The organism is Psychrobacter sp. SC65A.3, assembly GCF_025642195.1.
In the GTDB taxonomy this organism is placed as follows: Bacteria; Pseudomonadota; Gammaproteobacteria; order Pseudomonadales; family Moraxellaceae; genus Psychrobacter; species Psychrobacter cryohalolentis.
In genome coordinates this window covers 2,133,845-2,249,187 of record NZ_CP106752.1, presented here as the reverse complement: position 1 = coordinate 2,249,187, position 115,343 = coordinate 2,133,845, and the positions used below count along the sequence as shown (strand labels likewise).

Below are 115,343 nucleotides of genomic sequence, written 5' to 3'. Positions count from 1 at the left end.
AGGTCAATATATTGAGTATCTTCAATGGGTATGATCCTTTTTTTGAAATAAGTGATGCTGTTAAAATACATTCTTTATATTCAAAAGAAGTTTCTTTCAAAATTAATTTTTTGAAAACTATTATAAAGACAAGAGCTTTTTTAAAGGCCGAGAAAATAGATACACTTATAGTGGTAGATAGCATATCTTGTATTTTTACAATACCTGCTGTATTTAATTTAAATACTAAGCATATTTGTTGGGAGCACTTTAATTTCAATGATAATAATGGTGTAAAAATACGTGATATATCAAGATTATTGTCAGCACGTTACTGTGATTATGTAGTTACTCTTACTACAAAAGATACAGAACTATGGAGAAAAGGGTTAAAAAAGATTAATGCAAAAATTAAGTCTATTCCAAATCCTTCATCTTATGAAAATATAAAACATGAACCAAGTTTGGATTTTAAAGTAGCTTTAGCTGTTGGACGCCTGACATATGTAAAAGGTTTTGATATGTTAATTAATGCGTGGGCAATATTTTGTCAAGATAATTCAGAATGGAAACTACGTATAGTTGGCAGTGGTGAAGAGGAAAGAAGTTTGAAACTGCAAGCTAGTATATTAGGTATTTCTAAACGTATAGATTTTATACCTGTTACGAAAAATATTCAAAAATACTATGAAACGAGTTCTTATTATTGTTTGAGTTCTCGTTTCGAGGGGTTTGGGTTAGTGATGGTCGAAGCGCAATCTTTCGGTTTACCAGTTGTTGCGTTTAACTGTGATGTAGGACCTTCAGATATTATTGAGAATGGTATAAACGGTTATTTAGTTGAAAAAAATGATGTTAGTGCTCTAGCATGCCATTTTATTTATTTTAGTAAAATAGAAAAATCAAATTATGACATTCTATCTATAAATTCTAAAGCTAAAAACGAAAAATATTCTATTGGAAATATTATACAAGAATGGGTGGATATAATATGAGTAAGCTTCTACTTATTCTAAGTATGATTATACTCTTGTTTTTTTCTATCTTGAGCTTATATATTTATAATAGTTATTGGATAGCAGTAATACTGCTATTAGTAAACTTCACAGTAACTTTCTTTATTGTAAATAAAAACAATAAATTTAATAATATAATTAATTTGCAGTCTTACTTTTTATTAGGTTTTTTTGTTTTCTTTTTAGGTCGTTTTCTCTCTCTTTTCATTGACAAGAGTCTTTATAGTAGTATTTTTTGTATTAATTTTATTTTTAGCTACTGTGAAGATATGCCAAATATTATATATTTAATATTTATATTAAATTTGATATTAATTTTCTATTCATTAGCGTTTGTAAATAAACGTCAGAAAATTTTTTCTTTAGTTCCTGAGAAGATAATACCTAAAAAGAGAATTTTAGTTATATATTTTCTTACTATAATTAGCATAATGCTAGTGCTTTATAACACTGTTAGCGCGATTACAACAGCTATATCGCAAGGGTATCTAGCCTTATATGCTAATCAAGCGGAATCTTATCAAACGCCTTATGCTCTATTGATAAGTACGTTTTCTGTTGCATGTGTTGCAACTATATATAGTGTTAGAAACGAAATAAAACCGATCTTATTTAAATTAATTTTTTTGGCTTTCTCATTTACAATGGTAATTAATATTTTAACAGGATCTAGAGCAGCTTTCATCTCAGTTTTATTATTGTTATTGTGGCATTTCTACGGGAGTAAGAGTATAGCTGCAATTAAGTATTTAATATTATTAGCTTTTTCTTTTTTAGTTATCTATACAGTTGATATTGTAGCTTCGATAAGCGGAGCACGTCCCGTTCAAGTAAATACAGGAATTATCCAAAGTATATCTGATAATCTATATAGTCAAAGCACTACTCTCATGGTATTTAATAGTAGTATTCATGTCGAAGGATATCCTACATTAGGTTATGTTAAAACCTTACTGCCAGGTATACAAATCTTATTTCCATTGTTCGGATTTACAGAACGTCGCGAATTTGATTGGACTTCTTATATGACATACCATGAAAATAAAGTAGCGTATAATGAAGGTCTAGGCTTAGGTTGGTCCATTTTCAGTGATTTCTATGTTATGAGCTTTAGTTTTTTACCGATTTTTTGTTTGTTTGTATATTTTTTCGGGAAGTTTACTATATATGTCAGTGATGCTGATAATAAATTTAAAACCGGACTTCTGTTTATTTGTATAACATCATTCTTTGGTTTGTCAAGATCTTCTATTTCACCTTTGATTTTCGTTATTATTGTCTATGCTATTCTCTCATTATATTTAGGCTCATTACGAATTAAAAAACGGACGGTATTATGAAAATACTTTATGTAATAACAGGTTTAGGTCTAGGTGGTGCAGAAAAGATTGTGGCTGACCTTGCTGACCAAATGGTCAAATTGGGGCATAATGTAAAAATTGCTTATTTAACAGGTGAAGTATTAGTCAAGCCAATTTCTCTAAATGTAGAAATTGTTGCCTTACATTTGAATTCAGCAAAAGACTTTCTATCAGCATCGAGGAAGTATCAAAAATTGGTTAAGCATTTTTGTCCTGATGTAGTCCATGCGCATATGGTTCATGCTAATATATTTGCTCGTCTAAATCGTACACTTTGTCCAGTTCCGAAACTTATTTGTACTGCTCACAATTCCAATGAGGGCGGTAAAGTGCGTATGATTACTTACCGATTAACAAACTATTTATCAGATATTAATACCAATGTCAGTCAAGAAGCAACTGAAGCACTTATCACTAAAGGTGCTTTCTCTAAAAATGATATAATAACTGTATATAATGGTATTAATCTTAGGAAGTTTGAAAAAACTTACGATAGTATTAGTTTGAATAAGGATGTATTAAATTTTATTACTGTAGGTCGATTCAATGATCAGAAGGATTATCCTAATTTGATTAATGCTTTTGCGATATTGAAAAATCGGCATAAGAGCAATATTAAACTAACTATAGTAGGTGACGGTAAGCTTAGACCTAATATTGAAACTTTGATCAAAGAATTAGCCTTAGACAAAGATATAACATTATTGGGTAGGCGTTCTGATATTACAGAATTATTAAATGCAGCTGATATTTTTGTCCTAGCATCTAAACATGAAGGTCTACCTACAGTCGTTATTGAAGCAATGGCTTGCGAATGTTATGTAGTTGCAACAGATTGTGGAGGAAGTGCTGAGATATTAGGTGATACTGGTAAGTTAGTTCCCATACAAGACAGTCAAGAATTAGCTAAGGCGTTAGAAAATGCTATAAATTTAGACGTTGAAAAGAGGTTGCAGAACAATAAAAAAGCAAGACAAAGAGTCGAGCAACTCTTTTCTTTAGAAAGCTCTGTGAAGAAATGGATGGCTTTATATGAAGCATAATAAAAAAGTTATTATAATAGGAACAGTGGCTAGCAGTGTTTTGAGTTTCCGTGCTGATTTAATAAAAGCTTTATTAGAGCAGAAAAATAAGGTTTATACCTTTGTATCTGAATATAGCCAAGATGAGCTAAATGATATAAAAGCATTGGGTGCGATACCTATAACTTACGAATCAAATCGTGGAGGAATGAACCCTTTAGCTGATGCTAAAGCAACCTACGCCTTATTTAAAAAAATCAAAGAAATAGCTCCAGACTTAGTTTTTTCCTACTTTTCTAAGCCAGTTATCTTTGGTACTTTAGCAGCAACACTTGCTAAAGTGCCACGAGTGATTGGTATGCTAGAAGGTCTAGGTTATGCATTTACAGAACAACCAGAAGGACTGAGTAAAAAAGCACAGTTAATCAAAAGCATTCAAGTTCTTCTTTATAAAATAGCTTTACCAAAACTTGATAACATCGTATTTCTAAATCCAGATGATCCAAAGGATTTATTAGAGGCTTATCATATAAAAGTGAAGCAAGTAGACATATTGGGTGGAATAGGTTTGGATTTAGATAAGTACAGCCATCACCCTATAGAAAATATTGAATCATCTATTAACTTTTTATTTATTGGGCGAATGTTGAAAGAGAAAGGAATACATGATTTTATAGCAGCAGCAAAAATCGTTAAGCAAATTTATCCAGAAGTACAGTTTACGGTATTAGGAGCCATCGACTCTGCCAATCCTGGTGCTCTACAACAGTTAGAACTCGATAGACTAATATCTTTAAATATTATCAATTACCCTGGTCAGGTCGATAACGTTCAAAAATGGATTGCAGACAGCCATGTGTTTGTACTTCCTTCATACCGGGAAGGCGTACCGCGCAGTACTCAAGAAGCGATGGCTATTGGACGTGCTGTAATCACTACCGATGTACCGGGTTGTCGCGAAACAGTGATTGATGGCGTTAATGGCTTCTTAGTAGAGAAATGGAATCCGCAAGCGCTAGCAGAAAAGATGATTTATTTTATAGAGCACCCTGAACAGATTAAGAAAATGGGATATGAAAGTTATAAAATAGCGCAGGAAAAATTCGATGTCGATAAAGTAAATAAACGATTAATAGATATGTTGGGTTTATAAATGATAAAACGCCTTTTTGATATCACTGTGGCTACTACTGCTTTAGTAGCCTTATCTCCGGTATATGCCATTACTGCTTATAAAGTCAAAAAGAACTTAGGCTCGCCAGTGCTATTTCGTCAAACACGTCCGGGTTTGGACGATAAGCCGTTCGAGATGATTAAATTTCGTACGATGAAAGATGGTATAGATAGTGATGGCAATCCTTTGCCTGATAGTGAGCGCTTGACTGATTTTGGTAAAGCACTACGCAATAGTAGTTTGGATGAGCTGCCTGAGCTGTGGAATGTTGTCAAAGGTGATATGAGCTTAGTCGGACCACGCCCATTGTTGATGGAATACCTGCCACTATATAGTAAAGAACAAGCGCGTCGTCATGATGTACGCCCTGGTATTACGGGTTATGCGCAAGTGAATGGTCGTAATGCCATCGGTTGGGATAAGAAATTTGCGCTAGATACTTGGTATGTAGATAACCAATCATTATGGTTAGATATTAAGATATTGCTTAAGACGGTAAAAAAAGTGGTTATTAAAGACGGTATTAGCGCTGACGGTGAAGTAACGATGAGTAAGTTTATGGGTAATCAAAACCAGTCCGCTTTAGAAGGTACCTATGAGTAAAGTATTTGCCGTCTATGGTGCCTCAGGCTGTGGTCGTAGCCTAATGCCGGTAGCCGTCGATCAGTTGCGGAGATTAGATGGTGAAGTGAATAGCCAAATCGTATTTATTGATGATGCCTTGGATGATGATACTACTGTCAACGGCTATACTGCGATGAATTATGCAAAATTTAAGAGTATAGATAGTGATGATAAATTTGTCCTGATTGCCATTGCTAATAGCAGTATTCGTCAAAAAATTGCAGATAAATTGGTTAAAGAGGGTATTTCACTGTGGACAGTGCAGGGAGTAGCGACCACCTTAATTATGGATGAAGTCAGTATCGCTGCCGGTGCTGCGCTCAGTCCATTCGTCACTATTGGTGCTAATGTCACAATCGGGAAGTGCTTCCATGCCAATCTATATAGCTATGTGGAACACGATTGCGTGATTGGCGACTATGTCACCTTTGCCCCACGTGTCAGTTGCAATGGCAATATTCATATTCATGACCATGCCTATATCGGCACAGGGGCAGTTATCAAGCAAGGTACACCTGATAAGCCATTAATTATTGGTAAAGGTGCCATTGTTGGGATGGGTGCGGTTGTTACCAAAGATGTCCCAGCTGGGGCAGTCGTGATTGGTAATCCTGCAAGACCCCTCAATAAATAAAGAGTATAAATAAAAAATTAGAATCAAATATTGCGTTATAAGTTATTAATTTTTAATAATGAATCATCAATTATAAATAAGCACCATCGAGGCAACTATGTTAAACACCCCATTTTCACCTTGGCCAAGCTTTACTCAAATCGAGGCTGATGCTGTTAGTCAAGTATTATTATCCAACAAGGTAAATTACTGGACAGGGCAAGAGTGTCGTCAGTTTGAGACGGAGTTCGCTAAATGGGCTGATAGCAAGTATGCCATTGCGATGGGTAATGGTACGTTGGCATTAGACGTTGCCTTACAAGCGTTAGATATCGGCGCAGGCGATGAAGTAATCGTCACGCCGCGTACCTTTATTGCGAGTATCTCATCAGTGGTTAATGCGGGAGCAACCCCTGTTTTTGCTGATGTCGATGAGGCAACTGGTAATATCACGCCTGAGTCAATCGCGGCGGTATTGACGGCTAAGACCAAAGCTATCGTCTGCGTGCATTTGGCAGGCTGGCCTTGTGATATGGATGGCATCATGGCGTTGGCGGATAAGCATAATCTATACGTAATTGAGGACTGTGCGCAGGCTCACGGTGCACGTTATAAAGGTCGTAGCGTTGGTAGTATCGGCCATATCGGTGCGTGGAGCTTTTGCCAAGATAAAGTGATGACCACAGGCGGTGAAGGCGGTATGGTCACCACCAATGATGAGCAATTATGGCGCAAGATGTGGGCTTATAAAGACCATGGTAAAAGCTATGCAGCGGTCTATGAGACCCAGCATCCACCAGGTTATCGCTGGCTGCATGAAAGCTTTGGTACCAATTGGCGCATGACTGAAATGCAAGCGGTGCTTGGTCGTATTCAATTAACGAGAATGCCTGATTGGACAGCCAAACGTACGGTTAATGCTCAAGCTATCTTAGATGCCTGTGCTCAATGGGAAGCAAAAGGCTACCTTTCTCTACCAAGATTAGAAGAGTCGCCGCAGTTTGCAGATTCGACCCACGCCTATTATAAGCTATACGTCTATGTGCAGTCAGACAACCTACCGAAAGAGTGGTCGCGAGATCGTATCATTCAAGAGATCAATGAATTAGGGGTGCCTTGTTTTTCAGGATCGGCTTCTGAAGTGTATCTTGAGAAAGCATTTGATAATACAGGGTTACGTCCTGAAAGCAGATTGCCAATGGCAAAACAATTGGGTGAAACCAGCTTGATGTTCTTAGTGCATCCTACGCTAACGGAAGAAGAGATTAAGCAAACAGTAAAGGCGATTGATAACGTATTTGCTAACATATACTAAGCCCAGTATAAAAACGATACAGCGGGACTGGAATGAATTTTTTGCAGCCTCTGTCTGCGCAGGCACAGCACGCCAGAAAAATTTATACCAGTCCTGCATCAAAACATGATGTATTTACTTTATTTAGAATCAACTGTGCATGACCAATAATATATTAGTGGTTGAATTCAGTGACGTTAATGCAGATTACTGTTTGACCCCTAGCATTTATAAACCATTAGCTTTTATAATAAACCCTTTATAACCGAAGAGTATGTGACCATGGACAAGAAGCTAAGCATTTTATTGGGTTTGAGTGTCTTATCCTCAGTGTCGATGTTGGCATCGGCACAAAATCTGTATATGAATGATCTTAAACTCAAGGCAGACCTTGACTGGCTCAATACTCAAGGGGTCGCGCAGATTAGCACCAGTACTTGGCCGCTGACCGCTAATGAGATCAAACGCGCTTTAAATAGCGCTAATGCCCAGACGCCAGCGCAGCAGCAGATCCTGCAGTCGGTACAAACGCGATTGAATCAAAACCGCGACTCAGTAGTAAAAGGCTCGGCAGCACTGCATATACAAACCGATAGAGATCAGCTACCACAAAAATTTGCTGATGATCAACTTGCTGGTCAACAAGCAAGCGTTGGCGTGTCGCTTAGCGAAGCGGAGTGGGAATTTAATCTACAAGCCAATTTAAAAAATGACAAAATTATCGATGACAGCTCAGATGTTAGCTTTGAGGGCTCGTACCTTGCTGGTACTGCTGCCAATCAGTGGTTGATCGCGGGTAAAATTCCAACGTGGTGGGGACCTGGGCATGATGGTAGCCTTATTCGAGGCGATGCAAGCTTACCAGTGACAGGTTTCACCATGCAGCGAGATCAGCAAACTGCGCCGACATCCCCATATTTATCGTGGGTCGGACCTTGGCAGTATCAGCTATTTGCCGGTCAGCTAGAGGATTATGAAGCGATTCCTGATGCTAAGCTATTTGGCGCAAGGCTGACGGCTAGTCCTTGGGAATGGTTAGAAGTTGGTGCTTCACGTACCTTTATGTGGGGCGGTGAAGGTCGTCCACAGAGCTTTAGCTCCTTTACTGATGCTCTCTTAGGAACTAGAGATAATGGAGATACAGGTAAAGAAGACCCTGCTAATCAGTTAGGCGGTTTTGATGCGCGCTTAAATTTAGCGCCATTGGTGAATGTGCCTGCTGGCGTTTATGCTCAATATATCGGTGAAGATGAAGCAGGCGGCTTGCCAGCGAAAAACATGTATTTAGCCGGTGTTGATTATGCGTCTGCTGCTTACGGCAAACCTTATCAGCTTTATGCTGAGTATACAGATACCCGTACTAGCGGTGAAGTTAGAGGGGTTTCTTATGATCATGGTACTTATAAAGATGGCTATTATCAGCAAGGCTTCCCATTAGGCTATGCGTTAGGCGGCGATGCGGAAAGTATCGCGCTTGGTGGTCGCTTATGGCTCGATAACCGTAATTTTATTAATGCAAAAGTACAGCATGCTAAGGTAAATCAAGCCGATGAAGCCATTAATCAAGCATTCCCAACGACTGATAAGTTGACTGGTATTGATGTGGCTTGGGAGCATCAATACAATCCCAAAGCACTTATCTCTAGCCGAATTTGGGCCGTAGATTCAGATATCCAGTCCACTGATGTTGGCGTAGGTATAGGTATTGAGCTGCAGACTTATTAAATGCTTGCTTAATCAATGCACGACAGTGCTTGAAAACAAAAAGTCGGTCTATTAATATTTAATAGATCGACTTTTTTATGGTCACGTTATTGTTTTTTAATTATGGCTTTTTAATATAGTGAGTTCAATATAAAGGAGTTATGCTTAGAATAGCATTACACTGGGATAAATTTCTCTCGCTTGCTGTGCGCTTCGCACTCCAGAGGCTTCGTAAAATTTATCCCAGCAGTACGGTGTTCTTTTTAAATTGAATCGAATATAGGGTGCTAGGATTTTTTGGCTCAGGCAGGTACAATATGAGTATCAATCATACCTTGATCAAGGATAAGACAGGCATGCAAGCAATTGCGGCGCTGTCTTTACTTTTTTTATCGCACCCTCTATTGGAGTTACTATGTCAATTGCGTCTATTACGTCAACTGCCCAAGGATCTGCTACCGTTTTGGACGGTAAAGCACTTGCTAAACAAATAGAACAGCAACTGAGTACGCGTGTAGACGCTATTAAAGCTAAGACAGGACGTACACCAAGCTTAGCGACGATATTGGTCGGCGATGATCCGGCTTCTGCGACCTATGTACGTATGAAAGGCAATGCTTGTAAACGTGTCGGTATGGATTCTATTAGGGTTGAGATGCCAAGTGCGACAACGACTGCAGAGCTGATAGCAAAAATAGACGAGCTGAATAGCAGTCCAGATGTTCATGGTATTTTGCTGCAGCACCCAGTACCGGCTCATATTGATGAGCGTGCTTGCTTTGAGCAGATTGACTTGGCAAAAGACGTCGATGGTGTGACCTGTCTTGGCTTTGGTCGTATGGCAATGCAGCAGTCCGCTTATGGCTCATGTACCCCGCAAGGTATCATGCATTTACTAGAGCAGCATAATATTGAGCTGGCTGGTTTGGAGGCCGTGGTAGTAGGTCGTAGTGCCATTTTAGGTAAACCAATGGCGATGATGCTATTAAATGCCAACTGTACAGTAACAATCTGCCATTCAAGAACGCAAGATTTAGAGTCTCATATTAAGCGTGCTGATATCGTAGTTGGTGCAGTCGGCGTACCTGAATTGATTAAAGCAGAGTGGATTAAAGCGGGTGCTGTGGTCATTGATGCAGGCTTTCATCCAACGGATAATGGCGGCGTCGGCGATATCGAATTGCAAGGTGTAGAAAATATCGCTAGTGCTTATACGCCTGTACCAGGTGGCGTTGGGCCTATGACGATTAATACCCTTATTCGCCAGACCGTTGATGCTGCTGAAAAAGCTGCCGGTTTAGACAATAGTTAATCAGTTAATCAGTTAATGAGTTAATGAGTTAATGAGTTAATGAGTTAAGCATAAGAGCACCGATTGCCGATAGATAAGGAGCCTGAGACTTCACAGTAGACAGCACAAAGACTCAGGCTAAATCAACCCCTTTACCGTTGATAGGATCTAACATGGCTAAAAATAACGTGGATATTCATGAGCGATTACAAGGTATTGGTAGAGAGTTCGTCGATGTCTCTCATTACATAATCTTATTTTTAATCAGTGTAGTGGTGGTTTGGACAGCGGGCAAAGAATTCTTTGTCATCTTTCAAAAAGGTTCAGCGGATTTGAAAGACATCTTATTACTCTTTATTTATCTAGAGCTGTTAGCGATGATAGGGATCTATTTTAAGACTCATCGTTTGCCAGTGCAGTTCTTGATATTTATTGCGATTACGGCGTTATCGCGACATTTAGTCGTCGATGTACAGGCGGTATCAGATAACTTTCACTTATGGCTGTTAGCAACGATTTCCTTTGCCATTATGGTGCTGAGTGCGTCAATTGTTATATTAACTTGGACGGCTAAGATGTTTGGGCGACCAGAAGATTATTTGAAAGACCATCAAGTGACCAGTACTGAGCATCATTTGCCTTGTGTTGATAATAAGCAGTCTCTTAAATAATTTTTATCGATAAAGGGATGATAGGTGTCGATGAGTTACTAACGATAGTTAATATCTGTTAATAAAAAAAGGGCTTCCATATATATATGGCAGCCCTTTTTTCATCTAAAACACTATCTTATAACCAGCCTAAGCGCTTAAAGTTAAGGTATAAAAAGCTACATAGTGAAATGATAACCGCCATGATGATAAAGTAAGAATATTGCCAGTGTAGCTCAGGCATAAAGTCGAAGTTCATCCCATAGATACCCGCAATCGCCGTCGGTACTGCCAAAATACCTGCCCAAGCAGCAAGCTTGCGAACCACCTCATTCTGTCCCATATTTACCATAGCAAGATAGGTATTCATCACCACACTGAGCATCTCATTTAAACCATTGATGGCATCTAAAGAATGCAGTAAATGGTCATTCACATCTCGAAAGTAGGGTTTTGCAGCATGCGAAAATGGTGAGACCAGATCGCTTTTTTGATGGTTTATAAAAAAGCTACAGATATCCTGCACTGGTAAAATTACTGCACGCATATGCACCAATTGTGATTTTAATTCATATAGATTTCTAAGCGTTTCTTTATTAAATTCATAAGTAAAAATATTACGCTCTTGCTCACGTAAATAGCTGCCTAAGCGGTCGGTCACTGGCATATAGTTATCGACGATAAAATCAATAACAGCGTGCAAGACAAATATAGGTCCCATACGAAGTTTTTCAGGGCGGCGATTACAGTGCTCACGTACCGGCGCATAGGAGTTAGAAGGACCATTACGAATCGTAATCAGATAGTTTTTACCCATAAATATCGCGGTAGTCCCATAGCGGATGACATTACCTTCAAGCTTAGCAGTACGCAATACCACAAATATCGTATCATTATCATAGCTTTCAACTTTGGCGCGCTGATGATCGGCAAAGGCATCTTCGATTGAAAGCTCATGCAGATCAAAGGCTTCTTTTACCTCGGATATTGTCTGTAAGCTAGGCTCATAAAGACCTAACCAGATAAACTGACCGCTATTGCTCAAGGCGCGACTGACATCCCTGAGCGCTATTTTATTAAGCTGCTCACCGGTTTTACGGGAATAAGCATAACAATTGACCACTTCATTAGCACTGAGTGGCTCAATATCCTCATAGCGTTCAGAGTCTGGATCATAGACGGTCATGGTCTCAATAGTGTCCTCGACCGTTGCATCAGAATCGCCATAGATATAGCTGTCATAATTGTCTAAATAGGAGTGCTCGTCTATGATAGTGGCGTCAATAAGACTGACATTAGACTCAGGTGTGATACGCGTTGCCGTTTTGACAATCAGGTCATCATCTTGATTCATACCTACTCCTTCTGTCTAAGTATAAAAATAAATATAAAATAACTTCTGCAACTGATGCGGATTACAAGGCAAAGCGTTTTAGCGTCTCAATATCGACCAAATTTAATAAGCTCTCATGACATGCTTCAAGCTTGATTTGTGGTGCCATGCCTAAATCGAGTGCTTCAACCCAACGTAGCGCACAAATACACCAGTAGTCACCTGGTTGTAGACCGGCGAAACCATACTCGGGCAATGGCGTAATCAAATCGTTACCGCGACTGGCTGAAAAGTTTAAAAACTCGCTGGTCATTTTGGCGCAAACGGTATGTTGACCAACATCATGGTTGCCCGTATGACAAAAGCCATTACGATAATAACCGGTAAGCGGATCAAAACAACAGCTGGCTAGGGCAGTGCCAAGCACATTGGCTTGGTTGGTAGCAGGATTTGGATGATAATCAGATGACATAAGGCTTCCAAAATAAAAATATAGGCTAGTGTAACATGAGTGCACATCTAAGACGTTATTCAACGATAGATGCAACAGATAGTTAAAGGAAATATTGCGCCGTTAACACTATATTGTCTCTATAGAAATACGGTATTTATGATGATAAATCTGTCATAAAAAAGACAGTTTTTAAGGTTAATAGAATAAATTAGATGGCGATTGCCGTTAATTGTCACTAGGCGAAGCTTAGCTGCTATGCTAAACTAAAGCATAAAGTGCCTTGATTATTTATCATAGTTTTCTATCACATAAATTTTAGCGCATAAAGATACTCGTCTTATCATCCCAACTAATACTATTACTCACCCTTTTGCGGTTACCTAGTTTGCTTATCAATAATTGGGTCAGTGATGTTGCGCGTGAAAAATAAAAAACGCCTGATATCTATGCAATTGGAAATATAACCTTTAAGTACCGCATCTTTACCGCGCTTTTGGTAAGCGATACGCCAAACAAGGATTTATTGTGTCTGCCAGTCCTGATTCTGCAAAACCTGCCCTGCAAAATACCCTCAAGCAAGCGGCTACTCAGCCCGCTGATAATACTGCCGCACCCAACCGTTTACCTTATTTAAGCAATCTTGCCAGCGATGTTGCTAATAGCTGGTTGCTGCCTGATGGGGTGGTTGATGTGTTGTTTGAAGACGCCCATAAACAAGAAGTGCTTAGACATCAATTGATCCAGCAACTTATCAGCCATGGCTATCAGTTGGTCAATCCGCCAATGATTGAGTTTACCGAATCACTACTGAGCGGTGCCTCAGAAGATCTAAAGCGTCAAACCTTTAAGATTATCGATCAGCTAACTGGTCGCTTAATGGGTATACGCGCGGATATCACGCCGCAGATTCTACGTATTGATGCACATCATGGCGGTGATGGAATCGCGCGTTATTGCTATGCAGGCGATGTCATTCATACCTTGCCATCGGGGCTTTTTGGTTCACGTACACCGTTGCAATTAGGCGCTGAGATATTTGGTTGTGAGTACATTGCAGCAGATATTGAGCTGATTGATGTCTTATTTAGCATGCTCAATAGCCTAGAGATGAGCGCAGCATTACACGTTGATTTGGGTCATGTAGCGATATTTAAGCGCTTGGCAGAATTGGCAGTATTATCAGAAAGTGATACTGAGCAATTGATGCAGCTTTATGCCAATAAGAACTTGCCAGAGCTTAAGCAGGTTTGCCAAGCGCTACCGCTGGGTAGCGATTTTTATACCTTGGCGCGCTTTGGTCATGACATTGCAAATCTGCTTGGAAGATTGTCAGAGAATGCGCAACAAGACGCTCAAATTGTCACAGCTATTGATGAGCTGCAACGTCTAAAAGCGCACTTGCAAGTACAGTGGCAGTGTGCGGTCAGTATCGATGTGACCGAGCTATCAGGCTATCATTATCATACGGGCATTGTGTTCAATGGTTATATCAATAGTGAAACTCAGCCACTGGTACGTGGCGGGCGCTTTGATGGTATGAAAAGTAATCAATTAGCCACGAATCAGCCACGTCAAGCGACCGGCTTTAGTATGGATGTCAGCCGTTTGCTCGCGCATACTCAGCTTGATGCACCTGTTATTGTGCTGGTCGATTATGACGCTTTCAAGGATTTGGGTAGTGAGCAGCTGCAGCTATTATTACAGCAAGTGGCAAGCTTACGTCAGCAGGGCTATCGCGTGACCATGCCATTAACGGCAAAAGATATTCCAGTGGGTATGACTCATCGTTTAAGCCTTGTCGATAACCAATGGCAGCTACACGCGGTTTAACTTTGAAAATATTTAACATTTATGAATGCTATAAAAAAAGCGTTTGCTATAAAAAGATATTTAGTGATTAAGTCGTTAAAAATATACTTTGTTTAAAGTATCGTTTTTAGCATTACTTTCGTTTTGATAGGTAGTTTTAAACACTTATTGCACACACCTCAATATATTAAGGTAAGGATTTATCATGGGTAAGAATGTCGTAGTTTTAGGTAGCCAATGGGGCGATGAAGGTAAAGGTAAAATCGTCGATTTACTAACCGAAAAAGCCTCAGCAGTTGCACGCTTCCAAGGCGGACATAACGCTGGACATACGTTAGTTGTAGATGGTAAAACCACCGTCTTACACCTAATCCCATCTGGTATTTTGCGTGAAGACGTTACCTGCTTTATCGGTAATGGCGTGGTATTAGCACCTGATGCACTACTTAAAGAGATGAAAGGTTTAGAAGAGAATGGCGTACCAGTACGTGAGCGTCTGCGTATTTCTCCTAACTGCCCATTAATCATGCCATATCATGTTGCCCTTGATCAAGCGCGTGAAGCCAAGCGCGGTAGTGGTAAAATCGGTACGACTGGTCGTGGTATTGGACCAGCTTATGAAGATAAAGTTGCGCGCCGTGCCATCAAGCTTGCTGATTTGTTCCGTGATGACTTAGAAGAAAAACTACGTAACTTAATCGAATATCATAACTTCCAACTGACTCAGTATTATAAAGTTGAAGCGATTGATTTTGATGAGACGCTTAAGCTTTGTAAAGAGTGGAAAGAAGAAATCAGAGGCATGGTAACTGATGTCACTGAAGATTTGAACCAATTGCGTCTTGCTGGCAAGAACCTAATGTTTGAAGGCGCGCAAGGTACATTACTTGATATCGATCACGGTACTTATCCGTTTGTAACCAGCTCAAGCGTGACTGCTGGTGGTGTATCTACAGGTACGGGTATCGGTCCATTATATTTAGATTATGTCCTTGGTATCACGAAAGCCTATACCACCCGTGTTGGTAGCGGTCCATTCCCAACTGAATTGTTTGATGATGTTGGTGCACATTTAGCCAAAGTCGGTCATGAGTTTGGCGCCACGACTGGTCGCGCGCGTCGCTGTGGTTGGTTCGATGCTGAAGCATTACGCCGTGCAGTGGTACTTAACTCTATGTCAGGTATCTGCCTAACCAAGCTTGACGTGTTAGATGGTCTAGAAGAATTGCTAATCGGTGTGGGTTATAACTTACCTGAGACTGAGTGTGCAGGCGCGCATGATGCAGAGTTCTACGAAGCGGTAACGCCAAAGTATGAAACGCTACAAGGCTGGAGCGAATCAACGGTTGGTATCACTAACTACGATGAGCTGCCTGAAAATGCCAAAATATATATCAAACGTATTGAAGCATTGATTGGTTGCCCAGTTGATATCATCTCAACCGGTCCTGATCGTGAAGAGACGATTGTATTACGTGACCCGTATGATGCTTAATTGGTTATAACGCTATTATATGTTTAATTCACAAAACCCTAATGCTAAACATTGGGGTTTTGTTTTTGATAAATCAAAGATTGATGAGCAGTAAAAGCTTATCCAATTTACTTTTGTGCAAGTTACAACCGTAAATTAATCCTATCATTTACAGTCTTAATCATTATAATAGGCAGCAATCATTCGCTGAGCATCGTATTGCGTATCCGCATTGGACATTCATAAATGAATTCGCTCAGCGCAATGATCACAGACAATGTAAATTATTTAACTTCTCACTTATTTATTAGGAGCTTTTCATGGCTAACGAACGTACTCTATCTATCATCAAACCTGACGCAGTCGCTGGCAACAACATCGGCGCTATCTACGATCGTTTTGAAAAATCAGGTCTAAAAATTGTTGCTGCTAAAATGATGCAACTTGATGATAAAAAAGCGGGCGGTTTTTACGCTGAGCACGCTGAGCGTCCATTCTACAACGACCTAGTATCATTTATGACGTCAGGTCCAGTACTGGTATCAGTATTAGAAGGCGAAAATGCGATCGCTACGCATCGTGATATCATGGGCGCGACTAACCCAAAAGACGCAGCTGAAGGCACTATCCGTGCTGATTTCGCTAGCAGTATCGATGAAAATGCGGTTCATGGTTCAGATTCAGCTGAATCAGCAGCACGTGAAATCAGCTACTTTTTCAATGAAGAAGAAGTGTGTGCACGTACGCGTTAATAGCAGTTTTTATTGATAGCCGCTTTTATGCATAATAGCTGTTATGCATAATAACAGTGCTAATTAATAATTAGTGTAGCGAAACGGCTTATATCTTTTGGTATAAGCCGTTTTAGCTATTATAATAGTCTGACTATATATTGAAATTTTAACTTTTCTCCCTCATTATTAGTTTTATATAGCGTTATCAATCCTTTATCAGCATATTGCTTTCAGTTTTTGGTAAAAAATGCGCTCATAACGGATTGCTCATGCACTCATATATTGAGTACGTCTAGCAACACCCATCTCAACAATTGCATCGCTCATACCAGTAGATGCAAAAAGGTTATTTATTATGTCAACTGCTCAAAGCCCTATTCAAACTGACGTCCAACATGTACCTGCTAAAACTACTAAGAGTATAAAACTGGTAGATGAAGCGCAGGCGAAAACCAATCTACTAGGTATGACACAAGCGCAACTGGCGGATTACTTTAAGAGTATTGGCGAAAAGCCGTTTCGCTCGACGCAAGTCATCAAGTGGATATATCAGCAGGGTGTCACTGATTTTGAGCAAATGACCAATCTGAGTAAATCTTTGCGTGATAAATTATCAGCCAATGCCTGTGTCATTCCGCCAAAAGTGATTCATCGTCAATATAGTGATGACGGCACGCGTAAATGGGTATTTGAAGTCACTGGCGGTTCATTGGTTGAGACCGTATTGATTCCCGCAGATGATAGCAAATTAAACGGTCGTAAAACCTTGTGTGTCTCTTCGCAAGTGGGCTGTGCACTTGACTGTAGTTTTTGTAGTACGGGTAAGCAGGGCTTTGAGCGCGATTTGACGGCGGCTGAGATTCTTGGACAATTATGGGTGGCAAATGCCTCTTATATGACTGATGAAAATGATAGTTTAGAAAATGTTGACCATAGCTTGTGGGAAAACAACGTCACCAACGTCGTCATGATGGGTATGGGTGAGCCGTTACTAAACTACCGTCCTGTTGTCAGCTCGATGGAATTGATGCTCAGTGACCATGCTTATGGTTTATCAAAGCGCCGTGTTACTTTGTCGACTTCAGGTGTGGTGCCAAAAATGTACGAGTTGGCACAGGAGCTTGACGTGGCTTTAGCGATTTCATTACATGCGCCAAATGACGAGCTGCGTAATGAATTAGTGCCGATTAATAAAAAATATCCATTAGAGCAGCTCATGGCAGCGGCGAGAAATTACGTTTTTGATGTGAACCCACGCCACAAGAAACACGTGACTATTGAATATGTGATGCTAGATGGTGTCAATGATAGTAATGAGCATGCTGAGCAATTGGTCACATTGTTGGGTGATTTACCCAGTAAGATTAACCTGATACCGTTTAACCCGTTCCCACATGCAAATTATGATAAGTCGAGTAATAATCGTATTCATGCTTTTAGTAATATATTAAGTGAAGCAGGTTTTGTTTGTACGATTCGTCAAACGCGTGGCGATGATATTGACGCCGCTTGTGGGCAATTGGTTGGGCAAGTCGCTGATAGAACGCGTCGTTCAGCCGCATGGCAGCAAAGCATCAAGGATCGCGAGAATATCTGATGACATAGTGAGACTGACTGCGCAATTTTTTTCTGGAATATAGATGTTGAGCTGTCTTTTTTGCATCACAACGGTAATAAAATGTAGTCGCCAATGCTGACGCTAAGGGAACAAGACAATTAATGACAACTAAATTGTACTTATGGAGGCTAAATCTATTAAACTGATTCCTCTATGATCGAACGCATTAATTCAGCGCATTGAATCACAGTTTTATGATGGCGGCTATAATGACTTCTAAAAATTCTTGTCAGTTCAAGTATCAAACATCTATTTCTCATGCAGCGAGACAGTTGGGCGCTACAGTTTTTGTTAGAAAAAGCGCTCATCGTGTATTGCTTGCTGGCACGCTAAGCGCTTTATTGGTTTCTGGTTGTCAAAGCACGCCAACCAACGATCTAATAACGGGCACGCCTTATCAAACCTCAACGCAACCCAATGACAACCGTAAATTGGATCAGCAAGAAATTGCTCGCGTTCGAACGAAACTTGCTGCACAATATATCCGCAAAAACGAGCTTGATGCTGCCCAAAGACAGCTCGAAAAAGCCTTTGCTGCCGATAGCCGTCATGCGCCCGCCTATGATATGATGGGCGTTTTGTTGCAGCAAGAAGGCAGCCGTCTTAATCTTGAAAAAGCGGATCAATACTTTAAAAAAGCCATTGCGCTCGATAAAGATTTTGACCAAGCTCACAATAATTATGGCGTGTATTTATCGCAGATGAAGCGTTATAAAGAGGCAGCTGAGCAGTTTGAAATCGCTGGTGCTGCCCTTGGTTACGAAGGTCGTATTGGCGCATTAGAGAACTTAGGTCGTACCTACCTTCAGCTCAATGATCATCCTGCAGCGGCAAAGGCTTTTTTACGTGCTCTAGATGGCAACCGAAATAGTGTTATTGCGCATATTGAACTGGTTGATTTATTACTTGAGCAGCAGCGTATTGAGCAGGCACAAAGGCTCTATGATGAGACCTTGATATTGGTACAAGGGCAGGGCGCTAGTCCGCGCTTGCTCCTACAAGGCATCAAATTGGCGGCAGCGCAAAAAAACATCAAGACACGCCAACAATTGGCACAGCAACTTTTATCTGCTTATCCATTAAGTGATGAAGCAAAACAACTAAAGACTTGGCTTAACAATCCAGAGGCACCATGGAAATGACCACCCCATCATCAAACACAAACTTTAACGCTCAGGGATCATTTGGTGCCATGTTGCAGCAAGCTCGCAAAGCTAAGCAAGTAAGCTTGGACGACGCGGCAAATGAATTGTTTATTTTAAAACGTCACCTGCAAGCGTTAGAAAATGAAGATTTCGCAGATTTACCGCAAGTGGCGTTCGCGCGCGGTTTTGCGATCAACTATGCCAAATATTTGGGTCTCGACCCAGTCAGAATAGCCAGTAGCTTTGATGCCGCTTACCCAAATGAGCTAAAATCGCGTTCGGCTAATAATACTCAGTCGCCACTGCAGCCTATGGGTACGCTACAGCGCGATACACACAATCGTATTCGCTTTAATCCGCTACTAATTATCGCAGTGATCGGTGTCATTATTTTAGCGATTTTCCTATTCCGTATGGTTAGTAATGCCAGCAAGGAAAATACCGAGCAGCCTATATCTAACTCTGAAGATATCTCAGCAGTAGAACAAGCACAAGGCGCAGCTATTAATACCGATGTTACAGGTGTTAGCGCTTCAGGTTCAGCACTAAACTTAGGCGGTGGCGACGTTGCTCCTGCCACTTTGGATGTTAAGCTGACGGATGCTGCTGTCGTCACTATTACGGATGCTACTGGTAGCAGCTTGATCGCGGGCTCTCAGAATGCAGGTGATTATCAGTTATCAGGTATGCCACCTTTTAACGTACAGATTGATAATATTAATAACGTGCGCTTGATGCTTAATCAGCAATCTGTCGCTTTAAACAGCTATGCAAATGGTAGCCAAGCCAGTTTTGAATTGGCACCTTAATTTATTGATTGGTTCAGTTTTTAAAGTAAATAGTATTACCTTGGTTTTATTGTTATTCTCGTTTTTACTGCTTTCATGAAAGGGTTTGTCTATGTCAACGTCAGCGCCTATTAACCGTCGTCTTACGAAGAAAATATATGTCGGTGATGTCGCGATTGGTGGTGATGCGCCGATTAGTGTGCAAAGTATGACCAATACCGATACCTGCGATGTGGCAGCAACGGTTGCCCAAATTGAGCGCTGTGTTGAAGCAGGCGCTGATTTGATGCGAGTTTCTACTCCGACGATGGATACCGTTAAAGCGTTTGGTGAAATTCGCAAGTTGGTCAGCGTACCCTTGATAGCAGATGTGCATTTTGACCACAAAATTGCTTTAGCCGTTGCGGCAGCGGGCGCAGATTGTTTACGTATTAACCCGGGCAATATCGGTAGTGACGCCAAAGTGCGCGAAGTAGTCGCCTGTGCCAAGCACTACAATATTCCTATTCGTATTGGCGTCAATGCTGGCTCTTTAGAAAAAGACATTCAGCGTAAGTATAAAGAGCCAAATGGCGCAGCGATGCTCGAATCGGCAATGCGTCATATTGATATATTAGAACGTCTTAATTTTGATCAATATAAAGTATCGGTTAAAGCCAGCAACGTATTTTTGACCATGGATGCCTATCGTCTGATTTCAGCACAAATTGATAATCCTCTGCATTTAGGTGTGACTGAAGCTGGTGTTTATCGTACCGGTTCGGTCAAATCTGCTATCGCGCTGGGCGGTTTATTATTGGACGGTATTGGTGATACGATTCGTATCTCGTTAGCTGCAGAGCCAGAAGAAGAAATTAAGATTGGCTTTGATATCTTAAAATCGCTCAATATTCGCTCTAATGGTGTCAATTTCATTGCTTGTCCAAGCTGCTCACGTCAAGAGTTCGACGTGATTAGAGTGATGACCGCGTTAGAGTCGCGCTTAGAAGACATTCGTGAGCCGATGAATTTGTCAGTGATTGGCTGTAAGGTAAATGGTCCAGGTGAAGCGAAAGAAGCCGATATCGGTATTGTTGGCGCAGCACCAAAATCATTAGTTTATCGTATGGGCGAAAAAAGTCATCTGATTGATACAGATAATCTGGTTGATGAGATAGAAGGTATGGTACGCGCCCATGCAGAAGAATTGGCAAAAAAACGCGAAAACGAGATTATACGTGTTAGATAATAAAGCGTTTTATTAATAAAAATTATAGAGCCGTTTGTTAAAACTTAAAGGACATAACCGTACCATGATTAAAGCGATTAAAGGGTTTAATGATATTTTGCCTGCACAGTCTGCAAAATGGCTGTATCTAGAGTCTATATTGGCTAATGTGCTAGGCAGATACGGTTATGAGCATATTCGCTTGCCTATCGTTGAGCAAACCGATTTGTTTGCTCGCGCGATCGGCGGTGCTACGGATATCGTTGAAAAAGAGATGTATAGCTTTACCGATAAATCTGATCCACCAACGCCGCTTACCTTGCGTCCTGAAGGCACGGCAGGGGCAGTACGAGCAGTAAATGAGCATAATCTACTACGCGGTGATACGCCTAAGCTTTGGTATATTGGTCCAATGTTCCGCTATGAACGCCCACAAAAGGGTCGCTATCGTCAATTTCATCAAATAGGTGTTGAAAGCTTTGGTAGTGCCTTACCGGACGCTGATGCCGAGCTGATTGCGATGACTCATTTGATGTGGCAAGAGCTGGGTCTAAAAGATGAGATGCGTTTAGAGCTAAACAGTCTGGGCGAAATTGATGAGCGTCATGCTTATCGTGAAGCGTTGGTCACCTATCTGACCGATAAGCAAGAGCAGTTAGATGAGGATAGTAAGCGCCGCCTGACGACCAATCCGCTACGTATCTTAGACAGCAAAGAAGCCAGCACCCAAGCCCTATTGGTAGACGCGCCGAAGCTTGCTGACTTTTTAGGTGAAGAAAGCGTGGCGCATTTTGAGCAAGTACAAGCCTATTTAACAGAGCTTGGTATCAACTTTGAAATCAACCCGCATCTGGTGCGTGGTCTTGATTACTATAATAAAACTGTTTTTGAGTGGGTGACTGACAAGCTTGGTAGCCAAGCGACTGTCTGTGCCGGCGGTCGTTATGATGGCTTGGTTGGGCAGCTAAAATCTGCTGATAACCGTGATGGTAAAGGCGATAATAAACCGGTTAAATCTGAACCTGCAGTTGGTTTTGCCATGGGACTTGAGCGTTTATTACTTCTTATGGAAGTTGTCGCGCCTATTGCTGATATGCCTGCTTGTGATGTCTTTGTGGTCGCTCATCCTGAGGTTTATAGTGCAGGTATTAGTTATGCGCAAAACCTGCGTTATAGCCGTCCAGATTTGCGCGTCAAAATGGCAAGTGCCACCAGCTTAAAAGCACAAATGAAAAAGGCGGATAAGTCAGGTGCTGCATTGACCGTTATTATCGCCCAGCAAGAGCTGGATGATAAAACCATTAGCATCAAAGATATGCAAACTGGCGAACAAAAAACAGCAGCGCAAGATTGGCTGTCGGATAAAGATAACTTTTCTCGCCATAAATAGTAGTGAGCGTAGCATTAGCACTTTAATATAAATTGATCAGGTAAAAGTATATGGCTCTGACCCCTAATTCGCCGAATGCAGACAACTCAATGCAAACGTTAAAGCAGTATGGCAGCTATATTGTCACCGCGATTTTATTGGCGTTAGCCGCTTATTTTGGCTGGACTTATTGGCAGGATAATCATGCACGTGTCGATACCGTTGCAGCCGATCAATATGCGGATATTCAACGTCTTAATGAAGAAGTTAGCTTGGCATCGCAAAATCCTGATCTAGAAGCGGAAGCAAAAGCATCGTTAGAGAAGAGTCGTACTCAGCTAATTAAGAACATCGATACTTTAGTTGGCACTCATGGAGAATCGGTCTATGCTTGGCAGGCTTTAATGATTAAAGCGCGTCAGCAAGTTGACAATGATGATTTTAAGGCAGCAGGCGCTACCTTTAAAAAAGCATTGGCGATTGATTTGGGTGATGCAGGTCTAGAGGCAATTACCCGTTTGCGCTATGCGACCACGCTTTTGGCAGCAGGCGATGCAAAAGCAGCATTGACAGAAGCCAGTCGTGATATGCCAAGCTCATTTGAAGCCAGTCAGCAAGAATTACTGGGTGATATTTATTTGGCACAAGACAATTCAGATTCAGCGATTAAATCCTATAATAATGCTTGGAGCTTATTACGTGAGCGTCAAGAAACTCGCGCAGTATTGGCATTGAAAATGGAAAGTTTGGGTATCGTCCCTGAGCCTATCGCTGAACAAACTGGTCTTATTCAAGAGTCTACGGCCACATCGCAAGCACCAGTGAGTGAAGATTCAGTAGCAGCCAATACTGGTGCTGGTGCATAAAATAGTAGTACTAAATATTCGGCAATAAAGACTTAGTATTAAAAAATTGAGTACTAATTTCGATAGAATAGACATGGTAATACCTCAAACCGTTCTACAAAGGAAGTAGCCTAATCAGTCGGAAGTAATATGGTGGTAACTAATACTTATTTGTACTAAGTTATTATCGTTTTTTATCACTGATTAAATGCTAATTTATTAATGATTAATTTATTTGTAGTGAGACCTATAATGACTCAAGCTATTCGCTTTAACAAAACCATCAAAGCCAAGACCATGCGCTCAACGGCCATGCATGTAGCCGTAATTGCAGTGATGGCAACTGCGGTCATTGGGTGTAATCGAGGTATCAAGCCAGTCGTCAACGACCCTGTAAAATTGGTACAAATCGTACAACCTGTTAGCGTATTGCAGCCGGTTTTTAGTACCGACCTTGGTAATAAAAACGTCAGTAAAAAAGATCCGCTTACTTTACAAGTCGGCTATGCAAATTCGCAAATCGTTACTGCCTCGCGCGGTGGTGATTTGGTGGGTTTTGACAAAGCTGGTCAGCGTTTATGGTCGGTAAATGTTGGCGACCAGATTACAGGTGGTGTTGCGATAGATGAGCTAAGCCAAACTGCTATTATTAGTACTCGTGGCGGTCTGGTTATGGCATTTGATAGCGTAACAGGTGCAAAACGCTGGCAGCAACAGCTGACTGGTTCAGTGCTAACGCCAGCGCTCATTAGCAATAACCGCGTTATCTTATCAGCCAATGATGGTTTTCTACATGGCTTATCGCTGCAGACTGGTCAGTCAGTTTGGCAGTTTGCTACCCAAGTTCCAGCGATTAGTGTACGCGGTAGCGCTGCACCAACGTTATTAGATGCTAAGACGGCGTTGTTAGCGACTGCAGATGGACGCTTGCATGCTGTCACGGTAGATAATGGTTTGCCACTATGGTCAAGACGCGTTGGTGTGGGTACAGGCAGCAGCGAAGTTGAACGCATGAGCGATGTTGATGGTATGCCAATTGTAGATAACAATCAGTTATTTGCCATTAGTTATAGTGGTCAGTTACTTGGTATTGATTTGGCATCGCGCCAAGTGATGTTTGTTAATGAGCTTGCCAGTTTAAAAGCGCTTGCAGTCAACAATCAGCAAGTGGTTGCGACAAGCTTAGAGGGTAAAGTGGTTGCTTATAATCGTAGTAATGGTGCTGTTCTCTGGGAAAGTGAAGAATTGGCCTATCGTCATTTGACCAATCCTGTGATGATTGGCAATTATATTGCAGTAGGCGATTTTGATGGGGTTGTGCATTTATTTGACCCAGCCACGGGTAAGATTGTCAGCCGTGTACAGACCAAAGGCGCATTGACCAATTTGCAAGTGCAAGACAGCCGCTTAATGACCCAAAGCACCTCAGGTCAAGTAGCGATTTGGCAGTTGGCACGCTAATCTTAATTACTTGCAGTCCTATTTAATGAGCATTTTTCGATATTGCTCATTAAATAGGTCATCTAATAATAAGTCACCTAATAGTAAAATGAACAGAAAACGCTGCATAGTCAGTGTTTAATGCCTTGTAAAATTGCTTGTTTACATATCGGCTTTCGCGTACGCTATGCGACCGGTGCATTATTGGCGTTATCTATATATAATAGCGACAGATAATATCCATGTATGATGCATTCCTCTGAATATCATTTATTCATTGTAAGATAGCCAAGAACTATTTTCTGGCTATCGTTTTATCTTATCATTCATTTAAATTTGCGGTCAACGGCTGCTACTTTTTGCTTTTTTATAACGGTAAATTTACGTTGTAAAAGAGATTGTATCTAAGTAGTTGCATTGTCCGTCATTGTGCCTTTCACTGAGAGTAACCCATGAGTATCAAGCCTGTGGTCGCCTTAATTGGTCGTCCAAACGTCGGTAAATCCACCTTATTTAATCAGTTCACTAAAAGTCGGCAGGCATTGGTTGCTGATTTGTCAGGATTGACTCGTGACCGTCAATACGGTGATGCGACCTACGAAGACAAAGCTTTTATTGTCGTTGATACCGGTGGTATTGGTGAAGCGGACGATGGCAGAGGCGATATTGATGATTATATGTCTGAGCAGTCGTATACTGCCATTCATGAAGCCGATATCATTGTATTTGTGGTTGATGCACGCGCAGGGATGATTGGTGCCGATGCTGAGATTGGTAAGTTTTTACACACCCTTGGCAAGCCTGTATATGTCGTTGCCAACAAAGTCGATGGTGTGCATGATTCGGCGCCTGCTGAATTTTATGCATTAGGTCTAGGCGAACCATATCCAATGGCGGCAAGTCACGGTCGCGGGGTCGGCAATCTGCTCGAAGTATTAACCGCTGATATGCCTAGTCAAGAAAATGTGGTTGAGCCAAGAGGTTTGAAACTTGCTATTATCGGTCGTCCAAACGTTGGTAAATCGACGCTAGTCAACCGTTTGCTTGGTGAAGACCGCGTTGTCGTCTTTGATATGCCGGGTACCACTCGTGATAGTATCTATATCCCATATACGCGTGAAGGTAAAGATTATGTATTGATTGATACGGCTGGTGTTCGTCGCCGTGGTAAAATCGATGAAAAAGTTGAGAAATTCTCAGTTATCAAAACCTTACAAGCGATTGAAGACTCTAACGTAACCGTTATTGTTATTGATGCTCATGAAGGTATTGTCGATCAAGATTTGCATATGATTGGCTATGCGTTGGATGCAGGTCGTGCGCTAGTGGTTGCAATTAATAAGTGGGATGGTCTGACTGCTGATCAAAAGAACTATATCAAGATTGAGATGGATCGCCGTTTTAACTTTATCCCTTACGTAAAAGTTCATCAAATCTCAGCATTGCATGGTACAGGCGTGGGTAATTTATATCCGTCTATTTTGCGTGCTTATCAATCGTCAATGTTTGAGGTATCAACCAACCGTTTGACGCAGATTTTGCAAGATGCTGTTACTGCCAATCCACCGCCAACGGTCGCTGGTCGCCGTATTAAGTTGCGTTATGCGCATATCGGTGGACACAATCCGCCCGTTATCGTCATTCATGGCAATCAAACTGGTTCGTTACCTAAGAGCTATCAGCGCTATCTTGAAAATCAATTCCGTCAGGTATTTAAGTTAGAAGGCACGCCACTAAACGTGGTCTTTAAACTGAATGAAAACCCGTATGCTAATAAAAGCGATACGCCAACCAAAGCCAAAACCCAACAGTTACGTCAACGTGAACGTAATCGTGCGCAGAAATTTACCACCAAAGATAAGCCGAGATTTACCAACAAAGATAAAAAGCGTTAATGCAATCATATTTGCGCTTTTGGCGAGTAGTAGCTAGCCGATAAAAATCCTTTGATACTATCTATCAGGCTTTTTAAATGTGCTTCGTCATGACGGCTGCATCAGTTGTCATGGCATTTTGCAATTTAGGGCACTATTTATTAATTGCCTTAAAATATCAATTTTCACTTATAACCGCTATAAAATACCTGTACTATAATCAAAAGTTGTCTAACTCAGTTGAGTGATATGAACAACCGCCCGCATCAAACACTTCCTACGCTTATCTGGCACTCTATCATGCAGACCATGGTTTTGGCTGTTTTAGCAGGTCTATTAGTGTCTTTTATTTATGGCTTTGTTCACTATTACAAAGATACGCGCCAGCATATTCAGGATTTAGCGACATTACTGACCATCAGCGCATCGATAGCAGATTCCACCGATATCGTCGATGAACAAATACGTTTTTTATTAGAAAAAGAACAAGGCATTGAGAGTATTTTATTTTATACCACCTCTCAGCCTATTGTTGAAGCCAATCAATTAAGAGATGATTGGAAAAATGCATTATTTGCTAATACAGTTAGCTTTAACTATCCAGTCGTTGGCGATCCTACTAATAAAATTATTTCACCTAAAGAAGATGCTTTGGTTGGTTATCTGAATATCACTTTAGATGTGGCGACGCTGCGTGAAAATTGGATTAAAAAGAACCTACTGCTATGGCTTATGACAACGCTATTGGCGATTATTTGGGCGTTGTTTATCCTGCGTAAGCTGAATTGGCCGTCAAAAGATATCGCCAATCTGACGGCAGCTTGCGATATAGTTATAAAAAATCCAGATATTGAGCAGTTACCTCTGATTCAGCAGCGTTTTGAGTTTCAGGAGTTGGTACAGATTAAACAGGCTTTTATTACCCTATTTGATCGCCTACAAATCGCAAAGCAAGATTATGAGGCACTTGCGGCTTTCGAGCAACAACTGCATCATAAAGATGTGTCGCTTGATGTGCAGCTACATAATTTTCAAAGTATGATTACCCATGAGCTAAAAACTTCACTAAATGCGATCGTTGGCGGCTTACAGCTACTAGATGATGAAAAGTTAAATCACGAGCAAAGAGACGCGGTTGATATTATTCGAGAGGGTAGTGAAAAGCTGGTCTTAACCTTAGATCAAATTATTCAGTTAAATCAAATCCAGAAAGGTCAAATCAGCCTACATGTGCACGAATTTAATCCATTGCAACTAATCGCTGACTTATTGGCAGAGTTTGAGCCAGCTATTAAGAAAAAGGGCTTAACGTTAATCAGTCATATCCATCATAACGATTATATCCTCGAAGGCGATGCTGAAAGAATACAGCAAATTTTAGCGATACTGGTCAGTAACGCCATGAAGTTCACACCAGCAGGTCAAATCACCATTACGTCGCAACTGACTCATTTTGATAACAGCAATCGCTGGCAGATTGGCGTAAAGGACACTGGTATCGGGATTGATAGCAGTTTTATTGAAGATATTTTTAATCCGTTTTTTCAGGTAGATTCATCGCAAACTCGTCAATACGAAGGGTCGGGAATTGGTCTACCAGTGGTTAAGCAAATGGCTCAGCTGATGGGGGCTAGCATTGAAGTGGATAGCACTTTAGGTATTGGTACGAATTTTATAGTTACTATTCCTATGTCTAATCAACACCATTCTCAACAACAGCAACATCTGCGCGGCTTAAAAATTATTTATTACTACTATCATGAAAAAGGGTTGTTGGTAGATCAATTACAGCATTTGGGTGCTGATGTAGCCTGCTATCAACATGAACAGCTGGTCATAGATGAGGTACATGCAAAGAAATTTGACATGCTGATGTTTGCAGAAGATGTGTTCCCCAGAAAAGCAGCCTCATTAGCGAGTCATATTCGTGCGGCTGAGACAGAATATCGAACGTTACTGGTGTTTTGGTATCCACAGCAGCAAGCAAAATATTTAGCCGATTTTGAGTTTGGTCTAAAGGCTGCAGGTATAGACTACTGCGAAGTTGCCAAATACGAAGATAAAGCGTTAAGTGATTTACTAAAAAGCTGGCTGACATGGTCATAAAAATAGCTAGAAATATAAAATTTTAGACATAAAAAAGACGCCTCGATATGAGACGTCTTTTTTATGTTGAACTTCATGATAAAAGCATTATTTCAAAATGCTATCATTGCGCTTAAAATAAGTTCTGCGTCCAACGAGAAAAGCGTTGCCAGATACGGCTCATAAATCCTGATTGCTCAATATCGCTTGTCGCAATCACAGGCACAGAAGCCACTGCTTTGCCATCTATCACAGCCATCATTTTACCGATTTCTTGACCCTTTTTAATAGGCGCTTCTAAGCTTTCAGGAATATCAACCACAGTAGTGATTTTATTCTTTTGAGTTTTAGTGGTCAAAATCTGCAAATTATCACCAGTCGCTACTTCTATCTCTTTTGCTTCACCAAACCAGACAGGAACTTTGCTGACAAACTGCCCAGCAGGTGCTTGAGTAACCGTTGTGAAGTGACCAAAACCCCAATTGAGCAATTCACGCGACTGATCAGCACGTGCTTGCTGACTTTCAGTGCCCATAATGACAGAGATTAGGCGCATACCTTCACGGTTGCTCGAGGCTGCTAAGCAATACCCAGCTGCATCCGTATGTCCTGTTTTTAGACCATCAACAGTAGGGTCGGTAGCCAGTAGGGCATTACGATTACCTTGAGTAATACCGTTATAGGTAAACTCTTTTTCTGAATAAATGCTGTAGTAATCGCCGCTGTTTTTGATAATGGCGCGTGATAGCTTGGCCAAATCTAGAGCAGATGCTTGGTGACCCTCATCAGGCATACCAGTAGAGTTAACGAAATGGGTATTCTTCATACCAATCTTTTGCGCTTGCTCATTCATCAAGATAGCAAACGATGCTTCGCTACCAGCTATATGCTCAGCCATTGCTTTTGAGGCGTCATTACCTGATTGGATAATAATACCGCGTAGCATATCTATAACACTCGCGCTCTTATTCACCGGTACATACATGCACGATTGGCTACTACTGCCGCGGCACCAAGCATTTGGACTCATCAATACCTGATCGGTTTCTTTGAGATCGCCTGAAGCTAAGCGCTGTTCAATGATGTAACTGGTCATCATTTTGGTCAAAGATGCTGGCGGCAAGGCTTGATTGGCATTTTTCTGTGCCAAAATTTCACCCGTGTTATAGTCCATTAATACATACGCAGTATTTGCCATCTCAGGCGGCTGTATGGCTGCACTTGCCATCACTGCACCCATAGAAATACTGACACCCACTACCAGCTGCACCAGCTGTTTTTTCACACGCTTTACTGTCATAGATTGTTACACCGCATCATAAAACCAAATGTATCGGTCGCTTTTCCCCAACACCACTACCTTTACACAATCTTTGGCAGACTATGTTAAATCTCAAGTTAAACCATGGATTTTTTGAGAGTAGAGGAGACTAAAGCAACGGACATAAAATTAACGCCTTATCTTAGCAAAATGCCGCCCGATGGGGAAACGATAAATACAATAAAATAAGACGTTATTAAAAATAAAGCGAATAATTTTATAAACTTCACTCATAAAAAAGCTTGCTGCTATCCTTATTAAATAATAGGGATGGCAGCAAGCTTTTTGTAGCGAGTCATCTAAATAAATAAGCATTTAGAACTGGCTTATATAATACTTATTTGACCACTTTATACAGATGTTAAAGAGATAAGAAAGTAGATTGTTATCGTTAATTATGGCGATCTTTACCTATTTAATCTCTTAATATGGCTTAAAAACGTATTTCGATAACATAGCGTATCAATAAAGGGCTACTACTGATATTCAGCATTCGCTAAATCTTCACACAATGCTTTATTGTCTTGCTTAGAAAACCCCATCGTCCAGCTACGAATACCTTGCAGAATTTGACGATAATCTTGCTGAGTAGATAAGTACTGGATAGCTGCTTTTGGGTCTTCTAATGACGGCATCAACTCGTGAAGCTGCACATTATAAGACTTATAAAAACGCTGCTTTTGCTTACCATTTAGCATCGGTGGGCATATCTCTGACAGCACTTGCATAACCGCAATTTCATGTTTTGTGATATTGATACCAGATAAATCTAAAGGTATGGTCGTCGCAGAATTGGGTGCAGCATTTGTGGCTTGAGACAGCATCGCAATAGATGTTATCAATGCTGCTAGCCCGACTTTTGAGGCACTTCTTGCCAACACAGAAGTCATAGATAATATCGATTGATTTTTCATTCAGTATCACACTCGCTTATCTTTATTTAATGGTGCTATGTTAATGGGTAAAAAAACAAATGTCACATAAAATATTGATTTATGTGTAGAGATATTGTGAGCTAAATCAGGTCTCCAGCAACATAGCCGTATTATAAACCGGTAAGTTACCTCAACATAAAAGTATAAGTTGTAAATGTTGTGGGTTGTAGCCTACTGTAACCTCAGCGCAGGTTTCTAATGCTGAAAAATAGGGGTCTTGCTATGGGAAAATCATTCAAAAAGCTAAGTTATTATGCAAATTATGTATAAAGAGTGGGTTCGTCTCAATAGACTATTGGGGTATAATCGCCCGAAATAATCATAGCTATTTACTATGCGAACAAACATAAATGGACGGTATCAGTAACTGATATAGCTTTAAGTATCATACTTTTAAATAGAATGATATTAGTGCCAATAACGGTGATTATAGCAACTTTACGTGAATAACGTAGATAAGCGGATGAACGGTCATTCATAAATAGATTGAGTAAATATGAAGATTTTAATGAGCAATGACGATGGTGTTTATGCATTAGGTCTGCTGGCACTATATGAGGCATTATCTACTATTGCCGAGGTCATGGTGGTTGCGCCAAATAGTGAGCAAAGTGGCTGCGCCAGTGCCTTAAGTATCATCACACCCTTATATACGCATCAATTGCCTTCTGGTTTTATCGCTGTCAATGGCACACCAGCTGACTGTATTTATCTGGCATTAAACGAAATATATTCTGACACAGATTTTGATTGTGTGATTACGGGCATCAATTCAGGTGCCAATCTTGGTCAAGACGTTTTGTTTTCAGGCACTTTTGGGGCGGCACTAACTGCTCAGTTATTTGGCATACCCGCTATTGCGACCTCATTGGTAGGCGGTGGGGCAAAAAGCAGTGAGCAGGAATGTGAGCGTCATTATCAAATGGCAGCAAGTGAGATTGTGAAATTATTGAGAGATACGCCAATATTGGATATTTGCAAAAATTTGCCCTATCACGTATTAAACGTTAATATTCCTGATGTGAGTAATGCTGATGAGACTAACGGTCGCAAAATCACAGCTTTGGGGCATAGGAAAATAGCGCGTCCTGTCCATCATGTGGTAGATCCACGTGGGCGAGATGCATATTGGCTATCACTACGCAAGCGTCAGGATACATTGGCAGATAATACTGATCATGATTCGTTTGGTACTACTATGACTGATGATCAAGCGGTTGCCGCAGGTTACATCAGTCTATCGCCTGTACGTTTGCACCATACGCCAGCCGCCACACTCGATATGCTATCAGCGTTAATGCTGTAATATGAATCGAATATTGATGATGGCAGCTAAAGTAGCTAAACACTTAAACGGTATAACAGTTAGCAAAATGCTTGTGAGTCACACAAGGAGTTTGTACGTAACATAAAGAATAGGAAATCTTGTATGAAGAAGCTTATTGCTGGATCGCGATTTATCACAGTGGCATTGCTGGGCACGATGGCTGCTGCCACGGTAACGATGGTAGGCTGTGCTACCAAGCCCACTTACCAATCAGCCAACCAAGCGGGACCGAAGATTATTACCAATAATCAAGGGGTTCCTAACTATCATCGTGTGCAGCGCGGCGATACGGTCAGTCAAGTGGCGGCGCGCTATAATCTCAATTACCGTCAAATTGGTTCACTGAATGGCTTAGACAGTAAATACACCATTTATAGTGGTCAGTGGCTCAAACTATGGCAAGGTGAGCCGGCAAGTGCCAATAATAGTAATCGCTACAATACTCAATCTGCACCAGTACAACCTACTTATACACCGCCTGTGACCAGCACGCCTAACTATTCACAACCGCCCGTCTATGAAGTGACTGCCAATGCAACGTCAGGCTATGAGTATCCGACCCGCAACCAAATAACCCGCAACTTCGATGCAGCATCTAGCACGATGGGCATGTGGTTTGCTGGTAACGTGGGTGATCCGGTGCAAGCAAGCCAAGCAGGTACGGTTCTTTATTCGGGTAATGGTCTGCCAGAGTATGGCAACTTGATTATGATTCGTCATAGTGACAACTATATCACTGCTTATGCCCATAACAGCCAGCTGTTAGTGAAAGAGGGCGATAACGTTCAGCGCGGTCAACGTATCGCAAATATGGGTAATAGTGGTCAGACTAATCAAGTGGGTTTAGAGTTCCAAGTACGCTTAAATGGCAACCCTATCGATCCACGAGCGGTACTAGGGCGTTAAATTTCTTATTGTTTGGCGATTAAATGGAATTATCTAAGCCACATTGCAATTTACTTACGGATACTTGAGACCTCTTATGCGATTAAATAAACACTACCTTGCCTTTTTCCCTGCTCTAGTCATGGTCGGCTGTACCAGTCAGCAGGCGATGCAGCAACCTAATAAGCCAGTGCGTCAAGGTAATGTGCAAATTACCCAGACTCAAACCATTCAAGTGAAGCCGACTCCAGCACCGGTCATTAAACCAACACCCGCAAAGCCAAGCTACAATAGTTTTTCTGATTGGAAGTCTGATTTTTCTATGCGTGCCATTTCATCAGGTCATGATGCTGCTACGGTTCGTCGTCTGCTCGATTCTGCGTATTTAAATCAACAAGTCATCTCGCTTGATTCAGGACAGCCAGAGTTTTCAAAAATGCCATGGGAGTATGTCGATTCTGCGGTATCAGATGGTCGCGTCAGTACTGGTAAGCGTAAGTTCGCTGAGCAACGCACGTATTTATCGCAGTTACAGTCGCAATATGGCGTCAATGCAGAAATCATTGCAGCGATTTGGGGCATGGAGTCGTCATACGGCGTAGTAACGGGCAATAGTAGTATTCCAAGCTCGCTAGCTAGCCTTGCTTATGATGGGCGCCGTCAAGAATTTGCCGAAACTCAGCTATTATCACTAGCGACACTATTACAGCGCGGCGATGTATCTTGGTCACAGCTCGATGGCTCCTGGGCAGGCGGTATGGGGCAGACGCAGTTTATCCCTGATACGTGGCTTAAGCATGGGGTTGACGGTGATGGTAACGGTCACCGTAACCCATGGTCGACGGGCGACGCCTTGGCGTCTACTGCTAATTATCTGAGCAATTCAGGTTGGGTACGTGGTTTGGCACCATTTTATGAAGCAACCATTCCGTCATCATTTGATTACACACTGGTTGGTACTAAGCAGCCTGCTGCTAGATGGGCGTCGATGGGCGTCGATACCATAGCCGATGTGTCCTTGGATGGTAACACTCAAATGGAGTTGTGGCTGCCAGCGGGGAAAGACGGTCCAGTACTGCTACTCAGTCCAAATTTTGATGTCATAAAAGTCTATAACAATTCATCAAGCTATGCCCTTGGTGTCAGCTTATTAGGTAAAGCACTTATCGGACAAGGCGGTTTACAAAAGTCATGGCCACGTTATGAGCGTCCGTTATCGACATCGCAAGTACGCAATTTACAGCAGCGTTTGACGAGCTTGGGCTATGATACCAAAGGTGCTGACGGTATCGTGGGGACCAATACTCGTAATGCGTTCCAGCGCTGGCAAGCTGCCAACGGTCAGACGCCAGATGGTTTTATTACTCAGCGTAGCGCGTCTTCACTGGCGGGGTGGTGAGATAGGTTGAAATCACTATTTTTGGATAATGGTTGTTTTCAAAGGTTGTTTAAAAATAACGATGTTAATAAATAAAAAAACTCCGTTTTATAACGGAGTTTTTCATTGTATAAGGATAACAGCAGCAGTTTTGATGTTTAGGTATTTAAATAGTAATGGTAAATTCAAACAATTCAAACTCTGCACTATCAGCCATAATACCTTCATCTACGCTTGCTGTAATTGCACCAATCACGGCACTCACTTTTTGCTGGCGCTTGTCCTTATTTAACAATCGCCAATCACCAAGTACATAGCGAGTTTTACCCTCATTACTTTGGTGGATTTCAGGACGATGGGTATGACCATGTAGTAGGGCGTCAAAGCGATAAATAGCTTTATTCACTGCTGCTTCATTAACATCCATGATATGCGCCGCTTTATTGGCATTATTTTGCTGACTTTTCTGCCGCATATTATCAGCAATCGCCAAGCGCTTCTCTAACGATTTATTAAGCAAATACCACTGCGTCAAACGATTACGCATTACTTTACGAAAAAACTGATACTTTTTATCATCAACGCATAGTGCATCACCGTGTTCTAAGCGATAGTTTTGCTGTCCAACGGTTAAGGTATACGGCTCATAAATAAGCTCGCCACCGAATATATTACAAAAAGGCTGCCCTAACAAAAAATCGCGATTGCCGTGCATGACCAAAATCTCGCAGCCAGCTATGCGCAGTTTCTTTAATTTAATGATAAGTGGTGTGAGCCAATGTATTTGTCGTTCCTCTTCGGATAAAGACAAATAAAAATCATCCCCAAGCCAGACTTCAAACCAGTCACCTAACATAAATAGGCGTTTAAGGGTAGGCAGGGCAAGGCAATCATCAAGCAGCGCCAAAAAAGCCTGCACTAAGGCAGGCTCTTCAGGCGATAAATGCAAATCGCTAATCAATACTTGTCGCACCTCATGAGGGCGGGTGGTAATTAGGTGGCTGAAACTTTGCATTTATCCTTATCCTCATAACTTTAAACAGTAACGACTCATAAGCTTTCACTGATTCATCGCTACTAAGTAATAACTATTGAAGAATGATTACTGAGTGATGATGGTGGCTGAATTGATAACCACTGGCTCTTTTGGTACATCAGCATGCATACCGAAACGACCAGTTGGGACGCCACGCATTTTTTCGATGACGTCCATACCGCTTGTTACTTTACCAAATACGGTATAACCCCAACCTTGCATGTTTTTGCCAGAATGGTTTAAGAAATCGTTGTCTTTTACGTTGACAAAAAATTGGCTAGTCGCTGAATGTGGATCTTGCGTACGCGCCATAGCAATCGTGCCAGCGTCGTTCTTTAGACCGTTGTCTGCTTCGTTTTCTACTGGTTTGTTGGTGGCTTTTTCATTCATCTCAGCGTCCATTCCACCGCCTTGAATCATAAAGCCGTCAATGATGCGATGGAAAATCGTGCCATCATAATGACCAGATTTTACGTAGTTTAAAAAGTTTTCAACGGTTTTTGGTGCTTTTTCTTCATTGAGTTCGATAACGATCGCACCCATACTGGTGTCAAGTTCTACTACTGGTGGCATGTCTACCATGGGATATTCCTCTTTATTGCAGCGCCTAAAATGACGCTGTTAAGTGGTGGATAAAAAGTTGGCGGATAAAAAGTTATGGCTAGTCTAACGGCTTTTTTATCCCGTGTCATGTATCAGGCTGTTAATGCGTTTGCAAAAGCTGATAGAATAACGCAACTTTACCCATTTCTAAACGATTTTGACAAAAAGTCATCATAGCTTGGTGTTTATAACACACTGTTTTTATAACCCAAATTTTTGTAAATTGGCTTAAATTTAATGGCTGAGGCTTGTTTTACGATATCGTTTTACTTTATCAAATATTTTGAATTTTCCATGAGGCGTGATGGCACGTCGCATGAATTGACCATTTGCGTTAGGAGCAATGCCCGATGAGTGAGCACTCAAGCAATAATGCACAAAAAGACGAACACAAAAACGACTTTATTCGTAATATTATTCGTGATGATGTTAATGCGCAGAAATACCAACAGATTGTCACCCGTTTCCCACCTGAGCCCAATGGTTACTTGCACTTGGGGCACGTGAAATCCATTTGCCTAAACTTTGGTGTGGCTGAGGAGTTTGGCGGTATCTGCAACCTGCGCTTTGATGACACCAACCCAACCGCAGAAAAGCAAGACTTCATTGATAACATCGAGAATGATGTAAAATGGTTGGGCTTTGAGTGGGCAGGAGAGGCGTACCATGCCTCAGGATATTTCGACCAACTTCATGCTTGGGCGATTCAGCTGATCAAGCAAGGCGATGCTTATGTAGATTTGCAATCGCCTGAGCAAATCAAAGAAAATCGTGGCTCATTTAATGAAGCAGGGACAGCGTCCCCACATCGTAATGCCAGTGTTGAAGAAAATTTGCAACTCTTTGATGATATGAAAGAGAGCAAATATGCTGAAGGTACAGCAGTGCTACGTGCCAAGATTGATATGGCAAGCCCTAATATGAATATGCGTGATCCTGTTATCTATCGAATTATGCATCAAGCACATCACCAAACGGGGGATAAATGGTGCATTTATCCGATGTATGACTTTGCTCACCCGTTATCTGATGCGCTCGAAGGCATTACCCATTCATTATGTACGTTAGAGTTTGAAGACCATCGTCCATTTTATGACTGGGCAATAGAAAAAGTTGGCTTTGAGCAACCGCCGCATCAGTATGAGTTCTCTCGTCTAAATGTCGACCATACATTGACCAGTAAGCGCAAATTAAAGCAGCTGGTTGATGAAAATATCGTTAGCGGTTGGGACGATCCACGTATGCCGACGATTGCTGGCATGCGTCGCCGTGGCTATACACCAGAAGGCTTACGTGATTTCTGTGAGCGTGTTGGCGTGACCAAAGTAGACAGTGTTGTAGACTTTCGCTTATTAGAATTTAGTATTCGTCAGTCACTAGAGACGACAACTGGTCGTGGTATGGCGGTACTTAAGCCATTAAAAGTGACCATTACCAACTTTAGCGATGCTGTTAGCAGTTGGGATTTGCAAAAGGCTGACACCGTTCAAGCTCGTTTTGACGATGCCTCGCAGACTTTATGGTTAACTCAGCCCAATCATCCCAATGTCGATATGGGTGAACGTGAAATTCCATTTACTGAGACCATTTATATTGACCAAGGCGATTATGAAATTGAGCCGCCAGCAGGTTATAAGCGTTTATCACCAGAGAAGAATGAGATTCGTCTGCGTAATACCTATGTATTGGCCGTGACGGAGCATATTTTAGATGATAGCGGTAACGTGATTGAGCTTAAAGCAACGATTGATCCGGCGACTTTGGGCAACAATCCTGAAGGTCGTAAGGTTAAAGGCGTGATTCATTGGGTATCGGCTAGCCAAGGCGTTCCAGCAACGGTGCGCATGTATGAGCAGCTATTTAGTGTTGAAGACCCAAGTGGCGTCGCTGACGTCCATCAAGCCTTGAACCCTAACTCATTGACTGAGCTAAATGCTGTGGTTGAGCCATCATTGGTCAATGCAGACGCTGGCACGCGCTTCCAGTTTGAGCGTGAAGGTTACTTTATCTCTGATAGCGAAGATCATAGCAGTGACAAGCCTGTCTTTAACCAAATCGTGAGCTTACGTGATAGTTATAAACCCGCTTAATTTATCATTAGCGCAGTTTATATTTATTGTAAGAAAATACTGAACAATAGTGGTTTGCAATGTTGCCCATTTCTAGTACGCTAGGGATGGGCTTTTTTGTGAATAAGTATAAATTTTAATCGTAGATGGTGAGGGTATTGAAATGGCAAAATTTTTAAACAGCAGTGGCACGACTTATCATTTAGAAGAGTTGATTAAAAATGCGTCTGATAGATTGATTATTATTAGCCCCTATCTAAAGCTTAATGAGCGTATCAAAGAGCTGTTAGAAGATCGTAATCGTCTCAAAATTGATATCCGTATCGTTTATGGTAAGAATGATTTACACCCTGAAGAAATAAACTGGCTCAAAAATCTGACTTTTATTCGCACCAGCTTTTGTAAAAACTTGCATGCAAAGTGTTACCTGAACGAAAATGAGTGCATTATTACGAGCTTAAACCTTTATGAATTCAGCCAAGTCAATAATAATGAAATGGGCGTACTGATTTACCGTAATGAAGATGCGAAACTCTATGCCGATACTTATGAAGAGGCCCAGCGCATTATCCGTATCAGTGACGAAGTCAGAATGTCACTTGAAAAAATAATTGAGCCTAGTAGTAGCGTTGATAACAACCTTAGTTCTGAGAGTGCTTCTCAAGTCCCTACTGAAACTCATTCTGCTAAACCTACAGAAGTAGCAACACCTAATTATTCTAAGTTAACGACGGCAAAGCTTGCCAAAGAACTGGGCTTTAAAACCCAAGAATTAAACGATAAATTACTGACAGCGGGGTATTTGCAAGAGCAAGAAGGTGAGTTGTTATTAACAGATGCTGGGCGTGCCGCAGGTGGTACGAGTAAGCGTGGAAAGTTTGGTGAGTTTTGTCTGTGGGATTCAGGGATGGTGATATAAAAGTCTATTTAACTTCTCGGTTTTTAACTCATTACTTTGTTTTCAAAGAATAATTTTGCTACATTCGTGTTAGTAATAAAAGGAATAACCGCATTACAATCCGTCACAAGACATTCATAACCAGTTTGTTAAGATAAAGTCAGTTTTTTTGTTGAGATGCTTGGTAGATATTTTAATCGCTGAGTATGTCGTTGATAATAAGAGAGCGCGTAGATAGCATTCGATAATAGCGCTCGTCACAATCATAAATAAGGAATCAAGCATGGCACATTTACGTTTAGGCGATACCGCACCAAATTTTGATGCAACCACCACCGATGGTGAAATCAATTTTCATGAATGGGCGGGCGATAATTGGGTAGTTTTCTTCTCACATCCAGCCGATTTTACCCCAGTATGTACCACTGAGCTTGGTCGTGCTGCTGCGCTAAATGGCGAATTTCAAAAGCGCGGCGTGAAGCCAATTTGTATCTCTGTTGACGGTATCGATGACCATCATGCCTGGGCAAAAGATATTGGTGAAACTCAAGGCACTGAACTGAACTTCCCAATCATCGCTGATCCTAATAAAGAAGTGGCTGAGCTGTATGACATGATGCATCCAAATGCAGACAGCACGCATACCGTACGTAGCGTCTTTATTATTGACCCAAGCAAAAAGATTCGACTAACATTGACCTATCCTGCTAGCTGTGGTCGTAACTTTGACGAGATCCTTCGTGTGATTGACGCACTGCAATTGTCTGATGAATACAACATCGCAACGCCAGTAGACTGGAAAGATGGTGATGACGTTATCATTCCGCCAAGTGTTAAAAACGAAGATATCGCTGCCAAATATCCAAAAGGTCACACAGAAATTAAGCCGTATCTACGTACCACTCCTGCACCTAATAAATAATAAGCTGGAGCATGTGAGCTTGATGAAGATATGATTTAAAAAGCCCCATAATGCAAAATTGTGGGGCTTTCTGTTATTCAGCTTAACATCAGAAGCATCAGCTAAATAAGGCTTTGCTATGATGAACAGAGTACGCTATAACTAGTAAATCAAGTATGCATGATTTAGAGATGAATCGTTATCGTTAATACTTGAGTTAATAGTGCATTTGATACTTGATGACACAACAATCATAATAAAATATAGCAGCGCTAAGCCGCTTTTAAGCCCACCTTACAAGGAGTTTTTATGAAAAAATTATATGTCACCCGTACTGCACCTAATCCACGGAAAGCACTTATTTTGCTAGCATCAAAAGGTATCGATATTGATGATATGGACGACCTCGATGTGATTGATATCGATTTTGCTGCCAACGAGCAAATGTCAGAGGCATTTACCAAAATAAATCCCATGCAAACCGTACCTGTTTTGACATTAGATGATGGTACTGTACTCAATGACTCGCAGGCAGTGTGCGAATATCTCGACCGTGTTTATGGTGAGCGCTCGGTGATGGGCAATGATGTGGTACAGCGTGCGCAAGTATGCTCTATGCGCCGTATCGCCGAATTTGAGGTGCTATATAACTTTATGCTCGCCTTTCAGCATAGCCACCCATCAAAAGCCCAGCGTGTTGAGCAAGTACCAGAGTTTGTCGCGCCATCTATCGCACGTGCTGTCAAAGCATTAGTATATTTTGAAACCCTGTTGGAGGGTCATGAGTATCTGGTCGGTGACCAGCTGAGCTTTGCTGATATTGTGCTGTATTTGGGTTTAGATTTTGGCAAAGTCCTTCAAGTCAATCCCAACGAACAAGGCGACAATCTTGCCCGTTTTTACCAAATGATGAACGAGCGTTTTAGCATCAAAAACATGGCAAAAGCCAAACCTGTTCATGAAGAAGATTAAAGTAGTAAATTTTTTAAAAATGTAATGATAAGCAGCAACAGCTTTGCGTAACGAGGATAATTCCTAACGACGCAGGGCTGTTTTGCTATGGTTAACATTAAAAATAGGATCAGCATATATGTGAAATTTACTATGAATCTATAAAATTAAACACTTCGTTACACCCATATCACTTATGAGCGCTATAGTGGTCAGATTATTACCCTTTTATAAGCATCTTTTTAAATGCCCTTTGAATAATTTGACTAATATCCCTCTTATAATTGTGACAGTCAGATTTTGTAGATTAAATGGGTCAAAAAGTTGAATTAAAAAGTATAACTGCAAGGTATGATCTTCATGACACTATCTTTTAAATCCGCCCTATTGCCAAGTATGCTAGCGATAAGTCTGGCATTAAGTGCTTGCCAAGATGCTTCTGTTCCAACGGATGCAAATCTCGAGTCAGCTGATACCAATGTTAGCAATGCAGATGCTGATATAGCGAATAATAATACCACGTTAGCTAAGGCAAGCGAGATGAGTGCTGAAGAACAAATGATTGAAAATCTTGCGCGTTATCGTTGGACACTACTTGATATCGATGATAAAAGTGGTGGACCTGTCATAACGACGCTTGTAGATATTAAGAACCAAGTAATGCTGTCGTTTAAACAAAACCAAGGTCATAATACCCTGAATTATGGTGTAGGTTGTAACACTATGAGTGCAGGTTATGAGTTAAAAGGTCATACGTTAACGACAGAAGACAGCATGAGTACCAAAATGCTATGCGAAAATCTAAACAAGGCAGAAAATCGTTTAGATACCTTGATGCAAGGTACTAGTGAGCTAAGTGTCACTGAAGGTGATAACCCAGTCCTAACGCAAGTGACCAGCAATGCGGTTACTTTGACTTGGAAAGGTAGGTTGACGTCACAAGCTAAGTACAATAGTAAAGGTGAGACTGTATTTTGGGCCGTAAATGCTAATGAAACAGTGTGCTCTGATAATAGCTTAGAGATGTGTTTGCAAGTGAAACCAGTCACTTATAATGATCAAGGTATTAAAGTCAGTGAAGGCAAGTGGGCTGCATTTAATGGTGAGATTGATGGCTATGAGCATGATGGTAAGCATGATGAAGTGTTACGCCTACAACGTTATCAATTAGACAGCGATAAGGTATCAGAAGGTGAAGAGTATGCCTATGTATTGGACGCTGTTATTGAAAGCTCAGTAGTACAATAGGGCTGATTGGTTATAATTAACTACCGATGTTCAATAGTGGTATTAGATAAGTCATAAAAAACACGCGTCCGAAAAGGTGCGTGTTTTTTATGACTTATCTAATGAGCTTTTTAACGCAAATTGCCTAAATCTTCTTCAGTTAAACGCCAGCGCCCTTTTTTCTTAGAAGCACCGCGCCCACGCATGGCACTATTTAATATGAGTTTGTTCATTGAATGGCTTGAGTGTGCATGACAGATGGCGCAGGCAAGACCGTCTGCCGCATCTTGTTGTGGTACAAAATCCAGAGTCAGTATCCGGCACACCATTTCTTGTACTTGCTCTTTTGCTGCTGCGCCATAGCCGCAAACGGCTTGTTTGATTTGGCGTGCAGTATATTCTGAAACTTCCAAATCCAGGGCTACCATCGCTGCAATGGCTGCGCCACGTGCTTGCCCAAGCTTAAGCGCTGAATCAGGGTTTTCTGCCATAAATACTTGTTCAATTGCCGTATAAATAGGCTCATCTGCATATTTTAGATGATGCTGAGTAATACGCGTCAAGCCATTAAAAATGCGTTTTAGGCGTTCAGGCATCTCTTTAGTATCTGTACGAATGGTGCCTGAATCAATATAGGTGAGCTTATCGCCCGTTTGTTGAAGGATGCCATAGCCGGTCATGCGTGAACCTGGATCAATCCCAATAATAATTGCCATAGTGTTCCGTCTTACTTACATTTTGTTTTATGGCTTAAAAATTAGCCGTAAGTTTGATAGTATAGCAATCAATCCCCATATACATCATATGTTAGCCATTTTAATTTGCATGGCGCTCAATTTATTGGTTTTTATTTTATAGGACGACACTTTATGGGTCAGATAGTTGGTATTGCCATCGTATGGTTTATTATCGAGATGCTGCTTTGGTATTTGCTTGCTCAATTTACGAGTGGCTGGTTGGTGTTTATTTGGTTTATTATCGCCGCCGTCATCGGTATTTCGCTCCTGCGCAAAGGCATGGCAGCTCTCAACCCAATGGCCCAGCAGATGAAAGCAGGCGGTATGATGAATCCGTCGATGCGTCCGCAAGAGTCAACCATGATCAAAAGTGTGGCTATGGCAGCGGCTGGTATTTTACTGCTCATTCCCGGTGTGCTGAGTGACTTGCTAGCCTTGCTGGTTATATTGCCACCCGTGCAGAAAAAACTTAAAGACTTTGCCAATAATTACGTCATGAACAATCAACAAAAAATGATGGAGATGATGGCCAAGCAGATGGGTGGACAAATGGGCGGCGGACAAAACCCATTCGGTGGTGCTGGCGACATGGGTGGTCAAAACCCGTTTGGCGGTGCAGGTGGTATGAATAATCAGAACCCGTTTGGTCAACAGCAAAACCCGTTTGGTGATGTGTTTAAGCAGCATACAACGATTGATGGGACAGCAAAAACCATTCCTAAAGACGTGAAAAAAATCACTAAATCTGCTAATGACGAATAGTTGAATTAATAGACAAGCATAGAAAAAGCCCCTTTCGTCAATGACAAAAGGGGCTTTTTAGTAGCTGTAATTCATTCTTTATAAATATAGTGCTTATAAATAAAAAAACTACTAGCCGAATATAACAACCGAAGTGCCGCCGCAAGATGGTGACCCATGAACCGTGAAGTTCAGGGCGGATGCGTCACTGCCTCGGCAGGTTTCCTGATACACCGCAAGCGGTGCAGGCATACACAATGAAGCAATAGGTACCACATCCTGGTAAAGCATTATCGGCTCAGGGAATAAACATCTGCTAGCCAACACTTCAGAATATAATTATCTTAACCAATGGTTTGAGTGATTGCAAGTACGATTTACAGATTGCTACGTGAGTTTGATAATTAGCATGATTATCATTAGATCATTATTAAATCCTAATCTATTCATATAGTAATCAATTGTTGACTTAGAAGCTCACTTTTCAGCTATTTCAAGATGTGTGCTAATATAGACAACTTTAGACATCCTAATACAGCATTATAGGCGTTCATTCACTTGAGGAGCGGTAATCCATGACCAATACCCAGCAACAATCAGAATCTATCGACGATAATCAGGCACAATTAAGCAAGCAGCAAGATAGTGATAATAATAAGAAAGTGCCGCGTGTATTAATGATATTAGATGGGTTTGGGCATCGTGAAGACGATAAAGACAATGCCATTGCTGCCGCTAATATGCCAAATTTAGATAATATTTATGAGCAATATCCGCATGGATTGATATCAGCGTCAGGAGAAGATGTTGGTTTGCCAGATGGTCAGTTTGGTAATTCAGAAGTTGGGCATATGAATTTGGGCGCTGGGCGCGTGCTATATCAAGATTCAACTCGTATCTCAAGTGAAGTTGCCAGTCGTGATTTTTATAAAAATGAAGCCTTGGTCGATGCAGTAAAAGCCGCCAATATATTGGGCGGCAATGTGCATATTATGGGCTTGCTGTCAGATGGTGGCGTCCATTCTCATCAAGACCATATTGAAGCAATGTGCCATTCCGCATTGGTACATGGTGCCAAAAACGTCTTTGTGCATTGCTTTTTAGATGGACGTGACACGCCGCCTAAGTCTGCTGATAAATATATCAATCGTCTTCGTGATCATATCGCAAAGCTGAATGCGCATTATGAGAGTGGTCGTGTACAGATTGCGACTATTATTGGGCGTTACTATGCGATGGATCGTGACAATCGCTGGGATCGCGTGCAAAAAGCTTATGAGCTGATTACTGAAGGTAAAGCGGATCGTTTAGCAACTCGTGCTGATGGGGCAGTGCAAGCTGCGTACAAAGCACGTGAAACCGACGAATTCATTAATCCAACGGTCGTGATTGGGCGTGACGAAGTGCCTTATACCGTTGATGACAATGATGCCCTTATTTTTATGAATTTCCGTGCTGACCGTGCTCGTGAGCTTGCGCAAGCTTTCGTATTACCGGACCATGAGTTCTCAGGATTTGCCCGCAATAAGCAGCCAAAACTTGCGGCATTTGTGATGTTGACCAAGTATTCTGATGTGTTAGCAGATAATCCTAAAACCAGCATCGCTTATTATCCAACCTCATTGACCAATACACTTGGCGAATATTTGCAAGATAAGGGTAAAACCCAGCTGCGTATTGCTGAAACTGAAAAATACGCGCATGTGACGTTCTTTTTTAGTGGTGGGCGTGAAGATGAATATAAAGGAGAGACACGCATCTTAGTGCCATCGCCAGATGTTGCTACTTATGACTTGCAGCCTGAGATGAGCGCGCCTGAAGTGACAGATAGATTGGTGGAAGCGATTGAATCTGGTAAATATGACGTGCTAGTTGTCAATTATGCTAATGGTGATATGGTCGGTCACACTGGTATTTTTGATGCTGCGGTGCAAGCAGTAGAAGCGTTAGATATCTGCGTTGGGCGCGTGGCAGAAGCAGTACGTGCGGCAGGTGGCGATATGCTGATTACAGCAGATCATGGCAACTGTGAGCAGATGCAAGACTATGAGAGTGGTCAAGTCCATACTCAGCATACTACTGAACACGTGCCACTGATTTATGTCGGTGAGAAAAAAGTACAAGTCCGTAGCGGCGGTAAGCTTAGTGATGTTGCACCTACTATTCTGGCCTTAATGGATATCGAAGCGCCGAAAGAGATGACAGGCGAAAGTCTGTTGGTTGTCGCTCAATAATCCAATTATAGTAAGGCGCTAGAAATTTATACTAGTAGCGTTACATTACTTTCAAAGTAAATTGATATTAAAAGGGAGAGCTATTGATCAGCTCTCCCTTTTTTGTTGCTACATTTTGTCTAACATTTCACCTAAGTTACTTGCAATACTCTCCTATTCTTATAAGGGTGCTTGATGCTATCTTATGGGCTATTATTCAATAATAACCATATAACAATCCTATAATAATGATGGCTTAACTTTGGACAAATTTTCAGGTGATTTTTATGCATTTTAACAATCCTATCAGTCGTACATTTCCATTGACCTCTAAAAGACTCGAGCAGTCAATGAGTACGATATCTAGCTACACTAACGTCTTAAAGCCGACGCTTATCGTGGGTTTTCTGGGCTTAAGTATGATTGCTATACCAGCGCAAGCGGCTGTCAAAGATACTGCTGCAGGGCGCAACGCAAGTCGTACGGCAAGCTTACAACTCATCAGTTTAAATGCTAATAATGTACCATTAGATAACGGCGCAGATGATTTATCAGATATTGCTGATATGCTTGAATCTGCTGATCAAGCTGACGATTTAATTGATAGTGTGGCGGATGAAAGTGTGCTGAACAATGAATCGCCTATTATTAATACCGACATTCCTGCTGAAGTCGCTCAAGTGTCATTAAATGCTATTTCTCCTGAAACGTTAAAGACCTTTGTGGCTTTGATTGATTTGGTGCGTCGTGAATATGTCGATACGGTTAATGATGAAGAACTGTTTAATAATGCTATGAGCGGTATGTTAACCAAGCTCGATAGTCATGCGGAATTTCTGGACGCTGAAGCCTATGAAAATCTGCGTGCTTTTACAGAAGGCGATGTCGGCGATATTGGTATCAAGGTTGAGTATCAATCAGCCTTGGGCTATTGGGTCATCACTGAGGTACTTGATGATTCACCTGCCGATAAAAAGGGTATCGCAGTTGGCGATTATCTACACCAAGTCGATGAATTTAAGCTTGGCGAAGATGAAGAAAGTAACGATATCGAGCAGCTTTTGACAGGCATTGCCGGTACGCAAGTAGATGTGGTGACGTCCAAGGCAGGACGCCGTAAACATGTCACCACTTTACAACGTAATAATAGCCATCCTCAAATTATCGAAACTCGTTTTGTAGATGGTATGGCCATTATTAGGTTACCAGCATTTCAAAATAATAGCCGTGAAAAACTGCTACAAAGTTTGATCGATTTAGATAAGCCTGTCACAGGAATACTACTAGATTTACGTGATAATCCAGGTGGCGTATTGGCATCCGCTGTGAGCGTTGCTAGCCTATTTATGACAGATACGGATGTGGTACAGATAAAGAGTCGCCAAGCAGATTCCCGTACATTGTCGACTAGAGGTGCAGCATTGCTTGAGGCATTACCGGTAGTGGTGTTGCAAAATCGCTACTCGGCGTCAGCGGCAGAAGTGTTGACCAGTAGCTTACAAGCGCAAAAGCGTGGCACTGTCTTAGGTGAGGTCAGTTACGGCAAAGGCTCTGTACAATCGGTGATACCGCTTAACGATGAGCAAGCGGTCAAGCTTACGGTTGCCAACTACATGACTGCTTCAGGTAAAAAGATAGATGGTATTGGGGTAGAGCCTGATATCGCTCTATCGGGCAGTGAAAGCACGTGGGAGCAGCAAGCGCTTGATTTATTACGAAAGAAAGCACTTACTTCAGGTATTCGATTTGTACGTTCTGAGAAAAAGCCAGATCCTAAAAACAGTATTATCAAAAACAATACAGCTATAAAGAATGTTATTGAAAAACCAACATCTAAGGAAAAGCTCTAATCTAGTTGCAATTCTATATCAAGGTCCCTTATTCAGCTCGATCTTCTGCAATCTCAAGTTTGGTCATACGATAGCGTAAGGATCGAAAAGTGGTTCCTAATAGTTCAGCGGCTTGGGTTTTATTCCAGCCAGTTTGCTTAAGCGCAGTGATAATAAGTTGTCTTTCTTGCTCTTGGAGATAGTGCTCTAACCCTTGTGCTGGTAGCTGACCACTGACGCTGCTTTTTATCGCGATACTGTTTAATATATCAATATTGCCATCAATACCACTGTCGATATTGGCTACAGAATCGGTCTTATCACTATTTGCATCCTTGTTTACTGATTCAGCGCGCTCCGCCATTGCTGTCACTGATTGCTGCTCTATTCCTATTGCGGAAGACGATGAGTCAGATATCGTACCGGATATCGAAGGCTGCTTCACTGCAGCATAGTGATGAGTCATCGTACGATAAGGATGCAGATTAGCTGTTGCTTGCTGCGTCGAGACACTTTTGATAGATGATGGTTCACTATCGTCTTTATCTATATTTTCTATTGAATCAGATGTGTTATTTTCATTGATTTTTTGAGGCATATGAGCCTGTTGATGGGCATCTAAGTCAGATAAGCCGAGATGGCTTATATCAATAGTTGAGGTTTCAGCCAAAGTAACGGCACGTTCAAGTACATTACGCAGCTCACGAACGTTACCCGCAAAATCATGCTGCTGTAAACGCAGGCACGCCTCTGCAGTTAATAAAGGCTGCGAATCCAACTGCCACTCTTCAGCAATCAGCGCTAAAAAATGCGTGGCTAATACCGGTATGTCATCGCGCCGTGCATTCAATGTTGGTAATTTAAGCTCAATCACGTTAATGCGGTAATATAAATCCTGACGGAACAACCCTGTCTGTACCAGCTGGTTTAAATCTTTATGCGTGGCTGACAAGATACGAATATCGACAGGCACTTCTTTGGTATCGCCAATCGCGCGTACAGTTTTCTCTTGAATAGCCCGCAGCAACTTCACTTGCATAGCCAAAGGCAGGTCTGCTACCTCATCTAAAAACAAAGTACCGCCATTGGCTTGCTGAAATAAACCTTGCTTATCCGCAACGGCACCTGTAAAGCTGCCTTTTTTATGACCAAAAAACTCTGATTCCATCAGCTCTGAAGGTATTGCCCCGCAATTGACTGGCACAAAACTGCCGTCACGTCGCGGGCTTAAGTCATGAATGAGCCGCGCAACGACTTCTTTACCTGTACCTGACGCCCCTGACAAAAATACCGGCGCTTGTGAGCGAGCCAATTTTAAAATCGTGTTTTTTAAAGGATGCATTACCGCCGAATCACCAATCAGGCGCTCATCAAGCATCTGCTGTTCAGGTGAGCGTTGCGGTGTGGACTTGGCATTCAAATCTTGTTGTATTACCTTTAGCGCGTTTTCAACCAATTGCCGTAAGCGTGGTAGCTCAAGCGGTTTATTGACGAAATCAAAAGCCCCAAGTTTTAGTGCTTCAATCGCTAAATCCATACTACCATGCGCTGTAATCACCGCAATGGGCTTACTAGAGCTGGCACTGATATGTTTGACCAACTCTAATCCCGAACCATCAGGGAGTTTTAAATCGGTTAGACAAAAATCATAGTCATTGTCTTGCCAGTACGATTTCGCTTGCGACAATGTATAGGCAACATCACTTTTGATACCCATTTTGGTCAGGGTGATTTGCATCAAACGGCATAAATCTACTTCGTCATCAACGACTAGCGCGGTGGTTGTCATACATCATCTCATTGTTTTCAAGTGCTACAAAAGTATATAAAATAACTCTCTAAGGGTTTATCAGTCTTAATAACTGCATTGGTTACAGGTATTTTTTAATGAACAATATAAAGCCTTTTGTTTTACATTTTCTTTGAGAAGTAGTTCTTTCTTCTTTAGATAAAAGTTGGACTAACGATGTCATTATGAACAGCAGGAAAAATTAGCCTAAAGCAGGTTTTTTGATGCTCAGGCACATACAGTAAGCGTGCCTGATTGGCTTCACAAAAGGCTTGTGATAAATATAGCCCAAGCCCTGTGCCTGATTGTTCGGTGGTAAAAAATGGATTAAATAAAGCGCTTAAATCATCTGCATTAACACCAGTACCGCCATCCAAAACATCGATTATAACATCGTTATCGGCACAATAAATTTCGATTTCCACAAAGGCATGAGGGTGGGCGTAACTACTATAGCGTAAACCATTATTGATTAAATTGATGAGTACCTGCTCTAACTGATGAATATCAAAAGAGATGGTAGGCTGGGTAAGAACATGTAAAAAGACATCATGTCCTTTAAAGTAATTGTCTAAAAATACAGGCATCCAATCAGCAAGGATAATGGTTTGTTGATTGGCCGTTTGCTGGCGCGACAGTTTTAATACGTCTTCGATAATGCGATTAACGCGTTTTGTTTGCGAAAATATCATTTTATAAAGCTCATGGTTGCCAGTCATCTGACTATTTATATCATTATTAGCGAAAGGATTTAGGGCATTGTCATTGTCCATCTCGCTTTCTATAACATCTTCTATTAGCAACTGGCTAGCTTGCGAAATAGCTGCCAAAGGGTTTCTGATTTCATGAGCGATACTGGCGGTCAACTGTCCAAGTGAGGCGAGCTTTAATTGTTGCGCACTGGCTTGTTCACGGCGTAAATCCTCTAGTATAATGAGTTTACTATCGTCTTTTAACGGAATAATATCGACACGTAGCTTGCCAATGATAGAAGAGTTGGCAACAGCAGGCAGCTCATAAATGAAAGTACGCGTTAGTCCTGCGGCTACCGATAAGCAAGCATTAAACAATTGCAGATGTTGTTGACCAAGTTGCTGCTCAAAAGCGGCTACTGGTTTTGACTTATTGTCATGACGGCTTGGGATGCTAAGTAGTTGATAAGCCGCAAGGTTGGCTAAGACCACTTGCTTGTTATCAATGACGATGACACCATTGACCATTTGAGAGATGACTTCTTGATTGATACTATTTAAACGCTCGACTTCTTTGGCATGGCGAACCGCCACTTTTTCAAGCTGTACTAAGCGCTGCGATATCGACCAGCTTAGACCGCCTACTGCCAAAAAGCTGGCTGACATGAGTAGGGCATTGCCTAAATTTGCCAAACTCATACTATTGGCAATGGCATAAAAAAACTGCTGATAAATCACAAAAATAATGGCAAGCAAAGTAATAATCAATGCTTGTGAGCCATGTAATAACATAAAGCTTGCTGCTACTACCACCATATATAGCATGGTCAGCTGCAAATCAGGTGCGCCAGAGGTATAGAGCAGTAAGCTTAGGATAATGACATCTAGCGCCAACCCAAAAGCCAGCTGTCGGCGTATATGCTTACCAACGGTATAAAATAATCCTAGCAAGATTAAACTCAGCAAAACGTAAAAACTGAGCACAGTTTGCTGTAAGAAACTTGGCAATGATGGGTTGCCATCCGTGCGAACCGTAATATACACAATCAGCATAAAAAACAAGCTGACGATAAAGCGATAACTGCTATAAATCATCCCCAGTTTGCGTAACTGCGGCACAGGCAAAATATCATCTCGCTCTAGATAGTCAGTAATAACAGCAATAAGCTTGGAGGCAGATTTGGCAGGATTCATGGATTAATAACTAATGTTCTTAATGAGAGAGACTTGATAATTAAGGCTGAATAAGACCATGACGAATCGCTAAATGCGTCAATTTCACATCACTATCGACATTTACTTTTTCATAAATGCGATAGCGATAGGTGTTGATGGTCTTCACACTGACAAATAACTGGTCTGCAATTTGTTGAGGGCTTTGACAGTTGACCACCATCATTGCTACTTGCTTCTCACGATCACTGAGCAAATCAAAAGGGGAATTGGCATTATCAGATAATAGTACGTCAGCTAATTGTTCAGCGACGTCTTGGCTAAAATAGCGTCCACCTTGATAGATTTTTTTGACAGCTCGTATCATCTCATCAAGCGGTGTGCCTTTAGTAATATAGCCATTGACGCCCGCTTTAATCAACATTGAGGGATAAGGTTGAGCTGACATACTACTAACCGCCAAAATTTTGATACCCATATCCAGCTGAATCAAGCGTTTGGTTGCTTCCAAACCGCCGATATTGGGCATATTTACATCCAGTAATATGACATCAGGACGCAGCTGTTTTGCCATCTTTATCGCCATATCACCGCTGTCTGCCTCACCGACGACTTCGATATCTGCACTATCTGCCAGCATACGGCTAATACCCATCCGCACCAAATCATGATCATCTACTACTAATACTCGAATCATTGTTATACTCTTTTCTATCTATCAGAATAAAGGGTGCACTGCTAAATTTAAGTCATCTTAATCAATCTATTTGACCAATAACACTCATTTACGCATAAAAAAGCCAATATTAATTGCTTTATTTGGACAGTAGAGACGCAATAAGGCGTCTACTAGCATTAATGTAATGCTATATTGCGCTAATGTTAACTAATATTGCTGTAACATCAAGTAAGTGTAGTAAAATTTGAATGTGGCACTGAAATGCCATCTAATTGATTTAGTACATTAAACTTAAATGCAAACCATGATACACTAAAAATACAAAAACTCTATGTGAGTATCTACAAACACACCTATAAACGCTACGTACGTAGTTGGCGTCAGTCAGTATGTCCAGTATGTCACTGATGACAGCACGTAAGCAGGAGGCAGAATGAAGCAACTACCATTAACCAAACAGCAATTAATCGCTGCTATGATTTCATTGAGTTTGGGCAGTGTCGCACAAGCCGCACTTACAATTAATGGTAGCGCCAGCTCTGAGTCTAGTGCTCGCCTGAGCTGGGGCGGTGCCGATAGCTTGTCTGAAGCGCGCAGTATCATGTCTAGGTCTGGCAATAGCTCTACGATTAAAAAAATAGATAACGGTTCTGGTACAACCAGTATTACCAATACGACCAGTTTTGGTAGTAGTAATAACAACAGTTATAATAATGCCAATAGCTACAACACCACGTATCGCGGTAGTTTTGGCAATAGTAATATGATTCCGATCAGCACCGATTCGCGCAGTGTCGCGGTTATTGATGCAGAAACCGGTGAGTCAATTTATCAAAAAGATGCGGATATCGCGCGTCCAATGGCCAGTATTACCAAGGTAATGACGGCTATCGTGGTACTTGATGCCGGCTTAGATATGCGTGAAGAGCTAACACTTGATCCAGAAGATTTCGTTGGTCCAAAGCGTGCCAGCTCTAACCTAAAGTCAGGCGATCGTCTCAATCGTGCTGAGATGCTATTAATGGCATTAATGAAATCAGAAAATCCTGCAGCAAAAAGTCTTGCCCGTAATTATCCGGGTGGCTATAGCGCCTTTATACGTGCGATGAACCGTAAAGCACAAGAGCTTGGCATGAGTACCGCTTTCTTTGGTGACCCAACTGGTCTGGATAAGCGCAACGTTGCTTCCTCAAATGACTTGGTTAAAATGGTTCGTGCGGCTGGTAACTATGACGTGATTCGTCGTTTCTCAACCACTAAGAGCTATGATTTTTTTGTCTCTAACTTCTCAAGTGGTAACCGCACTTACAAAGCCAATAACACCAGCAGCTTAGTTCGTGATGGCAGCTATCCTATCGGTATCTCAAAGACAGGTTTTATCAATGAAGCAGGGCGTTGTGTTGTTATGGAGACGCGCGTCAATAATCGTCCTGCTATTATCGTAATTTTGGGTGCCAATAGCTCAGCGACGCGCTGGGGTGATGCCAAAAATATCTTAAATAGCTTGGCAACACGCCGCACGGTATAAGATTACAGCGTTAAATGAGCAGTATCAAAAGACATTTATAATAAAAAGGCTGTTATGCGATATAACAGCCTTTTTATTATGTCAAAAACGTGTTGATATTAAGGAGTATTACATGATTCAGCCATCAGTCTCTACGGTTTCTCATACTATACCTAAGCTATATTTGCTGACTAATGATGATGAGTTTAGCCTTTTATATCAAAAGTTAGAAGCCGCTTTAGCAACAGGATTGATTGCTCTTTTACAAATACGCCGTAAGCAGATATTGGCATTGCCTGACGGTGAGTCTCTTCTTTATGAAGAAGCGCTACAAATCGTTAATTTGGCTAAAACCTATAATGTGCCAGTATTGATAAATGACAATATTGCTTTGGCCGAAAAACTTGGTATCGGCGTGCATTTGGGACAGCAAGATGGTGATCTTAGTGAGGCAGCACAATCTTTAGCCCCGAATCAAATCATTGGCCGCACTTGTCATGGCGATATAACGCTAGTCAAAGCTGCGAAAAATGAAGGCGCAAGCTATGCCGCCATGGGTGCAATCTTTGTTTCAACAACCAAGCCCAATGCTGCCACTATCTCGCGGCAGCAACTGATAGAAGGCTGCCAGCAAGATATAAAAATATGCGTGATAGGCGGTTTAACGGCAGAAAACATCTCAGAGCTGGCAGGGTTACCTATTGCTTATATAGCAATCGTTGGCGATATCATGGATTTACCTGTCCATCAAATCGCGATGCGTTGTCAACAGTGGCAGCAAGTATTTAATAAGTGGAATGTGCCTTCTGAATGAATACTATTTTAAAATATAAGCACGAATTTATTCAGCGTGCTGCATACATAAAGTTGCATAAGGCAATGCTTGCAAGCGCTGTGCTTCGATAGGCTCAGCGCATACCTCACATTCTCCATAGCTGCCACTTTCGATACGGCTTAAAGCGTGGTCTACAAAACCTAAGCTTTGCTGTGCCTCAACCATTAAGTTCTTGCGCATGTCATTCTGACGATAAGCAATCGCTTGATCTTCCCAGTGTTCATTGAGATCATCTTGCGGATTTTGGATATGGTCCTCAATATCAGCAATCCGAGTTTGGTACTCTTGTTTTAGTTGTAATAGGTTTTGTTTGGCAGCTTCAAAGTCGATACTCATTTATTTCTCCTAATGATTTATTGTTATGGCACAAGTACGCTATTGATCATAGATAGCTAAACGACTCAGTACCACCACAAAATGTTAATGAGGGTGTTATTAGTTTGAGAAGATAAATTTGCTTATCGCTAAATTTATCTTAGGTGACATATAAGTACAGACTATAAAACTGTTAGAATACACCGCCTTAAATGCTTGCTAGGACAGTTTTCTAAAAATGCCAGCAATAGGATTTGATGAAATAAATTTGCTAAAAAGTATCCAATAAACCGTTGGCGAACCGTCATACAGATTGATAACAGATGATATATAGGAGCAGGTAATGAATTTTTTGCGTATGAGCGAGCTGAGTTTGACCGATAAAGTAGTGTTGATTCGTGAAGACCTTAATGTCCCTATTAAAGCGGGTAAAGTGGCTAGTGATGCACGCCTGCAAGCAAGTTTGCCGACGATTAAGATGGCGCTAGAAAAGGGTGCAGCAGTGATAGTCTGCTCGCATTTAGGACGCCCGACAGAAGGCAATCCTGAAGCCATCTATTCGTTAGCACCCGTTGCTGACTATTTAAGCGATAAACTATCCGCGCCTGTTACGCTGAATAGTGACTACCTCACTCAAGGCGTCGCTATCGAAGCAGGTGAAGTCGTACTGCTAGAGAACGTACGTTTTAATGAAGGCGAAAAGAAGAATGATGCAGCGCTTGCACAAAAATATGCTGATTTGTGCGATATATTTGTGATGGACGCTTTTGGCACAGCACATCGTGCCCAAGCATCAACAGAAGGCGTGACCCAAGCGATGCATAAAGCTGGTAAGACCGCCTGTGCTGGACCTTTATTGGCAGCAGAGCTTGATGCTTTAAGCCTAGCACTTGAAACGCCAGCACAACCTATGCTCGCTATCGTTGGCGGCTCAAAGGTTTCTACCAAATTAGAGGTTTTACATAGTTTGGCTGAGCTTTGCTCACAGATTATCGTTGGTGGCGGGATTGCCAATACCTTCTTAGCCGCGCAAGGTCATAGTGTTGGTGCGTCACTTTATGAAGCAGATCTGCTCGATACAGCTCGTGAAATCATGGGTAAAACTGAGATTTTATTGCCTGAATATGTCGTCGTTGCTGATAAAAATGAGATTGATTTTGCTGACTTCACTGGCTCATTACAACAAGCCACTGCGACCATCAAATCTGTCGACACGATTGGCGAAAATGACATGATATTAGATATCGCACCAGATAGTGCTATAAAATTGGCAGAGGCAATTACCAAGGCGAAAACTATTTTATGGAATGGTCCAGTCGGCGTTTTTGAAGTGGATGCGTTTGGTCAGGGTACTCATATAGTGGCAGAAGCGGTTAAAAATAGCCAAGGTTTCTCGATTGCAGGTGGCGGTGATACACTCGCTGCGATTGATAAATATCAAGTGGCTGATGGCGTCAGCTACATGTCAACGGGTGGCGGTGCGTTCTTGGAGTTTGTAGAAGGTAAAATCTTGCCAGCGGTTGCTGCTTTACAAATTAATGCATAACCTCTTAACGATACTTCAGCAGATGAGTAACATTAGCCGTACAACTTAGCCGCAGTATCTAAGGTACGCTGTACGGATAATATTTTGGCTACTATTCATATCTTATTGTTTTCAAGGCAATAAGTTCGAATTGTCATCGATTATTATTAAGTGGTAATTATTTGTTTCTATACTGAAAATTATTATTGCATGTCCAATTTGCACTCTATAAAATAGCGCAAACCATGTATTTGACATGCTTTATTTATGAGGGATTTGTTATGTTAAAACGTCATTTATTACTTGCTAGTGTTCTTGCTGGTACTTTTGCAATCACTGCATGTAGCCAAGAAACACAAGATAAAACCGATGCTGCTGCTGAGTCAGCTGGCGAAGATGCTGCTGCTAACACAGAAGAAGCTGCTGCGAATACAGAAGCTGCTGCTGCTGAAGCTGAAGTAGCTGCCCAAGAAGCTGGCGCTGAAGCTGCAGAAAATGCTGAAGTTGCTGGTGCTGCTGCCACTAATGCACTAGAAGAAACTGGCGATGCTATTGCTGAAGGCACAAGCAAAGTCGTTGAAGGTACTGCATCAGCCGTTGCTGACGGTGCTAACGCAGTTGCTGACGGCGCAAATGATGTCGCTGTTGATGCAGAACAACAGTACTAAGTCGTATAAAGGCTAAGTCATTTAAAATCAAGCAACATAAAGCGCAGTCTATTCATTAATATAATAGTGGAAGACTATTGGCTGATAAGTTGTTTTATAAGTCTATAAAATATATAAAAGCTTTGGTAATTGCCAAGGCTTTTTTTATGGATAAAAATAATCAATTTGATCCATAAAAAGCAGGTCATGAATTTTTTATAGACGAAATCAACCATCTAACTGTGCAAACAAGGCATAAAAACCAAACACACAAACAAATAGTCAGTTAAGCGCTACGAAGCGCTGGTAATTTTTGCTATAATCACGGCGTGATAATGACGAGCAGAAAGCAGTGGTTTTTGTTGGCTTATAATGGAATACCCATTGCAAAGCTAGGTCGCAGTGCAAACGTGACAACGTCTTATTGTTAAAAATGATGTTTTAATATCATCTTCAAAATACTATTTTTAGAATATAACCAGAGAGCGTTTTATGGCCTTAATATCGTTACGTCAACTTTTGGATCATGCTGCTGAACACGGCTATGGTGTTCCTGCTTACAATGTTAATAATTTAGAGCAGATGCGTGCCATTATGATGGCGGCTGACGCCTGTGACTCTCCTGTGATTGTACAAGCCAGTGCCGGTGCCCGTAGTTATGCAGGCTCTGCGTTTTTGCGTCATCTGATTATTGCTGCTATCGAAGAGTGGCCACATATTCCAGTTGTTATGCACCAAGATCACGGTATGTCACCTGCTATTTGCCAACGCTCAATTCAGCTTGGCTTCTCATCAGTGATGATGGACGGCTCGCTTGGTACAGACGGTAAAACGCCGATGGATTATGATTATAACGCCAGCGTGACTCGCGAAGTGGTCAAAATGGCTCATGCATGCGGTGTTTCAGTCGAAGGAGAGATTGGTTGCTTAGGTAGTCTTGAAACTGGCATGGCAGGCGAAGAAGATGGCTCTGGCGCAGAAGGCGTGTTGGATCATGAGCAGCTATTGACCAGTGCTGATGAAGCAGAGCAGTTCGTTAAAGACACCAATGTCGATGCGTTAGCGATTGCTATCGGTACCAGTCATGGTGCTTATAAGTTTACGCGTCCACCGACAGGCGATATCTTATCGATTGAGCGCGTAAAAGAGATTCATGCCCGTATTCCTAACACTCACCTAGTCATGCATGGCTCATCATCAGTACCACAAGAATGGCTAAAAGTCATCAATGAAAACGGCGGTAATATTGGTGAGACTTATGGTGTACCGGTTGAGCAAATCGTTGAAGCGATTAAGCATGGTGTGCGTAAAGTAAATATCGATACCGATTTACGTTTGGCATCAACAGGCGCTATCCGTAAATTCCTTGCAGAAAACCCTAGCGAATTTGATCCACGTAAATACTTTAAAGCCTCTATGGTTGCGATGTCAGATATCTGTACCAATCGTTTTGAAGCCTTTGGTTCAGCGGGTCAAGCGCATAAGATTCGTCCAATCAGTCTTGAAGGTATGGTTAATTTTTACTAGTAAGCTGACATAGTAAAAGAGACTGATTGATAGTTAGGTGATGGTTTAGCTCATTTTTATAATAGTCTATATAAGAGATCGTGGATTATGATTGGATTGATTAATGGACAGGTGCAATACTTAATGGCACCGACTGCCTGTATCATGACCACCTCTGGTGTTGGCTATGATATTGAGCTACCATTGCCGTCATTTTGCCAATTGCGTCTTAACGAGCAGGCGAGCATTTGGACGCATTTCCATGTGCGCGAAGATGCGCAGCTGCTCTATGGTTTTATTGATCGTAAAGAGCGTGACGTCTTTCGCCAGCTGATTAAAATCAACGGTGTTGGGGCAAAAATGGCATTAGCAATGCTATCTGCAATGTCAGCTGCTGAGCTGAAAATGCATGTCGAGCAAGATTCAGAATCAGCATTGACACGTATCCCAGGTATCGGAAAAAAGACAGCGCAGCGCTTATTGATTGAGCTAAAAGATAAGCTTAAGAATATCGAAGTCGACAGCAGCAATTTAGAATTTGCTATGCAGCCGGTACCAATCTCTGCTGAAGGAAGTATCATTGCTGAAGTTGAAGGCGCATTGATTAGCTTGGGCTACAAAGAAAAAGAAGCTCAGCAAGCCATTAAGGCGGCAAAAAGTAATGGCGAGACATTTGTAGATACACAGAGTTTGTTAAAAGCTACCTTGCAGCAATTTCAAAGTTTTAAATAAGAGTATCTTTCAACACAACATTAATTAAAAAAACAGCGATTGAAAATAAGCGACATTAGATGTCGCTTATTTTCGTTTTAGCACCTGCTTTATCATGTTTCGCATGACTTATGAGCAGCGTTTGGTTATGCTATTTATTACCTAATCTTTTAAAAATAATGCTTTAAGCATAATGGCAAAAACTATGATGCAAGATCGTTTGATTAATCCGCTAGAAGGGGCGTCAGATGCCCCTGATGCCAATATTCGACCAGCATTATTGGCGGAATATATCGGTCAGCCCGTCGTACGCGAGCAGATGGAAGTCTTTATTCAAGCGGCACGGGCGCGTGATGAAGCGTTGGATCATACGCTCATCTTTGGACCACCAGGCTTAGGAAAAACGACCCTTGCCAATATTATTGCTCGCGAGATGGGTGGCAATCTACGTTCTACTTCAGGGCCTGTCCTTGAGCGCGCTGGCGATTTGGCAGCGATGCTGACCAATTTGGAAGCTGGTGATGTCCTATTTATTGATGAGATTCACCGCTTAAGTCCGGTAATTGAAGAAATTCTTTATCCAGCGATGGAGGATTTTCAGCTGGATATCATGATCGGTGAAGGACCAGCAGCACGCTCTATTAAGCTTGATTTGCCGCCATTTACGTTAGTTGCAGCAACCACCCGAGCCGGATTATTAACATCACCACTGAGAGATCGCTTTGGTATCGTGCAGCGACTAGAGTTTTATAATATTGCTGATTTAACCACTATTGTCAGTCGCGCCGCGCGGTTGATGCGCGTGCCAATGAGTGAGGATGGTGCTGTTGAAATTGCGCGCCGTGCACGTGGTACGCCAAGGATTGCCAACCGTCTATTACGACGTGTACGTGATTATGCTCAGGTCAGAGGCGATGGCAGTATCAATGGGGCGATTGCTGGTAGTGCGCTCGATATGCTCGCAGTCGATAGACGTGGTCTCGATCATTTGGATAGACGTTATATTGAGATATTGCACGAGCGTTTTGATGGTGGACCTGCCGGCGTTGAAGCGGTGGCAGCAGCGATGGCTGAAGACCGCGGTACGTTAGAGGATGTGATTGAGCCATACCTTATCCAACAAGGCTATGTACTTCGGACTGCACGTGGTCGAGTATTAACGCAGATGGCGATTGATCAGATGCTATAAAGTTAGCCCAAAAAAATGTGCCTATATTTAATATTCTAATTAAATGTAGGCACATTTTTTTTGCTTTATTTTTTTATAGTATCTATTAAATAGTGGATGAAGGCTCAAGCCAAACGCTTATGCCTATCTATTTTTAATAAATACTTGTTATTGTCAGAAGTCTTTTAGTCAAAGCTATTAACGGTTTAGGCTAAGATACGCCACACGACTGCCAAAATCGCTAAGAGGTAAAAAATAGGTGATAGCCAACCGATAACTTGTGTTGCAAGGGCTATGAAAATAGCAAAGCCCGCCAGCGCCAACCAATCTCGGCGACGGTCGTTTAGCATATCGGCACGGATTTGTTGAATCTCACGCAGTTGACTGTCTTGACGTGATCCTTGTGAAGCAAGGCTCTGTAACCCTTGATCTAGCAGTCTTGGGATATCAGTGGTCGATAATAAAATCTCAGGCAACTGCTGACGTAGCTGTTGTAAATTACGCATCGGATCGAGCTGCTCCTTAATCCAACTGCTTAAGATTGGCTTGGCAAGCGACCAGATATCAAGATTAGGATACAAGTCGCGACCAAGTCCTTCGACATGCACTAAAGTTTTGAGCAGTAGCATCAGCTGCGGTGGAATACTCATATGATGGCGGCGGGCGATATCTAATATTTGCATTAATACACCGGCAAAGTCGATATCGTTAATGGATTTTTGTAACATCGGACCGACAGTGCGTTTCATATCACGCATCAACGCATGCTTATCAGCACTTGGCGGTATCCAGCCAGCTCGGCTGACGATATCAACCATCGCTGTAAAGTTGTTATTCATCACGGACAATAACATTCGCGCGACGATAAGCTGATCGTCCTTTGATAAGGTGCCCATGATGGCGCAATCAAGCCCGATATAACGCGGCTCATGTCCTAAGTCCACGGCGGCCATATTTGCAGTCAAGGTATTGACTGGCGGCGTCTCGACAAAAACATTGCCGGGGTGCATGTCGGCATGGAAGAAGTTATCACGGAATACTTGGGTAAAAAATATCGTTAAGCCTTTTTCTGCCAGTGCTGCACGGTCATAGCCTAATTGATCAAATACCTCAATTTGTGAGATTGGAACGCCTTGTATGCGCTCCATGACCATGACGTTTTTATTGGCATCATAGACTTCTGGCACATACATCAATGCCGAGCCCAAAAAGTTGTTGCGCATCTGCGTTGTATTGTCTGCCTCTAATGTCAAATCTAACTCGTTGAGCATGACTTGACGGTAGTCTTCAACAATATCGATGATGTGTATTGCACGAGCTGCTTCGATACGCGCCGATGCCCAATTGGCGAGTTCTCGTAGCAATTCAAAATCTGCAATAATGGTCGTGCGAATATCAGGACGAACCACTTTGACCACCACTTCACGCCCATCATGCAGCGCAGCGGTATGTACTTGGGCAATAGAAGCAGCTGCTAGAGGCTTGACGTCAAAACGCGCAAATAAAGAGCCAATAGATTGACCGAGACCGTGTTTAGGGTCTTGGATTTGCGCAATTGCGATATCAGAATCGAAAGATTTAACTTTATCTTGCAGTTGAATAAGTTGCGCAATAATCTCAGGTGGCACGAGGTCACGGCGGGTCGAGAGTAATTGTCCAAGCTTTAAAAATAGAGTCCCCATATCTTCAAGCGCGTATTTAATCGCATTAGGCTGATGCTTTTTACCCCACGCAGCTGGATGCATACGGATTAAACGTACCAAAGGCTGTAGTTGCGGCGCCTCTTCGACAGAAAAATGGGTGTCAATACGATAGGTGGCGGCAATGCGCCATAGCTCAAGTAAACGGGCGCGATGGGATAATAGCATGAGATATAAATACTCTAGATAAAGTCAAAAATAAGGTAGGCGTTGTAGAAAAGGCGATTATCTACTATGAGTTAAACGTGCTTGCTCATCTTTGATAGCGGCTAGTTTGGCTTCTTCACGTTCAACATCAGCACGCAGTTTCAGTAGTTGCTGCTTAAGCGCATTTACTTCAGTTACATCTATTGGGTCAGGTGCACTATTACCTGCCACATCGTTTGCCCAATCGCTAACATCGTTAAAAGCACGCTTGGCACTATGACGCCAGCTGCCTTTAAGCTGCGATATCAGGAGGTGCAACTGGCTCGCCATCGATTTACCAATAAATGGTTCAAGTTGTCCCGCGACATCAGGATCAAAGCCTGCAACCAATTGATTGAGTTGCATAAGTACTTTGTAATCGCCCTCAATAGGCAAGTTGCCTTCTGTACTGCGCATGAGATTCAGTAGCTGGGCAGGGTTATCGACGGTAATAATACAATCTGGGCGGCTATGACCAAGACGCGCACGATCCATACTGGCTTTTTGACGCTCATTCATAGCGCCACTTTGCTCAAACACACTTTCAGTCGTCACTGGCTCAAAACGCAAGCGCTCTTCAGTGAATAGCACATCTAAATTCACCTCAGGCGTGCCCATGTTGAGACGCAGTACTTTGCCAGCAAGTGGCGCTAAACCCGCTTTGGTAATTTCATCACTGGCAATAGCCATATTAATCAGCTTTTCAGCACCGGCCAAAAGTAGAACAGTCAGCATAAGGCTCTCGCATAGTCAGTTGAGCGCCTTAAAAGAGCGCATTATTTATAAATATAAGTTGCCATCATTTTACATAATGGCATTTTTATCGCTATGTATTGTAATTTAAAACTTAATCTTATGCTTTAAAGCCGCGATGTACCGCGACGATACCAGCTGTCAGATTATGATAATCACAATTTTCAAAGCCTGCTTGCTCCATCATCTGCTTTAGCGTCTGCTGATCAGGGTGCATACGAATCGATTCAGCTAAATATTTATAGCTTTCGGAATCGTTAGCAACCAGCTTACCCATCATCGGTAGCGCTGTGAATGAATATAAATCATAGGCTTTTGATAATGGCTCAAAAATAGGTTTTGAGAACTCTAGTATTAATAAGCGACCACCTGGCTTAAGCACACGGTACATCGATTTTAACGCAGCATCTTTATCTGTGACGTTACGTAGACCAAAGCTGATTGTCAGCAGATCAAAGCTATTATCATCAAATGGCGCTAGGGTTTCAGCGTTCGCCAAAACAAAATCGACATTATTACAGCCAGCATTAATCAAGCGCTCACGACCAACTTCTAGCATGGCCGCATTGATATCAGACAACACGACTTTACCGTTGCGACCGACTTCACGGCTAAAGACCTTGGCTAAATCACCCGTACCGCCAGCGATATCTAATACATGTTGACCAGCACGCACGCCAGATAAGCTGATGGCATAACGCTTCCACAAGCGATGAATACCAAATGACATTAAGTCATTCATGATGTCGTATTTTTTGGCGACAGAGGTAAATACGTCAGCCACACGCGCTTGTTTTTCTGCTTTATTAACGGTCTTATAGCCAAAATGGGTTTCTTCATGACCATCAGTATCAGACGTATGTGGATTATTGATATCGTCACGCTGGTTAAAAAGCGTTTGCTTAGGGGCTTGAGTATTTGTCTGTGCAGCGTCATTTACAGTGCTATTTTGGGCGTGGTTTTCAGTATTGGCATTTGGCATAGTGGTTTGTTGCCCTTGTGGCGTTCCTATGGGTAAATCTTCAACATGAGTAAAGTCATTATTAATAACGTTATTAACACTTGTAGCGGTATTTTGACGTGCTTTTACTTGAGCGGTAATATTTTGGTTATGAGTGATACTGTCTTGAACCAATTTATCTTGTATACGGCCATTAGTCGTCGTTTTATTATTTACATGATCAGTCATCGCGGTGTCCTATGATTTATTTTTATGCTTGTTTTTAGTCAGATAAAATACTAATAGTTGTTGAGACAATAGCGCTTATCATACACCAAACGCAGCGGGCTTACCGTCATTATCCATGGCATGGACTTCATCAATAACTTCAAGCTCGCGCGCGCAAAACGGTTCAATAAAGCTGCTCACACTTTTTAATGGTTTCATGGCTTTAAAGCCTGAATCGATAAAATCATAAAGCGGCTGAAAGTTATAGCGATATGCGGTGCCTTTAGCCATCGCAAAAGCTTTTTTGAGCATAAATGAATTTAAGTCTTTGTCAGTACGATAGCAAACGTCTTTTAAGTTATTAATCTGTACACGGCGTTCATCAGCTTCATCAACCGTACGGTAAGCGAGTAGCATATTTTCTTCATTCACTGCTAACTCTTGTTCGAGTAACCACTGCGCCAAATGCAAGTCGAGCTCAATAGCCAATATTGACGCTTGAATGCCCATACTTCCAGCTTCTAAAGATGACTCTTTGGCAAGACGCTCAAGTTTCTTGGCTTTCGGGAGAATGCGTCCTAATTGTTCTGCCAATACTTTAAATTCATCACCACCATACAGCTGCGTTAAAAAATAATCTGCCATTAGCTGGTTTTTTGGTTGCTCAAACAGCGTGCTATGCGTACGCTTGATACGGGCTTGTTGCCATGATTGCACTTCATTAAGCTTCTTATTCAATGCAGCGTCTTCATGATGTGGCAGCGCCCAAAAGCGGTCAAGGTGCTGTTGTAAGTTGGCTAAAGCAGACATGGCAAGTCATCCTATAAAAATAATAATAGTCATCAGATTGATAATAAAAGCTGGATAATAAGGGGGCTGGTTAGCGCTAAGTTTTCTACTTATAGGCAGCTATTAAACCATGCTCTCAAGATTTTGTTCACCTTAAAAGAAAATAAGACAGAATACAAATGCCAAACTGTTACATATAAAGATTGCACAGCGCTTTCAGGTAGTCAATTTATAAGACTTTATAACACAAATTACATAGCCACGTTATTTACTAAAAGAGCGCAGTGCTATGATAAAACAACTTAGCTATTTTAGACGATTATTTTAAACCAATTATTTGATAAGACTATAGCGAGCATAAACATGAGCAAAAAAAAGAATAAAACAGATAAGTCAGCAGAAGATGTGAGCGCGCCATTTAACGAGCAAGTCGTCGAGCAGCGTCTTATGCCCAATCCTTTGAGCAAATTTTCAATGGATGAAGATGCGCTGCGATTGGCATTGGTTACAGCCCAGTTCGCTCTGCGTGCGACGCGCCAGCCAGAATCACCGAGTACTGATAAAGCCATTGGGCTATTAGTATTAGTCAATGGTATGGAGCAGGCAGGTAAGGGGACAGCGGTAACGCAATTGCGCCAGTGGGTCGATCCGCGCCTGCTTAAGGTAGAAGCGACCATTGGTTATTGTCCTTTAGCACACCAACCGATTTGGCAGACGCATACCAAAGCCATGCCGCGCCACGGTGATGTGATGGTATATTTTGGCAACTGGTATGCAGATTTACTTTATAACGTGATGCGCATGGCAAGTGCAGAGAGCGAAAAGTCAGAAAAAAATAAGAAGAATAGGGATATTGAAGCGTTACCAATTGGTCAATGGCAAGACTATTTACGCCAGCAGCTAACGGAATTGCAAGCTTTTGAGCAAGACCTTGTGGCAAATCAAACGCAGCTACTAAAGTGCTGGTTTCATGTCGATATCGAGACTTTGCAGGCGAGGCTTAATGATGACGAGCCAGATCCGAAATTTCTATACCAAATTGATTGGCATGATATGACGATAGTGGCTAAGTTCAATGAAGTTGCTGCCGAATTATTACGCCAGCAAGGCGATTGGATTATCATCGATGGCGCAGATAAATCGCAAGCAGCCATACATTTTTGTCATGAAGTCTTACATGCGATGCAAAAAGCCTTAGTTAGCAGCCGAGGAGAAAACAGTGCAGAATCAGATCAAGCACAAGATTCAAAGGATACTCATAATAACCAAGTAGAGTATCAGTCAATAAAGTTTGAGCGAGTAAAAATACCTAAGGTACTTACTGATATCGAAGATTCAGATATTGATAAATCTGACTACAATGATGCATTGGCTAAGAAGCAGGCGCGCTTGGCAGAACTGTTACGTGCGCGTCAAGGTCAACATGTGGTATTTGCCTTTGAAGGTATGGATGCAGCAGGAAAGGGCGGCGCTATCAAAAGACTGGTGGCACCACTTGATCCACGTGAATATCAAATTTATAATATTGGCGCGCCCATGTTATATGAGCTACAGCATCCTTATTTGTGGCGTTTTTGGCAAAAGCTTCCGAACGAGCAGACAGACCGCATCAGCCGTGTTGGTATTTTTGATCGTACTTGGTATGGGCGTGTCTTGGTAGAGCGTATTGAAGGCTTTGCGAAGGATGATGAGTGGCAGCGCGCTTATGATGAAATCAATCGCTTTGAAGCTGCCTTGGCAGCATCAGGTACTTTGGTAATCAAGTACTGGCTGGCAATCGATAAAAAACAGCAGCTTAAGCGTTTTGAGGAACGTGAAGAAACTGCATACAAACAATTTAAATTGACCGACGACGATTGGCGTAACCGTGATAAATGGTCAGATTATGTACAATCGGCGGCTGATATGCTGGCACGTACGGATACTAAGAACGCCCCTTGGTGTGTGATCGCTAATAATGACAAGCGCCAAGCACGTTTAGAGGTGTTAGACCACGCTATCGAGCAGCTATCCGCGTTGCTTGCTGCCAGCTAAGTCATAATGTGCTACATAGATAAATTTTCTTAAAGTCTTGGAATGCGTAGCAAATGCTAAGCGGAAATTATTTATCTTATAGAGGTACTTTTAATCCTATTCTTAAGCAGCTACCTATTTATTTATAACTATTAATTTTCCACTGTTATCACTTGAATTGACTATGGCAATTCAAGTGTATGTTGGCTAAAAATAACCCGATAACGTCTGATCTAAAGTGTATATTTCTTAAATCTTATATTCACAGTTACAAATCTTGTAATATCATCATGCATTATGCGTCTATATTTAATATAATAGGCGCGTAATGAGCGTTGCTATCTATTAAAATAGCTTGGTCTTCTGTTTATTTGTCTTTAATATCAATGTATTATTCACAATAAATAGCTTGTATAGAAGAACGCTATTATCATAAAAACGTAAGCCGCAAGATGCTTTAATCAGACGATTTGGCAATACCACTTGCGGCTTTATGACATTTTACTTAGACGTTTTATCTTAGTTTCTGATTGTCGTTAAGCTCAATTGCTTATTTGCAAATGGCTATAACCGCTAAGATAAGATAATAAGGAGGGTGTCAAAGCGTTGAGGCAGCTGTCTCAACACAGTATTCTAAAATTGTATTTCAAATAACCACGTTGCGCGCATGTTATTGTATTTTTGGGTGGTAATAATCACATCATTAATAGCCGCGTAATGTCATCATTTGTCAATAATTTCAATCAGCTTACGCAGGACGTATCAACGTATGGGTATTAGCAGTAGCTCTACAGGACCAACAAAATCAGTCGGCTCTATGAAAATTAACCTACTTTTTGCCATTTTAATGATTGGAATGACCGCCTACTTTTTGTGGTGGGGTCTAGATTACACCATGCATCAGCAGACAACGCTATTTATTGTCGCCACTGCTTTTGGTGTTTTCATGGCATTCAATATCGGCGGTAATGACGTTGCCAATTCATTTGGCACCTCAGTCGGTGCAGGGACGTTAACGATTCCACAAGCCCTAGGTGTGGCAGCGATATTTGAAGTATCAGGGGCGGTACTTGCTGGTGGTGAAGTGACCGATACCGTTCGGAGCGGCATTGTCAATTTAGATGGGTTGTCAGTAACACCCAATCAGTTCATTTATGTCATGCTTTCAGCACTCATTGCTGCTGCATTTTGGCTGTTGTTTGCCACCAAAAAAGGTTTGCCGGTTTCGACCACACATGCGATTATTGGTGGCATAGTGGGTAGCTCTATTGTATTGGGTATCACCTTAGGTGGTACTGAAATGGCGTTATCAACAGTGAATTGGGACAAGATTGGCATGATTGCCATCTCTTGGATTATATCACCGCTATTAGGCGGCATTTTTTCTTATCTGTTATATGGACAGATTAAGAAAAACATCATTGAGTATAACGATAAAACAGAGGCGCATATTGCTACTCTGAAAGATAGTAAAAAGACGCTAAAACTGACGCATAAAGCGTATTTGGATGGTCTAACCGAATCTGAGCAGTTGGCTTATACGTCAGCGTTGTTACGTGATCAAGAAATATATAAAGATGATGATTGCGTCGTTGAAGATTTAGAGACGAATTATTACAAAGAACTTTATGAGATTGAAAACGAGCGCAGCAACCTCGATACCTTAAAAGCACTCAAGCAATGGGCGCCTATTATGGCGGCTGCAGGCGGCGCAGTCATGGCCTCTTTGGTCATCTTCAAAGGTCTGAAAAACGTCAATAATGGTATGACGACGTTGCAAGGCTTTTTAATCATGGGGATGATAGCAGCGCTAGTATGGCTTGCGACTTATATTTATACTAAGAGTATCCGCGGTAAGCACAAAGAGGATTTGACCAAAGCCACGTTTATTATGTTTAGCTGGATGCAAGTCTTTACTGCATCAGCATTTGCTTTTAGTCATGGCTCGAACGATATTGCTAATGCTGTTGGTCCATTTGCAGCGATTATGGATGTTATCCGTACCAATAGTATTTCAACAGAAGCAGCAGTACCACCTGCTGTGATGTTAACTTTTGGTGTAGCATTGATTGTCGGTCTTTGGTTCATCGGTAAAGAAGTGATTCAAACTGTCGGTACCAATTTGGCAAAAATGCATCCTGCTTCTGGTTTCTCAGCTGAATTGGCTGCGGCTGCGGTTGTGATGGGTGCATCGACGATGGGTATACCAGTATCGAGCACGCATATCTTGGTCGGTGCTGTACTTGGCATTGGTATCGTCAATAGAGACACTAACTGGGCACTGATGAAACCAATTGGTTTGGCATGGATTATTACCCTTCCTGCAGCAGCAAGTATGTCTGCAATCAGTTATATAGTGCTGATAAATATCTTTTAAAAGTTGAAATCAAAGTCATTTAATTTTTGATTAATACAAATAAAAAACGCTTATCGATATCATATCGGTAAGCGTTTTTTTATAGAAAAATATAGGTGTCATCTATATATTAGTCAATACCAAACTGCTTACGCTTCTTAGCAAAGAAGCGGTCTAAGCGATCCATAGCGTCTTCTAAGTCGTGTAAGTTGGGTAAAAACACCAAGCGGAAATGGTCATTTTTATCCCAGTTAAATCCTGTGCCTTGTACCATCAATACGTTTTCTTCTAACAATAAATCCATCATAAACTGCATGTCATCTTTGATAGGGTAAATCTCAGGATCCATCTTTGGAAAGCAGTAAAACGCGCCTTGTGGCATGGTACAAGAGATACCTTTAATCGCATTAAGACGGGTCACTGCCAACTCGCGCTGCTTGTACAAGCGCCCTTTTTTAGACGTTAGGTCCTTCATGCTTTGATAGCCACCCATCGCTGTCTGAATCGCATATTGTCCTTGAACGTTAGAACACAGACGCATAGATGCAAGCATATCTAAACCTTCGATAAAGTCAGCCGCATGTTCTTTACGACCTGAAACCATCATCCAACCAGCACGAAAGCCTGCGATACGATGTGATTTTGATAAACCATTATAGGACAACACCAGTACTTCATCGGTCAAAGTGCTCATCGGCGTATGTTCCATATCATCATAGAGAATACGGTCATAAATCTCATCCGCCATGATGATTAAGTCATGCTCTTTTGCGACCTCGACGATTTGCAGTAGTACTTCATCACTGTACAGCGCGCCTGTCGGATTATTGGGATTAATAACTACGATGCCTTTGGTTTTGCTGGTGATTTTAGATTTGATGTCTTCAATATCAGGATGCCAGTTATCTTCTTCATTACAGCGATAATGTACCGCTGTACCGCCTGCGAGATTGGCAGCTGCCGTCCACAGTGGGTAGTCTGGCATCGGAACCAGCACTTCATCGCCATCATTCATCAGCGCTTGCATGGTCATGACAATCAGCTCAGAGACGCCATTACCTAGATAGACATCACGAACATCAACTGCCGATAGCAGTCCCTTTGATTGGTAATATTGCAATACCGCTTTACGCGCTGAAAAAATCCCTTGCGAGTCTGAGTAGCCCGTCGCTTCCGGCAGATTCATCGCCACATCACGCAAAATCTCATGCGGTGCTTCTAAACCAAAAGGAGCAGGGTTGCCGATATTTAGCTTTAAGATACGCTTGCCTTCGGCTTCCATTTTATTGGCAGTTTGCAGCAGAGGACCGCGAATGTCGTAACAGACGTTTTGTAATTTATCGGATTTTTTTATTGAGTTCATAGAGTGACCACTCATCAGGTTATTTGGTGAATTTTTGCGGGGAGTAGAAGAGGTAGTTGTTGTTGGTGTATTTTGAATAGTGCTATGAGGTTGCTCGCCTGCATCGACAGCTTTATCATTATCAGACGATATACTGTCAGAATCGTCATCTGATTTGCTGTCACTTTCAAGCTCACCGCGCAACAAATACCCTTCGCTACAACCTAAGAGTCGCGCAAGGGTAGGTAGCTTAGATGAGACAATCCCATTGGTCCCACGCTCCCAATTAGAGATAGCACCGCGGCTGACTTTAGCGCCAGCAGCAGTCATCGCTTGTGCCAGCTGCTCTGCCGTCATGCCTTTGTCACGGCGCAGCTGTACCAGTCGTTCAGCCTGTGTGCTTTTAGTTTTGTCATCAGCCGTCATTATGTAAGCCTTTTTTATTTTATGAATCTGTCATTAATCAGGTAACGAAATTAACTCTCTTGGATAAGTATTAAGCTAATGCTTTAAAAGAGAAATACTTTTAATTAACTGTTAATGCAAGATATTATTGCATATCAAAATTAAATGCAAGTTATTTGTATATTGTAGATTTTCACTATGTAAGAAAATCTTGCATTGCAGAGATTTATAATGCATTGAGAGACTTCAGCTCAATAAGAAACGATCTAACTTGTGATTTTTCGATATCAAATTGCCTACAATATCTGGCACTACCATTCCATGCAGTGAGTATTCTTGTTATAAACATCTTGAATAATAAGACGCTCGCCAACAGATAAAGCCTATCGTTTTTATATAAAATAGCGATAAAGCCTCGATAAACCATTACTCACGATAGAGTAGACAATCAGTCATTCCATAAGGATACGTTATGCAAGACAATCAACTGAGCAAAGAAGAAATCAGCCAATTGACCGAGGCTGACTGGAAAGAGCGCTTAAGTGCTGAGGAGTATCATGTGCTGCGCGAGAAGGGCACAGAGCGACCATTTACGGGCATTTATAACGATATTAATGATAAGGGCATTTATCGCTGTAAAGGATGCGGTGCTAACTTGTTTGAATCAGACAATAAGTTTGATGCAGGGTGCGGTTGGCCAAGCTTTGATCAAGGTATCCATAATAGCGCCATCGATGAGCATGTCGATGATTCGCTAGGCATGCGCCGTACTGAAGTGACTTGCAGCAATTGCGGCGCGCATTTGGGCCATGTATTCCCTGACGGTCCAAGTGAGACCACTGGCATGCGCTATTGCATCAACTCGTTGTCTATCGATTTAGATAAGTCTGAAGAATAGTGACAGCGGCGTGTAAGCTAATGAGGTAGTAGTAAAAAGAGTAGGGAGTATTGATATCTCCCTACTTATTATTAATATCACTAAGCTTATTAACCACAATGTCTAATGCTTGATAGCAAACAAATAACTCATTTAAGGATGAATAATGACTACTATTTATGATTTTAGTGCTGAGCGTATCGACGGAACGACGCAAAATTTCTCTAAATATAAAGATCAAGTGTTGCTAATTGTTAATACCGCAAGCAAGTGTGGCTTTACGCCGCAGTTTGAGGGCTTAGAAGCACTGTTTCAGCAATATAAAGACCAAGGTTTAATGGTTATCGGTTTTCCCTGTAATCAATTCGGCAACCAAGATCCTGCTAATAATGATGAAATTGGCGCATTTTGCCAAAAGAACTATGGTGTCAGCTTTCCAATGATGGCAAAAGTCGACGTCAATGGCAGTGATGCTCATCCTGTGTTTGAATGGCTAAAAAATCAAAAAGGCGGGCTTCTCACAGACGGTATCAAATGGAATTTCACCAAGTTTTTAATTGATAGTAAAGGGCAGGTAATTGCTCGTTATGCACCAACGACCAAACCTGAAGCGCTCAAGGCTGATATAGAACAAGCGCTGGCGGCAAAGTAAGTACTAGAGTGAAAAAGATTAACTATTCTGCGAAATTATAAAATCAATTAAAACAGATGCTTATAAATTTAATCAAGAAAATAAGCAAAAATCTGTGATAAATATCAAAATAGTGTTTGACAGGCATGTGTAAATCTATATAATACACACCCACAGCAGCAGAGCTTAGTGACAAACTTAGAGCTCAGTTGATGTTGAATAAATTGCCTAGCAATTGTTCGAAGGGTGATTAGCTCAGTTGGTAGAGCGTCTGCCTTACACGCAGAATGTCGGCGGTTCGAATCCGTCATCACCCACCACTATTTAGTATAGCGTTACTCTTAAGTAGTAGGCTAAGTGGTTAAATAAACTAAGTACGACCTAAGCAGCGGTAGTTCAGTTGGTTAGAATACCGGCCTGTCACGCCGGGGGTCGCGGGTTCGAGTCCCGTCCGCTGCGCCATATTTAAAACGAATTTAAACTCTCGGGTTTAAGCAAGTTTCGCCTCAAGTATTCGTTTACTTGAGGTTTTTTTGTGTCTGTAATTCTCCTTAAAGCCTTTATCCGTAAGGGTTGGTTATTCTGTCTTTATTAACTCTTAAGAAGCAATCTACTCTTTAATAATATATTCTCTATAAGTCTGCGTGCATGTACTTTACCTTTTGAAAATCGGTGGCCAAGTGCTCGGTGACCAAACGGTGACCATTTTGTGACCAAGGTTGTTGAAAGTTGCTGACGGTAACTGATCCCCAATTTTTTATGCTTATCGATAAGTTCGGGAGCTTAAAGGATTAGCCTCAAACTAATTTTGAGATAAAGACTACAGTGTTGAATAGACGTTTTTTTAGGAGCTAGCAGCTATGCTTGCCCCTATCTGGTTCACGTTTGATATGAACTTATCATCAAATATATTCTGATTTTCTAAAGGTTGCCACGGCAGCACAATGACAAATGGCGCACCGTGTGGTTATACGTTGCTCGTGCTTAGCATGCCGCGTAAATGACTGACTAGATCTTCTATTGAGCGCTAGTCCTAATCCTGTTGGATTACTTTCACTATCATCGCCGGTACAACGTTCAGCTCCCAGTTTTGACAATATCACCTGAGTAAAGCACACCATGCAAGGAAGGTTGTTAAGACTATATTATGTATACCTCTGGCAACCTTTTGCACCAATATCAGAATTGAGTTGCTAATAATATTTAGAGGCTAAATTGATATTTACATTACCGTATTAATAAAATAATCGACGTCTAAGAGATTATAATCTAGCCTACGAATGAGTTGATGACAACGTCAGAAGCTTAATATTAATAGCCCTCAAGTCATTGTTAACACAACTCGGATTTTTGAAGGTGGATAGAATATTATTCTAGGTTTTGCGCATCTTCCTGCTTCTCAATTTTATGCTCATCCTCTGTACGCTCTACTTTCCAGTAGCTAGATATATATAAATGCGTTTTAGCTATGGACCGGTTGAATTTAAAATAGTCACGCAGTACACTCATACTATGGAATTCACAAGCAGCCCAAACAGCAGGTTGCCCTTCAAGCCAAGTAATGGTTTTAACATACTCAAGTAAAGGGCTGCTTGCGGAGTTTGGAGTAGGGTTAATAACCCAGTAAATGTCAATGTTCTTAGGTTTTTTAAGATTTTGTCGATCTGCCTCGCTGCTGATCTCAAGAATGGCATAGCCGCGTGCATCGTCAGGTAATTGTGCAAGATTGACAGTAATCGCAGGTAGTGCAGTCATATCACCTATTAATAAGAACCAATCTGCATCGCGGTTGATGAGCTTTTTTGGTCCTGGTCCGCCGACTAAAATCTGATCACCAACCTGAGTGTTTTTTGCCCACATTGATGCAGGGCCTTCAGCGTCGTGCAAGGCAAAATCGACGTCTATTTCATCCTCACGTTGACCACTGATGGTATAGGTGCGCATTAGTGGTCGAGCCCCATGGCCTTGAGGAAATATGAGTTTAATATAAGTGCTTTCTTGATCTGTTGGAAAGTCAATCAAGCCAGCACCGCCAAGCGTGACGCGGCACATATGTGGCGTGATGTATTTGGTACAAATAACATCCAGTATTCTTGGAGCAGGTTTTGCCATTTTATAAAGTGCCTTATTTTGTAGCGGTAAAGATAGTTGCTAATCAAGTCAGGATTGATACTGTCATCTTTGATTTTAGCAAAAATAAAAGATTAAGGAGCAGGCTGAATGTCTATTTTAAATTCCCATGAGGTCGCAGTCGTCGCTGAGCTATCAGGATATTTGATTTTATCCAAACGCACGCGTGCATAGCTATTGCCTTCAGCAGATCTAATGAGCGCGCCTTGTGCGCTGTCAACTGGTTTGGCATTAAGCTGATGGGTCATGCCATTGTAGGTATACCAGCCAAAGTCTAAGTTCGGGAAACTGCCGGTATAAGCAGGATTGAGATCTGAGCCTTTACTGTCAATAACCCAGCTTCTAGCACTCAGCGGTTTATCATATACAGCGGTGTTGGTAAGGTCGGCTAAAGTAGCCGCGCTACCATCGCTGGTAAATTGACTGGTAATCGGTTTACCTTGCGCATCATAATATCCGGCTGGTGTGGCGGCAAGATAACCCCCAGTTTTACCACTGCCCGAATCCCCACCATTTAAAATCACATCATTACGCTTAAAGCCAATCTGCCAAGTGCTATTTTTATCGCTACTACTTTTTCCTGTAGCTAAATCAAAATAGACCCAATTATTATTGTTTGAGGCATCGATGGTTTTCGTCTGTACCTTATTTGGTAGGGCCGTATCAAACCAGCGCAGAGTAGGGTAGCCAGAGGTGCCTGCATCATTATAGTAGTTTGTGATTTGCATGGCATAAATAGGCTGCTGTACGCTGCTGTCTGTCATGGCGCTGCTATTATCTGTGGTTACAAGATAGACGCGATTGTTCGGGTAGAGCTGATGGTTGCCTTTTAAATTGTATTCAAACCAAGGCTGTGCATCAAATATACCGCCACTACGGTCTTCATTGTAGTGCATGGTAATATCACGTTTGGTATCAGGGTCTTGAGTTGCATTGCTATAACGGCTCAAATCTGACCAGTCGATCAAACCAAAAACGCCGCCCAAACCTGCGCCAGAATCACCGCTATTTGACCAAAGCTTAACCGAACGCGCTTGGTTATCAAACTTAATATCCCATTTATCTTCAGCACACGAGCTTTCAGCTTTGGCGTCAAAGTCATAACAGGTAGCGGCCACAGGCGCTATATTGGTGACTTGCCAAGTGGCCGTTTCGCTAAAGCTGGCAGTGCTAACAGGCGGCGTGTTACCGCCATTACCAATATTGCCGTTACTGTCACTGCTTGTACCATCACTGCTGCCACCGCAACCGGTCATGCTGAGGGCTAACAGGCTGCTACTGAAAAGTAATGCCAATTTGGTCGGCTTGGTGTTAACTAATGGGATAATTGGGGTCATATCAGCTTCCTTGGTGGTTGTCGTTTTATATAAAAGGTGAAAAACAGCACTACAAATACAACTGCTTTAGAATGGTTGTGAATCAAAGGTTTACCAATGGTAGCTGGCGCCAAGTAACCACTCACGATTATCAATGGGACGATAGTCACTGGTATCAGTGACATCACGCTGCACATCAAAGATATTATTAATCGCTGCATATAAGCTCAAGTTTGCAGTTGCGTCATAATTGAGCTTGCTATCGAGTGTCCACCAAGACGGTGAATACGCCTGCTCGCTGGTACTAATCAGCTGTTTGGATTCATAGTTAAGGCGCGGGATCAGCTGTAATTTGTCATTGATTTGATAGTCTAGTGCGAGCATCGCTTTGTGATTGGGTTTATAAGTCAGCTCGGTATCCGTTACATTGTTATGCGTTTTTAAATAAGCATAGCTGGCTTGCAGTTTGGCGCGCTTATCTACTTGCCAATCAATGCCAATATCGCCGCCATAAGTTTTGGCGCTATCGACATTCATGTATTTATAAATGGCGATGTTACCGTCGAAGGTAGCGTTGTCCTCGTCGGTTTGGATCAGATCGTTCACTTCATTATAAAAACCATTGACAGTCAAATTCAGGGTGTCGCTCAGTTGACCTTGATAGCCGATCTGGTAACTGGTTGAGTTTTCAGGCTGCAAGTCGGGATTGCCCATGACTTTATAACCCAAATTGCTGTGGTCAAAGACGTAGTAGCGTTCTTTCAGGTTGGGCACGCGATAACCACCGCCAATACTGCTACGAAAGACATGGTCACGACCGCTGGCATCCAAATGATTGTATTTGAGTGATACCTTTGGCGCCGTATGGCCACCAAAGTCCTCATCGTTCTGATAGCGAATACCGCTCAACACCTCCCAGTTATCACCAATCAGCCAATCATCTTGTATATACAGCTCACCGACATCGCGGCTGACGTTATCGCTGATAAGCTCGCTGAATTTATTTTTCGTTTGGCTTAACTTGTCTTGCTGAACCTGACCGCCAACTTGGATAAGATGAATGTGTTTATCGGATAGCATTAACTCAGGTAGGTCGAGCTGCGCTTGCGCCAGTGTGGTACTGATGTCTGTGTCACGGGCGCTGGTGATGGTTTGCTGTGTTTTAGTATTGGATTCGCTTTGATATTCCTCATGCAGTGCTTGTGCGGACAACCGATACGTTTTGCTGCGATTATCCGCATGTGGCGTGATATCAGCGCGCGCACCAACACTAAAGCGCTGCTTAGTAATGTGCTCATCTCGTTGCTGGGCCAAATATCGCGGTGCCACATAATAATTAAAACGGCTAACATCGTCTTCTTTATAGTGGCTGGCCTCTAGCCAATACTGAGCATTTTTGACCATTCGGCTATCGTTTCTACTATCGTCATTGTCTGATATGCCTTTACCGTCCGGGCGGTAGCTAAATCGGGCACTGACTTGTGATTGTTCGCTGGCATCTTTTAATCTGGGCCATGCTTCATGGTCTAAGCTCAAACCATTATTATCCAGATACGAGCCTGATAGACGCGCATGAAAGCGCTGGTTTTTATCTAACACCCCTTCCACGCTGGCTTCTACATAGCGTTTGTTAGAATCTAACTTTTTACCAGATGGATTTTGCCGACCATTGCTGGCAATATCGGTAGTGATATGTCCTGTTGCCGCGCCAATGGGTTTGGTGATGATATTGATAACGCCGCCCATCGCCGCGCTACCAAACTGCGCTGACGCCGCTCCCTGAACCACTTCTATTTGTTCAATATCCATATTCATATATTGATTCAAATTTACCGTCGAGCCAGTGCTGGCGGTAATGGGTAAGCCATCAATTAACACTAATACTTGATCACCGGTAAAGCCTTGCATGCTGACCTCGTAACCTGTTTTGCCATGGATTTCACGTAAGTACACATTGGGCAGCAAGGTTAGCGCTTCTTTTAAAGTATGAGCATGATTATCATCGAGCTGTTGGCGACTAAGTAATTGCAGGGCAACTGGTGTATCACTTAATGCACGCTCAGAGCGAGTAGCGGTTACTACGATAGGGTCTAAACGTATGCTTGGCATGGATGCATCGCTTGTAATGTCAATATTAGACTCTGCAAGAGGCGGCGCTGCTTGGACTGAAAAAGGAGCCAATGAAGAGACAGCTAGGGCGATACTTATGGCTAATTTACTACGGCACAGCTGTGGTGGATGGGTGTGTAATTTTGTATGAGTCAAAAGGGGTTGAGACGCTAAAATCGACATAAATAAAACAACCATCGTAAAAGTAGAAAGTAAGAAAGTCGCGTTGCTTAAAGATCTTTTGCTGCAAAAAGAGCAATCTAAAGCGACCGTGTCATAGTTTTAATTGTTAAGGATTTTGTTACTTGATTCACTATCGTCAGCAACAAAGCTCAGACATCATATTTCAAAAGATAATAATTATCAATATGCAAATGATAATTATTACTATTTACAAAGTGAAAAAATGTTGCCATAATAATTTTCGTTCAACATCACCTAGCAGGAATAATAAACGGCAGTTACGAAAAAGACGTGATGACTAATACGTTATGAAAAAAGCAGTCTCTTGATCACGTTTTGACAAGCACTGATTTTTCAAACGTCTGTCATATACTTTATCCCTGCTATTCTTAATACATTCATATTTAAGCTGACAACGCCAAGGTGATTGGGTTTTTTTTATCATCGACTATTTTATGGAGCGCACTATGAGTCACCCGTTATCGTTAAGCAAAAAAAATACTGAGCTGTGGCAACAATACCAGGCATTAAAAGTAAAAATACCGATGCTTTTTCCCACAGAAGGGGCGACTGCGCTAGGTGTCAGCGAGTTTGAGCTCATGCTTGCATCTCCTTATAGTCAGTATATTGGAGATCAGTGCAAAGCCGTTTTAAAGCAGTTTGAGACGTTTGGTGACATGGAAAGCATCGTCAGAAACGAGCTGGCAGTGCATGAAAAAACGGCGCCGTATCACAATCTTAAGCTTGGCGAAAAGATGGGATTGGCACTCAATGTTGGTGGTCTAGATTTGCGATTCTTTATGTGGCAATGGCAGCATATGTTAGCGGTAACGGATACCAGCCGCGCCGATAAACCGTCTTATAGTATTCAGTTTTATAACGTCCAAGGTGCTGCTATCGACAAAGTGTATCTACGAGAGCTAAGCGATGAGAATATCAGCCGTTGGCAAGCGATGATTAAGGAGCAGCAGCAAACGGTGAGTAATGAGACGCTAGCATTAGGGGCACAGGAGCCGCTAAATGACTGGCGTTACAAGGCATTAAGTGAAGAAGAGCGTGCGCAGCTACAACAAGGCTGGCAGGCGATGACAGATGTGCATCAGTTTCATTCATTATTAAAAAATCTCGGTATCGATCGTGCTAGCAGTTACCGTCAAGCACCAGAACAGATGACGCAGCAGCTTGAGATTAGCGCTGTCGAAGCGGTTTTTGAGCAAGCGCGCGATGCCAAATGCCCAATCATGATATTTGTCGGTAATAGTGGACTCGTACAGATTCAGACAGGAACGGTACAGACACTCAAGCGTATGGGTGATTGGTTTAATATTTTAGACAAAGACTATAATGACTTTACGCTACATTTAAAAGACAAAGCATTGGCGCAAGTATGGAGCGTTAAGCGTCCAACCAAAGACGGTATCGTGACTTGTATCGAAGGTTTTGATGGTCACGGCGTCAGTATCTTTAGTGTGTTTGGTCAGCGTATTGAAGGCACGCCTGAGCTTGAAGAATGGCAGCAGATCGTTGCCAAAGTTACCGAATCCCATTCGTATGCGGACATGATGCATGAAAAGACAGCAACACAAGTACTAACGACTGACGACATGGCATAAATTTAACGTTGGATATGAATAATTATGACTGGCACTAGAGGCGTCTATCATTTATATAAGCCTTTACGTGACAGTCGTTTTAATCATAAATAATTTGTCAATCGACAACCGTTATAAGAAATCCTTCAAAATTATGACCAAGGAACCGTTATGTTCTCTCAGCTATTAAAACAAAACAAAAAAAACTTAAAATTCGAAAAACTATCAACGATACATATATCTTTTAGAAGAAGTGCCATAAGTATATCTACCATTATTGGAACATTTGCCGTGCCTTCGCTTTCTGCCCAAGCTTATGAACGTATCGTTGCGATGAGCCCAGATGTGGCAGATGTGGTCGTGGCCCTAGGAGCGACCAATAAGTTGGTTGGTAAAGATGCGACCAATAATAATCCAGCGTTAAAGAATGTGCCAGCCGTGGGTATGCATCGTAATATCACCGCCGAGTCAGTGTTGGCCGTCAAGCCAGATTTGGTGCTCGGCAGTTATATGGTACAGCCGGTGAGCATTTATCAGCGCTTAAATGGTCTAAAGGTTAAAGCCGTCAATGTAGCGCCTAAAGAAGAAGTAAATACCTTTGCCCATAGTATTAAAACAATTGGCAGTTACGTGGATAAAAAACCTGAAGGGTCGCAGCTTGCTAAGCGTTGGAATGCAGGGATGATCCCAATGGCAAAAACCGGTAAGCGCTATTTATTAAGTTACGATGGTCGTATCGTTGCAGGTAAGGGCACGGTAGGCGATGAGCTGATTCGCCGTGCTGGTGGAATCAATGCGGCAAACGTATTGGGGTTAAAACCCATGTCACGTGAAGGCTGGCTGGCAGCCAAGCCCGATGTCATCATTATTGCTGATCATAATCAGGCAGTGGTTGGCGGGGTCAGTAAATTTAGCAAACGTCAAGAGATTGCGGCAAGTGTTGCTGGTAAAAATGGTGGCATCCACTTTTGGCCAGCCGATGACTTTTTACGTTATGGCCTGAACTCACCACAAGTCTTAAAAAAGCTGAATGCTGTAGCAAAATAGCTCAAGCAATATATAGCATAACCTCTTTTATATTCAATAAAATGATATCTCACATGGCAAATACGATTTCCGCTTCTATCCCTATACAAACTGGAAGACACAAACATAGCATCTATTATGTTGCCGCCACTTTCGCATCTGTGCTGCTAATTTGGTTGGCGCTTGGTATTGGCTTTGGCGAATGGTCAAGTCCCAATTATCTTGATGATACCATCTGGCAGCTGCGTTATCCGCGCGTGGTGACGGCATTACTGGTTGGTATGGCGTTGTCAGTTAGTGGTGCAGCATTACAGGCTTTATTTGAGAATCCTTTAGCTGACCCAAGTTTAATCGGTACATCAGGTGGCGCGGCGCTTGGTGTTGTTTTGGTTCTGGCATTGGGGTTTGGGGGCATTGGGATACCGCTTGCTGCGTTTACTGGAAGCGTGCTGGCCTGTTTATTTATTCTCGCTTGTCATCGGTTTTTAGGTGGCGGGCAGATGGGCTTGCTGATATTAGGATTTGTCATCAGTGCTTTTTGTGCTGCGGTGGTCAGCCTGATTTTATTCATGTCTGATGACATGGTGCTGCGCTCGGCGACCATTTGGCTGTCAGGCAGTATGGCAGAAGCGGGCTTTGTGCCGCTGCGTTATTCGATTGTCTCTATGTTATTGGGGTTGGCAATTTTATTGCCATTAGGTCGGCAGTTGGACGGGTTGATGTTAGGTGAGGCAGCCGCTAAATCCTTAGGTATCAAGGTGGGTGTGGTTCGTTGTTTGGTGGTGATTGCTTCGGCATTATTGACAGGGGCAGCGGTGTCTTTAGCAGGCGTCATTGGTTTTATTGGCATGATGGTGCCAAACCTGCTGGCCATTCTGTTTGGTGGCGGACGTATGCGCCTCATGATTTGGTCTGGCTGGCTTGGGGCGATATTATTACTCGTCATTGATGGCACGGCGCGGCATGTCGCTTATCCAGTGGATGTACCCGTTGGCATTGTTTTAGCGTTGCTTGGCGGTCCATTCTTTATTTGGCTGTTTGTGCGTAGTAGCCGCCGTTAATCAAAGAGAGTGTTTATGTTTCATTCATTTTTTACGGATATATCAAAGACATCGCTAGTAAATCGAGAAAGCAATATAGATAGTAGTAATATCAATAGTAGTAATGCAGGGGAGCTGTTGTCGATGCAAGATATTCATATCTCGCACGGTCATAAAACATTGTTAAGAATAGACAAGCTAACAGTGCCAAGCCAAAAGCTGGTCGCCTTTATCGGACCAAACGGCGCAGGTAAAAGCACGTTGCTGCACACGGTTTTGGGTCAACACACAGGAACCGCGCTTAAAACAGATGGCCACATTACGATTTACGGTCAGCCGGTCAACGAGGTCATGAATCATGGACATATCGCTTGGGTTGGACAACATGAGCGTTTTGAGCTGCCGTTAACGGTACTGGATTATGCGCTATTGGGCGTTTCACCTAATCTTGCATGGTATCAGCGCCCAAATAGCCATCATGTTGAGCGCGCACAAAATTTACTACAGGATTTTGAATTATTAAGTTTGGTCAGTGCTCGCGTGCAAACCTTATCAGGCGGTGAAAAACAGCGTTTGGCTATCGTACGGGCGCTGATGCAAGATACCGATATTATGATGTTTGATGAGCCGACCAATCATCTTGATATTCGTCATCAGCGTTTCTTACTTAATTACTTGCATAATCTGGTGCAACAGCAACGCAAAAGTATCTTGGTTGTCCTCCATGACTTAACCCATGCACATCGCTATACTGATGAAGTGGTATTATTAAATGGGGGAGAAGTTGTTGCGCAAGGAACGCCCAGTGAAGTGATGACACGCCCGCAATTAAGCGATGTTTATGATGTTGATATAAAGGTGCATCAAACTGAAGATGGCTTGGTGTTTGTATAAAATTTCCAGTAGAATTATTCGTTTATTTTTTATAAGAATTTAAGAGACTGTTCTACATAACTAGGACATATCATTAAACCCTAACAATATCATCTAAAATTAGCTTAAGTTATAGTTTGCACAATATAGTCTGCAAACACTTTAATGATTAAATGGCATTAATATTTTACTCATAGTTACTGATAAATTATAATGTTTATAGCACTCTGATAGCAGGCGAGTCGACACTTAGTGTTTCAGTATCTAACACGTTAATATTGTATTATTCCTATTGGTTCAGCTAGATATCTGGAACTTTTAATAAATATAATCGGGTCAAGAACTACCTAAAGAAAGCATTGGTCTAACTGTTTAAGTAGGATTCTTTATGCTGATTCCAAAGCCTGATTACAAGCCTCAGCCAAATAAGGATCAAACCCCGACTTTCACAAAGCCACCTGGCAAATCTCATTATTAGTAATTTGTATTGGAAGCATTGTGAGTACTGACTTAGAGGTTTTATCAGTATAGTGTGTTCATATTTTGGCTGATAATCTATATCTATAAATGATATCTGTAGACCCGTAATATTGTAGGTAATGGTATCTAGTAATACTTAACTCATAGATATGAATTAATTCTGTAGAAGCTTATTATTTCAAAACAACTTTGCCAGCTGCACTATCCATTCGATAGTTTTTAATGTTCCCAGCGATAACCAAGTTAATTGCTTTTTCGATCTCATGAAGGGGGGGGATATTGAACCATTCTGTCGCCTGAGATATCAATTACGTCGAGTCGTTAGAAAAATCTGCTGCTTCTCAAAAAAGCTTGATAACAACATTAAAACGTTCGACTTGGTGTTCTTTTATATCAATTATGGCTATGTCTGATGACAGCATGCTTTTTAGAACACCACCAGATTTTTTAATGATACGACTTATGATTACTCACTCTAACATGGCGATGGCGTCCGCACTAGCGCGCTTGCGTTCTTCTGCATTTAACTCAGTCAGTTTTCCTTCTTTCATCATCAGCAGACGGTCAGCATGCTCGAAATAACCGTCATCATGACTGATAATAAACAGCGTTTTACCCATAGATCTTAATTCAGGAATCAGCGTTTGATAGAACACTCGGCGAAAAGCGGGGTCTTGGTCAGCGGCCCATTCATCGAGTAGTAAGAAGTCCTTTTGTTCGGCGACAGCGAGCAGCATGGCCAAGCGTTTGCGTTGTCCTTGTGACAGCTTGTCGGTAGACAATCGATGGTCAGTTACAGTCAATTTATCTTGTAAATTTAATTTACGCAGCCACTCAGTTACTAAAGACATATCAGGGTCATTGTCTTGACTGCCGATTAATTGTTTAAAAAGATATTGATCACTAAAAATGGCAGAAAATAGTTGTCGATAATTGGTAGTGTTATCCGAATCAATCGTCTGTTCATCTACTTTTATAGCGCCTGTCGTAGATGTAAAAATGCCAGTAATTATTTTTGCAAGGGTGGACTTGCCGCTGCCATTAGACCCTATCAAAAACACCACTTCGCCACGCCTCAAGGTTAAATTGACTCCTTTTAAAATGTCATCAGTAAGCGTGTCATTTTCAGCCACAACTTCTGGTGTATCGTGCTTTACACCTTGATAGCGATAACTTACATTGTCCAACGTGATGGTCTGCCAATCATTTGCTGCTACATTGGTTAAAAACGCTGGCTGATAATCAGTAAGCGCCAAAGTCTGTATTTTATCTAACGCGACTTGCGCCGTTTGTAAAGTTGGATAAGCGCCAACGGCTTGTAGTAGCGGCGATTGCATAAATAGAATGGTTAAAGAAAAAGTAGTGGCAACGCTCATGGGTATATTGAGATAGTTTGAGACCGCAAAGACGACGCCAATCGCTGCAAACATCATAATGTTCGACCAATTCACTGCTGATAAGTGAAAGGTATCCGCTTTAATGACACGCTTTTTATAAGACTGGGCGTGGCTCAAAAAATCGTTAGTATATAGTTTTTGCGCGCGGTGCTGATTGAGCGCAAGCTCTTTTCGACCTTCAATAATAGATTGATAATCTTGATACAAAAGATCATTGATCTCCCTTAATTCTGTTAAATGACTGTAAACATGCTTTACCAAAATGGTGCTTATCCGAATCGTCATCACAATCCAAACCATGATGATCAGCAATAATGGCAATGACAACCAACCTAAATATAAGGCGACTGCACTAGATAAAATAACCCCTTGAACCAATTCTGGCATACGAACAAAGGCCACGGTGATCGATTGGATATCGGTAGATAAACTGGCGAGTAGTTGGGCGTTTCCTAACTGGTCAATTTGCGGAACGTTGGTATCGATGATTTGTTTTACCAGCTTGGTTCTTAGCTCATAAACAAATCTATGACCCAAGCGGGTTAGGGCATACTGTGATAAAAAAGTCGTGACTAATAGTAGTATGACTAGGCCTGAAAAATAACCGAGGCTTAGCCATGATAAGGTATTAAAAACAGGCTGACTGATAAAAGTGTGGTTAATATAAGCAATAATACCCACACTAACAGCGGCATTGACTAAGTTAAGCAAGATGACTTTGAGAAAAGGCAGGCGATAATGCGACCAGATCATATGATATAAAGAAGCTGTAGCGCGAGAGGACATAGTGACTCAATAATAAAATGAATTTTGCATATTTCTAAATAGCATAAAAGGGAGTAGGTGTTGCCTAATCCCTTTTGTTTAAATTTTATAACTATAGTTTAATTTGCGTGGTTTAGAAATCAAACGTCGCTGAAACTTTTAACGCAGTGAGTTCGCCTGCATTTAAATAACCAGCATCTGCATAGCCACCTACTGATTGCCAATAATCTTCGCCCGTGACATTGGTTACCATTCCTTTTAAAGTGACATTTTGTCCTGCTAGCATAGTTTTATAGCGAGCACCAAGATCTAACGTCGTATAACCGTCAACTTTTAAGGTGTTGGCATTATCAGCATAACGTGGGCCTGTATGAATGATGTCACCTGTTAAGGTGAATCCTTCAAGTGCCGCAACATCATATTCTAGATTAACGTTACTTTGTAAGGTAGGAAGACCGATGACTTTATTACCATCTAGTGCCGCATTACCGGTGTCTTTTTGTTTGGCACTTAAATAACTCACGCCAGCATTTAGGCGCATATTTTCGCTAGGGCTACCAAATACGGTCAGTTCTACGCCTTGGTGACGGTTTTTACCAACAGATATAAAGGTGTTTGAATCATCGATATAGTCACGAGCGGCATCAGTGCGGTACACAGATAAACTACTGCCAATAAGCCCGTTGTCATATTTCACGCCAATTTCGGTTTGTTCACTCACGTAAGGGTCCAAAGCTTGACCCGCATTGGTGACAGGGGCATTGTTATTTGTCTGAGGGGCTGTTTTCCCTGGTGCTAAGCTTTCGATATAGTTACCGTAGAACGACCAGTCCATGCTCGGTTGATAGACAATACCGATACTTGGTGTCCACTCACTTTTATCGTAATGACCAGTTTCCGCCTGGGTATTGGCATCATAGCTAGTCGTTTTTATATTTTGATGACGCACCCCTAACGTGGTTTTAAGCTTGTCATCAAACAGTGATATGGTGTCTGCTAGTGCAAAGCTTTGAAACTGCTTTTTGTTGGTTAATTTTGGATCGTCTAAGTTACCACCGAAGGTGGCTGTACTTGTAAAAGGAACCTCAGTGTAGTCGGTAGGACGGTACAAATTGGTCGTAGGTTGATTGCCAAAATCAAACGCGAATGCACCTTTTTCTTCTTGATCATACAGGTTTGCTGCCAATACCAAATTATGAGCCACTTCACCCGTTTGTAATTTACCACGTAGACCAAGTTCGGCACTTTGTACCAAATCTTTTCTAGAATTATCAAAACGATAAATCGTGCCCGCACCATCAGCATTGTTGACGGTTAAGGTGGCTAATGAATTTTCTTCCTCGCTATTTCGTACGCCGTAGGCGCCATAAGCGGTGAGATTATCATTAAAATCATATTCTCCTCGAATGGTACCAAAGACATCTTTTTCATCTGAATACGTCCAAGGCTGCGCCCAGTTTTTTGAGCCGTCTGGCGCTTTTGGTATGCTAGAAACACCACCAAGATTGACACTAGGGCGAGTTTCTTTAAGTTTGTTATCTTGCCAGCCCAAATCTGCTGATAATCGGTATTGCTCGCCTTTATAATCTAGCCCAAGCGCTGCTAAACCTAATGTTGAAGATTCATCATCGATGGCACTATCACCATCTTGATAAGCGGCATTAAAGCGAACGCCAAAAGCATCCTCCGTACCGAAGCGATCACTGACGTCTATCGCCACTTTACCTTGATTACCTTGACCATAACCCAAAGTCAATTGACGCAGTGGATCATTACTAGCGCGCTTGGGTAATAGGTTAATCGTACCACCAGCATTGCCACCACTGGGCGCAGCACCATTTAGCATGGCAGAAGCGCCACGTTGAACTTCCACACGCTCGAATAATTCGGTGGCGATATACTGTCTAGGCAGTATACCGTATAGACCGTTAAACATCGTATCATCTGATGTGGTGATAAAGCCACGCATAAAGTAAGCTTCTTGGAAGTTACCAAAACCCCTTGCCACGCGTACGGTTGGGTCTTTTTTAAGCAGGTCGCCCACACTCTGTGCTTGTTGATTGGCGATATATTCGTTGGTGTATGACGTTGTAGAGAATGGCGTATCCATAATATCTTGATTGCCTAAAATTCCCACACGGCTTCCCGTCGCGACTTGACCACCTTCATAAGCATCTGGCAATCCATCCGCTGACGCATCAGCACTACTGGTCACCACAATAGTATCAAGCACCACGCTTGGAGTATCAGATTGAGCGTCGACACTTAAATCCGTTTGTGCCCATGCTGCTTGGCTTGCACCCAGTATGATGACTGAGGTAGACAAACAAGAGTAATATACGGATTTTACTGAAAGCGGATGACGCGCTCTGTTAGATGCTTTGAGGCAAAATAGGGCAGAATATAAGCGAGACAGTTGCATGGATGTTACCAATATGTAAGTTAAATAACTATTATAATGATAAGCATTTTCATTAACAATAGTGGCGCGATATTAATTTTAAATATTTTTAAAGCCCTAAATAGCGATAATGATTTCATGTCGTTATTGAAGTATTAACCATATAGTTTAAGCTCTAATACGCCGCATCAAATATAGAAAATATGCCCCGCCAATAATGGCAGCGATGGTGCCAGCAGGTATCTCATAGGGAAATATGAGATAGCGCCCGATCCAGTCTGCTATAACCATTAAGCCTGCGCCTAAGATGGCGGATAATTGAATTTGCCGTTTGAGTTGTACTGCGCCTAAGGTGGTCGCAAGGTGAGGTATCATTAGCCCCACGAAACTGAGCGGACCCACTGCCAACGTTGATATCGTACTAAGTAATGCTACAAGAATAAGTATCAAGGTTTGAAACAATCTCAAAGATACCCCAAGCTCACGGGCAATCCCACTACCTAGGCTCAATATCTCTAATGGCTTTATGACCATAAAGCTTAATAGGAAAAGTATAAAAGCCAATCCTACTAAAATCCATGCCGTTTCTGGACTGGCAAGATACGTAGAGCCTGATAGCCAGCTGAGAACCGCTTGTAGCCGTTGATCGCCAGATAGTTTTACCAGACTTAATAAACCGCCCATCAAGGCGGCAATGGCCACACCAACTAATAATAAATAAGCCGGATTTATACGACGAGCAAGCCATAAGATCAAACTGAGCACGATAGAAGCGCCCAATAATCCTGATAATACAATACCTGTGTAGCCAAAACTGGGTAGGAAAATAAAGGCTAGTACCACGCCTATTGCTGAACCTGAGCTAATACCCAATACTTCAGGGCTGGCCATAGGATTGCGAGTCAAGGTTTGTAGCAGCACGCCGGCAGTGGCTAACATCACGCCAGTGGCAGCAGCACTTAAAGTGCGAGGTAATCTAAAATCAATAATTAATTGCCCTAGCGTACTGAGCTGCCAGCCATTTGAAGTAGCCGTAAAGACTAGCACACCTACTATCAACATTATTAAGGCGATTCCCCAACCCATGAAGTGAATGTCACGGCGTTCTGAAACCAAGGTCGGGATAACCTCATCGGTATGTTGACGACTTTGGCTCACGATTAACCATATTACCAATGGCGCACCAAGTATGGCCGTCATTGCATCAGCAGGAATATTCAGGTTCAGATAATGTTGTAATAGCGTCGTGGCATTACTGGTAATCCATAATAAAAGCGCCCCAAATCCATACCCTAACAGTAGGCGGTAACCAATACGCCGTACCGAAAACACATTAACGAGTGTGGCAGCACCCAAACCAATAAAACCAATAGGACCCACACGACTGACGACTAGGGCAGTCAGTAGAGCCACTAATCCCACCACCAACCCACGAATTAGATTGATAGGCACGCCCAAACTTTTGGCTTGCCTATCGTCTAAGCTCATTATTTCTAGTGGTTTTAATAAAGGGAGTAAGCTGAAAAAAGCAACCACACTAGCGATGATTAATATGACAGATACTTGCCAGTTATTCTGAGTGAGACTACCCGCCGCCCACACCATGACGTTTAAGGATTCTTCAGCATAATAGATCAATAATAAAGCGGTAATAGCGCCCAATAAAATATTAGTGACAAGTCCACCAAGTACTAATACCAAAGGATTCATGCGGCTAGGCGCAGCTAGAAGAAAAACAATCGCCATACTACCAAGCGCGCCAACAAAGGCAACCCAAAAACTTCCCCCTAACGCCAAACTAGGCAGGAATAACGTGACAATCAACAGTGCCATGTTTGCACCGCTACTGACTGCCAATGTCGTGTCTGAGGCCAGCGTGTTTTTCACTAGCTGTTGTAATAGAACACTGACCAATCCTAAAAGACCACCAGCAGTCGAGGCTACTAACATAGTCGGTAGGATTTGTAGCTGGATACTCATGTCCGAAAGTGATAGCTCAAATGAGAGTGTGAACAATTCTAAAAAAGCGAGAGGCCATAGCTGATGTACGACTGCATAACTGCTTACTACTGCTATCAGTATTAAAAAAACAACCATCATATAAATGCGGTTAGCAGACAGAAAATTATTTTTATTCATCATAAATCGGTATTGCCTACAAAAGTGACATTCGTTAAGCGCTCGGCCAAGACATTCATAGAAGCCACGCCACTATTGTTCCATGTCGCAGGCAGTAAGGTAACGCAGCGACCTTCACCGGCAGATTTATGCTGTTGATCAAAGGAATAGCCCAAGCGCTGCCACACTAAGCTGTTTTCTAATTCAAGTTTGAGAAGGTCACTAAGAGGTTCAACGACCACAAGGCAAGTATCTTCATCAAGCTGTGCTAAGTCTCCTAGCATAATGGGCGTAAACCCCCATTCATTGCCCTCTGCCAACGCCACTAGCTGCAATCCCATCGTCTCTAAAGCAGGTTGAAATAAACTGTTATACGAAAACATACGCAAATTATTGGTATCGGCAAATTGCACGACAGCCAATTTTTTGATATGAGGATAACGCGCATGAAAATTCTGTCCCGCTTGTATGATTTGTTTCTTACTGGTGTCTAAATAATCTTGCGCGGCTTGGGGTTTATTGATAGATCGGCCCAATTCTAACGTGGGTTCTATAAAGTCCTCCCACTTTGCAATTTTGTTAGGACTGGTCAATTCAATAGAATGAATAGGCAAATCGCCGTACATAGGACGCAGGTGCGCATAAAAAGCGTTGTCTATTACCAAATCTAAGTCTAGCTGAGAGAACATTTCAGGGTTGGGTTGATAGCGTGTTCCTACGTCGAGAGTCATATCGGGTATAAGAGGCTTACCGACCCATTCTCTATAGAAAGGTTTATCGCCCATAGCAACTGGTGGGTATCCCATGGCAGTCAGCGTCGCCGCAATACCCCAATCGGGCGTCATGACTTTAGGCGTTTTTTGATTTTCTTGAGGCGACACTGCTTGTGGTGCTTGTGGTGCTTGTGAGGTGGCGTCAGACGACTGGCAACTGCTTAATAATAAACTTGAGCATAATACCGCACAGAGCCCAATCGGAAAAGTGAACGCTTTCATATAACCGCTACTTTATGGCTGGTGATAGGGTGGTCTAATAGAGTGAATTTCACGTCAAATATTGAGCGTAACACCTCTTTCTCCATGGTGTTTTTGACATCATTCATATGGCAAAGTTGACCTTGTTTTAAAGCAATAAACTCATCACAAAATCTTGCCGCTAGATTTAGGTCATGCAGGATAATCACAACACCTAGGCCTTGCTCGTCAACCAATTGACGAATCAGTTTCAACACTTCTATTTGATAGACTACATCGAGCGCCGCTAGTGGCTCATCTAATAGCAGATACTTTGTCTGCTGGGCAAGGCACATTGCCAACCAGACGCGCGCACGTTCACCACCTGACAACGTCGATACTTGACGATTTCTAAAAGCGTCAACTTGAGTGAGGGAGATGGCTTTTTCTACTTGTTGATGATCATCAGCAGTTGGTTTTTGCAGCCACTTTTGATGAGGGTATCTGCCCAACATCACAAGCTCATAGACTGTAAAAGCGCCCGCATCAGGTAGGTTTTGCGGTAAATAGGCAAGATGCGTGGCCAGTCTTTTAGCAGAAAAACTTCGCAAATCTTTACTTTCTATTTCAATGCCACCTTGCGTGGGTGTCATTTCTCCTGCCATGGCTTTTATAAGGCTGGATTTACCTGAACCATTATGCCCAATGAGCGCATAAAGTTTATTTGGTTCGATGATAAAAGAAGTAGGATGAAGCAAAACTTTTTTTTGACGTATTAAGCTTAAATTATTGATGTGCATCATAGTGAGCAGTCGAAAGTAAATGGGGCATTTTAAAGAAAAGTAGCTGGTTAATGCAAATGATTTTCATTTTATCTGTGAATATGCAGCAATTATTGAGCACGCCAATAGACTTTTATGACCATATCTTGACGGGATAGCCCAAGGGTTGCTTTTAATTGTTGTCTTAATGATTTAATGTCTGCCGCTTCAAGCGCACCCCATACCTTGCCAATCTTAAGAGGCAATGTCATTAATCTTGCATGTAATAAGCTTATGATTTGTTCAGAAATTTCGGTTGTTGGCGTTTTAATGATATGAAGTAGATTATCTTGTAGAAAACGCTCATCATGACCTAAGTGCTGACAAAGATTTAGAGTGTGTAAATAAGTGATGTCTTTTGGATCTTCGGTGATAGCAATGACAAGGGGCGGCAAAGGATTTTGCCAGTTCTCTAATAGATTGGCGACTGTAGGTAGAGAGGTTTCATCGCAAATTAATAAGCATTGACCCTCAAAGAGGTGTTCTATTTTTTCTGGATAGTCGCGCGCCGTTTTTATTGGCGTGCCGCAGACGAGAGAACGGGCCCAGTTGCCACCTGGCGTGTCGCCATGGATATAAACATCTATCCAAGCTTGAATAGACGAGCTGATTGGATCTCGCCATGCTTTTCGCAGGGTATAGTAGCGCTGTAAAGGCTTATCGTTATTTTCTGACTCCTTATTTAGGGTAGATAAAACATCAGAATTTAACTCAAATAAATAAGCGTAGCCGGGATGATTGAGTGGAATGTTATCAGGAGCAGTCACCACCAGTCGATACATATTAGGACTGACATAGTAACCATCAGTCACGCTAAAGTGCTGTTCTTGAAGTTTGATCGTACGCTTACCAAGCTTAGTAGCCGATGACTGTAATAACGCTATATATTGTTCATGTAGTGTCTCAGCGTCGCTAATAGGCACAAAAAAGTTGATAAAGTATTGATGATTAATACTAGAAATATTTTCAGCGAGGCTGTTATTAATAGGGCTGCTATCTTTTAATGCATTAAAATCATTTTGATAACGATTCATCGTGATAACGTCTAGCAGAAGGCCGTCAGGATACAGTTCTGTTATTGATACTATATCGTACTCGCCGACTGAAGCAGAGGTAAAGGCATTGATAAACATCGCAAGTTCATCTTGATGCTCTTCATTGAGATGATGAATGAACATAGCTTTATCAGCAATGGCTAATGGGATTTTATCTGTATCATAACGAGTAAGCGTTTCAGCCATAAAGGGTCATCCAAGCCAAAAAATCATATAACGGTTACTTCATATAACCGTCAAATAGATGGCATCTGAAAATATAAGGTAGCAGAAAATATAAACAAAAACAGCAAAGATTTAATTGATGAGTATCAGTAGTTGAGTAAGATGATAGAAATATATAAATCAGTATACAAATTGAAAATATAAGTATGTTACTGATAATCATTAACATCTAGATTATTATTACGTTAATTTGATTGTATGTCAATGTATTTATAATTATAAGCGGATTATTGTCATAGGATTCTTGATATTTTCCTTTCGATGATATAGTGTATCTTATATAAAACCGCTACAATATTTATAACTAATTCATTTAATGAAATAAACGATGACCTATTCAATCGACTTTCGCAAACAAGTACTGCGTAACATTAAAGACGGAATGACCATTCGAGAAGCTGCTAACTTTTATCAGCTTAGCACAAGCTCGATTCACAGCTGGCAGCAGAGCTTAACTCCTAAAACAACTAGAAATAAAGCACCGACTAAAATATCAAATGAAGCGCTATTAAAAGATGTTGAACAGCATCCAGACGATTATATGTACGAGCGAGCACAGCGTTTAGGCTGCAGTAAATCAGGTATAGAAGCCGCATTAAAACGCCTAGGTATCAGTCAAAAAAAAGACCTTAGAACATCCAAAAGTATGCCTGATAAAAAGAGCGGCTTATCAGAGTAAACTTAATAGTTTTATACAGCAAGGCTATCCCATTGTTTATATGGATGAGAGCGGATTTGAGGCTGAAACTATCAGACCTTACGGCTATGCACCGATAGGAAAGCCCTGTATCGACAGCTACAACTGGCAAGGTGAAAAGCGAACCAACGTTATTGGTGCTCTCTATGAAAAGATGCTGTTTGCCCTAGATTACTTTGAGCAAAATATTAATGGTCACGTATTTTACGACTGGTGCAAACACACATTAATGCCAAGCCTTAAAACTAAATGCGTGATTGTTATGGATAATGCTCGATTTCATAAACATAGACGCATTCAAAAGCTACTGAACAGGCATGGTCATCGTATTTTGTGGCTACCACCGTACAGCCCTGATTTAAACCCCATTAAAAAGAAGTGGGCACAAGCTAAGTTTTTACGACAAGGGTGGATGGAGAATAATCTACCTAAACTCTTCAATGATATGGGCTGTTCCAGTTTTATTGTGGATTGACTATATTTGATTTGAGAGAAATGCGAAAAATAGCAAAGCTACTAATTGACGAAGGTGCAAATCCTAGCTCAAAATATGACTGGCATGGCATCGACGGGTACACTCCATTCTTACTAGCCTGTGAGATTAATGAAGCTGAACTGGTCTCTTATATATTGGATAACGCTACTGAGTACTCAAAATATGACATTATTAATACGGCATATAGAGATCGTAGAGATGGTCAAGCAGTTGGCTATGAGAAAATTTGCAAGCACTTTAAGGCTGACAATGTACTGGAGGTTATAGACAGGCATTCAACTTTAGAGATTAGTGATAGTATAAGTTAAACAGCTTTTTAGCCTCAGGTTTTCGATTTACTTGAGGCTTCTTACGTATATAGTCTAATTACATAAATGTGAAAAACTCTCGAAGAGCTTGGTTTTATTTATTCACAATAACATTCAGGTCTATATTAGCAGTCTCTTTCAAATATTTTTCAGTGACTGCTAATAATCTTAGAGTATCCTCAGGTGGATTATCAATAGAAAGACTAGGTTGTACAATAAAAATCTCAAACTTTATGGGCTTTCTGTTAGCCATACTCATTAAACTTTCAAGCTTTTCAACACTGCCTTTTTCAATCCTACTTCTCGATTGACCTAGACGTACTTTTGTCTGCCTGCGTAATAGATGATTAAAAAAGTCGCTACCCTTTTTTTGTCTCCAAATAACTGACTTCTGTGCTTGCCCGCAAACCTCGTAAAAATTATCAATACGTGCGCTAATACGACCATCTTTAGCATATTTCAGATGATGTAATTGAATATAAATTCTTGACTCCTCATCTCTAATAGCAACAACATCCGCAATTTCACCTGACCCGTCATCATCGTAAATAATATCAAAATCTTTAGCCTTCAAATCGTTGATCACTTTATATTGAATAGAATCAATTATTAGTGGCTCAACGTGTTGCGACTCTTTGCCTATATCTACACCTGCCCAGTCTCGCGCTATTAACTTTTCGACTGGATATGGTGTCATAATTTGTTCTATGGTCGTGTACTCATTACCAGTTAGACGTGATCCGTCAGCGTACCAAACTGCAGGTGGACTAGCATTGAAATAAGATGCTAAATCTACTTTTTTTGTTTTGAGCTTAAAATGTGCTTGATTAGTAGATATCTTAGTAATCAGATATCTTGATTGCGTTTGTTCGTCTAATTCCTCAACTATAATAGTTTGTTTAAACTTAACGTTATGGCTAGGTGTCTCAATTTCAAAAAGTATCTCGTTATTGCTACAATTGCCTAAATTAATTGAGCATTCAGATAAGTTAATACTTTGATTGTCAATCTCTAAGTAAACATGCGACTCAGAGTAATCCGTATAAATTTCTTCATCCCAATCAATCATGATTGGTACATTATCAGGTAAGCTATTAATCTCTTTGGGTTGTAACGTGGCTTTTAGAACCTGATTCGGATCAATGCTTTCGTCGTTTAAGCTGTTACTCATTTCTTCACACCATGTAACGAAATTTTTTATATTACCTCGGCGTTTACTCCATATTCTGCCTTTAAATGAACAACCGATAGTTACCTTATCACCTTCCTTATAACCAGTACCTGATACGAATGACTTTTCAGTGCTTCTTAGTGTTGAATCAGCTATAGCTTCTTCAATGTCTGAGCCGGAACGCATTGTAAACCTGATACTTTTGCTTAAAAATTCTTTTAACCCTACGTTTTGTAATTGTAATCTATTGATACCATCTAAAACTCTAAAGACATCTATCTTCTTTATATGAAGTGGTGCGACTAAGATTGCTTCAGCCAATTTATCAAAGTTGTCGTCTCTATTTGAATCATGTATAAACAAAAGCTTTTCTTCTACGTTGTAATGCAATACCATTAAACGCCAATTTAAACCATAGATGTCTTTGTAGTTCACCCAGTCAATATTAACTTTATCAGCAGTGATAATTACTAAGGTTTGATTTGCTTCATTGTAGTCGCTAAAGTGATATTCGCATTCTTTGAATCTTTGTAAACCTTGTTCAAACCTATCAAAATAAGCTATGCTATTTTCACTTATATTTCGATATACCATAGCGCTCATAGCAAAACGGATGTTTTGGAATGGTATTTGACTGTTAGCTAAGTCTCTAAACTCATGTATAAATTCGTAAAACTCCATCTCCTCTGATGTGGCATCTGTACTATATGCAGCAAGTAGGCTGTTCCAATTTGCATCTCTAGCGTACAGATCGCTTAATTCCTCTTCAACAGTCACATCAGCAATATTTGCTACAAAGCTAGCGGTTCCTAGCTGATTGTCTAAAGAACTTCTTGTAAACCTGCCCGCAAACTGTAATGTAATAGGTAAACTTTTTCTAATATCATGAAACGCTGCTATTTTAAGATGAGGTAAGTCAAACCCTTCTCCTAGCATATTGACAGCAACTATTACCTTATGTTCAAGATTAATGATGGCGTTTAAAATAGCTTTTTTATCTCGTATTGATGAATGAACTAAAATGGGGTTTAAATCAGTGAATTCAGCATAGATTCTAAACACCTCTTCAGCTTTGCTTTTAGTCGCACACCTTGCCATTAAAATATGATTATGACCATTGGCCATATCTTTACGTAATCTTGCCATAGCCGTGTGTGCAATAACTTTATCAGCTTTTCTAAGGTTATATTCTCGAATAGGTAAAAAGTCGATAGGCTTAAAATAACCTTGGTCTTGAGCCATTTTTAGGCTGAAATTAAAGATGACTTTGCCATTAAGCGCTTTGCCATCCTGTCGAAAAGGGGTCGCCGTAAATTGCACAACTTTGGCTTTATTAAATTTACTTAATACTCGCTCCCACGAGGTTGCTTTGGCATGATGTGCTTCATCCACGAATACATGTGTAAAACGCTCAGCAATTTGTAATAAATCATCTGAATTATAACCATCCATGATACTCATGGTAGTGACAATCACATTAGAGTTATCAATAATATCGAATAAGTCATTAAGCGCTGATACGCCTTGATTGAGAATGCCTACTATAGGATTTAATACATCCTTATCAAGAATGCCAAATGCTTTTAGCAATCCGAACGTTATAAACTTCTCTGCTAATTGGTTGCGCAGTGCGTCCGATGGCACGATAACCAGTAACTTTTCACATCTTTCGACAGCCAATACAGACAGCATGGTTTCTGTTTTACCTGTACCCGTTGGCATAACAACGGTAGCCATCTGGCTTGATACTTTTATATGACTTAAAATGGCATATAAGGCTGATATTTGCGGTATTCTTAGGCCCAAAATTTTATTTGACGTATCTTCTTCTTTAAAGTGGAATTTGTTTCGCCAAGACTCTCTTACTTCCGCTGGCGTGTGATGAATTTTATTGGGGTGCTTTAGCCACTCTTTTAATTTAACACTATCGAAAGAGTTAACCGTTAACGGTTTATCACAATGGATAACGTATTCAAAGCCTTCAGGAACTCTGTTGTTATTTCTAACGAAACAATATTGAACTTCACCATCATGTATAAGGCTATAACCTTTATCCTCAATAATCTCGTCAAAATTTATAATTTTTCTCGGTTCAATGGACAAGTGGTAACTATTCTTACTTCCGACTTGTTTTGTGGATAGACTTAGTTCTGGTAAGGTTAGTTCCATCAGTATAATTCCGCTTGGATAGAGTTGACGTGGATCTATATTCTTAAGTGATCTATATTCTTAAGTGATCTATGTTTTTTGATATATACATTTCAACTCAAATATACCAACACCCCACAAAAATTGATAGGTACAGAGCATTTGCATACGACAAACAATGTCGCAACGACTCAAATCAGCCCTGAAAAATATCCAACAATAGCTTAAAGTAGCTCTGCCAAAGCAAATGCCTAAGATATCATATTACAGGTCGATATCTGGTGAGAGCAAACGGGTTATATGATAAATTACCACTCAGAATATTAAGCACTAAACATGCCAGCCATTTACAGCTGAAAATAAAGAAGGAAGTGAGGCGATATGCCTATATTGAATTGGTTGAATAAAGAGCAAGCGTTGACTACAGCGCGTGACTGTCCGTATCGTTTGGTAGAGCTAGTGCCAGAATTATCGTATGGCGAGTCAGATACTGACAATATGCTCATTCAAGGCGATAACCTTGATGCATTGAAAGCACTCATTCCTACGCATTCAGGAAAGGTAAAGTGCATCTTTATTGACCCACCTTATAACACCAAAAGTGCCTTTGAACACTATGACGATAATTTAGAGCACAGCAAATGGCTGTCGATGATCTATCCACGCTTAGAGCTATTGCATCAGCTACTATCTGAAGACGGTTCTATTTGGATTACACTCGACGATTCTGAATCACACTATTTAAAAGTGATGTGTGATGAAATTTTTGGAAGGAAAAACTTTGTCGCTAATAGTGTTTGGCAGAAAAAATATACAATCGCTAATGATGCCAAGTGGTTATCAGATAGTCATGATCATTTATTAATCTATGCCAAAAACAAAGAAGAATGGAGACCTTATCCCTTAGAAAGAACTGAGGCTATGAATAATAGATATAAAAATCCTGATAATCACCCTAAAGGCGTTTGGAAATCAACTCCTTTATATGCAAAAAGAAAAGGATCTGAAAAAGAAGCAGCGTTTTCATATACTTTTAAAAACGGATACATATGGACTCCACCAGCTGGGACATCACCGAGGTTTCCAGAATCGACTCTGAAAAAAATGGACGAAAACGATGAAATATGGTTTGGAGTAAAAAGTGATGCAGCTCCATCCAGAAAAACTTTCTTGAGCGAACTTAAAAGTTCAGGTACACCCTCATCTACCATTTGGTTACATAGCGATGCAGGTCATAATCATGAAGCGCGAGAAGAGGTGAAAGTGTTTGATAAGGAGGATGCTTTTACAACTCCAAAACCTGAAAGATTGATAAAAAGAGTTTTAGATCTCGCCACAAAGCCTAATGATCTTATTTTAGATTCATTCCTTGGATCTGGCACAACTGCCGCTGTTGCTATGAAAATGAACCGTAAGTTCATTGGTATTGAGCTTGGGGATCATGCAGTCACTCATTGCCAACCAAGGCTAAAAAAAGTAGTCGATGGTGAGCAAGGTGGTATTTCAGAAGACGTCAACTGGACAGGTGGTAGTGGCTTCAAATTCTACCGCTTAGGTGAAGTCATCTTTAATGAAAACGGCTCTTTAAGAGAAGGTATCAGCTTTGATGCGCTGGCTTCCCACATTTGGTATGGTGATACTAGGCAATCGCTACAGCAGTCTACCAAGTCACCGTTACTTGGTGTGCATAATGGTATTGACCCCTGCCGTCAAATCCGTACAATTAAACTTGGGAAATTTAATTACGCAGCTTGACGATAATAATCAAACCACACCTGTCTTGGCGATTTATGGCCCAAGCTCTTTTGAATCCTAGTTTGGTTGTAGTACAACTCAATATATCCAATGATATCGCTGATAGCTGCAAATCTTGTTTTATAGTCTTGGTGATATACTAATTCATTCTTTAATACGCCCCAGAAACTCTCTATAGGTGCGTTATCAAAGCAGTTACCTTTAGCGCTCATTGAGCCTGCAAACTGATGTCGCTTGATGATCTTGTGGTAGGCATGACTGCAATATTGGCTGCCTCTGTCAGAGTGAACTATTAGCCCTTTGCTAGGTCGTTTGTTCTTGATTGCCATATTGAGTGCACGGCATACTAGATCTGCTGTCATTCGCTTATTGATCGCATACCCGACCAGCTCTTTGGTGTACAAATCTTTGACTCCAGCTAAATACAACCAGCCCTCATTGGTCCAGATATACGTAATGTCACTGACCCAAGACTCATTAGGACGATTGGCATCAAACTTCTGATCCAGCACGTTTGGATAAACCAGCTTGTTGTGATTAGAGTCGGTGGTCACTTTAAAGCGCTTGTGGCGACGGCATTTAATGCCATGTTCTTCTTTAATGCTTCTGACCATATACAGGCTAATGTTGTGGCCTTGCTCGCTTAGATGAGCATGCAGTCGATCTACGCCATAACGTTCTTTCGTTTCACTGTGAGCCGCTTTAACCAGTAATTCAGACTGGTTGCGATGTATCTGCTGATCACTGATGTCACGACTAATCCAGTCATAGTAGCTCGATGGCTTAATCTTTAATACACGGCACATAGTAGTGATGCTAAATATCTGCTGATTGTCTTTGATAAAGGCGTACTTTACGGTCTGTTTTTCGCGAAGTACGCCGTCGCCTTTTTTAGTATCTCTCGTTCCTCTTCGGCAACTTTGATCTGCCGCTTGAGCTGCTTTATTTCTTGAAGAGCACTCATAAGATCAGGATCATATTGCTCTGTGCCGACAAGCTTGCCTTGATTGGCTTTGTTATGCCAATTAGATAAGGTTTGCATGGCGATGCCAAGCTGCTTTGCGGTCGATGAGATGTTGCCGTTATTGTCTGCTATCTTCTTAACGGCTTCAGCTTTAAATTCTGTGCTATAAGTTCTGATTTTTTTGGTCATGGTAAACTCCGATTAATATGCTTAGTTTACCAAGTTTAGTTATACGGTTTCTTCAGCATAGCTCAGCTTGCTACCCTACGAATCAGCTCAAGCTGCTAGCATCGTCAATCATTTCGAAACGAATCTTGCATACAAGAAAATATATGCTTTGGCAGGAATAGCAGGCCACGCTACCCCTAGTACAACATTTTCATCATATGTACATTTTACGGACATTCAGGTGGGATTATTATTATGGCAGACCAATTTCAAGCTAGCTATGAAGCACAATCAGATACTAAAAATACCGAGAAGACAAAAATTTGAAACTGAAAATATGCATTTAAGACTAAATGAATATCTCATTGATAAGCTTAAACTGCCTTATTTTCCGAAACCTATGCACAGTAAAATACTTAATGATGATTTTGATGAAAAAATTGTAAAAGTTAAGAAATATTCTTTCGATGAAGTACATCAAGTTCTTGAAGCTTATACTCAGAAAGGTGATTATGAGAATCTCATGCATATCTATGATGTCAGTCAAGAAACTGTTGAAACATGGCATCATAATGCAAAGCGACTAAGAGACGATTTAGATTTTCAAACTAGGAAAGGTAACCCTAGGTTATTTGATATCAATAATAAAGGAGGCTTATTACCTGTTAAGGATAGATATGATGATGATAGAAGAATCATGATGCAAATGACGGAAAAATTTCGTAGCCTTTACTTAGAGAGTGAGGACAAAAAACATATCCATCAATTTATATATCATACACTTACTTACTCTCAATATAATAAAAACTTTATTATATTTAACTGCGCAGTAGACCTCTATAACTATCTTCAAGTTATTCGTAAACTAGTCTATAAAAAAGATATTCGACTGAGATACTACAACTATGCGCAAGCTGCCGAACAAGATCAGGATGCTTGGGACAATGCTTTAAAAGATATACCTATTTCGCAGAGAATAAATATGGATAATGAGCAAGAAGAAAGCTTTTGTCAAAATCAAAAACAGATCCGAGTAGAGCTATCACTCGCTAGTCAAACCGAAGTTACAAGAATTAAAAATAGAGCAAACTCTGTTATACCTATAAGGCAGTGGAATGTTAGGACAATACAAATATTTAGCCACTATGTATTTATTATGATGGGTGACAGAATTAATAAGGAAGTAGCGTAATATGAAACTATCTGCTAAAACAATTAGTTTAAATAGCAACTCAACCGTAAAACTCCATCCTTTAGCCAGTAGGCTTCATCAAGTACTGATCAAAGCCTATATTAGTAGTGATAAGAGTACATACCTCAAAAACGTACCTAACTATTTTGGCAGCAGAGTTGACATACCTATTCATAATATTTCTGTCATATTTAAAGACGGTTTATACGAAATCATCGGGGGCTGTTTTTCTCCTATATTTGATCTAAATGACATTTCTAATGAAAATACTGTGATTCTAAGTTATACAACATCTCAAGGTCATGATACAAAGAATAAAACTGATGAACAGATAAACAGAGTAAAAAAAAGAATTCAAGATAAGTTTGACCAAGACGTAATAGACTTTATATATATGGATTATATTAGGGCGATTTCTATTCTTTCACTTTCAAAACCAGGTGTCATGTATTCAGAAATTAGAGAGTTATCACAGGCTAAAGGCAAATATAGTAGCGCTATTTGGAACGAAATATTTGGTAATGAAGATGAATCGCCAATAAACTATCTTAGTCAGAAAGATTTTTCAATGCTTATCGATAAGACTCGAGGTACTGTGAATAATCATAACAAACTTAAAGGTTTCACATACCAAGCAAAGGATTCCTGAATTACTGCCAGATGTATTATTAATGGATACATTGCTACAATCTTTAGTAATATTAAAATAATGAGGTCTTTTGAACATGCCTAAGTTCAGGTTAGAACAGAGCTATCAGATGAATCGTTATTGATCAAATGGACAATTTAAAGATAAAGAAGGTCACTTTTAAAATGTATTTTTGTGTTCCACTTTATGAGTTAACGAACGATATACATTGAATATAAAATGATTTTTTATCAGTGCATAACTGGTGTCCCTTGCGTATTAAAAGCAAAAGCTTTATTACTAAAATTACCAATCATTACCGCCTCAATCACTGGTTTAACCGTATCATCTAAAGCTTCAACCTCAATGATAAAGTCTGCACCAGGACCCCCTTTATTTTCTTCTTTTTCAACGATATAGTTGAGGGTTGCCATAGGTGGTAGCTTAATTGAGTTCTTGATATAGGACTTTATTAGCTCTCCATTAGTACCGTAGTAATCAATTTTATTGATATATAGTGATTTTTCTAATGTGGTATTACGAATACTCAAAGTCGCCGATAGCAATACTTTTTCATTGTACCTATCAATATAAATGTCTGAATAAATGGGCACATAAAAGGTTTGTTTATAATTTAACTGACGGGAATCGACGGTAGAGGTTGTTTCAAGCTCTTTAATAGGATCTTTATTATCTTCTGAAAATACTATATTGGGATCTTTTATTGATTTATCACAACCTGATAACAGCATCAATATAGCAATGGCTATGGCGGACATACTGAGCTTGTTCATGATGTTTCCCTCTTTTTTTGCATCTTACCATCAGCTTAATATTCTAGTTAGGAGACTAAATACATTCATGTATTGTCAGTCTTTAGGGATATGTAGCTTGTAGCCGACACCGATTTCGGTTAAGAAGAAATTTGGTCGAGAAGGATTATCTTCTATTTTCTGGCGTAAATTTGACATAAATATGCGAACATAATGTTCTTGATGATTATGACCTTTACCCCAAACTTCATTAAGCAGTTGTTTATGGGTCAGTACTTTTTCCGCATAACGGATCAGGACAGTCAGCAAGCGATACTCAATAGGTGTTAAATGGACGTCTTTACCATTTTTCTTGACTTGTCTCTGCGTCAGATCGATGCTGACATTGCCAAGCTCTATCTGACTAGGTGCTTCGTAGCCAACCTGCCAGCGGCGCATATGTGCATTAACACGCGCAACCAATTCGCCCATACTAAAAGGTTTCACTAAATAATCATCTGCACCTAAATTGAGCGCTTTTATTTTATCCTGTTCATCACTGCGAGCTGATAATACTAAAATAGGTAATGAGGACCACGTCCTAATATCTGCAATGACGTCACAGCCATCACCGTCAGGTAAGCCAAGATCTAATATAAGTAAATCAGGACGGCGCGTTGCAGCTTCTATTAAGCCCCTGTGCGAGCTATCAGCGATATAAACTTGATAGCCTTCTTGCTCCATCGCTGTTTTAATAAATCGCGCAATATGGGCTTCATCTTCGATAATTAGTATGGTCTTCATTAGTGTGTTTTTCGCTATTAGTATTAACCTTATGATATAGCACTTATCGTGCTAAGTTTGCTGAATCAATGTTTGGGCTGCTTGCTATAAAGTCGTTACTCAATAAATCTTGTTCAGGCAAAGGTTGCCAAGGTAGCGTTATAATAAATTGTGCACCGTGAGGTTGTATATTATTAGCGCTTAACGTGCCACCCAGATGCTCAACTAAATCTCTACTCAAAGCTAAGCCTAAACCCAATCCCGTTGTAGTACCTTCCGAATTCCCTCGAGTAAAGCGCTCAAATATTTGCGTCTCCATACCTACAGGTAGACCTTCTCCTGTGTCTGTCACCGTTATCAGGTATTGCCGATTATTATCAAGCATTGCTTTGATGCAAATACAGGCATTGTCTAGGGTATAATTGATTGCATTGGTTATTAAGTTATTTAAAATACGCGACAAAATCAATTCGTCGGTATAAATAAAGTCAATATTATGGGGAATGTCTATTTCTATCTGGCGCTCTTTTAAAGAGTGCTCAAGCTGACGGATATTACTACCAACGATTTCTTCTAAGCTCACCCATTGCTTGTTTAGTTTCATGCCGCCAGACTGTAGCGAGACGTAATCTAAAATATTAATGACTAAACGCTGAATGACGTTTGCTTGCTGCTCAATATCGACTGCCAGTTGCTTCTGCTCACTTGCCGTTAAACTCTGGATAGCAAGAGAAGACGCTAAACCAGATAATACCGTTATTGGCGTTCGGATATCATGAGACAGGGCCGATAATAAAGTCCCACGCAGCCGCTCTGATTCTACCTTTATGAGCGCGGTTTGAGCCACTTTTGCGTAATATACCCGCTCTAAGGCTAGCGTTATTTGGGCAATGGCCATATCAAGGGTTCTTTGTTGTTCGGGTTGATTGAAACTCTCACTATCTGTAGGCATCAGTGCTAAAACACCGAGCACCTGATTTGATGTAGCGAGTGCCCGATAGTGCATCGTATTGGCGGTAAGCGTATTAGTTCCTAGTCCCGCGCTTTCGTTATGATCAAATACCCATCGGGTGACAACCCAATTGAATTCTGCAGGTATCGTACAATCCGTCATAACGATCAGCTTATTGTTCGAGTCGGGCATTACTACGATTGCGGTGCTAGCAATATGCTGCGTTAGCCATGCTGCAGCTTGGCTGATGATGTCATCGTTTTTACGAGCCGCGCTCAGACTTTGAGCAAGATAGCTCATGGATATGGCCTGTTGTTCACGTTTACGGGCAGCTTGTGCCTGAAATCGCAGGCCAACTGCTAGGTTGTTAATGATTAAAGAGACGATAAGCATAACGGCAAAGGTGACTAAGTATTGGACATCACTGACATTAAATGACAGCTTAGGTTCAACAAAAAATAAATCAAAACTTAACACACTTAAAAAAGCAGCCAATATGCCAGGCGCGCGTCCAAAGCGTACTGAGATAAAGACTATCACTAATAAGTACAGCATGACAACGTTGGCTAAATCAAACCAGCGCGTGAGGGCAACTAGGGTAACGGTTACCAATCCGCATCCCAAAACTGCCATAAGATAGCCATTACGGTTATCTACCGATGATAATTCTGCCACGTTCCAAGATGGGAATTGACGCTCATTAGTGGTTTTGCTTAACTGCTTAGTTTGATTAACCAATATCAAATCTAAATTAACGTCTTGCTGTGAGATGCGCTTTACCAGCGACTGACCCCAGTGATACGGTCTAGAACGGTTAGCATGGTTTTGTCCAATAATAATACGGCCAATATTGAATTGATGGGCATAGCTGGTCAAACCCTCTGCCACGGTAATGGCACTAATCACTTCGGTTTTTGCACCCAAATCATCCGCTAAACGCAATGCCTCCAAAACTTTCTGCTTATTATTAACTGAACGATTTAAACCGCGTGGTGTATCGACATGCACCACATACCACTGTGAATGTAGACTACTGGCCAGCCTAGCAGCATGACGAATGAGGCGTTCGCTGTGCGCCCCCGTACTGATTCCTACCAATAGCTGATCTGCGGTATTCCAAATAGGTGAAATTCGAGCTTGGTTACGATAATCTTGCATATCTGCATCGACCAAGTCTGCGGTTCGGCGTAATGCCAGCTCTCGCAGCGCGATCAAATTACCTTTACGAAAGAAGTTATTAATAGCGTGTTTGGCTTGGCTTGGAATGTATACTTTACCTTCGTGAAGACGCGCCAATAATTCATCTGCCGGTAAATCAACCAATACCACTTCATTTGCCTGATCAAAAAACCAGTCGGGCAAGGTTTCTTGAACCACCACTCCGGTAATTTGATTGACAACATCATTTAAGCTTTCTAAATGCTGAACGTTTAGGGTCGTGTAAACACTGATACCTGCTTTTAGTAACTCTTCAACATCATGCCAACGTTTAGGATGGCGAGATCTTGGAATATTACTATGTGCCAGCTCATCAACCAGCAAGATATCTGGATGACTGGCGAGAGCGGCATCAATGTCAAACTCTTGTAGCATCTGTCCACGATATTCAATCTCGCGTCGCGGCAATACTGATAGCCCTTGTACCAGTGCTGCTGTCTCACTGCGACCATGTGTCTCTACAATACCAACCAATACATTACGTCCATGCGATTGTGCTTGGTGTGCAGAGGTCAGCATGTCATACGTTTTACCAACCCCGGCCGACGCTCCAAAAAATATCTTTAATTTACCTCTATTGACCGTATACTCTTGCTGCTTGATTTGCTGCAATAACGCATCTGGGCTAGGGCGGTTAATATTCATTATGACCCTCGATAGCTCTTAAATAAAAGTAAATTAAAGTGGCGGCTTTTGGTTAATCCGGTAGTATTGTTTAATACTGTCTTACTATTTAACTGGGAGAGTAGATATCTGGTCTAAAGCTAAGTTAACGGCCAGCACATTGACACGCGGCTCTCCAAAGATATTAAACTGCTTACTATCGGTATTATCGTCGATTGCTTTTTGTACTTGTTCAGCACTTATTCCGCGTATGTTTGCCACTCTATTTGCTTGCCACTGGGCAGCCGCAGGTGAGATATGTGGATCCAAGCCACTTCCCGACATGGTTACCAAATCAATCGGAATCGGCGCTTTATTCTGTGGATCAGCAGCCTTAAGCTTTTGCACTTGCGCCTCAACATTGCTGGCAAGTTCAGGATTTAAAGGTCCCAAATTACTACCTGAAGATTGGGTAGCATCATAACCGTCACCAGCAGCAGAAGGTCGTGTCCATATATATTGTGGTTGATCAAACTGTTGGCCGATAAGCGCAGAGCCAACTAATTGTCCCTCTTTTTCTATTAAGCTACCATTTGCCTGATTGGGCATAGTCACTTGCCCGACGCCCGTCATTAGTAATGGATAGCATAAACCTAAAATGATACCTAATAATATAAATAGCAATATAGCAGGTTTGAGCATTGGCATATGAGTAGCAGCGTCATCTAATGTGTTGCTGCTATCTTTTGCATCTTGCACTGATGGCTTAGTGTTGGTATCTGGGTGAGAATGAGTGTGCATAGTAATATTCCTTGTGAATGGTTAGACCAGGTGCAATACGTTAATGAGCATATCGATAAGTTTAATACCCACAAACGGTAGCAGTAGTCCGCCCAATCCATATATCAAGAGGTTCCGGCGCAATAGGTTAATAGCAGAGTCTGGACGATACTTTACCCCTCGCAGCGATAGTGGAATTAGAAATACAATGATTAAAGCATTAAAAATAACCGCTGATAAAATAGCGCTCTTTGGGCTGCCCAAATGCATAATATTTAAGACGTTTAGAGCAGGGTAAGTACCCGCAAAGGCCGCTGGAATAATCGCAAAGTATTTGGCGACGTCATTGGCCAAACTAAAAGTCGTCAGCGCCCCGCGGGTCATCAACATCTGCTTGCCGGTTTGCACCACTTCAATAAGCTTGGTCGGATTTGAGTCCAAATCCACCATGTTTGCCGCTTCTTTGGCCGCTTGAGTACCACTATTCATAGCAACGGCAACATCAGCCTGGGCAAGTGCTGGCGCGTCATTGGTACCATCACCAGTCATTGCCACCAGCTTACCTTGGCGCTGATAACTACGAATCAATTCAAGTTTTTGTTCTGGGGTAGCCTCCGCCATAAAGTCATCAACCCCAGCTTCAGCAGCGATAGCAGCAGCCGTTAAAGGGTTGTCACCAGTAATCATCACGGTAGTAATACCGATTTTTCGCAATTCAGCAAAGCGCTCTTTGATACCAGATTTGACCACGTCTTTGAGCTCGATAACGCCTAATATCTGCTGACCATCTGCAACTAATAATGGTGTACTACCACGGCGCGCCACTTCCTCTACTTGTTGTTCTAAATTACTCGGTAGCGCACCGCCTTGTTCTGTCACCCAATTTACAATGGCATCATAAGCGCCCTTACGGATGCGGCGTTGCTCAATATCGGTACCACTCATGCGAGTTTGTGCGGTAAATTCGATAGTTTTAAATGGCTTTGATTTCCAGACATTCTCATCGATATCAAAACGGCTTTGGGCCAGTTTGACGATACTGCGACCTTCGGGCGTCTCATCGGTTAGCGAGCTAATCAATGCCACTTCAGCTAGCAAGTTCTCGTTAATACCGTTAGAAGGCAGAAATAAAGAAGCTTGGCGGTTACCATAAGTAATAGTGCCGGTCTTATCGAGCAATAGTACATCGACGTCGCCAGCAGCTTCTACCGCACGTCCAGAGGTCGCAATGACATTGGCTTGCATCATACGGCTCATACCTGCTACGCCAATAGCCGATAATAAACCGCCAATCGTTGTTGGAATAAGGCAGACCAGTAATGCGACTAAAATAACAATAGAGATGGGTTCGCCTTGACCTGATGCGAGCACTGCAAACTGAGAGAATGGCAACAGGGTGACGCAAACCATTAGAAATATCAGGGTTAATGCAATAAGCAAAATAGTCAGTGCAATCTCATTGGGCGTTTTAGTACGTTTGGCACCTTCTACCAAGGCAATCATACGATCCAAAAATCCTTGCCCCGGCGCTTGGGTGATACGAATAATCAGCCAGTCAGACAAGACCTTAGTACCGCCAGTGACTGCGTTAAAATCACCGCCACTTTCACGGATTACAGGAGCGGATTCACCAGTAATGGCTGATTCATCGACTGAAGCAAGACCTTCTATCACCTCACCATCCGCTGGAATGATTTCTCCCATTTGCACTAATACAATATCATCTTGATTAAGCTCAGTCGCCTGCACTATAGTAGCTGCGGATAATCGCTCGCTACTAGCAAGCTTACGCGCTTGCACATCTTGACGTGCCTGCTTAAGACTCGATGCTTGCGCTTTACTGCGACCTTCTGCCAAGGCTTCAGCAAAGTTGGCAAACAATAAGGTAAACCATAGCCAAAAGGTAATTAACAAAGTAAAGAGTAGTCCCGTTTGACCTTGGATTAACATGTTAATGGCTAATATGGTCGTCAACCATGAGCCGATATAAACGACGAACATCACGGGATTACGCCACTGAACGCGAGGATCAAGCTTGAGTAGCGCATCTTTTAGCGCCGGTTTAATCAACGCCGGATCTAGGAGGCCTTGGGAAGGTTTTTCGGGTAAATCAGAGTTATCAGGCTCTTGCTGAGGGGGCACATCTAAGTCTTTATTATTAGCATCTATTGAAACATTCATGGTCTTTATTCCTAACATAATCATAAAAAGGGAGCAATTCACCACTAAAAAGGTAAGTGCCTATTTATCAAATTATCAAATCTATCGACTTTGGCAAATTTGCTGAAGTCTAGACAAATAGGCAGCGGCTAACCTTTCATCATCCATATATGCTCTACAATAGGTCCAAGCGCTAACGCAGGAATGAAAGTCAATGCGCCAATCATCAGCACAGTTCCGACTAATAGACCCACAAATAATGGCGTGGTCGTCGGTAAAGTACCGCTATTGACTTCAAGTCTTGGTTTTTTCGCCAACGATCCTGCCAAAGCCAGTACTGGAATGATGACCCCAAAACGCCCAACCACCATCGCAAGCCCAAGCATGGAGTTATAAAAGACCGAATTGGCCCCCAACCCTGCAAAAGCAGAACCATTATTATTGGCAGCAGAGCTAAAGGCATACAGCACTTCACTGAAACCATGGGCGCTAGGATTAAAAATCCCTGCTTGACCATTCGTAGTCATCACACTAATCGCCGTTCCCATTAGCACCATAGTGGGTGCTGCAAGTAATGCTAATACAACCATTTTCATCTCAAATGGTTCAATCTTTTTACCAAGATATTCTGGTGTCCGTCCAATCATGAGCCCTGATACGAATACCGCCAATATTGCAAAGAGCAACATGCCGTACAGTCCGGCTCCGACACCGCCAAATACCACTTCGCCTAATTGCATCTGCAGCATCAAACCAAAGCCACCCATAGGCGTAAATGAGTCATGCATCGCATTTACCGCACCACATGATGCCGCAGTAGTGATGGTGGCAAATAACGATGAAGCCACAATACCAAAGCGCACTTCTTTACCTTCCATATTGCCACTGACATCAGCAGCGGTTAGCCCTGACACTTGTGATGTCAACCAAGGGTTACCAGCAAGTTCACTACTCACAGTTAATGAATACATACCGACAAACAATACGGTCATGGCTGCTAATATCGCCACCCCTTGCTTCAGGTTGCCACTCATCTTACCGAGACAAAAACACAGTGAAGTAGGAATAAGAAAAATAGCGAGCATCTGAATTAAATTAGAAAAAGGCGTAGGGTTCTCAAATGGATGAGCAGAGTTGGCGTTAAAGAAACCACCACCATTAGTGCCTAACATTTTAATCGCTTCTTGTGACGCGACTGGTCCTAAGGCGATGGTTTGGGTATCACCTTGTAGAGTTTGCACGTCCATATAGGTCGATAGGGTTTGTACAACACCTTGACTCATTAATAGAAGCGCGATGATTGTCGCTATCGGTAATAGAATATAAATATTACAGCGCCATAAATCGACCCACGCATTACCAAGGTGAGCGCTTTTCTTAAATATCAAGCCACGCATCAAGGCAAAAGCGACGGCAATACCTGTTGCTGCTGACAAAAAGTTTTGTAGCGACATACCCATCATTTGGGTGAGATAACTCATGGTGCTTTCGCCACCATAAGCCTGCCAGTTGGTATTGGTCATAAAACTGATGGCCGTATTCATGCCCAAGTCCCAAGTAACTCCGGTCATCGCTTGCGGATTGAGCGGTAGATTGCCTTGCACCAGTTGCAATATAAATAGCGCCAAAAAGCCAATGATGTTAAATAAGACAATAGCGAGTGCATACTGTTTCCAGTTCATCCCCGACGCAACATTACCTTTGCTATCTCGTCCAAGCATACCGAGTGCAGTAAAACCGCGTGATTCAAGACGGGATATCGGTGCCTGCATACGCTGCATGATATAACCGGATAAAAAATAGCCCAAAGTAAATAAAATGAGAAGATAAATAATCAACTGAGATAAAGCCTGGATGGTCATTAGAACGCCTCCGGTTTAATCAGTACGTATAGCAAATAGACAAATAAACCTAGGGCGATAAGCCCTGAAAATACTTCCATAGCACTCTCCTAACACCAAGATCAGTCAATTAATTGCCGCAAGATTACTAAGACCTTGCTGCTCATTGGATAATGTCATTAGTATGCTGAGAGAAGTATAAAAGTGTTATTAAGATAAATAGGCAGGATATAAAGAAAGTATAAAGATGAGAGTTAGCTAGTAGATAGGCAGATATTAAGTGTGGATAACTGTCTTGCTTTAGCTATGAACACTGAAGAGGTAACGACTAAAGACAACACTTATTTACTGGCAATGGAGGAGACTTCTTTTTCTTGGGATGCGGATACAGAGATTCTGACCTTTGAAGAAAAACCGTATAAAATCGGAGATGAGCTTTATCTTGGCGGTACTGTATTTACTTATCCTAACGCGAATATTACCGATCAGATAAAGGTAAAATGGATAGATTATGGTTTGGATAAAGGGTAGCTTGGTGGTTGAACTGGATAGACCATTCCTTAAACTTTAGACGCTAATTTTCCAGATATATCTAATAGATAATAATCTAAAAACGTTAATCTAAATAATAAACGCAAAAAAAACATGTATAATTACTATGCTTTTTTCGAATTCTAATGTGCAATAATTAAACATTTTTTTGACCAAAATATGGAATATAGCTCATGTAAAATGTCTTAAATTGCGCCAAACGTCATAGCTATTTATTGACTTAAGATATTGATATGTATGTTTTTATAGGTTAATATAACTTAATAACGATTTATAAAGTTTAGTGGTTCTAGCCTGTCACGCCGGGGGTCGCGGGTTCGAGTCCCGTCCGCTGCGCCATATTTAAAACGAATTTAAACTGTTAAGTTTAAGCAAGTTTCGCCTCAAATATTAGATTGTTTGAGGTTTTTTTGTGTTTGGATTTCTCTTTAAACCCTTTATTTTTATGAACTTGCCATTTTATTTTTTGTCACTTTTCTTGAAACAGCTTACTCTCTAATAAAAAAATACCTGCATGAATGCAGGTATTTTTTTATTAGAGAGCTTTATAATATTTACATACATCATTGTCTATTCAAGCTCTTCGATCAGCGCTTGCATCTCAGCGATTTCACGCTTTTGCGCTTTAATAATATCGTCAGCGAGCTGTTGCACTCTAGGATCTTCGATATCTGCTCTTGAGCTGGTCAAAATAGCAATCGAGTGATGTGGTATCATCGCTTGCATCCAATCGACCTGATCGACCGTTGATTGAGAGCGCACGCCCCATATCCCAACGGCAAACATCAACACACTCAGTCCATAAACCATCAAATTAACTTTGGTTTTTTTGTACATATTACCCATAAAGGCGAGCATAATGACGGCCATACCCGCACCCATGTAGAGCGCCATATAAGCTCGGGTTTCACTAAAGTAAACATGACTCCATTCATAAGTATTGAAATACATCATGATGTACATCACAATCGTAGACGTCACAATCATCAGGGTGAACTTGATATAAGGGTTCATGCCCTGTTGATGATTCATGTTGTTTTGATCTGAAGCATTCATAGTATATCTCCTATTACATTAATAATATTAGAACCAGAATTTAACCCCCGCAGTCAAACTACTGCTATCAACCGATTCATTATGTTGACGACGCTGATCTCGAGCACTACCAAGCGCTGTCTCATAACTCACACCCACATAAGGCGCAAGTTGGCGACTGAATGTCTCATAAGTGAGCCTCACTTCAGCATCCATCTCGTTAAAACCTTTGGTAATATGATTGTCGCTGTCTTTTTTACTAAAGGCTGTTAGTCCTACTTCCGGTATCACAACCCAGTGCTGGCTCAAACGCCACTCGTATTCTGCGCCAAGGTCCAATCGAACTTGTCCATCAGAATACAGATAAGCTCTGGCATCGGTTTCAATAAAGTAAGGCATAGTACCGACAATACCCGCCATAATGGCAGGTTTGTCATTTTCGGTATCATAAGCAACACCGGCCTCGCCATTCCAGAAGATACTTAGCGGCTTCCAGTAAGATAGTGAGGTCAGACTATCAATTTCTTTATCACCTTCGGTCTTAATACTACCTTCACTGCGTAAAGAGAGACGGCGCTCATCTAGGCCATACCAAGCACCAACCTCATAATTAATCTGATCGTCGTCAAACTGATAACCTAAATCATCTACAGAAACGCCCCATAATGGCATATCACCCATCATCATAGGCTTACCATACTGTCCATAGGGAACGCCGTTTGAATAGTCGGAACTGCGCGCATCAGCTGGCGCTTTACCACCTTGCATACCTGACATATCCATACTGCCATGGTCCATGCCTGACATATCCATGCCACTGTGATCCATATCCGACATGTCCATACCAGACATATCCATTTTGCTATGATCCATATCCGACATATCCATACCAGACATGTCCATACCGCTATGATCCATATCCGACATGTCCATATCTGACATATCCATATCTGACATATCCATGCCGCTGTGATCCATATCTGACATGTCCATACTACTATGATCCATGCCTGACATCATCATGTCTTTTTTAGCAGTGGACGGGTCAGCAGCATTAGCAAATGATGATGCTAGTAATACCAATGATGATACCCCAGCGAACCGTAAACCCACTTTATGTATTTTCATCTCATCTCTCACCTATCAACCAAAGATTTGCTTAAACGACCGCCACTTCTCTGAACATACCGGCTTCCATATGATAGAGCAGATGACAATGCCATGCCCATCGACCAGCTTCTCCTGTGACATCAAAGCTAATTTTTTGAGCTGGTTGCACCATCATAGTATGCTTGCGCACCTGAAACTCACCGTTAGGCATGCGCAAATCGCTCCACATGCCGTGTAAATGCATCGGATGGTTCATCATCGTGTCATTGACTAAGGTAATGCGCACGCGCTCACCCGGCTTAATATTAACCGGTGTCGCTTCACTGAACTTAACCCCATCAAACGCCCAGATATAGCGCTCCATGTTACCAGTTAAATGTAACTCGATCTCTCGGGTAGGCTTGCGCTGCTCTGCAAATATTGCCTCATCGACAGAGCGCAGCTGGCTATAGTTCAGCACCTTTCTATCAATGTTACGCAGGTTAATACCGGGATCATCAAGGTTCATACGTGGACTGTCCACACGCATGTCAGATTTGAAGTCATACTCAGTTTTGGCATGCTTGGCTTTATAACCATCAGCACCCATAGCGCCCATCATATCTGCCATGGTGAGCCATTCGATTTTGTCCATAGCAGGCGTTGCCGCACGAGCGCCTTCTTTGGTGGCAAGCGTCGCAGCGACATAGCCTGAACGGTCTATGTTTTGGGCAAATATGGTATGGGCATCTTTGGTTGGGGTGACAATGACATCATAGGTCTCAGCCACGCCAATACGAAAATCATCAATCGCAACGGGTGCGACATCAATACCATCGGTTGCCA

The 115,343-nt window shown here is 41.5% G+C and carries 91 protein-coding genes, 2 tRNA genes and 1 other RNA gene (2 of these 94 running past the window's edge); 56 read left to right on the top strand and 38 right to left on the bottom strand.

From position 1 onward, the window contains the following. From OEG80_RS09450 to OEG80_RS09405, 10 genes are all read left to right on the top strand, one after another. A protein-coding gene (locus tag OEG80_RS09450) for a glycosyltransferase family 4 protein (RefSeq protein ID WP_263240526.1) crosses the window boundary here: on the top strand, positions 1-974 show its 3' portion. 142 nt of this gene lie to the left of the window's left edge; the window shows 974 of its 1,116 coding nt (coding positions 143-1,116); its start codon lies off the left edge, out of view; its stop codon occupies positions 972-974. Continuing rightward, positions 971-2,335: an O-antigen polysaccharide polymerase Wzy family protein gene (gene wzy, locus OEG80_RS09445; protein WP_263240523.1), complete on the top strand. Its 1,365-nt coding sequence runs from the start codon at positions 971-973 to the stop codon at positions 2,333-2,335. Before OEG80_RS09450 ends, wzy begins: the two co-directional genes overlap by 4 nt. Continuing rightward, positions 2,332-3,399: a glycosyltransferase gene (locus OEG80_RS09440; protein ID WP_263240521.1), complete on the top strand. Its 1,068-nt coding sequence runs from the start codon at positions 2,332-2,334 to the stop codon at positions 3,397-3,399. Before wzy ends, OEG80_RS09440 begins: the two co-directional genes overlap by 4 nt. Further along, positions 3,389-4,531, top strand: coding sequence for a glycosyltransferase family 4 protein (locus OEG80_RS09435; protein ID WP_263240519.1), 1,143 nt, complete (start codon positions 3,389-3,391; stop codon positions 4,529-4,531). The genes OEG80_RS09440 and OEG80_RS09435 overlap by 11 nt, the downstream gene beginning before the upstream one ends. Next, positions 4,532-5,155: a sugar transferase gene (locus OEG80_RS09430; RefSeq protein ID WP_263240517.1), complete on the top strand. Its 624-nt coding sequence runs from the start codon at positions 4,532-4,534 to the stop codon at positions 5,153-5,155. It begins immediately after the preceding gene. Further along, entirely contained in the window at positions 5,148-5,810 is a 663-nt protein-coding gene (locus OEG80_RS09425) for an acetyltransferase (RefSeq protein ID WP_263240515.1), read from the top strand. Before OEG80_RS09430 ends, OEG80_RS09425 begins: the two co-directional genes overlap by 8 nt. Before the next feature lie 97 nt (positions 5,811-5,907). After that, positions 5,908-7,104: a DegT/DnrJ/EryC1/StrS family aminotransferase gene (locus tag OEG80_RS09420; protein ID WP_263240513.1), complete on the top strand. Its 1,197-nt coding sequence runs from the start codon at positions 5,908-5,910 to the stop codon at positions 7,102-7,104. Between the two features lie 261 nt (positions 7,105-7,365). After that, positions 7,366-8,808 carry a capsule assembly Wzi family protein gene (locus OEG80_RS09415; protein WP_263240511.1) on the top strand — a complete coding sequence of 481 codons (1,443 nt, stop codon included), beginning with the start codon at positions 7,366-7,368 and terminating at the stop codon, positions 8,806-8,808. Positions 8,809-9,202: 394 nt separating this feature from the next. Next, positions 9,203-10,099, top strand: a complete 897-nt coding sequence (gene folD, locus OEG80_RS09410; protein WP_201532100.1) for a bifunctional methylenetetrahydrofolate dehydrogenase/methenyltetrahydrofolate cyclohydrolase FolD — start codon at positions 9,203-9,205, stop codon at positions 10,097-10,099. Between the two features lie 152 nt (positions 10,100-10,251). After that, the gene (locus OEG80_RS09405; RefSeq protein ID WP_133105250.1) at positions 10,252-10,749 is read left to right on the top strand and encodes a phosphate-starvation-inducible PsiE family protein; all 498 of its coding nucleotides are present in this window, start codon (positions 10,252-10,254) and stop codon (positions 10,747-10,749) included. Between the two features lie 118 nt (positions 10,750-10,867). Here OEG80_RS09405 and corA read toward each other — a convergent pair whose 3' ends face one another. Beyond that, positions 10,868-12,082 (bottom strand): magnesium/cobalt transporter CorA, encoded by a 1,215-nt coding sequence (gene corA, locus OEG80_RS09400; protein ID WP_133105249.1) that lies wholly within the window; start codon positions 12,080-12,082, stop codon positions 10,868-10,870. A 61-nt stretch (positions 12,083-12,143) separates the two neighbouring features. Further along, positions 12,144-12,533, bottom strand: a complete 390-nt coding sequence (locus tag OEG80_RS09395) for a DUF2237 family protein (RefSeq protein ID WP_133105248.1) — start codon at positions 12,531-12,533, stop codon at positions 12,144-12,146. Positions 12,534-13,040: 507 nt separating this feature from the next. On the opposite strand from OEG80_RS09395, the gene OEG80_RS09390 reads away from it, so the two are divergent. The 12 genes from OEG80_RS09390 (at position 13,041) to OEG80_RS09335 (ending at position 28,924) form a co-directional block, all read left to right on the top strand. Further along, positions 13,041-14,345 (top strand): ATP phosphoribosyltransferase regulatory subunit, encoded by a 1,305-nt coding sequence (locus OEG80_RS09390; RefSeq protein ID WP_041752991.1) that lies wholly within the window; start codon positions 13,041-13,043, stop codon positions 14,343-14,345. A 184-nt stretch (positions 14,346-14,529) separates the two neighbouring features. After that, positions 14,530-15,819: an adenylosuccinate synthase gene (locus tag OEG80_RS09385; protein ID WP_133105247.1), complete on the top strand. Its 1,290-nt coding sequence runs from the start codon at positions 14,530-14,532 to the stop codon at positions 15,817-15,819. A gap of 299 nt (positions 15,820-16,118) precedes the next feature. Next, positions 16,119-16,550, top strand: coding sequence for a nucleoside-diphosphate kinase (gene ndk / locus OEG80_RS09380; protein ID WP_011512998.1), 432 nt, complete (start codon positions 16,119-16,121; stop codon positions 16,548-16,550). A gap of 337 nt (positions 16,551-16,887) precedes the next feature. Further along, positions 16,888-18,129, top strand: coding sequence for a 23S rRNA (adenine(2503)-C(2))-methyltransferase RlmN (rlmN, locus tag OEG80_RS09375; RefSeq protein WP_227673033.1), 1,242 nt, complete (start codon positions 16,888-16,890; stop codon positions 18,127-18,129). 230 nt (positions 18,130-18,359) lie between these two features. Continuing rightward, positions 18,360-19,292 carry a type IV pilus biogenesis/stability protein PilW gene (pilW, locus tag OEG80_RS09370; protein WP_263240500.1) on the top strand — a complete coding sequence of 311 codons (933 nt, stop codon included), beginning with the start codon at positions 18,360-18,362 and terminating at the stop codon, positions 19,290-19,292. Beyond that, positions 19,289-20,104: a helix-turn-helix domain-containing protein gene (locus tag OEG80_RS09365; protein WP_263242496.1), complete on the top strand. Its 816-nt coding sequence runs from the start codon at positions 19,289-19,291 to the stop codon at positions 20,102-20,104. The genes pilW and OEG80_RS09365 overlap by 4 nt, the downstream gene beginning before the upstream one ends. Before the next feature lie 91 nt (positions 20,105-20,195). Beyond that, entirely contained in the window at positions 20,196-21,311 is a 1,116-nt protein-coding gene (gene ispG / locus OEG80_RS09360) for a flavodoxin-dependent (E)-4-hydroxy-3-methylbut-2-enyl-diphosphate synthase (protein ID WP_011279968.1), read from the top strand. Positions 21,312-21,375: 64 nt separating this feature from the next. Beyond that, positions 21,376-22,680, top strand: a complete 1,305-nt coding sequence (gene hisS, locus OEG80_RS09355) for a histidine--tRNA ligase (protein ID WP_181210752.1) — start codon at positions 21,376-21,378, stop codon at positions 22,678-22,680. 50 nt (positions 22,681-22,730) lie between these two features. After that, positions 22,731-23,525 (top strand): YfgM family protein, encoded by a 795-nt coding sequence (locus OEG80_RS09350; protein ID WP_263240497.1) that lies wholly within the window; start codon positions 22,731-22,733, stop codon positions 23,523-23,525. A gap of 231 nt (positions 23,526-23,756) precedes the next feature. Continuing rightward, positions 23,757-24,965, top strand: a complete 1,209-nt coding sequence (bamB, locus tag OEG80_RS09345) for an outer membrane protein assembly factor BamB (RefSeq protein WP_263240495.1) — start codon at positions 23,757-23,759, stop codon at positions 24,963-24,965. Positions 24,966-25,396: 431 nt separating this feature from the next. Continuing rightward, positions 25,397-26,839 carry a ribosome biogenesis GTPase Der gene (der, locus tag OEG80_RS09340; protein WP_011513006.1) on the top strand — a complete coding sequence of 481 codons (1,443 nt, stop codon included), beginning with the start codon at positions 25,397-25,399 and terminating at the stop codon, positions 26,837-26,839. Between the two features lie 228 nt (positions 26,840-27,067). Next, positions 27,068-28,924, top strand: a complete 1,857-nt coding sequence (locus tag OEG80_RS09335; protein ID WP_263240494.1) for a sensor histidine kinase — start codon at positions 27,068-27,070, stop codon at positions 28,922-28,924. A gap of 112 nt (positions 28,925-29,036) precedes the next feature. On the opposite strand, the gene OEG80_RS09330 is transcribed toward OEG80_RS09335, so the two are convergent. Together OEG80_RS09330 and OEG80_RS09325 are read right to left on the bottom strand one after the other, a co-directional pair. Beyond that, the gene (locus OEG80_RS09330; protein ID WP_201532097.1) at positions 29,037-30,203 is read right to left on the bottom strand and encodes a D-alanyl-D-alanine carboxypeptidase family protein; all 1,167 of its coding nucleotides are present in this window, start codon (positions 30,201-30,203) and stop codon (positions 29,037-29,039) included. Between the two features lie 497 nt (positions 30,204-30,700). Beyond that, entirely contained in the window at positions 30,701-31,138 is a 438-nt protein-coding gene (locus OEG80_RS09325) for an MCR_0457 family protein (RefSeq protein WP_011513009.1), read from the bottom strand. Between the two features lie 517 nt (positions 31,139-31,655). Between OEG80_RS09325 and surE the strand changes: the two genes are divergently transcribed. The 3 genes from surE to OEG80_RS09310 all read left to right on the top strand — a co-directional run bounded on the left by surE (position 31,656) and on the right by OEG80_RS09310 (position 34,770). After that, entirely contained in the window at positions 31,656-32,465 is an 810-nt protein-coding gene (gene surE / locus OEG80_RS09320) for a 5'/3'-nucleotidase SurE (RefSeq protein ID WP_263240491.1), read from the top strand. 123 nt (positions 32,466-32,588) lie between these two features. After that, positions 32,589-33,392, top strand: coding sequence for a M23 family metallopeptidase (locus OEG80_RS09315; RefSeq protein WP_263240490.1), 804 nt, complete (start codon positions 32,589-32,591; stop codon positions 33,390-33,392). A gap of 76 nt (positions 33,393-33,468) precedes the next feature. Then, positions 33,469-34,770, top strand: coding sequence for a lytic murein transglycosylase (locus OEG80_RS09310; protein WP_181210759.1), 1,302 nt, complete (start codon positions 33,469-33,471; stop codon positions 34,768-34,770). Between the two features lie 145 nt (positions 34,771-34,915). Here the strand turns inward: OEG80_RS09310 and OEG80_RS09305 are convergent, their stop codons facing one another. Both OEG80_RS09305 and OEG80_RS09300 read right to left on the bottom strand, forming a co-directional pair. Then, a complete protein-coding gene (locus OEG80_RS09305; protein ID WP_263240488.1) occupies positions 34,916-35,764 on the bottom strand; it encodes a UDP-2,3-diacylglucosamine diphosphatase in 849 nt (282 codons plus the stop codon). 87 nt (positions 35,765-35,851) lie between these two features. Then, the gene (locus OEG80_RS09300) at positions 35,852-36,367 is read right to left on the bottom strand and encodes a peptidylprolyl isomerase (RefSeq protein ID WP_011513014.1); all 516 of its coding nucleotides are present in this window, start codon (positions 36,365-36,367) and stop codon (positions 35,852-35,854) included. 371 nt (positions 36,368-36,738) lie between these two features. Here OEG80_RS09300 and OEG80_RS09295 point away from each other — a divergent pair, with 371 nt between their 5' ends. The 5 genes from OEG80_RS09295 to OEG80_RS09275 all read left to right on the top strand — a co-directional run bounded on the left by OEG80_RS09295 (position 36,739) and on the right by OEG80_RS09275 (position 42,455). Next, on the top strand, positions 36,739-38,478 hold the full coding sequence (locus tag OEG80_RS09295) for a glutamine--tRNA ligase/YqeY domain fusion protein (RefSeq protein ID WP_181210761.1): 1,740 nt from the start codon (positions 36,739-36,741) through the stop codon (positions 38,476-38,478). A gap of 142 nt (positions 38,479-38,620) precedes the next feature. Then, the gene (locus tag OEG80_RS09290) at positions 38,621-39,376 is read left to right on the top strand and encodes a phospholipase D family protein (RefSeq protein WP_181210762.1); all 756 of its coding nucleotides are present in this window, start codon (positions 38,621-38,623) and stop codon (positions 39,374-39,376) included. A gap of 262 nt (positions 39,377-39,638) precedes the next feature. Then, positions 39,639-40,277, top strand: coding sequence for a peroxiredoxin (locus OEG80_RS09285; protein WP_149409844.1), 639 nt, complete (start codon positions 39,639-39,641; stop codon positions 40,275-40,277). Positions 40,278-40,565: 288 nt separating this feature from the next. Beyond that, positions 40,566-41,228, top strand: a complete 663-nt coding sequence (locus OEG80_RS09280) for a glutathione S-transferase family protein (RefSeq protein ID WP_263240485.1) — start codon at positions 40,566-40,568, stop codon at positions 41,226-41,228. Positions 41,229-41,567: 339 nt separating this feature from the next. Further along, complete coding sequence (locus tag OEG80_RS09275; protein WP_263240484.1) at positions 41,568-42,455, top strand: META domain-containing protein; 888 nt, start codon at positions 41,568-41,570, stop codon at positions 42,453-42,455. A 110-nt stretch (positions 42,456-42,565) separates the two neighbouring features. Here the strand turns inward: OEG80_RS09275 and ruvC are convergent, their stop codons facing one another. After that, positions 42,566-43,150, bottom strand: coding sequence for a crossover junction endodeoxyribonuclease RuvC (ruvC, locus tag OEG80_RS09270; RefSeq protein WP_011513021.1), 585 nt, complete (start codon positions 43,148-43,150; stop codon positions 42,566-42,568). A 153-nt stretch (positions 43,151-43,303) separates the two neighbouring features. Between ruvC and OEG80_RS09265 the strand changes: the two genes are divergently transcribed. Further along, the gene (locus OEG80_RS09265; protein WP_263240483.1) at positions 43,304-43,933 is read left to right on the top strand and encodes an FxsA family protein; all 630 of its coding nucleotides are present in this window, start codon (positions 43,304-43,306) and stop codon (positions 43,931-43,933) included. Between the two features lie 121 nt (positions 43,934-44,054). Here OEG80_RS09265 and ssrS read toward each other — a convergent pair. Next, positions 44,055-44,250, bottom strand: a non-coding RNA gene (ssrS, locus tag OEG80_RS09260) — 6S RNA. Positions 44,251-44,487: 237 nt separating this feature from the next. Here ssrS and gpmI point away from each other — a divergent pair. Further along, complete coding sequence (gene gpmI / locus OEG80_RS09255; RefSeq protein ID WP_263240482.1) at positions 44,488-46,146, top strand: 2,3-bisphosphoglycerate-independent phosphoglycerate mutase; 1,659 nt, start codon at positions 44,488-44,490, stop codon at positions 46,144-46,146. 266 nt (positions 46,147-46,412) lie between these two features. Further along, a complete protein-coding gene (locus OEG80_RS09250) occupies positions 46,413-47,975 on the top strand; it encodes a S41 family peptidase (RefSeq protein WP_263240481.1) in 1,563 nt (520 codons plus the stop codon). Positions 47,976-48,003: 28 nt separating this feature from the next. Here OEG80_RS09250 and OEG80_RS12930 read toward each other — a convergent pair whose 3' ends face one another. The 3 genes from OEG80_RS12930 to OEG80_RS09230 all read right to left on the bottom strand — a co-directional run bounded on the left by OEG80_RS12930 (position 48,004) and on the right by OEG80_RS09230 (position 52,305). After that, positions 48,004-49,743 (bottom strand): sigma-54-dependent transcriptional regulator, encoded by a 1,740-nt coding sequence (locus OEG80_RS12930; RefSeq protein WP_327107067.1) that lies wholly within the window; start codon positions 49,741-49,743, stop codon positions 48,004-48,006. A 155-nt stretch (positions 49,744-49,898) separates the two neighbouring features. Then, a complete protein-coding gene (locus OEG80_RS09235; RefSeq protein WP_263240479.1) occupies positions 49,899-51,629 on the bottom strand; it encodes a sensor histidine kinase in 1,731 nt (576 codons plus the stop codon). 40 nt (positions 51,630-51,669) lie between these two features. Further along, positions 51,670-52,305 (bottom strand): response regulator, encoded by a 636-nt coding sequence (locus tag OEG80_RS09230; RefSeq protein WP_011513027.1) that lies wholly within the window; start codon positions 52,303-52,305, stop codon positions 51,670-51,672. Between the two features lie 415 nt (positions 52,306-52,720). Between OEG80_RS09230 and OEG80_RS09225 the strand changes: the two genes are divergently transcribed. Both OEG80_RS09225 and OEG80_RS09220 read left to right on the top strand, forming a co-directional pair. Next, positions 52,721-53,815, top strand: a complete 1,095-nt coding sequence (locus tag OEG80_RS09225) for a serine hydrolase (protein WP_149409851.1) — start codon at positions 52,721-52,723, stop codon at positions 53,813-53,815. 112 nt (positions 53,816-53,927) lie between these two features. Beyond that, positions 53,928-54,608 carry a thiamine phosphate synthase gene (locus tag OEG80_RS09220; RefSeq protein WP_181210768.1) on the top strand — a complete coding sequence of 227 codons (681 nt, stop codon included), beginning with the start codon at positions 53,928-53,930 and terminating at the stop codon, positions 54,606-54,608. Positions 54,609-54,635: 27 nt separating this feature from the next. On the opposite strand, the gene OEG80_RS09215 is transcribed toward OEG80_RS09220, so the two are convergent. Further along, positions 54,636-54,965, bottom strand: coding sequence for a TraR/DksA family transcriptional regulator (locus tag OEG80_RS09215; protein ID WP_181210769.1), 330 nt, complete (start codon positions 54,963-54,965; stop codon positions 54,636-54,638). 322 nt (positions 54,966-55,287) lie between these two features. Between OEG80_RS09215 and OEG80_RS09210 the strand changes: the two genes are divergently transcribed. The 5 genes from OEG80_RS09210 to ruvB all read left to right on the top strand — a co-directional run bounded on the left by OEG80_RS09210 (position 55,288) and on the right by ruvB (position 60,522). Continuing rightward, entirely contained in the window at positions 55,288-56,490 is a 1,203-nt protein-coding gene (locus OEG80_RS09210) for a phosphoglycerate kinase (protein WP_181210770.1), read from the top strand. Positions 56,491-56,750: 260 nt separating this feature from the next. Continuing rightward, on the top strand, positions 56,751-57,137 hold the full coding sequence (locus OEG80_RS09205) for a hypothetical protein (protein ID WP_020442948.1): 387 nt from the start codon (positions 56,751-56,753) through the stop codon (positions 57,135-57,137). Between the two features lie 471 nt (positions 57,138-57,608). Continuing rightward, positions 57,609-58,643, top strand: coding sequence for a class II fructose-bisphosphate aldolase (gene fba, locus OEG80_RS09200; protein ID WP_020442949.1), 1,035 nt, complete (start codon positions 57,609-57,611; stop codon positions 58,641-58,643). Between the two features lie 87 nt (positions 58,644-58,730). Beyond that, entirely contained in the window at positions 58,731-59,354 is a 624-nt protein-coding gene (gene ruvA / locus OEG80_RS09195; protein ID WP_181210771.1) for a Holliday junction branch migration protein RuvA, read from the top strand. 187 nt (positions 59,355-59,541) lie between these two features. Further along, the gene (gene ruvB, locus OEG80_RS09190) at positions 59,542-60,522 is read left to right on the top strand and encodes a Holliday junction branch migration DNA helicase RuvB (RefSeq protein WP_041772439.1); all 981 of its coding nucleotides are present in this window, start codon (positions 59,542-59,544) and stop codon (positions 60,520-60,522) included. Positions 60,523-60,707: 185 nt separating this feature from the next. Here ruvB and OEG80_RS09185 read toward each other — a convergent pair whose 3' ends face one another. The 4 genes from OEG80_RS09185 to OEG80_RS09170 form a co-directional block, all read right to left on the bottom strand. Further along, positions 60,708-62,369, bottom strand: coding sequence for an ABC1 kinase family protein (locus OEG80_RS09185; RefSeq protein ID WP_263240476.1), 1,662 nt, complete (start codon positions 62,367-62,369; stop codon positions 60,708-60,710). Between the two features lie 57 nt (positions 62,370-62,426). Further along, positions 62,427-63,122 (bottom strand): ubiquinone biosynthesis accessory factor UbiJ, encoded by a 696-nt coding sequence (locus OEG80_RS09180; protein ID WP_263240475.1) that lies wholly within the window; start codon positions 63,120-63,122, stop codon positions 62,427-62,429. Between the two features lie 118 nt (positions 63,123-63,240). Beyond that, positions 63,241-64,329 carry a bifunctional demethylmenaquinone methyltransferase/2-methoxy-6-polyprenyl-1,4-benzoquinol methylase UbiE gene (gene ubiE / locus OEG80_RS09175; RefSeq protein ID WP_020442954.1) on the bottom strand — a complete coding sequence of 363 codons (1,089 nt, stop codon included), beginning with the start codon at positions 64,327-64,329 and terminating at the stop codon, positions 63,241-63,243. Between the two features lie 78 nt (positions 64,330-64,407). Continuing rightward, the gene (locus OEG80_RS09170; protein ID WP_263240474.1) at positions 64,408-65,118 is read right to left on the bottom strand and encodes an FFLEELY motif protein; all 711 of its coding nucleotides are present in this window, start codon (positions 65,116-65,118) and stop codon (positions 64,408-64,410) included. Positions 65,119-65,460: 342 nt separating this feature from the next. Between OEG80_RS09170 and OEG80_RS09165 the strand changes: the two genes are divergently transcribed. Both OEG80_RS09165 and OEG80_RS09160 read left to right on the top strand, forming a co-directional pair. Continuing rightward, positions 65,461-67,131 (top strand): ATPase, encoded by a 1,671-nt coding sequence (locus tag OEG80_RS09165; RefSeq protein WP_263240472.1) that lies wholly within the window; start codon positions 65,461-65,463, stop codon positions 67,129-67,131. Between the two features lie 748 nt (positions 67,132-67,879). Beyond that, a complete protein-coding gene (locus tag OEG80_RS09160; RefSeq protein WP_149409860.1) occupies positions 67,880-69,487 on the top strand; it encodes an inorganic phosphate transporter in 1,608 nt (535 codons plus the stop codon). Positions 69,488-69,596: 109 nt separating this feature from the next. On the opposite strand, the gene OEG80_RS09155 is transcribed toward OEG80_RS09160, so the two are convergent. After that, entirely contained in the window at positions 69,597-71,234 is a 1,638-nt protein-coding gene (locus OEG80_RS09155; protein WP_263240471.1) for an aminotransferase class I/II-fold pyridoxal phosphate-dependent enzyme, read from the bottom strand. Positions 71,235-71,685: 451 nt separating this feature from the next. Between OEG80_RS09155 and msrB the strand changes: the two genes are divergently transcribed. The 4 genes from msrB (at position 71,686) to OEG80_RS09135 (ending at position 73,183) form a co-directional block, all read left to right on the top strand. Beyond that, positions 71,686-72,111, top strand: a complete 426-nt coding sequence (gene msrB, locus OEG80_RS09150) for a peptide-methionine (R)-S-oxide reductase MsrB (protein ID WP_263240470.1) — start codon at positions 71,686-71,688, stop codon at positions 72,109-72,111. A 145-nt stretch (positions 72,112-72,256) separates the two neighbouring features. Continuing rightward, positions 72,257-72,742, top strand: a complete 486-nt coding sequence (locus OEG80_RS09145) for a glutathione peroxidase (protein WP_263240469.1) — start codon at positions 72,257-72,259, stop codon at positions 72,740-72,742. Positions 72,743-72,965: 223 nt separating this feature from the next. Beyond that, a tRNA-Val gene (locus OEG80_RS09140) sits at positions 72,966-73,041 on the top strand. Between the two features lie 65 nt (positions 73,042-73,106). Beyond that, positions 73,107-73,183 (top strand) — tRNA-Asp (locus OEG80_RS09135). A gap of 906 nt (positions 73,184-74,089) precedes the next feature. Here the strand turns inward: OEG80_RS09135 and OEG80_RS09130 are convergent. The 3 genes from OEG80_RS09130 to OEG80_RS09120 all read right to left on the bottom strand — a co-directional run bounded on the left by OEG80_RS09130 (position 74,090) and on the right by OEG80_RS09120 (position 78,459). Further along, positions 74,090-74,833 carry a siderophore-interacting protein gene (locus tag OEG80_RS09130; RefSeq protein WP_020442962.1) on the bottom strand — a complete coding sequence of 248 codons (744 nt, stop codon included), beginning with the start codon at positions 74,831-74,833 and terminating at the stop codon, positions 74,090-74,092. A gap of 92 nt (positions 74,834-74,925) precedes the next feature. Then, positions 74,926-76,188 (bottom strand): HmuY family protein, encoded by a 1,263-nt coding sequence (locus tag OEG80_RS09125; protein WP_020442963.1) that lies wholly within the window; start codon positions 76,186-76,188, stop codon positions 74,926-74,928. 90 nt (positions 76,189-76,278) lie between these two features. After that, positions 76,279-78,459, bottom strand: coding sequence for a TonB-dependent receptor plug domain-containing protein (locus OEG80_RS09120; protein ID WP_263240468.1), 2,181 nt, complete (start codon positions 78,457-78,459; stop codon positions 76,279-76,281). A 467-nt stretch (positions 78,460-78,926) separates the two neighbouring features. Between OEG80_RS09120 and OEG80_RS09115 the strand changes: the two genes are divergently transcribed. From OEG80_RS09115 to OEG80_RS09100, 4 genes are all read left to right on the top strand, one after another. Further along, on the top strand, positions 78,927-80,072 hold the full coding sequence (locus tag OEG80_RS09115) for a ChuX/HutX family heme-like substrate-binding protein (protein ID WP_263240467.1): 1,146 nt from the start codon (positions 78,927-78,929) through the stop codon (positions 80,070-80,072). A gap of 270 nt (positions 80,073-80,342) precedes the next feature. Continuing rightward, complete coding sequence (locus OEG80_RS09110; RefSeq protein WP_263240466.1) at positions 80,343-81,098, top strand: heme/hemin ABC transporter substrate-binding protein; 756 nt, start codon at positions 80,343-80,345, stop codon at positions 81,096-81,098. Between the two features lie 53 nt (positions 81,099-81,151). After that, positions 81,152-82,138 carry a FecCD family ABC transporter permease gene (locus tag OEG80_RS09105; protein WP_020442967.1) on the top strand — a complete coding sequence of 329 codons (987 nt, stop codon included), beginning with the start codon at positions 81,152-81,154 and terminating at the stop codon, positions 82,136-82,138. Positions 82,139-82,153: 15 nt separating this feature from the next. After that, entirely contained in the window at positions 82,154-83,011 is an 858-nt protein-coding gene (locus tag OEG80_RS09100) for an ABC transporter ATP-binding protein (RefSeq protein ID WP_263240465.1), read from the top strand. Positions 83,012-83,940: 929 nt separating this feature from the next. On the opposite strand, the gene OEG80_RS09095 is transcribed toward OEG80_RS09100, so the two are convergent. From OEG80_RS09095 to OEG80_RS09070, 6 genes are all read right to left on the bottom strand, one after another. Further along, positions 83,941-85,653: a multidrug ABC transporter permease/ATP-binding protein gene (locus tag OEG80_RS09095; protein ID WP_263240464.1), complete on the bottom strand. Its 1,713-nt coding sequence runs from the start codon at positions 85,651-85,653 to the stop codon at positions 83,941-83,943. Positions 85,654-85,765: 112 nt separating this feature from the next. Continuing rightward, positions 85,766-88,054, bottom strand: a complete 2,289-nt coding sequence (locus tag OEG80_RS09090) for a TonB-dependent receptor (protein WP_263240463.1) — start codon at positions 88,052-88,054, stop codon at positions 85,766-85,768. A gap of 147 nt (positions 88,055-88,201) precedes the next feature. Next, positions 88,202-90,175, bottom strand: coding sequence for a Fe(3+)-hydroxamate ABC transporter permease FhuB (fhuB, locus tag OEG80_RS09085; RefSeq protein WP_263240462.1), 1,974 nt, complete (start codon positions 90,173-90,175; stop codon positions 88,202-88,204). After that, complete coding sequence (locus OEG80_RS09080; protein ID WP_263240461.1) at positions 90,172-91,146, bottom strand: ABC transporter substrate-binding protein; 975 nt, start codon at positions 91,144-91,146, stop codon at positions 90,172-90,174. Before OEG80_RS09080 ends, fhuB begins: the two co-directional genes overlap by 4 nt. Next, positions 91,143-91,907 (bottom strand): ABC transporter ATP-binding protein, encoded by a 765-nt coding sequence (locus tag OEG80_RS09075; protein ID WP_263240460.1) that lies wholly within the window; start codon positions 91,905-91,907, stop codon positions 91,143-91,145. Before OEG80_RS09075 ends, OEG80_RS09080 begins: the two co-directional genes overlap by 4 nt. 89 nt (positions 91,908-91,996) lie before the next feature. Then, positions 91,997-93,166 carry a siderophore-interacting protein gene (locus tag OEG80_RS09070; RefSeq protein WP_263240459.1) on the bottom strand — a complete coding sequence of 390 codons (1,170 nt, stop codon included), beginning with the start codon at positions 93,164-93,166 and terminating at the stop codon, positions 91,997-91,999. 367 nt (positions 93,167-93,533) lie between these two features. Here OEG80_RS09070 and OEG80_RS09065 point away from each other — a divergent pair, with 367 nt between their 5' ends. Next, positions 93,534-93,884: a transposase gene (locus tag OEG80_RS09065; protein WP_263240458.1), complete on the top strand. Its 351-nt coding sequence runs from the start codon at positions 93,534-93,536 to the stop codon at positions 93,882-93,884. A gap of 40 nt (positions 93,885-93,924) precedes the next feature. Next, positions 93,925-94,377, top strand: coding sequence for a transposase (locus OEG80_RS09060; protein WP_263240457.1), 453 nt, complete (start codon positions 93,925-93,927; stop codon positions 94,375-94,377). A gap of 423 nt (positions 94,378-94,800) precedes the next feature. Here the strand turns inward: OEG80_RS09060 and OEG80_RS09055 are convergent, their stop codons facing one another. Then, on the bottom strand, positions 94,801-98,046 hold the full coding sequence (locus OEG80_RS09055; protein WP_263240456.1) for a DEAD/DEAH box helicase: 3,246 nt from the start codon (positions 98,044-98,046) through the stop codon (positions 94,801-94,803). Positions 98,047-98,406: 360 nt separating this feature from the next. Here OEG80_RS09055 and OEG80_RS09050 point away from each other — a divergent pair, with 360 nt between their 5' ends. Then, positions 98,407-99,780, top strand: a complete 1,374-nt coding sequence (locus OEG80_RS09050) for a site-specific DNA-methyltransferase (RefSeq protein ID WP_263240455.1) — start codon at positions 98,407-98,409, stop codon at positions 99,778-99,780. Here OEG80_RS09050 and OEG80_RS09045 read toward each other — a convergent pair. Beyond that, positions 99,768-100,933 (bottom strand): IS3 family transposase gene (locus OEG80_RS09045; protein ID WP_263240454.1). Its coding sequence is split into 2 segments (ribosomal slippage): positions 99,768-100,675 and positions 100,675-100,933, totalling 1,167 coding nucleotides; the frame shifts between segments, so codons are not numbered across the junction. The genes OEG80_RS09050 and OEG80_RS09045 overlap by 13 nt on opposite strands. A gap of 220 nt (positions 100,934-101,153) precedes the next feature. On the opposite strand from OEG80_RS09045, the gene OEG80_RS09040 reads away from it, so the two are divergent. After that, entirely contained in the window at positions 101,154-102,104 is a 951-nt protein-coding gene (locus OEG80_RS09040; RefSeq protein WP_263240452.1) for a hypothetical protein, read from the top strand. Position 102,105: 1 nt separating this feature from the next. Then, positions 102,106-102,753, top strand: a complete 648-nt coding sequence (locus OEG80_RS09035) for a hypothetical protein (protein ID WP_263240451.1) — start codon at positions 102,106-102,108, stop codon at positions 102,751-102,753. Positions 102,754-102,983: 230 nt separating this feature from the next. Here the strand turns inward: OEG80_RS09035 and OEG80_RS09030 are convergent, their stop codons facing one another. From OEG80_RS09030 to kdpF, 7 genes are all read right to left on the bottom strand, one after another. Further along, positions 102,984-103,526 carry a DUF3124 domain-containing protein gene (locus tag OEG80_RS09030; RefSeq protein ID WP_263240450.1) on the bottom strand — a complete coding sequence of 181 codons (543 nt, stop codon included), beginning with the start codon at positions 103,524-103,526 and terminating at the stop codon, positions 102,984-102,986. Positions 103,527-103,601: 75 nt separating this feature from the next. Then, complete coding sequence (locus OEG80_RS09025; protein ID WP_263240449.1) at positions 103,602-104,288, bottom strand: response regulator; 687 nt, start codon at positions 104,286-104,288, stop codon at positions 103,602-103,604. Positions 104,289-104,331: 43 nt separating this feature from the next. After that, on the bottom strand, positions 104,332-107,082 hold the full coding sequence (locus OEG80_RS09020) for a DUF4118 domain-containing protein (RefSeq protein WP_263240446.1): 2,751 nt from the start codon (positions 107,080-107,082) through the stop codon (positions 104,332-104,334). 84 nt (positions 107,083-107,166) lie between these two features. Then, positions 107,167-107,841: a potassium-transporting ATPase subunit KdpC gene (kdpC, locus tag OEG80_RS09015; RefSeq protein ID WP_083475730.1), complete on the bottom strand. Its 675-nt coding sequence runs from the start codon at positions 107,839-107,841 to the stop codon at positions 107,167-107,169. A 21-nt stretch (positions 107,842-107,862) separates the two neighbouring features. Continuing rightward, positions 107,863-110,001 (bottom strand): potassium-transporting ATPase subunit KdpB, encoded by a 2,139-nt coding sequence (gene kdpB, locus OEG80_RS09010; protein ID WP_263240443.1) that lies wholly within the window; start codon positions 109,999-110,001, stop codon positions 107,863-107,865. 128 nt (positions 110,002-110,129) lie between these two features. Further along, positions 110,130-111,842, bottom strand: coding sequence for a potassium-transporting ATPase subunit KdpA (kdpA, locus tag OEG80_RS09005; protein WP_263240441.1), 1,713 nt, complete (start codon positions 111,840-111,842; stop codon positions 110,130-110,132). Next, positions 111,842-111,922 carry a K(+)-transporting ATPase subunit F gene (kdpF, locus tag OEG80_RS13000; RefSeq protein WP_084674193.1) on the bottom strand — a complete coding sequence of 27 codons (81 nt, stop codon included), beginning with the start codon at positions 111,920-111,922 and terminating at the stop codon, positions 111,842-111,844. Before kdpF ends, kdpA begins: the two co-directional genes overlap by 1 nt. Positions 111,923-112,103: 181 nt before the next feature. Between kdpF and OEG80_RS09000 the strand changes: the two genes are divergently transcribed. Further along, positions 112,104-112,352 (top strand): hypothetical protein, encoded by a 249-nt coding sequence (locus OEG80_RS09000; RefSeq protein WP_263240440.1) that lies wholly within the window; start codon positions 112,104-112,106, stop codon positions 112,350-112,352. Positions 112,353-112,943: 591 nt separating this feature from the next. On the opposite strand, the gene OEG80_RS08995 is transcribed toward OEG80_RS09000, so the two are convergent. The 3 genes in view from OEG80_RS08995 to OEG80_RS08985 are tightly spaced (at most 31 nt apart) and all read right to left on the bottom strand, a layout consistent with a single transcriptional unit that may run on beyond the window. Beyond that, entirely contained in the window at positions 112,944-113,429 is a 486-nt protein-coding gene (locus tag OEG80_RS08995) for a DUF305 domain-containing protein (RefSeq protein ID WP_263240439.1), read from the bottom strand. Between the two features lie 27 nt (positions 113,430-113,456). Beyond that, a complete protein-coding gene (locus tag OEG80_RS08990) occupies positions 113,457-114,536 on the bottom strand; it encodes a copper resistance protein B (protein ID WP_263240438.1) in 1,080 nt (359 codons plus the stop codon). 31 nt (positions 114,537-114,567) lie between these two features. Next, on the bottom strand, positions 114,568-115,343 hold the 3' portion of the coding sequence (locus OEG80_RS08985; RefSeq protein WP_263240437.1) for a copper resistance system multicopper oxidase. Its footprint extends 931 nt past the window's final position; 776 of the gene's 1,707 nt are visible here — the last part of the coding sequence; the start codon falls outside the window, past its right edge; its stop codon occupies positions 114,568-114,570.

Bases quoted from the DNA above. Each gene is read 5' to 3' on its own strand.
- wzy (WP_263240523.1), top strand. From the start codon at position 971: ATGAGTAAGCTTCTACTTATTCTAAGTATGATTATACTCTTGTTTTTT.
- OEG80_RS09440 (WP_263240521.1), top strand. From the start codon at position 2,332: ATGAAAATACTTTATGTAATAACAGGTTTAGGTCTAGGTGGTGCAGAA.
- OEG80_RS09435 (WP_263240519.1), top strand. From the start codon at position 3,389: ATGAAGCATAATAAAAAAGTTATTATAATAGGAACAGTGGCTAGCAGT.
- OEG80_RS09430 (WP_263240517.1), top strand. From the start codon at position 4,532: ATGATAAAACGCCTTTTTGATATCACTGTGGCTACTACTGCTTTAGTA.
- OEG80_RS09425 (WP_263240515.1), top strand. From the start codon at position 5,148: ATGAGTAAAGTATTTGCCGTCTATGGTGCCTCAGGCTGTGGTCGTAGC.
- OEG80_RS09420 (WP_263240513.1), top strand. From the start codon at position 5,908: ATGTTAAACACCCCATTTTCACCTTGGCCAAGCTTTACTCAAATCGAG.
- OEG80_RS09415 (WP_263240511.1), top strand. From the start codon at position 7,366: ATGGACAAGAAGCTAAGCATTTTATTGGGTTTGAGTGTCTTATCCTCA.
- folD (WP_201532100.1), top strand. From the start codon at position 9,203: ATGTCAATTGCGTCTATTACGTCAACTGCCCAAGGATCTGCTACCGTT.
- OEG80_RS09405 (WP_133105250.1), top strand. From the start codon at position 10,252: ATGGCTAAAAATAACGTGGATATTCATGAGCGATTACAAGGTATTGGT.
- corA (WP_133105249.1), bottom strand. From the start codon at position 12,082: ATGAATCAAGATGATGACCTGATTGTCAAAACGGCAACGCGTATCACA.
- OEG80_RS09395 (WP_133105248.1), bottom strand. From the start codon at position 12,533: ATGTCATCTGATTATCATCCAAATCCTGCTACCAACCAAGCCAATGTG.
- OEG80_RS09385 (WP_133105247.1), top strand. From the start codon at position 14,530: ATGGGTAAGAATGTCGTAGTTTTAGGTAGCCAATGGGGCGATGAAGGT.
- ndk (WP_011512998.1), top strand. From the start codon at position 16,119: ATGGCTAACGAACGTACTCTATCTATCATCAAACCTGACGCAGTCGCT.
- rlmN (WP_227673033.1), top strand. From the start codon at position 16,888: ATGTCAACTGCTCAAAGCCCTATTCAAACTGACGTCCAACATGTACCT.
- pilW (WP_263240500.1), top strand. From the start codon at position 18,360: ATGACTTCTAAAAATTCTTGTCAGTTCAAGTATCAAACATCTATTTCT.
- OEG80_RS09365 (WP_263242496.1), top strand. From the start codon at position 19,289: ATGACCACCCCATCATCAAACACAAACTTTAACGCTCAGGGATCATTT.
- ispG (WP_011279968.1), top strand. From the start codon at position 20,196: ATGTCAACGTCAGCGCCTATTAACCGTCGTCTTACGAAGAAAATATAT.
- hisS (WP_181210752.1), top strand. From the start codon at position 21,376: ATGATTAAAGCGATTAAAGGGTTTAATGATATTTTGCCTGCACAGTCT.
- OEG80_RS09350 (WP_263240497.1), top strand. From the start codon at position 22,731: ATGGCTCTGACCCCTAATTCGCCGAATGCAGACAACTCAATGCAAACG.
- bamB (WP_263240495.1), top strand. From the start codon at position 23,757: ATGACTCAAGCTATTCGCTTTAACAAAACCATCAAAGCCAAGACCATG.
- der (WP_011513006.1), top strand. From the start codon at position 25,397: ATGAGTATCAAGCCTGTGGTCGCCTTAATTGGTCGTCCAAACGTCGGT.
- OEG80_RS09335 (WP_263240494.1), top strand. From the start codon at position 27,068: ATGAACAACCGCCCGCATCAAACACTTCCTACGCTTATCTGGCACTCT.
- OEG80_RS09330 (WP_201532097.1), bottom strand. From the start codon at position 30,203: ATGACAGTAAAGCGTGTGAAAAAACAGCTGGTGCAGCTGGTAGTGGGT.
- OEG80_RS09325 (WP_011513009.1), bottom strand. From the start codon at position 31,138: ATGAAAAATCAATCGATATTATCTATGACTTCTGTGTTGGCAAGAAGT.
- surE (WP_263240491.1), top strand. From the start codon at position 31,656: ATGAAGATTTTAATGAGCAATGACGATGGTGTTTATGCATTAGGTCTG.
- OEG80_RS09315 (WP_263240490.1), top strand. From the start codon at position 32,589: ATGAAGAAGCTTATTGCTGGATCGCGATTTATCACAGTGGCATTGCTG.
- OEG80_RS09310 (WP_181210759.1), top strand. From the start codon at position 33,469: ATGCGATTAAATAAACACTACCTTGCCTTTTTCCCTGCTCTAGTCATG.
- OEG80_RS09305 (WP_263240488.1), bottom strand. From the start codon at position 35,764: ATGCAAAGTTTCAGCCACCTAATTACCACCCGCCCTCATGAGGTGCGA.
- OEG80_RS09300 (WP_011513014.1), bottom strand. From the start codon at position 36,367: ATGGTAGACATGCCACCAGTAGTAGAACTTGACACCAGTATGGGTGCG.
- OEG80_RS09295 (WP_181210761.1), top strand. From the start codon at position 36,739: ATGAGTGAGCACTCAAGCAATAATGCACAAAAAGACGAACACAAAAAC.
- OEG80_RS09290 (WP_181210762.1), top strand. From the start codon at position 38,621: ATGGCAAAATTTTTAAACAGCAGTGGCACGACTTATCATTTAGAAGAG.
- OEG80_RS09285 (WP_149409844.1), top strand. From the start codon at position 39,639: ATGGCACATTTACGTTTAGGCGATACCGCACCAAATTTTGATGCAACC.
- OEG80_RS09280 (WP_263240485.1), top strand. From the start codon at position 40,566: ATGAAAAAATTATATGTCACCCGTACTGCACCTAATCCACGGAAAGCA.
- OEG80_RS09275 (WP_263240484.1), top strand. From the start codon at position 41,568: ATGACACTATCTTTTAAATCCGCCCTATTGCCAAGTATGCTAGCGATA.
- ruvC (WP_011513021.1), bottom strand. From the start codon at position 43,150: ATGGCAATTATTATTGGGATTGATCCAGGTTCACGCATGACCGGCTAT.
- OEG80_RS09265 (WP_263240483.1), top strand. From the start codon at position 43,304: ATGGGTCAGATAGTTGGTATTGCCATCGTATGGTTTATTATCGAGATG.
- gpmI (WP_263240482.1), top strand. From the start codon at position 44,488: ATGACCAATACCCAGCAACAATCAGAATCTATCGACGATAATCAGGCA.
- OEG80_RS09250 (WP_263240481.1), top strand. From the start codon at position 46,413: ATGCATTTTAACAATCCTATCAGTCGTACATTTCCATTGACCTCTAAA.
- OEG80_RS12930 (WP_327107067.1), bottom strand. From the start codon at position 49,743: ATGACAACCACCGCGCTAGTCGTTGATGACGAAGTAGATTTATGCCGT.
- OEG80_RS09235 (WP_263240479.1), bottom strand. From the start codon at position 51,629: ATGAATCCTGCCAAATCTGCCTCCAAGCTTATTGCTGTTATTACTGAC.
- OEG80_RS09230 (WP_011513027.1), bottom strand. From the start codon at position 52,305: ATGATTCGAGTATTAGTAGTAGATGATCATGATTTGGTGCGGATGGGT.
- OEG80_RS09225 (WP_149409851.1), top strand. From the start codon at position 52,721: ATGAAGCAACTACCATTAACCAAACAGCAATTAATCGCTGCTATGATT.
- OEG80_RS09220 (WP_181210768.1), top strand. From the start codon at position 53,928: ATGATTCAGCCATCAGTCTCTACGGTTTCTCATACTATACCTAAGCTA.
- OEG80_RS09215 (WP_181210769.1), bottom strand. From the start codon at position 54,965: ATGAGTATCGACTTTGAAGCTGCCAAACAAAACCTATTACAACTAAAA.
- OEG80_RS09210 (WP_181210770.1), top strand. From the start codon at position 55,288: ATGAATTTTTTGCGTATGAGCGAGCTGAGTTTGACCGATAAAGTAGTG.
- OEG80_RS09205 (WP_020442948.1), top strand. From the start codon at position 56,751: ATGTTAAAACGTCATTTATTACTTGCTAGTGTTCTTGCTGGTACTTTT.
- fba (WP_020442949.1), top strand. From the start codon at position 57,609: ATGGCCTTAATATCGTTACGTCAACTTTTGGATCATGCTGCTGAACAC.
- ruvA (WP_181210771.1), top strand. From the start codon at position 58,731: ATGATTGGATTGATTAATGGACAGGTGCAATACTTAATGGCACCGACT.
- ruvB (WP_041772439.1), top strand. From the start codon at position 59,542: ATGCAAGATCGTTTGATTAATCCGCTAGAAGGGGCGTCAGATGCCCCT.
- OEG80_RS09185 (WP_263240476.1), bottom strand. From the start codon at position 62,369: ATGCTATTATCCCATCGCGCCCGTTTACTTGAGCTATGGCGCATTGCC.
- OEG80_RS09180 (WP_263240475.1), bottom strand. From the start codon at position 63,122: ATGCTGACTGTTCTACTTTTGGCCGGTGCTGAAAAGCTGATTAATATG.
- ubiE (WP_020442954.1), bottom strand. From the start codon at position 64,329: ATGACTGATCATGTAAATAATAAAACGACGACTAATGGCCGTATACAA.
- OEG80_RS09170 (WP_263240474.1), bottom strand. From the start codon at position 65,118: ATGTCTGCTTTAGCCAACTTACAACAGCACCTTGACCGCTTTTGGGCG.
- OEG80_RS09165 (WP_263240472.1), top strand. From the start codon at position 65,461: ATGAGCAAAAAAAAGAATAAAACAGATAAGTCAGCAGAAGATGTGAGC.
- OEG80_RS09160 (WP_149409860.1), top strand. From the start codon at position 67,880: ATGGGTATTAGCAGTAGCTCTACAGGACCAACAAAATCAGTCGGCTCT.
- OEG80_RS09155 (WP_263240471.1), bottom strand. From the start codon at position 71,234: ATGACGGCTGATGACAAAACTAAAAGCACACAGGCTGAACGACTGGTA.
- msrB (WP_263240470.1), top strand. From the start codon at position 71,686: ATGCAAGACAATCAACTGAGCAAAGAAGAAATCAGCCAATTGACCGAG.
- OEG80_RS09145 (WP_263240469.1), top strand. From the start codon at position 72,257: ATGACTACTATTTATGATTTTAGTGCTGAGCGTATCGACGGAACGACG.
- OEG80_RS09130 (WP_020442962.1), bottom strand. From the start codon at position 74,833: ATGGCAAAACCTGCTCCAAGAATACTGGATGTTATTTGTACCAAATAC.
- OEG80_RS09125 (WP_020442963.1), bottom strand. From the start codon at position 76,188: ATGACCCCAATTATCCCATTAGTTAACACCAAGCCGACCAAATTGGCA.
- OEG80_RS09120 (WP_263240468.1), bottom strand. From the start codon at position 78,459: ATGTCGATTTTAGCGTCTCAACCCCTTTTGACTCATACAAAATTACAC.
- OEG80_RS09115 (WP_263240467.1), top strand. From the start codon at position 78,927: ATGAGTCACCCGTTATCGTTAAGCAAAAAAAATACTGAGCTGTGGCAA.
- OEG80_RS09105 (WP_020442967.1), top strand. From the start codon at position 81,152: ATGGCAAATACGATTTCCGCTTCTATCCCTATACAAACTGGAAGACAC.
- OEG80_RS09100 (WP_263240465.1), top strand. From the start codon at position 82,154: ATGTTTCATTCATTTTTTACGGATATATCAAAGACATCGCTAGTAAAT.
- OEG80_RS09095 (WP_263240464.1), bottom strand. From the start codon at position 85,653: ATGTCCTCTCGCGCTACAGCTTCTTTATATCATATGATCTGGTCGCAT.
- OEG80_RS09090 (WP_263240463.1), bottom strand. From the start codon at position 88,054: ATGCAACTGTCTCGCTTATATTCTGCCCTATTTTGCCTCAAAGCATCT.
- fhuB (WP_263240462.1), bottom strand. From the start codon at position 90,175: ATGATGAATAAAAATAATTTTCTGTCTGCTAACCGCATTTATATGATG.
- OEG80_RS09080 (WP_263240461.1), bottom strand. From the start codon at position 91,146: ATGAAAGCGTTCACTTTTCCGATTGGGCTCTGTGCGGTATTATGCTCA.
- OEG80_RS09075 (WP_263240460.1), bottom strand. From the start codon at position 91,907: ATGATGCACATCAATAATTTAAGCTTAATACGTCAAAAAAAAGTTTTG.
- OEG80_RS09070 (WP_263240459.1), bottom strand. From the start codon at position 93,166: ATGGCTGAAACGCTTACTCGTTATGATACAGATAAAATCCCATTAGCC.
- OEG80_RS09065 (WP_263240458.1), top strand. From the start codon at position 93,534: ATGACCTATTCAATCGACTTTCGCAAACAAGTACTGCGTAACATTAAA.
- OEG80_RS09060 (WP_263240457.1), top strand. From the start codon at position 93,925: ATGGATGAGAGCGGATTTGAGGCTGAAACTATCAGACCTTACGGCTAT.
- OEG80_RS09055 (WP_263240456.1), bottom strand. From the start codon at position 98,046: ATGGAACTAACCTTACCAGAACTAAGTCTATCCACAAAACAAGTCGGA.
- OEG80_RS09050 (WP_263240455.1), top strand. From the start codon at position 98,407: ATGCCTATATTGAATTGGTTGAATAAAGAGCAAGCGTTGACTACAGCG.
- OEG80_RS09035 (WP_263240451.1), top strand. From the start codon at position 102,106: ATGAAACTATCTGCTAAAACAATTAGTTTAAATAGCAACTCAACCGTA.
- OEG80_RS09030 (WP_263240450.1), bottom strand. From the start codon at position 103,526: ATGAACAAGCTCAGTATGTCCGCCATAGCCATTGCTATATTGATGCTG.
- OEG80_RS09025 (WP_263240449.1), bottom strand. From the start codon at position 104,288: ATGAAGACCATACTAATTATCGAAGATGAAGCCCATATTGCGCGATTT.
- OEG80_RS09020 (WP_263240446.1), bottom strand. From the start codon at position 107,082: ATGAATATTAACCGCCCTAGCCCAGATGCGTTATTGCAGCAAATCAAG.
- kdpC (WP_083475730.1), bottom strand. From the start codon at position 107,841: ATGCACACTCATTCTCACCCAGATACCAACACTAAGCCATCAGTGCAA.
- kdpB (WP_263240443.1), bottom strand. From the start codon at position 110,001: ATGAATGTTTCAATAGATGCTAATAATAAAGACTTAGATGTGCCCCCT.
- kdpA (WP_263240441.1), bottom strand. From the start codon at position 111,842: ATGACCATCCAGGCTTTATCTCAGTTGATTATTTATCTTCTCATTTTA.
- kdpF (WP_084674193.1), bottom strand. From the start codon at position 111,922: ATGGAAGTATTTTCAGGGCTTATCGCCCTAGGTTTATTTGTCTATTTG.
- OEG80_RS08995 (WP_263240439.1), bottom strand. From the start codon at position 113,429: ATGAATGCTTCAGATCAAAACAACATGAATCATCAACAGGGCATGAAC.
- OEG80_RS08990 (WP_263240438.1), bottom strand. From the start codon at position 114,536: ATGAAAATACATAAAGTGGGTTTACGGTTCGCTGGGGTATCATCATTG.